The 115,343-nt window shown below is 66.3% G+C and carries 89 protein-coding genes and 2 riboswitches (2 of these 91 cut by a window edge); of the genes, 52 read left to right on the top strand and 37 right to left on the bottom strand.

Annotation, left to right across the window (positions count from 1 at the left end):
• From FB461_RS07800 to tsaD, 9 genes are all read left to right on the top strand, one after another.
• Window positions 1-405, top strand: the final stretch of a protein-coding gene (locus FB461_RS07800; protein WP_142120475.1) for a carbohydrate-binding domain-containing protein. It extends 1,491 nt beyond the left edge of the window; the window shows 405 of its 1,896 coding nt (coding positions 1,492-1,896); its start codon lies off the left edge, out of view; its stop codon occupies window positions 403-405.
• Between the two features lie 127 nt (window positions 406-532).
• Complete coding sequence (gene glmS / locus FB461_RS07795; protein ID WP_142120473.1) at window positions 533-2,398, top strand: glutamine--fructose-6-phosphate transaminase (isomerizing); 1,866 nt, start codon at window positions 533-535, stop codon at window positions 2,396-2,398.
• Window positions 2,399-2,423: 25 nt separating this feature from the next.
• Window positions 2,424-2,783: a holo-ACP synthase gene (locus tag FB461_RS07790; protein WP_142120471.1), complete on the top strand. Its 360-nt coding sequence runs from the start codon at window positions 2,424-2,426 to the stop codon at window positions 2,781-2,783.
• A gap of 114 nt (window positions 2,784-2,897) precedes the next feature.
• Window positions 2,898-4,616 carry a bifunctional ADP-dependent NAD(P)H-hydrate dehydratase/NAD(P)H-hydrate epimerase gene (locus tag FB461_RS07785; protein WP_142120469.1) on the top strand — a complete coding sequence of 573 codons (1,719 nt, stop codon included), beginning with the start codon at window positions 2,898-2,900 and terminating at the stop codon, window positions 4,614-4,616.
• A 114-nt stretch (window positions 4,617-4,730) separates the two neighbouring features.
• Complete coding sequence (gene alr / locus FB461_RS07780) at window positions 4,731-5,912, top strand: alanine racemase (protein ID WP_142120467.1); 1,182 nt, start codon at window positions 4,731-4,733, stop codon at window positions 5,910-5,912.
• The gene (gene tsaE, locus FB461_RS07775) at window positions 5,909-6,415 is read left to right on the top strand and encodes a tRNA (adenosine(37)-N6)-threonylcarbamoyltransferase complex ATPase subunit type 1 TsaE (RefSeq protein ID WP_142120465.1); all 507 of its coding nucleotides are present in this window, start codon (window positions 5,909-5,911) and stop codon (window positions 6,413-6,415) included. The genes alr and tsaE overlap by 4 nt, the downstream gene beginning before the upstream one ends.
• Before the next feature lie 28 nt (window positions 6,416-6,443).
• Window positions 6,444-7,163 carry a tRNA (adenosine(37)-N6)-threonylcarbamoyltransferase complex dimerization subunit type 1 TsaB gene (gene tsaB, locus FB461_RS07770; protein ID WP_142120463.1) on the top strand — a complete coding sequence of 240 codons (720 nt, stop codon included), beginning with the start codon at window positions 6,444-6,446 and terminating at the stop codon, window positions 7,161-7,163.
• Window positions 7,164-7,167: 4 nt separating this feature from the next.
• Window positions 7,168-7,662 (top strand): ribosomal protein S18-alanine N-acetyltransferase, encoded by a 495-nt coding sequence (rimI, locus tag FB461_RS07765; protein ID WP_142120461.1) that lies wholly within the window; start codon window positions 7,168-7,170, stop codon window positions 7,660-7,662.
• Window positions 7,663-7,750: 88 nt separating this feature from the next.
• Window positions 7,751-8,794, top strand: coding sequence for a tRNA (adenosine(37)-N6)-threonylcarbamoyltransferase complex transferase subunit TsaD (gene tsaD / locus FB461_RS07760; RefSeq protein ID WP_142120458.1), 1,044 nt, complete (start codon window positions 7,751-7,753; stop codon window positions 8,792-8,794).
• A gap of 149 nt (window positions 8,795-8,943) precedes the next feature.
• Here the strand turns inward: tsaD and FB461_RS07755 are convergent, their stop codons facing one another.
• The 7 genes from FB461_RS07755 to FB461_RS07725 all read right to left on the bottom strand — a co-directional run bounded on the left by FB461_RS07755 (window position 8,944) and on the right by FB461_RS07725 (window position 21,506).
• Window positions 8,944-11,040, bottom strand: coding sequence for a beta-1,3-glucanase family protein (locus FB461_RS07755; RefSeq protein WP_142120456.1), 2,097 nt, complete (start codon window positions 11,038-11,040; stop codon window positions 8,944-8,946).
• A gap of 217 nt (window positions 11,041-11,257) precedes the next feature.
• Entirely contained in the window at window positions 11,258-14,317 is a 3,060-nt protein-coding gene (locus FB461_RS07750; protein WP_142120454.1) for a glycosyl hydrolase, read from the bottom strand.
• Window positions 14,318-14,330: 13 nt separating this feature from the next.
• Window positions 14,331-16,166 (bottom strand): glycosyl hydrolase, encoded by a 1,836-nt coding sequence (locus FB461_RS12500; RefSeq protein ID WP_425466907.1) that lies wholly within the window; start codon window positions 16,164-16,166, stop codon window positions 14,331-14,333.
• A gap of 1,493 nt (window positions 16,167-17,659) precedes the next feature.
• Window positions 17,660-18,802: a glutamate--cysteine ligase gene (locus tag FB461_RS07740; protein WP_142120450.1), complete on the bottom strand. Its 1,143-nt coding sequence runs from the start codon at window positions 18,800-18,802 to the stop codon at window positions 17,660-17,662.
• Window positions 18,799-20,064 carry a THUMP-like domain-containing protein gene (locus tag FB461_RS07735; RefSeq protein WP_142120448.1) on the bottom strand — a complete coding sequence of 422 codons (1,266 nt, stop codon included), beginning with the start codon at window positions 20,062-20,064 and terminating at the stop codon, window positions 18,799-18,801. Before FB461_RS07735 ends, FB461_RS07740 begins: the two co-directional genes overlap by 4 nt.
• Window positions 20,065-20,079: 15 nt before the next feature.
• Window positions 20,080-20,892 (bottom strand): HAD hydrolase-like protein, encoded by an 813-nt coding sequence (locus tag FB461_RS07730; RefSeq protein WP_246046073.1) that lies wholly within the window; start codon window positions 20,890-20,892, stop codon window positions 20,080-20,082.
• Between the two features lie 80 nt (window positions 20,893-20,972).
• Window positions 20,973-21,506 carry a hypothetical protein gene (locus FB461_RS07725; RefSeq protein ID WP_142120446.1) on the bottom strand — a complete coding sequence of 178 codons (534 nt, stop codon included), beginning with the start codon at window positions 21,504-21,506 and terminating at the stop codon, window positions 20,973-20,975.
• A gap of 450 nt (window positions 21,507-21,956) precedes the next feature.
• Here FB461_RS07725 and groES point away from each other — a divergent pair, with 450 nt between their 5' ends.
• Window positions 21,957-22,250, top strand: a complete 294-nt coding sequence (groES, locus tag FB461_RS07720) for a co-chaperone GroES (RefSeq protein WP_142120444.1) — start codon at window positions 21,957-21,959, stop codon at window positions 22,248-22,250.
• 175 nt (window positions 22,251-22,425) lie between these two features.
• Here the strand turns inward: groES and FB461_RS07715 are convergent, their stop codons facing one another.
• The gene (locus FB461_RS07715; protein WP_142120442.1) at window positions 22,426-22,734 is read right to left on the bottom strand and encodes a WhiB family transcriptional regulator; all 309 of its coding nucleotides are present in this window, start codon (window positions 22,732-22,734) and stop codon (window positions 22,426-22,428) included.
• A 225-nt stretch (window positions 22,735-22,959) separates the two neighbouring features.
• Between FB461_RS07715 and FB461_RS07710 the strand changes: the two genes are divergently transcribed.
• From FB461_RS07710 to FB461_RS07700, 3 genes are all read left to right on the top strand, one after another.
• On the top strand, window positions 22,960-24,102 hold the full coding sequence (locus tag FB461_RS07710) for a MerR family transcriptional regulator (RefSeq protein ID WP_142120440.1): 1,143 nt from the start codon (window positions 22,960-22,962) through the stop codon (window positions 24,100-24,102).
• Between the two features lie 61 nt (window positions 24,103-24,163).
• Window positions 24,164-25,678, top strand: a complete 1,515-nt coding sequence (guaB, locus tag FB461_RS07705; RefSeq protein WP_142120438.1) for an IMP dehydrogenase — start codon at window positions 24,164-24,166, stop codon at window positions 25,676-25,678.
• Window positions 25,679-25,772: 94 nt separating this feature from the next.
• Window positions 25,773-26,651, top strand: coding sequence for a pseudouridine synthase (locus FB461_RS07700; protein WP_246046072.1), 879 nt, complete (start codon window positions 25,773-25,775; stop codon window positions 26,649-26,651).
• A gap of 130 nt (window positions 26,652-26,781) precedes the next feature.
• On the opposite strand, the gene FB461_RS07695 is transcribed toward FB461_RS07700, so the two are convergent.
• From FB461_RS07695 to FB461_RS07680, 4 genes are all read right to left on the bottom strand, one after another.
• A complete protein-coding gene (locus FB461_RS07695) occupies window positions 26,782-28,506 on the bottom strand; it encodes a bifunctional 3'-5' exonuclease/DNA polymerase (RefSeq protein ID WP_142120434.1) in 1,725 nt (574 codons plus the stop codon).
• Window positions 28,507-28,569: 63 nt separating this feature from the next.
• Window positions 28,570-29,184 (bottom strand): EF-Tu/IF-2/RF-3 family GTPase, encoded by a 615-nt coding sequence (locus tag FB461_RS07690; protein WP_142120432.1) that lies wholly within the window; start codon window positions 29,182-29,184, stop codon window positions 28,570-28,572.
• A gap of 81 nt (window positions 29,185-29,265) precedes the next feature.
• On the bottom strand, window positions 29,266-30,807 hold the full coding sequence (locus FB461_RS07685) for a UDP-N-acetylglucosamine 1-carboxyvinyltransferase (protein ID WP_142120430.1): 1,542 nt from the start codon (window positions 30,805-30,807) through the stop codon (window positions 29,266-29,268).
• Window positions 30,808-30,914: 107 nt separating this feature from the next.
• Window positions 30,915-31,631, bottom strand: a complete 717-nt coding sequence (locus tag FB461_RS07680; protein ID WP_142120428.1) for an exonuclease domain-containing protein — start codon at window positions 31,629-31,631, stop codon at window positions 30,915-30,917.
• Between the two features lie 124 nt (window positions 31,632-31,755).
• Here FB461_RS07680 and FB461_RS07675 point away from each other — a divergent pair, with 124 nt between their 5' ends.
• From FB461_RS07675 to FB461_RS07665, 3 genes are read left to right on the top strand one after another with little or no spacing between them, the layout of a single operon-like run.
• Window positions 31,756-32,880 carry a GuaB3 family IMP dehydrogenase-related protein gene (locus FB461_RS07675; protein WP_142120426.1) on the top strand — a complete coding sequence of 375 codons (1,125 nt, stop codon included), beginning with the start codon at window positions 31,756-31,758 and terminating at the stop codon, window positions 32,878-32,880.
• Between the two features lie 17 nt (window positions 32,881-32,897).
• Entirely contained in the window at window positions 32,898-34,619 is a 1,722-nt protein-coding gene (locus FB461_RS07670; RefSeq protein WP_142120424.1) for a phosphoenolpyruvate--protein phosphotransferase, read from the top strand.
• Window positions 34,620-34,645: 26 nt separating this feature from the next.
• Complete coding sequence (locus FB461_RS07665) at window positions 34,646-35,173, top strand: heme-binding protein (RefSeq protein WP_142120422.1); 528 nt, start codon at window positions 34,646-34,648, stop codon at window positions 35,171-35,173.
• On the opposite strand, the gene FB461_RS07660 is transcribed toward FB461_RS07665, so the two are convergent.
• Complete coding sequence (locus tag FB461_RS07660; RefSeq protein WP_170222653.1) at window positions 35,142-36,182, bottom strand: hypothetical protein; 1,041 nt, start codon at window positions 36,180-36,182, stop codon at window positions 35,142-35,144. The two genes, FB461_RS07665 and FB461_RS07660, sit on opposite strands and share 32 nt — an antisense overlap.
• Here FB461_RS07660 and FB461_RS07655 point away from each other — a divergent pair.
• A complete protein-coding gene (locus FB461_RS07655; RefSeq protein ID WP_170222652.1) occupies window positions 36,148-36,978 on the top strand; it encodes an Ig-like domain repeat protein in 831 nt (276 codons plus the stop codon). The genes FB461_RS07660 and FB461_RS07655 overlap by 35 nt on opposite strands.
• Before the next feature lie 535 nt (window positions 36,979-37,513).
• Here FB461_RS07655 and FB461_RS07650 read toward each other — a convergent pair.
• On the bottom strand, window positions 37,514-38,752 hold the full coding sequence (locus tag FB461_RS07650; RefSeq protein WP_246046071.1) for an acetate/propionate family kinase: 1,239 nt from the start codon (window positions 38,750-38,752) through the stop codon (window positions 37,514-37,516).
• Window positions 38,749-40,851: a phosphate acetyltransferase gene (pta, locus tag FB461_RS07645; protein WP_142120416.1), complete on the bottom strand. Its 2,103-nt coding sequence runs from the start codon at window positions 40,849-40,851 to the stop codon at window positions 38,749-38,751. The genes FB461_RS07650 and pta overlap by 4 nt, the downstream gene beginning before the upstream one ends.
• Before the next feature lie 176 nt (window positions 40,852-41,027).
• Between pta and FB461_RS07640 the strand changes: the two genes are divergently transcribed.
• From FB461_RS07640 to FB461_RS12440, 6 genes are all read left to right on the top strand, one after another.
• Window positions 41,028-41,873, top strand: a complete 846-nt coding sequence (locus FB461_RS07640; protein ID WP_246046142.1) for an SURF1 family protein — start codon at window positions 41,028-41,030, stop codon at window positions 41,871-41,873.
• A gap of 96 nt (window positions 41,874-41,969) precedes the next feature.
• The gene (locus tag FB461_RS07635; protein ID WP_142120412.1) at window positions 41,970-42,725 is read left to right on the top strand and encodes a CAP domain-containing protein; all 756 of its coding nucleotides are present in this window, start codon (window positions 41,970-41,972) and stop codon (window positions 42,723-42,725) included.
• Window positions 42,726-42,764: 39 nt separating this feature from the next.
• Window positions 42,765-43,163, top strand: a complete 399-nt coding sequence (locus FB461_RS07630; RefSeq protein ID WP_142120410.1) for a DUF3817 domain-containing protein — start codon at window positions 42,765-42,767, stop codon at window positions 43,161-43,163.
• A 30-nt stretch (window positions 43,164-43,193) separates the two neighbouring features.
• Entirely contained in the window at window positions 43,194-44,768 is a 1,575-nt protein-coding gene (guaA, locus tag FB461_RS07625; RefSeq protein WP_142120408.1) for a glutamine-hydrolyzing GMP synthase, read from the top strand.
• 39 nt (window positions 44,769-44,807) lie between these two features.
• Window positions 44,808-45,092, top strand: coding sequence for a hypothetical protein (locus FB461_RS07620; protein WP_142120406.1), 285 nt, complete (start codon window positions 44,808-44,810; stop codon window positions 45,090-45,092).
• A gap of 128 nt (window positions 45,093-45,220) precedes the next feature.
• The gene (locus FB461_RS12440) at window positions 45,221-46,147 is read left to right on the top strand and encodes a hypothetical protein (protein ID WP_342776120.1); all 927 of its coding nucleotides are present in this window, start codon (window positions 45,221-45,223) and stop codon (window positions 46,145-46,147) included.
• A 41-nt stretch (window positions 46,148-46,188) separates the two neighbouring features.
• Here FB461_RS12440 and FB461_RS07610 read toward each other — a convergent pair whose 3' ends face one another.
• Entirely contained in the window at window positions 46,189-46,491 is a 303-nt protein-coding gene (locus tag FB461_RS07610; protein WP_142120404.1) for a hypothetical protein, read from the bottom strand.
• On the bottom strand, window positions 46,488-47,987 hold the full coding sequence (locus FB461_RS07605) for a PspC domain-containing protein (protein WP_170222651.1): 1,500 nt from the start codon (window positions 47,985-47,987) through the stop codon (window positions 46,488-46,490). The genes FB461_RS07610 and FB461_RS07605 overlap by 4 nt, the downstream gene beginning before the upstream one ends.
• Before the next feature lie 146 nt (window positions 47,988-48,133).
• On the opposite strand from FB461_RS07605, the gene FB461_RS07600 reads away from it, so the two are divergent.
• From FB461_RS07600 to FB461_RS07590, 3 genes are all read left to right on the top strand, one after another.
• Entirely contained in the window at window positions 48,134-49,456 is a 1,323-nt protein-coding gene (locus FB461_RS07600) for an ATP-binding protein (RefSeq protein ID WP_142120399.1), read from the top strand.
• The gene (locus FB461_RS07595) at window positions 49,453-50,169 is read left to right on the top strand and encodes a LuxR C-terminal-related transcriptional regulator (RefSeq protein ID WP_142120397.1); all 717 of its coding nucleotides are present in this window, start codon (window positions 49,453-49,455) and stop codon (window positions 50,167-50,169) included. Before FB461_RS07600 ends, FB461_RS07595 begins: the two co-directional genes overlap by 4 nt.
• A gap of 197 nt (window positions 50,170-50,366) precedes the next feature.
• Window positions 50,367-50,711 carry a hypothetical protein gene (locus FB461_RS07590; protein WP_142120395.1) on the top strand — a complete coding sequence of 115 codons (345 nt, stop codon included), beginning with the start codon at window positions 50,367-50,369 and terminating at the stop codon, window positions 50,709-50,711.
• Between the two features lie 239 nt (window positions 50,712-50,950).
• Here FB461_RS07590 and FB461_RS07585 read toward each other — a convergent pair whose 3' ends face one another.
• Window positions 50,951-51,808: a phosphoadenylyl-sulfate reductase gene (locus FB461_RS07585; protein WP_142120394.1), complete on the bottom strand. Its 858-nt coding sequence runs from the start codon at window positions 51,806-51,808 to the stop codon at window positions 50,951-50,953.
• Complete coding sequence (locus FB461_RS07580) at window positions 51,805-53,643, bottom strand: nitrite/sulfite reductase (RefSeq protein ID WP_142120392.1); 1,839 nt, start codon at window positions 53,641-53,643, stop codon at window positions 51,805-51,807. Before FB461_RS07580 ends, FB461_RS07585 begins: the two co-directional genes overlap by 4 nt.
• A gap of 188 nt (window positions 53,644-53,831) precedes the next feature.
• On the opposite strand from FB461_RS07580, the gene pcrA reads away from it, so the two are divergent.
• The 9 genes from pcrA to FB461_RS07530 all read left to right on the top strand — a co-directional run bounded on the left by pcrA (window position 53,832) and on the right by FB461_RS07530 (window position 64,906).
• A complete protein-coding gene (pcrA, locus tag FB461_RS07575) occupies window positions 53,832-56,315 on the top strand; it encodes a DNA helicase PcrA (RefSeq protein WP_142120390.1) in 2,484 nt (827 codons plus the stop codon).
• 57 nt (window positions 56,316-56,372) lie between these two features.
• On the top strand, window positions 56,373-56,777 hold the full coding sequence (locus FB461_RS07570; protein ID WP_142120388.1) for a VOC family protein: 405 nt from the start codon (window positions 56,373-56,375) through the stop codon (window positions 56,775-56,777).
• 28 nt (window positions 56,778-56,805) lie between these two features.
• The gene (locus FB461_RS07565; protein ID WP_142120386.1) at window positions 56,806-57,633 is read left to right on the top strand and encodes an endo alpha-1,4 polygalactosaminidase; all 828 of its coding nucleotides are present in this window, start codon (window positions 56,806-56,808) and stop codon (window positions 57,631-57,633) included.
• A gap of 121 nt (window positions 57,634-57,754) precedes the next feature.
• Window positions 57,755-58,933 (top strand): ADP-forming succinate--CoA ligase subunit beta, encoded by a 1,179-nt coding sequence (sucC, locus tag FB461_RS07560; protein ID WP_142120384.1) that lies wholly within the window; start codon window positions 57,755-57,757, stop codon window positions 58,931-58,933.
• A 32-nt stretch (window positions 58,934-58,965) separates the two neighbouring features.
• On the top strand, window positions 58,966-59,856 hold the full coding sequence (gene sucD / locus FB461_RS07555; protein WP_142120382.1) for a succinate--CoA ligase subunit alpha: 891 nt from the start codon (window positions 58,966-58,968) through the stop codon (window positions 59,854-59,856).
• A gap of 479 nt (window positions 59,857-60,335) precedes the next feature.
• Window positions 60,336-61,553 carry a cell division protein PerM gene (locus tag FB461_RS07550; protein WP_142120379.1) on the top strand — a complete coding sequence of 406 codons (1,218 nt, stop codon included), beginning with the start codon at window positions 60,336-60,338 and terminating at the stop codon, window positions 61,551-61,553.
• 10 nt (window positions 61,554-61,563) lie between these two features.
• Window positions 61,564-62,211 (top strand): phosphoribosylglycinamide formyltransferase, encoded by a 648-nt coding sequence (gene purN, locus FB461_RS07545; protein ID WP_281282068.1) that lies wholly within the window; start codon window positions 61,564-61,566, stop codon window positions 62,209-62,211.
• 221 nt (window positions 62,212-62,432) lie between these two features.
• Window positions 62,433-62,527, top strand: a riboswitch (ZMP/ZTP riboswitch).
• Window positions 62,528-62,601: 74 nt separating this feature from the next.
• On the top strand, window positions 62,602-64,239 hold the full coding sequence (gene purH / locus FB461_RS07535) for a bifunctional phosphoribosylaminoimidazolecarboxamide formyltransferase/IMP cyclohydrolase (protein WP_142120898.1): 1,638 nt from the start codon (window positions 62,602-62,604) through the stop codon (window positions 64,237-64,239).
• 22 nt (window positions 64,240-64,261) lie between these two features.
• On the top strand, window positions 64,262-64,906 hold the full coding sequence (locus FB461_RS07530) for a hypothetical protein (RefSeq protein ID WP_142120375.1): 645 nt from the start codon (window positions 64,262-64,264) through the stop codon (window positions 64,904-64,906).
• Between the two features lie 174 nt (window positions 64,907-65,080).
• Here the strand turns inward: FB461_RS07530 and FB461_RS07525 are convergent, their stop codons facing one another.
• Window positions 65,081-66,385: an MIP/aquaporin family protein gene (locus FB461_RS07525; RefSeq protein WP_142120373.1), complete on the bottom strand. Its 1,305-nt coding sequence runs from the start codon at window positions 66,383-66,385 to the stop codon at window positions 65,081-65,083.
• Window positions 66,386-66,572: 187 nt separating this feature from the next.
• Between FB461_RS07525 and FB461_RS07520 the strand changes: the two genes are divergently transcribed.
• The 3 genes from FB461_RS07520 (at window position 66,573) to FB461_RS07510 (ending at window position 74,633) form a co-directional block, all read left to right on the top strand.
• Window positions 66,573-67,787 (top strand): NADP-dependent isocitrate dehydrogenase, encoded by a 1,215-nt coding sequence (locus tag FB461_RS07520; protein ID WP_142120371.1) that lies wholly within the window; start codon window positions 66,573-66,575, stop codon window positions 67,785-67,787.
• Between the two features lie 48 nt (window positions 67,788-67,835).
• Complete coding sequence (locus FB461_RS07515; RefSeq protein WP_142120369.1) at window positions 67,836-68,849, top strand: malate dehydrogenase; 1,014 nt, start codon at window positions 67,836-67,838, stop codon at window positions 68,847-68,849.
• Window positions 68,850-69,143: 294 nt separating this feature from the next.
• Window positions 69,144-74,633 carry a glycoside hydrolase family 3 N-terminal domain-containing protein gene (locus FB461_RS07510; RefSeq protein WP_142120367.1) on the top strand — a complete coding sequence of 1,830 codons (5,490 nt, stop codon included), beginning with the start codon at window positions 69,144-69,146 and terminating at the stop codon, window positions 74,631-74,633.
• A gap of 619 nt (window positions 74,634-75,252) precedes the next feature.
• Here FB461_RS07510 and FB461_RS07505 read toward each other — a convergent pair.
• Both FB461_RS07505 and purU read right to left on the bottom strand, forming a co-directional pair.
• On the bottom strand, window positions 75,253-76,530 hold the full coding sequence (locus tag FB461_RS07505) for an ABC transporter substrate-binding protein (RefSeq protein WP_142120365.1): 1,278 nt from the start codon (window positions 76,528-76,530) through the stop codon (window positions 75,253-75,255).
• Between the two features lie 176 nt (window positions 76,531-76,706).
• Window positions 76,707-77,576, bottom strand: a complete 870-nt coding sequence (purU, locus tag FB461_RS07500; RefSeq protein ID WP_142120363.1) for a formyltetrahydrofolate deformylase — start codon at window positions 77,574-77,576, stop codon at window positions 76,707-76,709.
• Between the two features lie 107 nt (window positions 77,577-77,683).
• Between purU and FB461_RS07495 the strand changes: the two genes are divergently transcribed.
• From FB461_RS07495 to FB461_RS07485, 3 genes are all read left to right on the top strand, one after another.
• A complete protein-coding gene (locus FB461_RS07495) occupies window positions 77,684-78,193 on the top strand; it encodes a GNAT family N-acetyltransferase (protein ID WP_142120361.1) in 510 nt (169 codons plus the stop codon).
• Window positions 78,194-78,220: 27 nt separating this feature from the next.
• Window positions 78,221-78,311, top strand: a riboswitch (ZMP/ZTP riboswitch).
• Window positions 78,312-78,377: 66 nt separating this feature from the next.
• Window positions 78,378-79,676, top strand: coding sequence for a serine hydroxymethyltransferase (glyA, locus tag FB461_RS07490; RefSeq protein WP_425466891.1), 1,299 nt, complete (start codon window positions 78,378-78,380; stop codon window positions 79,674-79,676).
• A 15-nt stretch (window positions 79,677-79,691) separates the two neighbouring features.
• Entirely contained in the window at window positions 79,692-80,573 is an 882-nt protein-coding gene (locus FB461_RS07485) for a bifunctional methylenetetrahydrofolate dehydrogenase/methenyltetrahydrofolate cyclohydrolase (RefSeq protein WP_142120357.1), read from the top strand.
• A 229-nt stretch (window positions 80,574-80,802) separates the two neighbouring features.
• Here FB461_RS07485 and FB461_RS11990 read toward each other — a convergent pair whose 3' ends face one another.
• Window positions 80,803-83,232 carry a glycosyl hydrolase family 18 protein gene (locus FB461_RS11990; RefSeq protein ID WP_170222648.1) on the bottom strand — a complete coding sequence of 810 codons (2,430 nt, stop codon included), beginning with the start codon at window positions 83,230-83,232 and terminating at the stop codon, window positions 80,803-80,805.
• A gap of 127 nt (window positions 83,233-83,359) precedes the next feature.
• Between FB461_RS11990 and FB461_RS07460 the strand changes: the two genes are divergently transcribed.
• Window positions 83,360-84,202 (top strand): exodeoxyribonuclease III, encoded by an 843-nt coding sequence (locus FB461_RS07460; RefSeq protein WP_246046070.1) that lies wholly within the window; start codon window positions 83,360-83,362, stop codon window positions 84,200-84,202.
• Between the two features lie 135 nt (window positions 84,203-84,337).
• Here FB461_RS07460 and FB461_RS07455 read toward each other — a convergent pair whose 3' ends face one another.
• From FB461_RS07455 to FB461_RS07445, 3 genes are all read right to left on the bottom strand, one after another.
• Window positions 84,338-85,492, bottom strand: coding sequence for an Mrp/NBP35 family ATP-binding protein (locus FB461_RS07455; RefSeq protein WP_142120355.1), 1,155 nt, complete (start codon window positions 85,490-85,492; stop codon window positions 84,338-84,340).
• Between the two features lie 323 nt (window positions 85,493-85,815).
• Window positions 85,816-86,178 carry a hypothetical protein gene (locus tag FB461_RS07450; protein ID WP_142120353.1) on the bottom strand — a complete coding sequence of 121 codons (363 nt, stop codon included), beginning with the start codon at window positions 86,176-86,178 and terminating at the stop codon, window positions 85,816-85,818.
• A 54-nt stretch (window positions 86,179-86,232) separates the two neighbouring features.
• On the bottom strand, window positions 86,233-87,468 hold the full coding sequence (locus FB461_RS07445) for a S1 family peptidase (RefSeq protein ID WP_142120350.1): 1,236 nt from the start codon (window positions 87,466-87,468) through the stop codon (window positions 86,233-86,235).
• A gap of 194 nt (window positions 87,469-87,662) precedes the next feature.
• On the opposite strand from FB461_RS07445, the gene FB461_RS07440 reads away from it, so the two are divergent.
• Entirely contained in the window at window positions 87,663-88,757 is a 1,095-nt protein-coding gene (locus FB461_RS07440; protein WP_142120348.1) for an integrase catalytic domain-containing protein, read from the top strand.
• A gap of 291 nt (window positions 88,758-89,048) precedes the next feature.
• Here the strand turns inward: FB461_RS07440 and FB461_RS07435 are convergent, their stop codons facing one another.
• Window positions 89,049-89,582 (bottom strand): DUF1003 domain-containing protein, encoded by a 534-nt coding sequence (locus FB461_RS07435; RefSeq protein WP_142120346.1) that lies wholly within the window; start codon window positions 89,580-89,582, stop codon window positions 89,049-89,051.
• The gene (locus FB461_RS07430; RefSeq protein ID WP_246046069.1) at window positions 89,575-90,867 is read right to left on the bottom strand and encodes a magnesium transporter MgtE N-terminal domain-containing protein; all 1,293 of its coding nucleotides are present in this window, start codon (window positions 90,865-90,867) and stop codon (window positions 89,575-89,577) included. Before FB461_RS07430 ends, FB461_RS07435 begins: the two co-directional genes overlap by 8 nt.
• Window positions 90,868-90,970: 103 nt before the next feature.
• On the opposite strand from FB461_RS07430, the gene FB461_RS07425 reads away from it, so the two are divergent.
• A complete protein-coding gene (locus tag FB461_RS07425; protein WP_142120344.1) occupies window positions 90,971-91,702 on the top strand; it encodes a YflT domain-containing protein in 732 nt (243 codons plus the stop codon).
• 13 nt (window positions 91,703-91,715) lie between these two features.
• Here the strand turns inward: FB461_RS07425 and FB461_RS07420 are convergent, their stop codons facing one another.
• Window positions 91,716-93,254, bottom strand: a complete 1,539-nt coding sequence (locus FB461_RS07420) for an aminopeptidase P family protein (protein WP_142120342.1) — start codon at window positions 93,252-93,254, stop codon at window positions 91,716-91,718.
• Window positions 93,255-93,316: 62 nt separating this feature from the next.
• Between FB461_RS07420 and FB461_RS07415 the strand changes: the two genes are divergently transcribed.
• Window positions 93,317-94,168 (top strand): PHP domain-containing protein, encoded by an 852-nt coding sequence (locus tag FB461_RS07415; protein ID WP_142120340.1) that lies wholly within the window; start codon window positions 93,317-93,319, stop codon window positions 94,166-94,168.
• Between the two features lie 201 nt (window positions 94,169-94,369).
• Window positions 94,370-98,857, top strand: a complete 4,488-nt coding sequence (locus FB461_RS07410; RefSeq protein WP_170222647.1) for a glycoside hydrolase domain-containing protein — start codon at window positions 94,370-94,372, stop codon at window positions 98,855-98,857.
• Between the two features lie 168 nt (window positions 98,858-99,025).
• Here the strand turns inward: FB461_RS07410 and FB461_RS07405 are convergent, their stop codons facing one another.
• Together FB461_RS07405 and FB461_RS07400 are read right to left on the bottom strand one after the other, a co-directional pair.
• Window positions 99,026-100,585, bottom strand: a complete 1,560-nt coding sequence (locus FB461_RS07405; protein WP_246046068.1) for a DEAD/DEAH box helicase — start codon at window positions 100,583-100,585, stop codon at window positions 99,026-99,028.
• A 415-nt stretch (window positions 100,586-101,000) separates the two neighbouring features.
• A complete protein-coding gene (locus tag FB461_RS07400; protein WP_142120334.1) occupies window positions 101,001-101,225 on the bottom strand; it encodes a DUF3107 domain-containing protein in 225 nt (74 codons plus the stop codon).
• 119 nt (window positions 101,226-101,344) lie between these two features.
• On the opposite strand from FB461_RS07400, the gene FB461_RS07395 reads away from it, so the two are divergent.
• Both FB461_RS07395 and rsrA read left to right on the top strand, forming a co-directional pair.
• On the top strand, window positions 101,345-102,079 hold the full coding sequence (locus FB461_RS07395; protein WP_142120332.1) for a sigma-70 family RNA polymerase sigma factor: 735 nt from the start codon (window positions 101,345-101,347) through the stop codon (window positions 102,077-102,079).
• Window positions 102,076-102,390 carry a mycothiol system anti-sigma-R factor gene (gene rsrA, locus FB461_RS07390; RefSeq protein WP_142120330.1) on the top strand — a complete coding sequence of 105 codons (315 nt, stop codon included), beginning with the start codon at window positions 102,076-102,078 and terminating at the stop codon, window positions 102,388-102,390. The genes FB461_RS07395 and rsrA overlap by 4 nt, the downstream gene beginning before the upstream one ends.
• Window positions 102,391-102,553: 163 nt before the next feature.
• Here rsrA and FB461_RS12495 read toward each other — a convergent pair whose 3' ends face one another.
• Complete coding sequence (locus tag FB461_RS12495) at window positions 102,554-102,628, bottom strand: 50S ribosomal protein bL37 (RefSeq protein ID WP_372434446.1); 75 nt, start codon at window positions 102,626-102,628, stop codon at window positions 102,554-102,556.
• A 109-nt stretch (window positions 102,629-102,737) separates the two neighbouring features.
• Here FB461_RS12495 and FB461_RS07385 point away from each other — a divergent pair, with 109 nt between their 5' ends.
• Window positions 102,738-103,826 (top strand): type IV pilus twitching motility protein PilT, encoded by a 1,089-nt coding sequence (locus FB461_RS07385; RefSeq protein WP_142120328.1) that lies wholly within the window; start codon window positions 102,738-102,740, stop codon window positions 103,824-103,826.
• Window positions 103,827-103,872: 46 nt separating this feature from the next.
• Here the strand turns inward: FB461_RS07385 and FB461_RS07380 are convergent, their stop codons facing one another.
• The 4 genes from FB461_RS07380 to FB461_RS07365 form a co-directional block, all read right to left on the bottom strand.
• Window positions 103,873-104,478, bottom strand: coding sequence for a GDSL-type esterase/lipase family protein (locus tag FB461_RS07380; protein WP_142120326.1), 606 nt, complete (start codon window positions 104,476-104,478; stop codon window positions 103,873-103,875).
• Window positions 104,475-108,227, bottom strand: coding sequence for a multifunctional oxoglutarate decarboxylase/oxoglutarate dehydrogenase thiamine pyrophosphate-binding subunit/dihydrolipoyllysine-residue succinyltransferase subunit (locus tag FB461_RS07375; RefSeq protein ID WP_142120324.1), 3,753 nt, complete (start codon window positions 108,225-108,227; stop codon window positions 104,475-104,477). The genes FB461_RS07380 and FB461_RS07375 overlap by 4 nt, the downstream gene beginning before the upstream one ends.
• A 196-nt stretch (window positions 108,228-108,423) precedes the next feature.
• Complete coding sequence (locus tag FB461_RS07370) at window positions 108,424-109,473, bottom strand: HAMP domain-containing sensor histidine kinase (protein WP_246046067.1); 1,050 nt, start codon at window positions 109,471-109,473, stop codon at window positions 108,424-108,426.
• 54 nt (window positions 109,474-109,527) lie between these two features.
• Window positions 109,528-110,268, bottom strand: coding sequence for a response regulator transcription factor (locus FB461_RS07365; RefSeq protein WP_142120320.1), 741 nt, complete (start codon window positions 110,266-110,268; stop codon window positions 109,528-109,530).
• Between the two features lie 155 nt (window positions 110,269-110,423).
• Between FB461_RS07365 and FB461_RS07360 the strand changes: the two genes are divergently transcribed.
• From FB461_RS07360 to FB461_RS07350, 3 genes are all read left to right on the top strand, one after another.
• Window positions 110,424-111,764, top strand: coding sequence for a hemolysin family protein (locus FB461_RS07360; protein WP_142120318.1), 1,341 nt, complete (start codon window positions 110,424-110,426; stop codon window positions 111,762-111,764).
• Window positions 111,761-112,819, top strand: coding sequence for a hemolysin family protein (locus tag FB461_RS07355; RefSeq protein WP_142120316.1), 1,059 nt, complete (start codon window positions 111,761-111,763; stop codon window positions 112,817-112,819). The genes FB461_RS07360 and FB461_RS07355 overlap by 4 nt, the downstream gene beginning before the upstream one ends.
• Window positions 112,820-112,929: 110 nt before the next feature.
• Complete coding sequence (locus FB461_RS07350; RefSeq protein ID WP_142120314.1) at window positions 112,930-114,270, top strand: D-alanyl-D-alanine carboxypeptidase family protein; 1,341 nt, start codon at window positions 112,930-112,932, stop codon at window positions 114,268-114,270.
• Between the two features lie 353 nt (window positions 114,271-114,623).
• Here the strand turns inward: FB461_RS07350 and adhE are convergent, their stop codons facing one another.
• On the bottom strand, window positions 114,624-115,343 hold the 3' portion of the coding sequence (adhE, locus tag FB461_RS07345; protein WP_142120312.1) for a bifunctional acetaldehyde-CoA/alcohol dehydrogenase. Its footprint extends 2,004 nt past the window's final position; 720 of the gene's 2,724 nt are visible here — the last part of the coding sequence; its start codon lies off the right edge, out of view; its stop codon occupies window positions 114,624-114,626.

The raw sequence follows: 115,343 nt of genomic DNA, 5'->3' as shown, positions 1-115,343 counted from the left end.
GAGCTCGTCGTGTCCGGTGGCACCGTGATCGGAGCGGGCAACCAGGGAATGGGCACGGGCATCAGCACCTCCGGCGACCTCGTGGGCATTGAGGTCAGTCTGGCCAGCGGCGCCGCGGCGGGCGTCGAGGTCGTGGTGTCCGACGAATCCGGCGGGCAAGTCGCGAGATTCACTCCTACGGTGGCGTTCTCCGTCATCGTCTTGGCGAGCGCCACACTCAGCGATGGCGCTACCTACACGGTCAGGGTCGGCGGCGCCGTGGTCGGGACCGCCGTGGCCGGAGCGATCGATAGCGCCGAAGCGGGCGCTGGCGCTGGGCCGATGGGCGGAGGCGGACCGACGGCAGGCGGCGGTCCCGGCGGCGAGGCGCCGGGCGCCGGTGGCCCGCTATCAGGGCAGGGCTAGCGGACGCCGCGGCCCATCGCCGGGTGACCTCGGGGGATCGGCGCACGGTCAGCGGCGGGAGCGGCTGGGCGGCAGTCGGCCGGCCGCCCAGCCGTTTCGGGCCCGCCACCTTGGTAGCCTTGAGTCCATGTGTGGAATCGTTGGCTATGCCGGTCCCGTTGACACCCCCTCGACCCGTCCGCTGGACGTCGCGCTCGAAGGACTCCGCCGCCTCGAATACCGCGGTTATGACTCTGCCGGAATCGCCGTCGTTGCCCCCGACCTGACACAGATCGCCGCCCGCAAGAAGGCTGGCAAGCTCGGAAATCTGGTCGCCGTCCTCGACGCCGAGCCGTTGCCCGAGGCAACGGCCTCGATCGGTCACACCCGCTGGGCGACGCACGGCGGCCCCACGGATCTGAACGCCCACCCGCACATCGCCGATGGCGGACGCCTCGCCGTCATCCACAACGGCATCATCGAGAACTTCGCCGTGCTGCGCGAGGCACTGCGCGCGCAGGGCGTCACGTTCCTCTCGGAGACCGACACCGAGGTCGCCGCGCACCTCCTCGCCAGCGAGTACCGCGCGGCGGGCGACCTGGCCGAGGCCATGCGCGCAACCGCGCGCAAGCTCGAGGGCACCTTCACGTTGCTGGCGGTGCACGCGGACCTGCCGGGGACGGTTGTGGGCGCGCGGCACGACTCGCCGCTCGTCGTGGGCCTCGGTGAAGGGGAGAACTTCCTCGGTTCGGACGTGGCCGCGTTCGTCTCCTCGACCCGCGAGGCGCTCGAACTCGGACAGGACCAGGTCGTGACCATCACCGCGGCAAGCGTCGAGGTCACGGACTTCGACGGCAACGCCGTGGAGACCACGCCGTACACGGTCGACTGGGACGCCTCGGCCGCCGAGAAGGGCGGCTTCCGCACCTTCATGGACAAGGAGATCGCCGACGAGCCGCAGGCGGTTGCCGAGACGCTGCTGGGCCGCACCGACGCGTCGGGCCGGCTGGTCCTGGACGAGTTGCACATCGACGAGTCCCTGCTGCGGACCATCGACAAGATCGTGGTCATCGCGTGCGGCACGGCCGCCTACGCCGGGCACGTCGCCAAGTACGCGATCGAGCACTGGTGCCGGATCCCGGTCGAGGTGGAACTGGCGCACGAGTTCCGCTACCGCGACCCGGTCGTATCCGAGAAGACGCTCGTCGTCGCCATCTCGCAGTCGGGCGAGACGATGGACACGCTGATGGCCGTCCGCCACGCGCGCGAGCAGGGCGCCAAGGTGCTGTCGATCGTCAACACGCACGGCTCGACCATCCCGCGCGAATCCGACGCGGTGCTCTACACCCACGCCGGACCGGAGATCGCGGTCGCCTCGACCAAGGCCTTCCTCGCGCAGCTCACCGCCGCCTACCTGCTCGGCCTGTACCTGGCGCAGGTCCGCGGTACCAAGTTCCCGGACGAGATCGCCGCGGTCCTCCAGGACCTGCGCGAGACGCCCGACAAGATCCAGACGGTGATCGACCGCGGGGATCGCGTGCGGATGATCGCTCGCTGGATGGACTCGCGTTCGGTGCTGTTCCTGGGCCGGCACGTCGGCTACCCGGTCGCGCTCGAGGGCGCGCTCAAGCTCAAGGAGCTGGCCTACATCCATGCCGAGGGGTTCGCCGCGGGCGAGCTCAAGCACGGCCCGATCGCGCTGATCGAGCCGGGTCAGCCGGTGTTCGTCATCGTGCCGTCGCCGCGGGGACGCGACTCGCTGCACTCGAAGGTCATCTCGAACACACAGGAGATCCGCGCCCGCGGCGCCCGCACCCTCGTCATCGCGGAGGATGGCGACGACGCAGTGCTGCCGTATGCCGACGAGGTTTTCTGGGTTCCCCAGACACCGACCCTGCTGTCGCCGCTCGTCACGGTCGTCCCGCTGCAGATCTTCGCGTGCGAACTCGCCACCGCCCGCGGCCTGGACGTGGACCAGCCCCGCAACCTGGCGAAGTCCGTCACCGTCGAGTAGCCGGCGATCAAGCAGGCGCCTACCCATGATCATCGGCATCGGCACCGACATTGTGGACGAGGTGCGCCTCGGGCGGGCGCTCGCTCGCGCGCCGCGGCTGCGCTCGCGGATCTTCACCGAGGACGAGTCCTCCCTGCCGCTGCGTTCCCTGGCTGGCCGCTTCGCGGCCAAGGAGGCCGTCGCCAAGGCGCTCGGTTCCCCCGGCGACCTGTCGTGGCTCGACGTCGAGGTCGTCGCGAACGATGCCGGGGCGCCCTCGCTCGTCATCACGGGCAGGTGTGCCGAGCGGGCGAAGGCGCTCGGGATCGCGGGCTGGCATGTATCGATTAGTCACGACGCCGGTGTCGCGGTGGCGTTCGTGATCGCCGAGGCCCGCGACGCGTAGCGGAAGAACCTTCTCCCGCCGTTCCCACCCCGGCGTCGCTGAAACCCCGGCGTTTCTCCCGCGGGTGTTGCTTCGCAATCGCGAGAGTAGGGTGACCAGGGAGGTGATGCAGCGATGATCGAGGGATACCTGGCGGCGGACGTGCGCGAGGCCGAGAGGCCGTATCTCGATGCTGGCGTGCCACTGATGGAGCGGGCGGCCTTCGGGCTGGCGATGGTGGCGCTCCGCGAATTGCGCCAGCGGCGCGGCACCACCGCAGGCGCCCACGCGGTGATCCTGGCGGGCAAGGGCAACAACGGTGCCGATGCAATGCTCGCGGGCATTCACCTCCGTCGACGTGGCGTGGCGGTGACCGCGCTCCTCGTCCATGAAAGTGGCGTGGAAAGTACCGTGACCGCACTTCGCAACGCGGGTGCGCGCGTCCTCAGCCTCTCGCAGGCGCTGGCGGATTGCACGACCGGCATGCCGTGGCCCGGCATCGCCGACGAGGTGGGTGACTCGCACACACCGCTGGATTGGCTGGTGGGCCGGATCCACATGAGTGACCTCATCGTCGACGGGATCTTGGGCACCGGAACGCGACCCGGGGGTTCGTCGGGTGCGGGAATGCCGGACGAGTTAGCGGAACTGCTGATGCGGATCGGCGGCGGGTGGCTGCCACGCCGATCCGTCGAGGAGCGACGTCCCCTTGTCATCGCCGTTGACCTGCCTTCGGGGATCGACCCCGATACGGGAACGGTCGTCGATCGCAACACCGTCCTCTTCGCGGATGTGACCGTGACCTTCCAGTGCTCGAAGGCGGGGCTCCTGCTTGCCCCGGCTGCCGAGTTCGTGGGGCGCATCGAGGTCATCGATATCGGCATCGGCGAGGCACTGCATGGCGTCGCACCTGCAGTCGCGAGATTCGAACCCGCTGACGAGCGTCTGCGTGTCTACGTGAAAGCTCCCGGCTGGGGGGACCACAAGTACACGCGCGGCGTCGTGGGAGTCGTCGCCGGGTCGTCGCAGTATCCGGGGGCGGGCCTGATGGCGACGGCCTCGGCGGTGCGCGCCGGGGCCGGAATGGCGCGCTACCTCGGGCCAGCCAACGTCGCAGAACTGATCGTCTCCCAGTCGCCCGAGGTGGTTCACGCCCCGGGGCGAGTGCAGGCGTACGTGGTGGGAAGCGGGCTTCCCAGCCGGGACGAGGGCCAGCCCGCCGACATCGGGGAGCAGCTCGATCGGGCGGCGGCGGCGATTGAAGTCGCTCTCGGAATCCCCACTGAGGACGGGCTGTCGCTCCTGGGACTGCCCGAGGGCCCGGCTCGTAAAGTGCCGGTCGTGGTGGACGCCGGCGGGTTCTCGGTGCTCCCGGACGCCCGCGTGCGCCTAACCTCCGACGTGGTGCTGACTCCACATGCGGGCGAGCTCGCCGGCCTCGTGTCGTCGTTCGGCCCGGACGAGGTCTCCCGCGAGCAGATCGAGGCGGAGCCCGCGAAGTATGCGCGCCTAGCGCACGACCTCACTGGCGCGACCGTGGTACTCAAGGGACCAGTGACCGTGATCGCCGACGAGCACCGGTTGTGGTCCCAGACCGGGCCGTCATGGCTTGCCCGGGCCGGATCCGGCGACATCCTCGCGGGGATCATCGGCAGCCTGCTTGCGCAGAGCGACGATCGCCAATCGAGAGCCGAAATTGCGGCGGCAGGAGTGCTCGTCCATGCCACGGCCGCGCGAATCGCCAGCGGCCAGCGCGACGATCCGGCAGCGGTGGGCCGCCCGCCGACGGCCCAAGCGATCATCGACGCGGTTCCCTACGCGATCGGGCGCATCATCGCGGCGTCGTCTTCCTGAAAGATCGGCCACCTGCGGGAAATCTAGCGCGGAATCGCGCACTGCGTGACGATCCGGGCAACGGACGCGAGTCGGTAGCGCGATAGCGGGACAGCGCAGTGGGAGAATAGCCGGGTGAGTGATCACTACTACCCGGCTCGCGCGGTGGTGTACCCGGGCGCAATCCGCCACAACACCTCCGTCCTCGCGGCCGCAGCGCCCACGAGTCAGGTGATGACGATCGTCAAGGCCGATGCCTACGGGCACGGGCTCGTCCCCGTGGCAGAGGCCGCGCTGCTAGGCGGGGCCACCTGGCTCGGCGTGGCCCAGACCTCGGAGGCGCTCGCGCTGCGGGCGGCCGGTATCGATGCGCCGATCCTGACCTGGCTCTACGGACCCGACGCGCCGTTCGAGGAGCTGTTGCTCGCCGGGATAGACATTTCGGTGGCCTCGGTGGATTCCCTGGCGCGCGTCCAGTTCGCCGCGATGAACTCAGGAACCACGGCTCGCATTCACGTCAAGGTGGACACCGGCCTGGGCCGCGGCGGCGTCAGTTCGCTGCAGTGGTCAGACTTCGTTCAATCGCTGGGCTACGCAGTGTCGGGCCAGGGCGTCGAGGTGATCGGCATCTGGTCGCACCTCGCGTTCGGCGACGAACCGGGACATCCGTTCACTCAGCAGCAGGTCGATGCGCTGATCGAGGCGTCGAGCGATCTGAAGCGTGCCGGGATCGACGTGCCGCTGCGCCACATCGCCGCATCCGGCGCGACGCTGCGTGAGCCGAACGCGAGGCTCGACCTCGTGCGCCCGGGCATCGCCACGTATGGGCTCACGCCGTTCCCGGAGGTGGCGAGCGCGGAGGAGCTGGGGCTGGAACCCGCCATGCGGCTGATCGCGAGGCTCACGACGGTCAAGCCCGTCCCCGCCGGCCAGGGCGTCTCCTACGGACATCACTACGTCACGCCGCGCGAGACCGTGCTCGGCGTGGTCCCGGTCGGTTACGCCGATGGAATCCCGCGCCACGTGTCGGGGCTTGCGGGCAACCCAGGCGCTCCGATCCGCGTGCTCGGCCCGGACGCACGCGATACGTCGATAGCCGGCCGCGTCTGCATGGATCAGGTTGTGATCGACCTCGGGCCTCAGGCGCAGGAAATCGCCGGCGACGAGGTCGTCCTGTTCGGGGACCCAGCGCTCGGGGAGCCATCCGCGCAGGATTGGGCGCAGGCCGCCGGAACCATCAACTACGAAATCACCACCCGGCTCGGCCCGCGCATCCCGCGGGTATACGTCGCAGAGACGCCAGAGGGGACCGAATGACTCACTCCCAACAGCCACTTGTCGGCGCCACCGTCACGATCCCCACGGGGGACGCGATGCGGGACTTCGGTGCCGCGCTGGCTTCGATCCTGCGAGCGGGCGACCTCGTCCTCCTCACGGGCCCGCTCGGGGCCGGCAAGACCACGCTGACGCAGGGCATCGGGCGTGGGCTGGCGGTACGCGGGCAGATCGTCTCACCCACCTTCACGATCGCGCGCGAGTATCCGGGGCCGGGCCCTGACCTCGTCCACGTCGACGCTTACCGGCTCGGTGCCATCGAGGAACTGGACGCGCTCGACCTGGACACCTCGCTCGACGACTCCGTCACGGTGATCGAGTGGGGCGAGGGCGTCGCCGAGGTCCTCTCCGAGGACAGGCTCGAGATCAGGATCGCCCGCCCCATCGGTACAGCAGAAGACGAGCAGGGAGACGCGCGGACCCTGACGCTGCACCCCGTGGGGGAACGCTGGCAGGACGCGGTTCTGCCCGCGTTCGGTGCCTAGCGGGCCAGGTTGCGGATACGCTAGCAAGATGCCCACGCTCGCACTCGACACCTCATCGGGGATCGCCGTCGCTATCGTCGGCCAGGACGGGCCGCTCGCGGCCGCGCGACTGGATTCCGACCGCCAGCACGCTGAGCGGCTCTCCCCGCTGATCGCCTCCGCGCTCGCGGACGCGCGCCTCAGGCCAGCCGACATCGACCGGGTCGTCGTCGGCACCGGACCGGCCCCGTTCACCGGCCTGCGCGCTGGCCTGGTCGCCGCCCGCACCTTCGCCTACGCGCGAGGAATTCCCGTGTTCGGCGTGTGCTCGCTCGATGCCGTGGCACTCAGCGCCGCCGAGCAGCTCACGCTGCCGGTTGGAACTCGATTGCTCGTCTTGAGCGATGCCCGCCGCAAAGAGGTGTACGCGCGCCGCTACCGTATTGAGCAATCCGACGATGCCCCGCTCGGCGCAATACCTATCGACGCCGGCCGTTCTTTCGCCCGCGCTGGGGAGCCCTGGGTTTCGCGGCCCGCGGAGATCTCATTCGAGGACGAGTCCTCCTACGTGGTTGCGAGCCCCACGCCCATAGGGGTGCTCTCCGGATCGGGGATCGGCACGGATCGCTCCGATCTCGGCGTCGATCCCGCGCTGCTGGTTCGAGTGGCAGATGCCGATCTGGCCGCGGGAGCCGATCTTCCCGCCGACCCCCTGTATCTGCGCCGGCCCGACGCCCAGGTGCCAGGCCCTGCGAAGAAGGCGGGCTGAGCCGATGGTGAACCAACCCAATCCGAGCGGCAAGTACAGCCTGCGCGCCATGCGGGCGAGCGATCTCGATAGGGCGATTGCCCTGGAAGTCACGCTGTTCGGCAACCAAGCCTGGAGTTACGGGATGCTTGCCGAGGAACTGGGCGGGCCGGGGCGCTGGTACATCGTCGCCACCTATCGCGACCTCGCCTCCATCGGCCCCGAGCCCGTTGTGGGATATGCCGGGCTGTGGTTCGACGGCGAGGTGACCCAGATCATGACCGTGGGCGTTGACCCGCATCACCAGGGTCGCGGAGCCGGGCGACGACTTATTGAGGCGCTTATCGCACGCTCGCGCGAGGTCGGCGCGAGCGCCGTCCTCCTTGAGGTCGCGGTTCACAACGAGGCAGCGCTGCATCTCTACGCGAGTTACGGCTTCGAGCAGTTAGGACTCCGCAAGCGGTACTACCAGCCCGGTGATGTCGATGCGTACACGATGAGGCTCGACCTGGCACCGTAGGTCACGGCGGAACGCGGTCGGACGTTCTTCGCGCGCGCCCACGCTTGAACTTGTCCAGATCGGTACTGCGGCTAGTAGGCTTGTCCGAGTGAGCGAACCCCTTGTCCTTGGTATCGAATCGTCGTGCGACGAAACGGGTGTCGCGATAACTCGCGGTCATGAACTCCTGGTCGATGCCGTGGCAAGTTCCGTTGACGAGCATGCGCGCTTCGGCGGAATCATCCCCGAGATCGCGTCGCGTGCGCACCTGGAGGCGATGATTCCAACGCTGTCGCGGGCGCTGGAGACAGCCGACGTCGATCTCAGCGCGCTCGATGCCATCGCGGTGACTGCGGGACCGGGACTGGTGGGTCCCCTCACTGTTGGCGTGTCCGCAGCCAAGGCACTCGCTATCGCCACGGGTAAGCCGCTGTACGGGGTCAACCACGTCATTGGCCACGCGGCAGTGGATCAGTTGGTGCACGGCGACTTCCCCGACCGATTTCTCGCACTGGTCGTCTCGGGTGGTCACTCGTCGATGCTGCTGGTCGACGACATAGCCACCGGTGTACACGAGTTGGGTTCGACCCTCGATGACGCGGCGGGGGAGGCCTTCGACAAGGTCGGCCGACTGCTCGGCCTGCCTTATCCGGGGGGGCCGCACATTGACCGGCTCGCACGCGCGGGCGATCCGCAGGCGATCCGCTTTCCTCGCGGGCTGACGGCCGCCAAGGATCAGGACAAGCACGCCTATGACTTCTCCTTCTCGGGCCTAAAGACGGCAGTGGCTCGCTGGGTTGAGGCGTGCGAGGCCGAGGGCCGCGAAGTGCCGGTCGCGGACGTGGCCGCCTCGTTCGCCGAATCCGTCGCCGACGTGCTCACCGCCAAGGTTATCGCGGCCGCCCACCGAAACGGCGTGAACACGGTTGTGATCGGGGGAGGCTTCTCCGCGAACTCCCAGTTGCGCGACAAGGCCGCGCAACGGTGTGCCGAAGCGGGTATCGAACTGCGCATCCCGCCCATCAGGTACTGCACCGACAACGGCTCGATGATCGCCGCCCTGGGAATGTCGATGGTCAAGGCCGGAGTGGCGCCTTCGACGCTCGACTTCGGCGTCGACTCGTCGATGCCGCTCGAGATAACGCACGTCTAGGACGTTGCCGGAACCCCGTCCGAACCATGGCGCGAAACGGGAACGTTCCTTCGGGCCCTGATTCGGCCACGCGCGTTTTGCGGGTACATGACAGGGCGGGTGGGCGGCATGAATGCCGCCCACCCGCCTTGTCTGTCGCTACATAGATCTCAGCGAGCTGGAGACCACTGGCGTTTGCCGGAGGTTCGTCCGGTCGTCCGATCGTGCGACTTATTTCCCGCCTTGTCGATGGCGCGGAAGGTGACCTTCTTGATCTTCGCCTTCACCTTGATGCCGGCGGACTTGTAAGTCTTCCACTTGCCCTTGCCGTTGATGCGGTACTGGATCTTGGCGATCTTCGATTCGGCATCCTTCGCGCTGAGTTTGATCACTGTCTTCCCGCGAACCTTCTTGACCTTCGCCTTCAGCTTGGTTGGCGCCTTGCGGTCCACCTTCAAAGTTCGCGTGTCCGAGGGCGATGTGGCTTTACCGGCGACGACCCGGGCGCGGACCGTAGTCTTGCCGTTGGCCACAACTAGAATCCGCCCGGTGTACGTCTGCCACTTGCCCGAGTTCACGCGAATCTGAACGACGGGACGCGTCGAGGCGGGGGCTTCTGCGCTGACCGAGAGCAGAACCGAGTCGCGGAACCAGCCGCCCTGCTGCTTCGGGGCGTTTGCGACGTTGATCGCTGCCGCGAGAGTAGTACCGATGGTTACCGTTCCCTGCGGGTTGGTCTTTCCGTCGGTTCCGACACCAGTATCCGTGTGTGTGCCACCGTTGCCGCTTCCACCTGGGTTGTCGCCCCCGCCAGGGTTCGTCCCGCCGCCGGTGTCGCCCCCGCCAGGTTTGGTGCCGCCGCCGGTGTCGCCTCCGCCAGTGTCACCGCCGCCGGTGCCGCCGCCGGTGCCGCCGCCGGTGCCGCCGCCGGTGCCGCCGCCGGTGTCGCTTCCGCCGGTGTCGCCTCCGCCGGTGTCGCCTCCGCCAGTGTCACCGCCGCCGGTGTCGCCCCCGCCGGGGTTGGTGCCGTGCTCCTGACCAATGGGGTTCGCGGAGCCACTGAACGGATCGAGTTGCAGATACGCGTGAGACGGGTTGCCGATTGCGGTCAGCGATTCGTATCCACCGACGTCATCGAAGGCAAACGCGTAAGCGTGCCCCGTGGCCATCGCCTCATGCACAATCTTGACGTACCAGTTCGTCCACTGGGAGTCGGCGTAAAACTTGTCATTGGTGGTCGGCTGATCCGTGTAGGTCAGCATATTGGATCGATTGAGGCCAGCGCAGAGCGTGCGGGCAACCCAGCCCTCGTGCCCGCCCCCGGTAAACGGCCCTGCGCAGGCGAGCGCCTCCCACGGAGTTGGCTTGTTGATTGCAACCTGCGAGTAGCCAGTAGCGGTGAACCGGAAGACATTGTCGCTCCCCACTCTGCCGGTGAAGACGATGTTGGGGTTGTCGCTAATCGGACGTATGTGCATGTCCGTGCCCTTGTACTTCGTCCAAACCTGGTCGATGTACTGCTGAATGCTCCCCGCGTTGAATCCATCCTTGCCGAGTTTGTGGCTCGGATTGAGCACGCGCGTCACATTGTTGTACGGGCCCTTCTCGATGAGTTTCGCCCATTCACCATGCTTCGCAAGTTCCGTCTGCACATAGCCGAACCCGTCGGTGGTCAGGCGCCCGGTCGACTTGATGTTTCCGCTTCCGTCCGCGATGCCCACTTGGGCGGGCGGGCCGAAGAAGTCGACCTGCGTCGAGTTGTACCACAGCACATTGTTCGCGTCGTAGGTGTATTCGGCGCTACCGTGCAGAATCGACTTGTTCGGCTCGGTGTTGTGGTCTGGGTACACCAGTTTGTCCTGGCGAAGGTCATTGTTGACGTACATGAACTGCAGCGGCTGACCCCAAGAGTAGTAGAGGCGACCCGAATCGATGTGCGGTGTCTGCACCGTTATCGACTGTCCCACGGCTGGCCCCGCGAACATCACGCCATTGAGGTTCTGCGGCGGGTTGGGATATGCCGGAGCGCTTGGGATGTCTTGGAGTCGCCAAGTCGAACCATCCTTGACCAAGTACGCGTCTCGTCCGTTCGCCGGATTGCGCCCCATGATGCCCACATACAGTGCCGCATCTCCGATTCCGGAATTGTTCGTTATCGTGAACGGCACTTTGTCGAGGGCTGCAGTGGCGGCCGGCGCCGTCAAAGCCATCCCAGTGGCGGCGATGGCAAGCGCGCCGGCCGATGCGAGCAGTCTCTTGATCTTCACTATGTCGTTCTCCTCATCGAGATCGTGCCGACCCGATCTCAGTACACGAGAGGTGCGAGGGAGATCGGCCGACTTTAGCGGGGCAACTGGCCCCACCAGCAGACAGCGTTGTCAACGGACTCAGCGTACACAAGGTGACGACCCTTGGCGATAGGGACATGGTTCAGCCCTTGTTCAGTGTTCAAGAAGTAAATTGGCTGTCCGATTTGCACCGGAGTCAGCGGATTCGCAAGAGCTTCCGGTTCGCGATGGATGGCTTCTTGCCCGCCTTGCCATAGCGGATGGTGACTTTGCCGCGCTTGGTGTTGACCTTGGCCTTCACTTTGACGTGTGCGACCCAGGTCCGAGCAGACTTCCGAACGAGTTTCGCCCGTCCGATCGTCTTGCCGATTACGAGGGAGACCTTCGCGTTCGGCTTGAAATCCGCGCTGGTAGCGAATTTGATGGTGACGCGTGCCGCCTTGCGAACTCGGATCGCCTTCTTGGACTTGCGATAGCGACCTTTGGTCACCGTCACCCTCGTGATCTTCAGGGTGCTCGTCTTCGCACCCGGGCCAGGTGTCCTCGTCAGGGGCGGTGCGGGCCGCGTGACCGGCGCGATTGGTGTTTCCGGGTCCATGGGGTGAGCCGGATCGACCGGATTCCCGGGATCCACAGGTTCCTCGGGATCGGGGTCGGCAACGCAGGCGGGCCAGCCCGGAATGGGCACGCTGAGGCCGCGGCCTCCCGGGGCGCTGCCCAGGGTCGCAGCGCTCGGCCCGGTTACCGTCACCTTGCCGCGCGGCGCAATCACCCGTGTGCAGTCGGAGAAGGTCACAGTCAGGTCGGCACCGGACACGTTGGTGACTACGTAGGATTTGGCGCCGTTCCTCGTGAACGCTACCGCGCCCGGATAATTCGCCGTCAGGGACCGGTCCACCCGGCCGAGCGCGGCCAGGTTCGCGATCCAGTGATACGTATGCGCCTTGGTCTCGCCGTGCTCGTTCGTATAGGGCAGCCCGCCGCTCGCGGGCACCGAGTAGTTGCCGAGCTGATTCAGTCCGGCCAGGGCCGCGGGACCGTCCGCGAGCGCGAGCGCGCTGAGGTGGATGTCCCGCCACTCGTTCGCATTCTCACCGCCGAGTCGCGGCGCAGCCTGCAGGGCATCGTAGTTGCGCTGGGCCGCGCCCGCGGTGAGGTACAGGAAGCCGCCTGTGACGGGTAGCGTGTTTATCCCGAACTTGTATGCCCGCTCGCCGTTGCCGAAGAAGAGCCCGCCCGTTCCGCCATTGGTCCAGATGACCGGCACGATCGGCGAGGTGTACCCGGCGGGCAGCGCCTCGCCGTTGTCGTTGAACCAGTAGTCGTTGATGGCCGCGGCCTGGGTCGTGTAGATGTATACGCCTGCGTCGCGGATCGCCTTATTGCCGGTGGCTTCGCCCCACATGATCATGCCGTAGGCGGCGTTCATGGCCTCCGAGCTCGATTCCTGATTGTTGCCACCGTCGTAGGGTGCGGGACCGGCCGCGTAGTCGTGCCCCGAGTACGCATTGAAGTAGCGCAGGTAGGGGAACATCGCGTCACCCCTATCGGGTGAGTTGACGTCGCGGATCAGCATCTCGACCATCGGCCCATAAGAATCGGCCCAGGCCGGATCGAACCGGGCGAGGGTCGCCGCCGCCACCACGTAGTACCCGTAGTGGAAGTGGTGGTCGTTGAGTTCGGTGTCGGAGAAGAAGTCTGCCGGGTAGCCGATCAGGGACGACCACGCCGAGGAATACCGGAAGACCTGCCTGGACTTGCCGGAGGTCGCGGTGAACCAGTCGGTCAGGGTGTCGCGAATGTCCCCGAGCGCCTTATCCCGCACATCGGGTCGACCCAACTGATCGGCGATCTCCGCGATTCGCGCCGTCCGTCCCAGTGCCTTGCCCACACCGTAGGTGGGCGTGTTCTGGGTGCGCAGCGCGTCGGCGAGGGATGTTCCCGTCAGATAGGTGGCGAGTTCGGTCTCGAGTCTGCTGCGCTCGGCCGATCCCGGTACCGCAGTCGCGACGCCCGGCACCTCGGTCAGCACGCCGTGGAACTCGTCCTCGGTCGTGAAGCTCGTGGCCCCCACGAGCGTCTTCATGACACCGCGCGGGGAGGCGTACGTCCGGGCGACAAAGGTGTTTGAGGACGAGGGCTCCGCCGCCACAAACTTACGCCACTGGTGGGGGAGCAGGGACACCACGGTTCCGGCAGTGCCGCCCGATCCGGAAATGGGGTTTGCGGTGATCTGGTAGGTCACTCGGACCTTCCCCGTGGCCTGGTCGTAGACGTAATTCGCCTTGGTGTCGGTGACCGGTGAGTGTGCGTACGGCGCATAACTCTGCGCGAGCGACCAGATATCCGCCGCGGGAGTGGAACTATCGACGGGCAGCGCGGCGATGGCGAAATTGCCGCCCGCGCTGGCTACGAGGTCGTTCCAGTGACCGCTCTCGCTCGACTTGGTCCAGGTAGCTCCGGGCGGTGAATAGGCGGCGTAGTAGCGGCGATCGGTGATCTGCCCGTTGCTATTCGTGGGACCGGAACCGATCACGACGATCGACGATGCGGACGGAGCGGGCTGCACAGAGCCATTGACGATGAAGTCCACGTCCGTCCACGCGTTGAGCGTGATCTTTGCGTTGCCGCCGGTCGCTTTGAGCCACGTGAACGGCAATCCCTGGCCGAAGGTCGCGTCCAGCGTGCGGGTACCGTCCGTTTGCCGGGTCGAGACGGTCCAGTCGCTCCAATTCGACACCTTCACGTCGGTCTGGCCGAGCCCGGCCACTTGGGCGATCACGATGTCCTTGCGCATGTACTGGTGGAAGCTCTGGTCTTGCGAGCCTTTGCCGGCGACGGGCGCGAGCGTTGCACCCGGATGGTACGAAATGTGCACGCCGGGCGTAGCTGAATCGCCGTCGTACTGCGAGGCCTTCTTGCCGTCCTCGACGCTGACCTGGGTCGGCAACGCGGTGAGAGCCAGGTTCTGCGCGCACTGCTGAGTGCCGCTCGCATCCGAGAACTTGAAAACGAGCGACGTCCACCAGTCATTGGTGGGCACTGGCTTGTTCGGCGCATCCGAAGTCAGGTACGCACGCAGGTTCTGCTGACCGCAGGCCCCGCCGGGAACCGCTCCGACGTTGTCAGTCGTGTACGAGCCGGATCCGCCCGGACTCTCGACGGCGGCCGCAACCATGGGAGGTGCTGCCACCGCCGAGGAGAGGAGCAACGCGAGCGCCGCTGCGACGGCTGCGAGTTTGGGTTTCCGAATCACCGGAGCCGCCTTCCTAGCGCACTACTCGCAACTTTGTGTTGTAGGTCGCCTTGACCAGCGCAGTCGAACCGAGGTAACTGACCCTGATCTTTCCCACATTGCGGTTCTTCGCCGTCTTGACGCTCACGGTCGCCACGTACCTGCCTCCCTTGTGGCGTACTTTCGCCTTGCCGAGGACTCGCTTACCGACAGTGAGCCGGACGGTGCCCGTCACCTTTGCCTTGCCGGGTGCGCTCAGCACGACCTTGACCTTGAAGGCCTTGTGGACTTTCAACTTCTTGACCTTGGGCTTCTTGGCGTTCTTGGCGCTGACGAGTTTCGCCTTGCGTTTGATCACCTTTGCGGGGGCGCTTCCCGGCGTGCCGGGGGTTCCGCCAGTGCCGTTATTGCCACCGGGATTAGTCGGTCCGCCCGGATCGGTCGGATCAGTGGGGTCGGTCGGATCAGTGGGGTCGGTCGGATCGGTCGGATCGGTCGGCCCCCCGGGGTCGGTCGGGTCGGTCGGGTCGGTCGGGTCGGTCGGGTCGGTTGGCGTCCCAGGGATCTCGATGCCCGCTCCGCCGGAGCCTCCGTCGCCGAGCGAGACGGTCGATCCGTCCGGTCGGCGGGTGGTGACTTGGCCCTTCGGCGCGGTAACGGTCGCGAGCACGGAACCGGAATCGTCCCGGAACGTGACGGTGATCGCTTTGTTTGAGGCGTTCGTGACTACGTAGGACCGCTGGCCGTTCTTGCTGAACGTCGTAGCGAGCGGGTAGTTGGCGTGGGCGGTAGTGTCGACCTGCCCGAGCGCCGCGAGGGACGTCACCCAGTGATAGCTGTGGGCGTGGGAATCGCCCTGCTCCTCCCCGAAGGTGCCATTTCCGTCCGCGGTGGCGAACTTGGCGAGCGCCAAGTCCGGGTTGGCGAGCGCCAGGTACGAGTACAGAATGTCGTGCCACCACGGCGGCTCGGCATTGCCGGTACGTCCCATGTACTCGTTGTAGGTGCGCTGGACGATCGCCGGCTCGTAGCCCAGATAGAGCGACCCACCCGTTACGGGGAGCATGTTGATCCCGTAGAAGTACTGATGGTCGCCCGGGCCGCCGAACCACAGCGAGTAGTGGGCGCCCGATGCCCAGACCATCGAGGCGTAGTTTCGGTTGAACTTAGCCGACGGGAAGTCGTCCCGCGAATTGAACCAGTACCGCGCGATAGCGGCGGCTTCGGTGGTGTACAAGTAGATGCCGGTGTCGCGGATTTGCGTGTTGCCCCGCACTTCGCCCCACTGCACCATCGCTTGCGCGAGGTTCATCGCCTCGGCGGATGATTCCTGATTGTTCCCCTTGGAGAATCCGCCGTCCCCCGATGCCCAGGAGTGACCGGCGTAGACATCGAACGTCCGCAGGTACGGGAACATGGCATCGCCCCGGTCCGGCGACGCTACATCGCGGATGAGCATGTCTACCATGCCGCCATAGCTCGCGGCCCACTGAGCGTCGTATCGCGCCAGCGTCGCCGCGGCCGCAACGTAGTACGCGTAGTGGAAATGATGGTCGTTCATCCGCGTAAGCGTGCCGTACTGGTCCGTTCCGCCTGGCCCGGCGGGGTAGCCGAGCAGCGTGCCATATTTCTCGGAGTAGGCGAAGACCTTGCTCGTCTTGCCCGATGTTGCGGTGAACCAATCCGTCAATTGCTCGCGGATTTTCGTGAGGGCCTTGTCCCGAGCCGTGGTGTCGCCCACCTGGTCGGCGACCTCGGCGATGCGGGCGGCCCGTCCTATTGCCTTGCCGGTCCAATACGTAGCGTTGCCGTTGTTCGTCATCTGCTGGACGTTGAGCGGGTCATTCTCGGCGGCGTCGAGATACTGCATCAGTTTGGCGTGGTTCGCGCCGCCGGGTGCCACAGAGATGCCGGGGATCTCGGTCAGCACGCCGTAGAACGGCGTAGTCGTGGTGAACCCCGGCACGTTCTGCAGCACCGGCATGCTGCCGCGCGGTGAGGTATACGTTGAGCCCAGGGGAGCCTGCCCATCGGTGCGGTACTGCTCTTGATGCGGGTACAGCGCCATGACAGTGCTCGTCGTGGAGCCGCTGCCCGCCTTGCGCGTGACGCCGATCTCATAGCGCGCCTGAAGTTTTCCGCTGGCCTGCTGGTAGGTGTAGCTGACTGTCGCCGTGGTGACCGGCGAATACGCGAACTGACGCCAGTTCGCGGCGATCGTTGACGCGTTTGCGCCGTTTGGCACGAGCGCCACGGCGTACCATCCAGCGCTCGACGTGAAGACATTCGCGCTGTTCTGCGTCCACTGCGCCCCGTCCGGTGCCCAGGCGATGTATGACCGGCCGTTCACGGAGAGTATCAGCGTGCCGTTGTTGTTGGATTGAATCGACGTCGTGCCCTGCGTTTGAATGCGGCTGGCCGCTCCGAAACTCTGCATCCAAGCGATTGGCAGGCCGTGACCAATGACGGCCCTGACCCCGATGGTGCCCGCGGCATTCTTCAACACCGACTGCACCGTCCAGTCGGTCCAGTCCTCGACCTGCAGGACCTCCCCTACGAACTCCTGGGACGGATTGCTCGCGTTCCCGGAGACCCCCGCGTACACGTCGTGTCCGCTCCAGGTCGGGCCCGCGTATTCGTACCCCTCGCCGGTGAAGTTGGAGATTCCGGTGTCGTTGTTGGTCGCTGCCCCCAGCGTGTTCGGATACGTGATCCCCAGGCCTCGGTTGTGCCATCCGTAGGCCGCCGGATGGGCGTACATGGTCGATCCCAGATCGCATCCCTGCCAGCCGCCGTCGCTCACCCAGTGACGGAAGGCGAGCGTGCTCCACCAGTCGTTAGTGGGCACCGGTGCGTTCTTCGACACCAGCGCGGGGATGGTCTTGCCGCCCCGCGTGAAGCTCTGCCGCGGCGTCGATGTGCAGTACTCGCTGAGTTCTCCGGGCTCGACGCCGATCTTGCCGTTGATGTACCCGCCGGAGCCGACCGAGACGGGGCCTGCGGCCAGCGCTGCCGGGGCTATAGCGATTGAACACGAGGCCAGGAGCGCCAGCACGGCGCCCAGCGCGATGGTCAGCAGGCGAGTGGCCGAGCCGTGAGCGTGATACGGACGTGAATGGGGAGCCATCGTGGGCACGGTAAAACCTCGAATGCGATAAGACATCGTCGTCAGAATCGATATGGGCGGGTGTTCCTCCGCCAGGGTACAAGCGGTCTCAAGATCGAGCCACTTGAGTTGCCACTTCTCGCGCACCGACGCGCAGTCGGTGAATGCGCAGGTCTCCGACCACTTTGCGGGATCTCGCGCGCCCAACCGCGTATCGCCTGCGGGGTCGAGCGGTCTGGCAACGTGAGCGGGGTCGTTCAGGCGGGCAGTGGCTTGCCCGCGTGCATTTCGGCGACGAGCGAGGCCACGACGGCGTCGAGTCGCCCGTTCTGCGCTTGCCACACCGCGCGCTGGCGTTGGTACCCCGCGCCTGTGGAGACGATCTCATGGACCAGGGAGAGCTCGTCCAAACAACCCAGCCGCGCGGCTACGGGCTCGAGCTGCGTGAGCAAAGCCCGCAAGTGGTCGGTGATGAGTTCCTCGTTCCCCGCGCGGTCCAGGATCAGGATCGCGTCCATGCCGTACCGGGCTGAGCGCCATTTGTTCTCCTGGGCGAACCAGGGCGGCAGGGTGGGCAGTTCGCGTCCAGCGTCGAGTTCGCTCGACAGGTATTCCACGAGGCAGTGGTTCAGCGCGGCGAGAGCCAGGAGTTCCTGCAGGTTCGACGCGCCATCGCAGATCCTCGTCTCCAGCGTGCCGAACCGGGGAGAGGGACGGATGTCCCAGCGGATCTCGTCGAAGTGGTCGATGACGCCGGTGTGCATCATGTCATCGACGTACCGCTCCAGATCTGTCCACTCGTCGAACTGGAATCCGAGCCCGGCGGTGGGCAACTGCTGGAACATGAGGGCGCGGTTGGATGCGTACCCCGTGTCGTCGCCGCCCCAGAACGGCGATGAGGCGGCGAGCGACTGCAGGTGACCGAAGTAGGGCAGCAGCCCGCGGGCGATCGGCAGGACCTTGGCGCGGTCCTCGACCCCGACGTGGACGTGGACGCCGTAGATGAGCATCTGGCGGCCCCACCACTGCGTGCGGTCGATCAGCGTGGCGTAGCGGTCCTTGTCGGACACTTTCTGCTGGTCCCAGCGCGCGAACGGGTGTGTACCCGCCGACATGAGATCGACGCGCATCGGCTCCAGGACCTCGCGCATCAAGTCGATGCTGCGCACCAGATCCTGGCCCGCCTGCGCCACGGTTTCGCGCGGGTTCGAGACGATCTCGATCGTGTTGAGCAGCAACTCCTGGCGCACGTTGGGATGCTGGGAGCCGTCGGGGGACAGCGATTTCAGGATGACGGGGGCCACCTGACGCAGGTCCCCGGAGTCCTGATCAACCAGGGCCAGTTCCCACTCGATGCCGACGGTGGATCGCAGCGATGACGCGAAAGGAATTGCGCTCACTGGTCGTTCCCACCCTCCGCCGGTTCCACTACGATCGCGCGATGCTGGCCAGCTATCCGCGTGAGGACCAAAGTGGCCTCGTGATCGCCGCTGAGCCTGAGCTGCCTGCGCACCTGTTCGGGCGTTGCTTCGACTCCGCGCTTCTTTATTGTGACCGAACCTACGCCCCGCGTGCGCAGATAACCACTCAGTTTCTTGATGTGGAAGGGCAGCACGTCCACGATGCGGTAGTTGCGCGAATGGGGTAGCGGCTCATTCGCGGTGAGGTACGCGATGCGCGGGGAGATCAGCCGGGCTCGGCCATTCATGGACGAGTCCCCCGCCGCTTTCTCGGCGAGCGTCCCGAGTAGGTGAGCGCGGATGATGGCGCCGTCCGGTTCGGCCAGGAACTCGCCCAGATCCGCCGCTGTCGCGACATCGAGGCGGGGTGCACGGGAGTCCTCGTCCGGGAAACCCGCGAGGCTGCCCACGGTCAGTTCTGCGAGCGGGTCGCCCTGGGACGAGCGCGCGATCAGTGCCCTGTGCGGCAGGTCCGGCATTCCGCCGGGCGTCCACCAGAGGGTCGCCTCGACCACGTCGCCGTCCACGGATAGCCATTCGGCGCGCGCGTCCGCCGGCACGTCGCGGTGCGCGATGCCAGGCCCGACCTTGACGCCGAGGACGCGGAGTTCTGCGCGCTCCCGCAATGCCCAGACGTCGCTCAGGGGTGGGCCGTACTGCTCGGGATCGTTGATGCGCGCCCCGGATTCGGTGCGCCTGGCCGGGTCGGCGAAGATCGCATCGATCCCGCTCAGATCGGCAGCCAGGCCGTCGCCGTGGAGCACGTGGACGCAGCCGTAGTCGCGCGCGTTGTGGCGAGCGAGGGTGGCGGTGGCCTCGTCTATCTCGAATGCCGTCACCGAGAGACCCGCCGCGGCCAGGGCGAGGGTGTCGACGCCGAGTCCGCACGTGAGATCTGCGACCGTTGTTGCGCCCGAAGCCGCGAAAGCGCGGGCCCGGAGCGCGGCGACCGGCCATCTGGTCGCCTGTTCTGCGCCCGCACGCGTGGCGAGGAAGCCCTCCGACTTGTCACCGAGCTTGGCCCGCAGCGGCGCCCGCAATGCGAGCTGAGTCTGGATGGCCGCGATCAGGTCGCGATCGAGTTCGAGCTTTCGCAGGCGACTCCCGATCTCGAGGGCGCGGTCGCTGTCGTAGTCGGGTAGGTCGCGAATGATGGATGAGACGCTGGGGCTCGTCAGCGCAGCGGCGGTTGCGGGGTCCATGATTCGCGTCCGTGGCTACGCGGTTGGGCTCGTCAGCGCGGCTGCCACGACCAGGGTGGGCAGCTCGGCGGGAGAGTGCGCGATCAACACGGCACCGGCACCGACGAGTTCTTCCGCGTCGCCGTAGCCCCAGAGCACGCCGATGGTGGCGATGCCGTGGGCGGCCGCGCCCAGGACGTCGAACTTGCGGTCGCCGATCATGATCCGCCGGTCGGGAACGGTGTCCGCGGTGTCCGCCTGGTATGCGGCCTCGCTGTGGTAGACGGCCTCGCCGTGGTATGCGGCCTCGCCGTGCAGAGCGTGCGCGATCACGTCCGCCTTGGAGGTGCGCGTGCCGTCGAGCGACGCGCCGTACACGGCGTCGAGGTGCGGGGCGAGGCCGGAGAGTTGCACGATCCGCTTCGCATACGTCTCGGGTTTGGACGTCGCGACGACGAGTCTTACGCTGCCGGTCGCCGACGATTCGAGTTCGGTACGCATTCGGTCGAGCGCTGCGGGGATACCGGCGAATGCGGCCGACTGATGCATGCCTACGTCGTGGTAATGCTGACGATAGGCAGCAACGACACGGTCCGCGGGCTCGCCCGTGATGCCGAGCGCGTCGAGCGAGTAGTAGATGGGCGGACCGAGGAAGCGGCGCAGTTCGGCCTCCCCGGGGCGCGGGACACCCGCCTCGTCGAATGCTACGCGCAGGCTCGCCAGAATGCCGTCCCCGGAATCGACAAGCGTGCCGTCGAGGTCGATCAGGACGAGTGCTCCCTCGCTGGCGGTGACGCGTTGCGCTGAGATGCCCGCTGCGAGGGTGGAATCTATGGGGTTGCCAGGCACGCAAGAAGTCTTCCATAGTCCGGCCGTGGTCGCGGGATCGGGCAGGTCACCACCCGGTAAAACGAAACTGCGCGCATCGTTCAACCCGAGGATGCGCGCGGCCCGACAAGCTGGTGTTTGGCGTGTGGCTGCTTGACCTTGACCTTGAGGTTCTTAACGCCGTCTAGCTTGTAGTAGTCCGTGCCGGTGAGGCGCAGACGGAAGGTGTAGGTGCCCTTGGTGCGCAGTTTTGCGAACCTCACCGTTGCGCGACCGGTCGTGGCGTTGACGGTGGCTGTCGAGACCCTGACCCACTTCTTGCCCGATTTTCGTTCAAGCACGACCTTGCCGGTGCTGGCGGCAACGACGATCTTCCGGGCTGCTGGAATCTTGCCCTTCTTGACCTTGATCGCCTTGACGTTCCAGCCCGTCACCTTGGATGGGATCGGCTTGACCTTCTTCGCGATGTTGGAGAACTCGAGGTTGTCCAGGTCGACTCGCCACGTACCGCCCACCTTGACGAACGACAGGAATGGAGCGGTCGAGCCTTTACTGCGCCACTGGGGGGGCGAGGTCCTGGTGTAGATCTGCGCGGTGTCGGGCCCCACGGCCCACCCGCGAGACGAGCCGATCATGCTACGCCTGGGGGGATCGGATCGGCAACGCAGGCGCAGATCATCGGAATTCCGCACCTGCCTCCGCGGCGCTCGCAACGCTAGAGCCTGCGGCTCGGCCAGGCCGGACGAGGCATGCTCGCCCGGCCCAGGTCCGTGTGCGGGCGCGCTGTGGTCAGCTATGGGTGATCGATGCGGCCTTCGCGTGCCCCCGGTGTTCCGCCTGCCGAACTGCTGAGCACGCTCGTGAGATGCGCCGTTGTTCGCTCGAGGCATACGGAGTGAACTAGCACTCGCCTTGACCGAGTGCTAATACGGATCTACGCTGTTCAGTAGGTCATCACAGCGGGCGCATGCCCCTGCGGTGACGGATGTACTCCAATAATCCGCACGGCACCCGCGACGACGGGCGGACGATGGCGGAGTGCACCTTTGTCAGTGAATTCCAACTCACGAAAGGGGAGGTCCGCAGTGTCGGTCTCCATCAAGCCACTTGAGGACAGGATCCTCGTGAAGACCCTCGAGGCAGAGGTCACCACCCCCTCGGGCTTCGTTCTCCCGGACTCCGCGAAGGAGAAGCCGCAGGAGGGCGAGGTTCTCGCAGTCGGTCCCGGTCGCATCGATGACAAGGGCAACCGCGTTCCGCTGGACGTTGCCGTCGGTGACAAGGTCATCTACTCCAAGTACGGGGGCACCGAGGTCAAGTACGCGGGTGAGGAGTACCTCATCCTCTCCGCTCGCGACGTGCTCGCGATCGTAGGCTGATCCACCTCAGCTCAACGCTAAGGCCGCTGGCCGCCACCTATCGGGTGGCGGCCAGCGGCCTTTTCTCGTGACTTCTAGAGCACCGGTTAGGGTCGCCGGGCAGTCGATATAACGCGCGCGCGGCAGCCCTAACCGGTGCTCTCGAATGCGTGAAGGTTCGAGAGGTGACGTGTCGTTAGACGGCGCGCACCGAGCGGCGCCCCTTGCGGTCCTGCTCGGCGAGGATTTCAGCCCGCTCGTCCTCGCTCATGCCACCCCACACACCGTAGGGTTCGCGGACGTGGAGCGCGTGCTCGCGGCACTGCTGCAGAACAGGGCACTCGGCGCAGATCGCCTTGGCCGCTTCCGCGCGGCGGCGCCGCGCGGCGCCGCGTTCACCCTCCGGGTGAAAGAACACGGTGTCGTCCACATCCCTGCAGGAACCCTTGTACTGCCATTCCCAAAGATCCATCACTGGGCCGGGGAGCCGCGAAACTTCCGTCATTGTTCTTCCTCCTACTGGGACCGGCCGATCGGCGTTGACGCGACCGCTGGACAATGTATGAACAACTTAGCAAGCGTTGCAAGGGTTGTTCAACCCCTCAGGCGATTTTTCTCATTTCCGGTCGTGACGCACTGTTCGCCCTGTTCAGGGCCATGTTCGCCACAAAGACCGGGCAACATGCCGGTTGCATTGGCGTATCGCGCCCAGGATCGGCAAGATTGTCGTATGACCGACACGCCGCGAAGTGACCGCCGCGAGCCCGCTGCGGAATCTGACAGCGGCGATTCGCCCACCGATGAGGCCGCGGAATCGGAAGCGGTGGGGGACCAGAGTCTGCCGGGACTGACGGTGGCGGCGGTCGCTCAGCGGCTAGGGGTGGCCCCGGCAACGCTTCGCACGTGGGACCGCCGGTACGGTCTTGGTCCTTCAAGCCACAGCGCGGGCGCCCATCGCCGCTACTCACACGAGGACGTCGCCCGGCTCGTCATCATGCGACGCCTCGCGCTCGACGGCGTTGCCCCGCAGGACGCGGCTAAGGCGGCACGTCACGCGGATATCTCCACCGTCACTCCCGAGGCACTCGAAACCGACCTCAAGGGTCTTGCATCGCCGCAGGAATCCTCCTCGGACCAGCGTTCGGAGGCCGGGACCCAGCCGGGTGGCGAGCGCTCCGCCTCGATCCTGCACCTTCCCTCCTCGTCGCATCGCGATGCGGTGACGTCGGCGGCCGTGATCGACGCGGTGCTCGCGGGGCGGCTTGCAGAGTGCCTGTCACTGCTCAGCCTCGGCCTGGGCGACGACCCGGTGGTCTGGTGGCGGACCATCGTGCAGCCCGCGATGGCGCAGTTGGCCATGCGCACGGTGCTCGCGCGGCCTGGTGAGACACCTGAATTGTTGCTGGTCAGCGCGGTCCTGCGGTCCATCGCCGCCTACGTCGTTGTACTCGATGAGGAAGCCGCAAGGCAGGGCGTGCCGCACAGCCACCCGAGCCGGAACAAGAAGATGGTGCTCGTCTTCGTCGCCCCCGGGGATCCCCTCTCGATCAGTGCACACGTGTTCGCGGCGGCGCTCATGCAGCACGACGTCGCGGTGCGCATCGTGACCGGCCCCTCCAACGAGCACCGCGTGCTGGAGGTCGTCACGATGGTTCGGCCCACGGCGACCGTTATGATCTCCGACCTGAGCCACCCCGATCTCGGGCTCGTCCGCGCGTTGCACACGGAAAACCCCGACCTGCCGATCTTCGTGGGACTGCCCGACGACACGGCCGTCGGCGATATCCCGCTGGCCACGACGGTGCAACGGATTCGATCGTTTGAAGGACTCGTCCACGAGGTCCTCGCCGTCGTGGCTGCCAGCGCCAAGTGATCTTGCGCACCCCAGCGGGGACGCGGCCGAATCGTCGGTCAAATCAAAGTAGGATTTCTCCATGACGAACCCGGACAACTCGCGCGATCCCTTCGGCTTCCTCGGCCTCACCTACGACGACGTTCTCCTTCTCCCGGGCGAGACCGACGTCATTCCCTCCGAAGTCGACACCGCGAGCCGGTTCACGCGCGAAATCTCGCTCAAGATCCCGCTCTCGTCCGCGGCCATGGACACCGTGACCGAATCCCGAATGGCCATCGCGATGGCGCGCCAGGGCGGCATCGGAATCATTCATCGCAACCTCTCGATCGAGGAACAGGCACGCCAGGTCGACCTCGTGAAGCGGTCCGAGTCCGGCATGGTTTCCGATCCGGTCACCGTCGCTCCGGACGCCACGCTCGCCGAACTCGATGCCCTGTGCGGCCAGTACCGCGTCTCCGGCCTGCCCGTTGTCGACGGTGACGGCACCCTCCTGGGAATCATCACCAACCGGGACCTGCGATTCGTGGATTCCCGCGAGTTCGCCACTCGCCGCGTCCGCGACGTCATGACCGCTCAGCCCTTGATCACGGCTCCCGTCGGGATTTCCCGTGATGACGCGGCGGCTCTGCTCGCGCGCCACAAGGTCGAGAAACTCCCTCTCGTTGACGAGGCGGGTCGGCTCGGAGGGCTCATCACAGTGAAGGACTTCGTGAAGTCCGAGCAGTATCCCGATGCCACGAAGGATGCCGAGGGTCGCCTGGTCGTCGGGGCCGCGATCGGCTTCTTCGGCGAGGCCTACGAGCGAGCGACCGCGCTGGTCGAGGCTGGCGTCGACGTGCTCGTCGCCGACACCGCCAACGGCCACGCGCGCCTCCTGCTCGAGATGATCGCCAGACTCAAGGCCGATCCGGCCATGCGCCACGTGCAGATCATCGGCGGGAACGTCGCGACGCGGGCCGGCGCGCAGGCGCTCGTCGACGCCGGTGCTGACGCCGTCAAGGTCGGCGTCGGTCCCGGATCGATCTGCACTACGCGCGTCGTCGCCGGCGTCGGAGTCCCGCAGGTCACCGCCATCTACGAGGCCTCCCTCGCGTGCCGCCCGGCCGGCGTGCCCGTTATCGGCGATGGTGGCCTACAGTATTCAGGCGACATCGCCAAGGCGCTCGTCGCGGGAGCCGACTCGGTCATGCTCGGCTTGCTCCTCGCTGGTTGCGACGAATCGCCGGGAGAACTCGTCTTCGTCAATGGCAAGCAGTACAAGCACTACCGGGGCATGGGATCGCTTGGCGCCATGGCGTCGCGCGGCAAGGTGTCGTACTCGAAGGACCGCTACTTCCAGGCCGACGTCAACTCGGACGACAAGATCGTCCCCGAGGGCATCGAAGGGCAGGTTCCCTATCGCGGTCCGCTGGGAGCCGTCGCCTATCAGCTCATCGGTGGCCTGCACCAGTCGATGTTCTACGTCGGTGCCCACACAATCCCGCAGTTGCAGGAGCGCGGCAAGTTCGTGCGCATCACCGCCGCAGGACTCAAGGAGTCGCACCCTCACGACATCAAGATGACGGTCGAAGCGCCGAACTACACGGGGCGATGAGGCAAGCGGCTTGAGACGACACCGGGCGGCCAGGCGAAGACTACCGCCCCTGCCGTTGCGCGGCGGCGTCGGCCCGGTGCGCTTGCAGATCCCCTTGGGATCTTGGTCGACCCTGGACGAGTATCTCGCGTGGCGTCTGCCGGATGACCTCGATTCCCTGCCCGCCAAGTTCGCGGCTCGCGAAGTCGTGGACGAACTCGGGCGGCCGCTCAATCCGTCGTCGCCCGCCGTCACCGGCTCCCTCGTGTACCTCTACCGCGACCCGCCTCCCGAGGTGCCCGTTCCCTTCGAGGTCGAGGTGCTGTACCAGGATCCGCGCATCGTCGTCATCGACAAGCCGCACTTCCTCGCTACCACCCCACGTGGCTCCCACATTCGCGAGACGGCCCTCGTTCGGGTGCGCACATTGCTCGACCTGCCCGAGCTCAGCCCCGTGCACCGGCTCGACCGGTTGACCGCGGGGGTGCTCGTCCTCACCACGCGGCGCGAATACCGCGGGCCGTACCAGACGCTGTTCCAGCAGCGCGAGGTCGACAAGACCTATGAGGCTGTGGCGGCCCTGCGGCCCGATCTGGAACTGCCGCGCGTCGTCCGCTCGCGAATGCAGAAGATCGAGGGCGTCGCCCAGGCGTACGAGGAGCCGGGGCAGCCGAACAGCGAGACCCTCGTAGAGATAGACCGCGAACTGGGCGACGGTCTGGCGCGTTACCGGCTCACCCCGCATACGGGCAAGACCCACCAGCTTCGGGTGCATATGGCCTCGCTCGGGATCGGCATCCTGGGCGATCCGCTGTACCCGGAGCCGCGCGAGGTCGCCATCGACGACTTCAGCGACCCGCTCCAGCTGCTCGCCAAGACACTGCGCTTCACCGACCCGCTCACGGCTAGGCAGCACGAGTTCGTGAGCACGCGCCAACTCGCCGTTGCGCAACCTGCCTCTGTCCGATGCGAACCCGATGATCCACGCGGTTGACCGACACATAATTCAGTTCGGCCTATGAAATACACCTGGGCGAACTGAACTATCGTCCCCCGAACCGTCCGATTCTAGCGATCTGAGGGTAGCTTTCCGGCCCACGGAACGACCGTTGCGGTGAGCCTCGCTACTTCGCCTCGGCGTAGTTCTCGACCACGGAGACGCTCAGGGGGAATTCGACGTCGATCTCGCCGAACAGCAACCGGGCCGCCTCCGTCGCCGCCTCGCGCACAAGGGTCGCGACCTCCGCCGCAAAGGCCGCGGGGGTGTGAAGTATTACCTCGTCGTGGAGGAAGAACACGAGCGCCGGGGATCCGCCGGTCTCCGGATCGACGCCCAGCCCGCGCAATCGGTTTCGCACGAGGGCGAGCCAGCACAGTGCCCATTCGGCGGCGGTGCCCTGCACAACGAAGTTCCGCGTGAACCGGCCCCATGACCGGGCTGACGAACGTGCGTGAGCCGCGCCGGAGGGATCGTCCTCGTATCCCTCGCTCTGCGCCGCGTTCCACGCGCTTCCTGGCCGCGGGGATGTCCGGCCGAGCCAGGTCGTGACCTGCCCGCCGCGCTCGCCGACCTCGGCGGCGCGCTCCACGAGGCCGATCGCGTCGGGAAAGGCCCTGCGCAGGTTGGGCAAGACCTGGCCCGAAACCCCCTGCGTACCGCCATACATCGCCCCGAGCATGCCGTATTTGGCCTGCTTCCGGGTCTCGACGGCACCGGATTCGACGATGCCCTCGTACATATCGGCGGACCTGCCAGCGCGCGCCATCGCCGTGTCGCCAGAGATGGCGGCGAGTATGCGTGGCTCGAGTTGCGCCGCGTCGGCGACCACGAACGTCCAGCCCTCGTCGGCCCTCACGGCGCCGCGCACCTGGTGGGGAAGCTGCAACGCGCCACCGCCGTCGGAGGCCCACCGCCCCGTCACCACGCCGCCAACCACGTAGATCGGGCGGAAGCGCCCGTTGCGCACCCACGTGTCGAGCCACCGCCACCCGTTCGCCGTCCACAGCCTGCTGAGTTTCTTATACCGCAGCACCAAGGCGGCGGCGGGATGATCCAGGTCGCGTAGTTCCCAGGATCGAGTCGAGTCGACGTTGAGGCCCGCCCGGCGAAGGCCGCGCAACAAATCTGCCGGGGAGTCCGGATTGACGTCGCCCACGCCCAGGACTTCCTGGATCTGGCGGGCCAGCTCCGCCAGTTTCGCCGGCCGGTATCCATCCGCGGGGCGCGATCCGAGCGCCTCGCTCAGGATCGCGTCATGCAGGTCGGTGCGCCAGGGGATGCCCGCTGCGGTCATTTCCGCGGCGACCAGTGCGCCCGCGGATTCCGCTGCGACCAGCAACCTAAGCCGCTCGCGCGCGCCGGGCGCGGCGGATTCCAGCGCCTCGCACTGGGAATGCAACTCGGACACCAGATCGGCAACGCCGATGTTGGCGGCGGGTGTGCCGGCGACCTCATTCGCCTCGAAGAGAGCGCCATCGGCCTCATGCGGAGGCGGAGCAGGACCGTCCCACGCGCCGGCTGCGCCGGCGGCGAGTGCACTGGTCGCGGTCCACTTAGCGCTGCGCAAGATACGGTGCGCGAGTCGCAGATCGTGGCACCGGCTCACCGTGACCTCCCGCCGCAACAGCTCGGGATAGAGCGGTGCAGTGTCCGCCCAGACCCAGCGCGGAGGTCGGTCGCCGGCCTCGGCTTCCAGCACGAATTGCGCGAGCGAGCCTTCCCCGATGGTTCGCGCCTCGGTTACGTCGAAGCTCGGTGGGCCGTCCGCGCGCTTCGAGCGCCAGGTGACATCAGTGACGGCGAAGGTGTCCGTGCCCGCCGGATGCAGGACGAGATAGCGCGTTTGCATGGGAATATCTCCCCGGCTCGCAGCGACGCCGCCGGTATGGCGATGTCACGTTGGTGGCCCAGGTCAGCCGCGCAGGTCGTCTCCGCGGCGAAAATCGGATTGCTGTGCGCCCGCGAGCAGCAGGCCGACGGTGTCCCCGGCCGATGCCGTATCCAGGCGCTTGCGGAAGGCCTCGATACCAGTGATGCGGTATGTGCCGAGCGCGGCCGGTCCCCGGTGGAGGGTTACGCTCTGGCCGCCGCGTACCTGGCCCGATGCGACCGTACCGGTTACGACGGTGCCGCGACCCGCGATGGTGAAGGCGTCATCCACGGGCAGGGAGAATCCGTGCGCTGACCCACCGTCGGTCGATCCAGTTGCTGCGGGCACCGTCCGAGGCGTGACCGCCGTTGCGTCCTGCAACCGCCTGGCATTCTGCCGCGCAATCCGGAGTAGCAACGGCACCGAGGTCACCGCGACGACCACGAGAAGTGCGGTGCCGATCGTTGGGGGTATGAGCTCAAGCGCGAAAGTCGCCACGACTATCGCCGTAATAATGAGCGCCTCGGCGAAGGCGAAGCGGAGCATCGAGGTGGCATTCGCCTTCTCGGCTTCCTCTCGCGTCAGCGGCAGAGCCGAAGGAGTCGAACCCGGGATAGGGTTTGGGATCTTGGGGGACCCATCGGGGTAGTGCGCCATTGCTTTCCCTTTCTCCGTTCGGATGAGCTGCGGCGCGCGCGCGGGGTTCGGATGAGCTGCGGCACGCGCGTACCGGCGGGTTCAGTCGCGGAAGGTCTCGATGCGAGCGCCGAGCTCTTCGAGGCGCTGCGCCAGTTGCTCGTAGCCGCGGGCGATGATGTCGACGTTGCGCAGCACCGATTCGCCGCGGGCGGCGAGCATGGCGAGCAGGATGACGACAGCGGGTCGAAGCGCCGGGGGACAGATAACCTCGGATCCGACCCAGTGCGTGGGGCCGTTGACGTTTAGGCGGTGGGCGTCGAGCAGGCGGACGTCCGCCCCGAGGCGCGTGAGGTCGGTCAGGTGGATCGCGCGGTTCTCGTAGACCCAGTCGTGCACCAGGGTGTTCCCCTCGGCGCAGGCCGCGATGACCACGAAGAACGGCAGGTTGTCGATGTTGAGGCCGGGGAACGGCATCGGGTGGATCTTGTCGTGCGGGGCGACGAGGTCGCTCGGGTACACGGTGACGTCGACGAGGCGGGTGCGTCCGTTGTGCGACAGGTATTCGGGAGTGAGGCTGAAACCGAGGTTCATCTCGGCGAGCGTCGCGAGCTCGATCTCCATGAACTCGATGGGCACGCGGGTGACGGTGATCTCGGAGTTCGTGACGATACCGGCGGTCAGCAGGCTCATCGCCTCGACAGGATCCTCCGAGACGACGTATTCGACATCCGCATCGAAGGTGGGCTTTCCGGTGATGCGCAACGTCGTCGTGCCGATGCCATCGATCTGCACGCCGAGCAGTTCGAGGTAGAAGCAGAGGTCCTGCACCATGTAGTTGGGGCTCGCGTTGCGGATGACCGTCACGCCGTCGTGGCGCGCGGCGGCCATGATGGCGTTCTCCGTCACCGTGTCACCGCGCTCGGTGAGGATGATCTGCAGATCGGTGGACGCCGCCTGATTGGCGACTGCGTGGTAGGCGCCAGCCTTGGCCGTCACTTCGAGCCCGAAGGGACGCAGGGCGATCAGGTGCGGCTCGATCGTGCGCTTGCCGAGGTCGCAGCCGCCCGCGTAGGGAAGCTCGAACTCCTCCAGGCGCGCCAGCAGCGGGCCGAAGAACATGATGACCGAACGTGTGCGGCGAGCCGCGTCGGCGTCGATCGCCGACATATCCAGGTCGTCCGGCACGTTGATCGTGACGTCGCGGCCATCGGCGGACCATTCGACCTGAGCGCCGATCGAGCGCAGGACCGCGATGATCCGCTCCACCTCGACGATGCGGGCGACGTTGCGCAGCGTCGAGGTCCCGCGGTTGAGCAGGGAGGCGCACAGGAGTGCCACCGCGGCATTCTTGGACGAGTTGACCGCGATGCTTCCGCTGAGCGGTTTGCCACCGAGCACACGCAGGTGCTGGTGCTTGGACGGGCCGAACGAGATGAGCTCGGAATCGAGGGCACCGGAGATGCGGGTGAGCATCTCGAGCGTCACGTTCTGCGAACCCTGCTCGATGCGGGCGACGGCGCTCTGGCTGGTCGCGAGCTTCTCGGCGAGTTGCGCCTGCGTCAGCCCCCGATGGAGGCGGGCAGCCCGCACGAGCGAGCCGATTTGCGCGAGGTTGTCAGCGGGAGCGTCAACAGCAGTCATATCGCTAGCGTATACCTCGAGTGATGTAGATGTTGTGAAAGATCGCGAATTTGTGGTGAAGTGCGCCGATCGATCCGCCGCAGCAACTCATCTGTGAGATAGAGCCGCTAAGCGGGCAGCCATTCCTCGGAAGCGCCCGGGCCTGAAAAGCCCTGCCCTTCTCGCCACTGATTGAAGTTCTGCGCCCACTCCCGGTGGGCCGTGTGCTGGAAGCTCTGCAGGTCCGTGAGTGACTGCTCGCCGAGTTCCGGGAACTTCGCCGCGATCCTCGCCAGGACGTGAAGCGTGACGGTAGCATCGGCGGCCGCGTCGTGCAGAGCGTCTTCGATGTCGATGCCATAGACCTCGGCAAGCACGCCAAGAGTGCGCTTCCCCCGCCGGTACCTGTCGAATGCGCGATCCAACACCAAGGGATCTATCACATGGAGCGGCGCACCCTGCAGGCGCTCAGACAGCGTCGCCAGGCCGTGGTGCCGCAGGTTGTTGTCGAGCAGCGTCAGGTCGTATGCCGCGTTGAATACCACCACAGGGGCGCCGCCCAGTGCGTGGCCGGCGAGCGCCTGGGCGATCTCGTCCAAACCCGCCCTGGCGACCTGCCCATGCTCGCGGGCGTGGGCGGTGGAGATGCCGTGGACGGAGGTCGCGCCAGCTGGAATCTCGATGCCAGGGTCGAGCAGCCAGTGCTTGGTGGCCTCGACCTCGCCGCCGGGAACCGCGACGACCTGTGCGGCCGTGACGATCCGATCGCGGCTCACATCCACCCCGGTCGTCTCGGTGTCGAACGAAACGTGCGGTAGTCCCAGCCAACTTGTCGCCGTCGTCATCGCATCTCCCTCGCATTGCGCCGGCCTGCCTGCCGGGCGCGTCCTGAAGTAGTAGTACCACGATCGTCGGACACCGACGCGACGGCGGCCGTGAGATAGGTGTGCCAGCAGGTAGGCTGGCAGGGTGAGCAATGAAGTGGAAATCGGACGCGGCAAGCGCGCGCGGCGCGCATACTCATTCGACGACGTGGCGGTAGTGCCCTCGCGTCGCACCCGTGACCCCCAGGACGTGTCGACCTCCTGGCAGATCGACGCCTACCACTTCGACCTCCCGATCATCGCCGCCCCGATGGACTCAGTCATGTCGCCCCAGACGGCGGTGCAGTTCGGCCAGCTCGGCGGGCTCGGCGTGCTCGATCTCGAGGGCCTGTGGACCAGGTACGACGACCCCACCGAGCAACTCGCGGAAATAGCGCAGTTGCCGAGCGATGAAGCCACCCGCCGCATGCAGGCGCTGTACTCGGCACCCATTGACCCCGACCTCATCACCCAGCGCTTGCGGGAGATCCGGGCGACTGGCGTCACCGTTGCCGGCGCCCTGACGCCGGCCCGAACCCAGCAGTTCTACAAGACGGTCGTGGACGCCGGCGTGGACATATTCGTCATCCGCGGCACCACCGTGTCGGCCGAGCATGTGTCCGCTAACGCGGAGCCGCTCAACCTCAAGCGCTTCATCTACGAACTCGACGTGCCGGTCATCGTGGGCGGGGCGGCCACCTACACCGCGGCCCTGCACCTGATGCGGACCGGAGCCGCGGGAGTGCTCGTCGGATTCGGCGGCGGAGCGGCGCATACGACGCGCGTCTCGCTGGGCATCCACGCACCGATGGCCACGGCCGTGGCCGATGTGGCTGCCGCGCGCCGCGACTACCTCGACGAATCCGGGGGCCGCTACGTCCACGTGATCGCGGACGGCGCCGTCGGACGCTCGGGCGACATGGTCAAGGCGATCGCCTGCGGCGCCGACGCAGTCATGATCGGCGCCGGCCTCGCGCGCGCGGCCGAGGCGCCAGGCCAGGGCTGGCACTGGGGCCCGGAAGCCCACCACAGCCAGCTACCGCGAGGCGAGCGCGTACGCGTCGGTACGACCGGCACGCTGGACGAGATCCTGTTCGGCCCATCCGGCCGCGCCGACGGCACGCTCAACATCGTCGGTGCCCTGCGACGGGCCATGGCCACGACCGGATACTCCGATGTCAAGGAGTTCCAGCGCGTCGAGGTCGTCGTATCGCCGTATCTACCAGGCTGAGGCGCGGCGGACCATCGATGGCAGTTGAAGGAGACGCCCGCGCCTGGCACGGCGTCGGTGTGGGACGAGCCGGTGCCGTTGGCCCGGTGGTGCAGGTTCGCTCCGCCCCGCGCGTGGCGTCCGACACCCCGGTGCTCATCGATGGCATTCCAGCAGGACGCTGGGCGGTCCGCTCCGTCGTGGCGGACGCGTTCGCCACGGTTGCCGCGGGACTGCGCCAGCGTGCTGCCCGCAGCGACAGCCAGGCACGGCCCATATTCGAATCGGCCGCCGAACTAGCCGACGACAGGGCGCTCCAGTCCGAAGTGCTGGCGCGAGTGGCCGACGGCGAGCCACCGGTCGCAGCGATCGACGCGGTCATCGCCGGATTCGCCAGTTACCTCACCGCTGCCGGCGACTACCCGGCCGCCCGGGAGGCCGACCTCCAGGCCGTGCGCGACCGCGTAGTCGCGCAGATCCTCGGCTATCCGCAGCCGGGCGTCCCCGAACTGATCGAGCCGTCCGTGGTGGTGGCCAGGGAATTGTCGCTTGCGGAGATCTCGTCCCTGAACCAGGACTGCGTGCTCGCCATCGTCACCGAACTGGGCGGGCCCACCAGCCACGCGGCGATCTTTGCCGGGCAACTGGAGGTACCCTGCATCGTCCAGGCCGGGGGAGTGACGTCGCTGCCCGACGGGGTCATGGTTGCGGTCGACGCCACCACCGGCGCCATCACACTCGACCCGACCCAGTCCGAGCGCGATGACCTCGAACGCCGCCGCGCCGCCATGCTCACCCTGCTGTCCGACACGGCCGCTGGCGCAACCCGAGACGGCCACGCTGTGGCGCTCGAAGCGAATATCTCGGCTGTCGCGGATGCGGAACGCCTGGTGGGAAACTCGGTTGAGGGAGTGGGCCTCTACCGCACTGAATCCATGTTCCTCGACCGCATGGTCGCCCCCACGCTGACCGAGCAGTGCGACGCCTACATGCGCGTGCTGGCGGCCATGGACGGCAAGCCCGTGACCATCCGGACCGTCGACGGGGGTGCCGACAAGCCGCTGAAGTTCCTCGGTATCAGCCCTGAGACGCTCGACGGCATGCACCACGGGCTCGGGATTCGCGGCTACCGGCTCACGAGCCTGTACCCCGAGATCCTTGAGGTGCAACTGCGGGCGCTCGCCGAGGCGCAGGAACTCACCGGTCGACCCGTGCGCGTCATGGCACCGATGGTCACGACGGCGCGTGAGGCCCGGGAGTTCGCAAAACTCGCGCGGAATGCGGGTATCGCCCAGGTGGGCGTGATGGTCGAGGTGCCGTCTGCTGCCTTGCGCGCCGGGCAGATTCTCGACGAGGTCGATTTCATCTCGATCGGCACCAACGATCTGGCGCAGTACACGATGGCGGCCGACCGCACGCTGGGCGAACTCGACGACCTGCTCAGCCCGTGGCAACCCGCCGTCCTCGACCTGATCGCGATGGCGACGCGCGCCGGGCGCGAACGCGCGAAACCCGTGGCTGTATGCGGGGAACTCGCATCCGACCCCGTGCTCGCGCTCGTCCTCGTCGGGCTCGGCGCGGGCAGCCTTTCGATGGCGCCGGGCGCTATCGCTCCGGTCCGCCACGCGATTCGTCGGCACACCGCCAAACAAACCCGCGCCATCGCGCACGCGGCTATGGAGCAGGCCGGACCCGCGCAGGCATTTCAGGCCGCTCTGGCGCTCGTAGACCCGCGCGTCCGCGGCGATCTAGGGTTGTAACGGACTCTCTCACGAAGGGGTGACGCATGGGAACGATCGATCTGCACAAGTCTGATTGGAGTGAACTCACCGCCGAGGTCATCGAGACGCAGGAACGAGAAGCGGTGCTACCTCGCTTCTCCGTGCCCGATGCTCACTGGCTCGGCAGGCGCATCGTCGAGCTGTCGAGCGATCTCGCGCCGAAGATCACGGTGAGCGTGCGTCACGGTCGCCGTCAGGCCTTCCTGCTCGCCGGTGAGGAGACAGTTCTCGACAACGAGTTCTGGATCCGTCGCAAGATCAACACCGTGGAGCGCCTCGGCATGGCATCGCTGCGCGCCGGACGCCGCAACACCACGCGCACCGAGGCGGAGTTCTATGCCTATCGCGGGCTCGATCCGCTCGACTACGTCATCCACGGTGGCGCGTTCCCGATCCATGTCGACGGGGTCGGGCTGGTTGGGGTTGTGGCGGTTTCCGGTCTGTCACAGGAAGTCGATCACACCCTGGCGTTCGAGGGCCTGATCGACCTGCGCGATTGGCTTACCAGTCCTCGCCGGGAACCGTCAGTGTGACGGTGTTCGATGTGGCGTACGTCGTCGGCCAATTGCTGTAGAGGCTGTCCACCCAGGCGACTTTCACGTTCGTCGAGAAATCTTCGCTCTCCCAGTTGCGCGCGCAGAACGGAATCCTGAACTGGCGAGAGGTGTTGTTCCGGAGATCGATGGTCTCGCTGTCATCGTCGTAGTCGGAATCCCAGAAGGTCAGCTTCAGGTATCCGTACGGCGCGGATGATCGCCGGGTCACCGTCGCCGTGGCGCAGCCGTAGTAGTCGCTCGCCCGCGCCCGGTCAAGGGTGAGGCTCAGCGCCTCGTTGAGGTACACCGTCGCCGACTTGCTCTGGGGAGCTTGGCTCTTTGTCCCGCTCCAGGATGCGTAGATGGAGACTGTGTCGCTGGGCATGGCGAAGGCGCCGGTGGCCTGGCCCGACTTGTTAGTCTTCAGGACGAATTTGCGCGAGTACGAGGAGTTCCATCCGCTGATGGATACGGTGACCGGCTTGTTCTTGAGCCCTGCGTACTTCTTGCTCTTCTTGACTCTGAGCGAGACGGATACCTTGCAGTTGACTCCCGCATCCGATCGGGAGTTACAGACACTCAGGGAAAGCGCTGTCGGTATGTATTTCCGCGATATGACGGCGCCTTGGTACGCGGATCGGTAGTGCCACTTTCGTCCCTGATACCAGGCGCTGATGGAGACGGCGTTGGAGGGCATCTTTATGACGAGTGCTCCGATGCCCTTCTTGTTTGTGCGAACCTTCTTGGTCTTCCACTTCGTCTTGCCCTTGGCGTCCTGCCACGTGGCGGGCAGCCACTCGATCACAGTGCGGTACCTCGGGGACGCATGGTACTCGTCCAGCGCGACCGCGGCGGCAACCGTGACGGTCACCGCACCGCCCGTGATCGATCCGGCACTGGTCGTGCCAGCTTCGGTTGACCCGGGCCGTCCGACCACGATCACCGGTACGGGTTTCGCGCCGAAGGAGACGGTGACGTTCTCCTGGACGCACGTGCCGGCGCTCACTGACGAGTGGACCGCTACGGCGAATGCCGGCGGGCAAGTCTCGACGGTGGTCACGTTGCCGCGCGCTACTGCTGACGGTAGTTACACCCTGCGCGCGGTGGGCAGCGTGTCCGCCACGCCGATCACGGCCGCGGTCGTGGTGTCAGCTGTGATGCTGGCATCGGAGACTGCCTTCCTGGCGGTTCCCACCGAGCTCAGCACGGAGGATGCGCTGACCGTCCAGGTCGGTGTCACCGAAGGCGCAACGGGCACGGTGGAACTGTTCGACGGAGCGCAGTCGCTGGCGTCGGCAACGCTCGACGAGGATTCGATCGCCACTCTGGGTGGCGGCAAGCTCTCGGCAGGCAGCCACACGCTGACCGTGAAGTACTCGGGTGACGAATGGTACGCGAACAGCGTCACCGGTGCGGTCACCGTGACGGTCACCGCACCGTCTGTGCCCGAACCGGAGGAGACGGTGAAGGTGGCCGTGCCCGTGCTTTCGAAGGCATCGCAGGCCTACCAGTCTGTGACCGCCAAGCGGGCGACCATCAGCACCACGGTCTCGGGCGCGACAAGCGGGACTGTCACGTTCCGCGCGGGCAACACTGTCCTCGGCACGGCACTGGTGGTCAAGTCCGGTTCGGCCTACCCGGCGACCCTGCGCCTGCCCGCTACGCTCAAGATCGGTTCGTACACCAACCTGACCGCGACGCTGGTGACAGGCAAGACGTCAGTCACCTCCACGGCTTCGGGGGCAACGTTCAAGGTCGTCAAGGCGACGACCGCGAAGGTCACGGTCAAGGCCAAGAAGTAACGCTCGCGGTCCCCACGCTACCGGCGCATCGGCGCCGGTAGCGTGGGGCCACAAGCTCTGCGGCTCACCCGCGCGCGCCGGACAACGGCAAGGGGCGGGTGAGCCGCAGTTTTTGCGACGCGGGTAAGGCAGCGCGATTCGCGCGCATCCGCGATATGGACACCCGTTGTACCTTGCGGGATGGAACCAGGCCGACTGGCATACTCTTTCGAGCGCGTAAACAATCATGGAAAGGGCAGCGAATATGCTACGTGAACTGTTTTCGAGGGAAGAGTTCGATCGACGTTCGGCGTTCTGGCGGATTTCTGCCGCAGTGGTGGCAGGCCTGATCGCAGGCGCTATTCTTTCGCAGATCGCCTACGGCTCACCCTTGGGCTGGTACTCCCTGTTCTTACCGGTTGTCTTCGGAATCGCAGAGACGGTGCGCCTCGTGCGCGCGAAACGTAGGGCGAGGCAGGCATAGCCGGAGATCCACCGATTGGCTAGGGGTGACATCCGACTTGAAGTCAGATGGTCGGACGTCACCACCCGGAATTCACTCGCTGCCGATAAGTGCGACGACCTGGCGGGCGATCGCGAGCTCCTCGTTCGTGGGCACGACCATGACGTGCGTGGAGGTCCAATCGCGCGAGATGATGCGCGGCTCCTTGGAGCGCTCCAGGTTGCGCTCCGGATCGATGGCTACGCCCATCGGTTCCAGATCGGCGATCACGCGCGCGCGGACGATGTCATCGTTCTCGCCGACGCCGGCGGTGAACGCGATGACGTCCACCCGGCCCAGGACCGCGTGGTAGGCGCCGATGTACTTGCGCAGGCGGTGGATATAGACGTCGAGCGCGAGCTTGGCGTCCTCGTTCCCCTCCGCGATCAGGCGGTGAAGCTCGCGGAAGTCGTTCTCCCCGCTGAGGCCCTTGATGCCGGACTCCTTGTTGAACAGGTGGTCGATTTCGTCGATCGACATCCCAGCGTTGCGCACGAGGTGGAACACAACGGCCGGATCGATGTCACCGGTCCGGGTGCCCATGACCAGGCCCTCCAGCGGGGTCAGGCCCATCGATGTCTCGACGGCGACGCCGCCCTTGACGGCGGTGATCGATGCGCCGTTGCCCAGGTGCAGCACGATCGTGTTCAACTGCGAGAGGTCCCGCCCCAGTACGCGTGCGACCTTGCCGGACACGTACTGGTGACTCGTGCCGTGGGCCCCGTAGCGGCGGATGGCGTACTTCTCGGCGACGTCCTTCTTCAGGGCGTACGTATAGGCGGCCTCGGGCAGCGTCGTGAAGAACGCCGAATCGAACACCGCCACGTGTGGCACGTTCGGCAACAGCCGGCGGGCGACCGCGATGCCCTGTACGTGCGCTGGGTTGTGCAGCGGGGCCAGGGGTGCGAGCCGCAGGATCGTGGCCTGGACGTCGTCGTCGATGAGCGTGGGCTCGGAGAATACGTCCGCCCCCTGCACAACTCGGTGTCCGACGCCGACCACGTTTGCGCGATCGAGATCCGGACCGACCTCGGCGAACAGCCCGAGAACGATCTCGAGCGCCTCGGTGTGGCTCTTGATCGGCTGGCGTCGCTCGGTCTTGATCCCGGCGAATTTGTGGCTGACGAAGCCCTCGTCCTCCCCGATGCGCTCAACGATGCCCACGGCGACCGGCTCGCCCCCGGCGGGGTTGACGAGCTGGTACTTCACGGAGGAGGATCCCGAGTTCAGCACGAGGACCGTGTCCGAGGCGCCATGCGCGATGAGGCCGTCGGATGCTGCGGGGGATGTCACGATTCGATGCTCCTGGTGGACTGGGCCTGGATGGCGGTGATGGCTACGGTATTGACGATGTCTTGGACGAGCGCTCCTCGGGAGAGGTCGTTCACCGGCTTGCGCAGACCCTGGAGAACCGGGCCGATCGCCACGGCACCGGACGAGCGCTGCACCGCCTTGTAGGTGTTGTTGCCGGTGTTGAGGTCCGGGAAGATGAAGACCGTCGCGCGTCCGGCGACATCCGAGCCCGGCATCTTGGACGCGGCGACGGAGGCATCCACAGCCGCGTCGTACTGGATCGGGCCTTCGACCGACAGGTCGGGGCGCCTTTCCTTGACGAGCCGCGTCGCCTCGCGCACCTTGTCGACGTCGACTCCGCTGCCGGACGCGCCGGTCGAGTAGGAGAGCATCGCGATGCGCGGCTCGACGCCGAACTGCGCCGCCGTCTGCGCCGAAGAGATGGCGATGTCGGCCAGTTGCTCCGCGGTCGGGTCGGGATTGACGGCGCAGTCGCCGTACGCGAGCACGCGATCGGCCAGGCACATCAGGAATACGGACGAGACCACCGACGTTCCGGGGATCGTCTTGATGATCTCGAAACTGGGCTTGATGGTGTGCGCCGTGGTGTGCGCGGCGCCCGAGACCATACCGTCGGCGTAGCCGAGGTGCACCATGAGGGTCCCGAAGTAGGAGACATCGGGCACGATCTCCCGCGCCCGGTCGACGGTCATCCCCTTGTGCTTGCGCAGATCGCTGTATACCTGGGCGAACTCCTCGATGAGGGGCGACGAGGTCGGATCGATGAAGGTCGCGTCGGACAGGTCAAGTCCGAGCGCTGCGGCCCGAGTGCGGATCTGCGCTTCGTTGCCGAGGATGGTTAGATCGGCGACCTGCCGCTGTAGCAGCGTGGACGCCGCGCGCAGGATGCGGTCGTCGTCGCCCTCGGGCAGGACGATGCGCTTGCGCTCTGCGCGCGCGCGGGTAAGAAGGTCGTATTCGAACATCAGCGGCGTGATGACCTGCGGACGCTCGACGGCCAGCGCGTCGAGGAGCGCGGCGCCGTCGACGTTCTGCTCGAACAGCGTCAGAGCCAGGTCCTTCTTGCGCTGCGAGGCGTTCGAGACGCGACCGCGCACGGCGGCGGTGAGGTTGGCCGATTTGAACGTCCCGTAGTTCGTCTTGATGATCGGGAGGCTGAGGCCGAGATCGGCGACCAACCGGCTCACCTGGGGGGCGGGCTCGAATCCGCCGTTGAGGATGATACCGGCGAGCGAGGGGAAGTTGGTCGCGCTGTGCGCCATCAGCAGGCCGAGCAGGATGTCGGAACGATCGCCCGGGGTGATGACCACGCCGCCGTCGGTAAGCCGGTCGATCAGATGGTCGATGTTCATCGCGCCGATGATGACGTCGAGCGCCTCACGGTCCAGTAGTTCGGCATCGCCGGACACGACCTCGCCGTCGACCGCGCCCACGAGCTGGCGCACCGTGGGAGCTGCGAGCAGCGAGCTGTCGGGCAGCACCCACACGGGTGCCTGTGCGGCTGTCAACACGCGGCGCAGCTCGTCCGCGTCCTCGGGGATCGCCTTGTTGACGATCGCCCCTATGAGCGATGCGTGATTGACGTGCAGAACTCCGGCCGCAACGTCGATGAGTTGCTGGATGTCGTCGTGCGAGCGGTGCGCTCCGGATACGACCAGCAGTACGGGTGCGCCGAGGTTGGTGGCGATCTGCGCGTTGAACGACAGTTCGGTGGGACCGGCCACGTCGGTGTAGTCGGAGCCGACGATGACTACGACATCGCATTCGCGTTCGATCTCGTGGTACTTCGTCACGATGCGCGACATCGCGGCCTCGGGGTCGGAGTGCAGGTCCTCGTAGTGGACGCCGGTCGCCTGCTCGGTCGTGAGGTTCACGCCGTCGTGGGCCAGCAGGAGGTCGAGCACGTAGTCGCGGTCCTGGGTCGCGCCGGGGGTCGCGTGCTTGGTCCGGGCGATCGGCCGGAACACCCCCACCCGTTTGACTTCCCGGGCCAGTAGATCGACGACGCCGAGGGCAATGGCGCCCTTTCCGGTCTCACCTTCGGGTGAGGTGATGTAAATGCTCCGAGCGGTAGTCACTCGCGGTCGCCTCCTGGATTGCGCATTTCAGCGTGTAGTACCAATCCAACCGTATCCGGTGGTCGGCCTAGGTGGGACTTACGGGATGCGAGCGGGTGTCATTGGTCACATCTGCGTTCCTCGGCCGTCCCCGGGTTTTCCCAGGCGTCAGGTGCAGCGACTACGGTGGAGTCGTGATGGCGACCGGTGGCGAGGCAGGCGGGCGTAAGCGGACGTTCGTCGAGGTGGCGCTGACCGGCAAGATGCTCGGGCTGCTCGCGGTTATGCTCGTGGTCGCGGTCGGTTGCGGACTGCTGGGCCAGTGGCAGTTGGGGCGCTCGTTCGAACGGGCCAGGCTCGCGAGCGAGCAGGCGCGTCTTGAGCGGGAGCAGGGAGATGCGACCCCGATCGCCCAGGTCATCGCGCCGCAGTCGAAATTCGGCGGTGACCTCGTGGGTCGCGCCGTCACCGTCAAGGGCACCTTTGAGCCTCAGCAGTACTACGTCTCTGGTCGCGCCCTCGAGGGCCGCGCGGGCGTGCTCGCGCTCAACATCCTCCGCGTCAGCGACGACGGTGCCGGGGGAGCGAGTTGGCAGGGTCTTTCCGGGGCGCCCGCGCTCGCGGTCGTTCGTGGCTGGTCCGGGTCGGTGGACGAGGCCTCCGCTTCTCCCGCGCCGACGGGAACCGTCGACCTCACCGTCTACCTGCAGGGCGGGGAGCCGGGGGGTAGTGCTCCGGACGCGAACGGGATTATGTCCACGATCAGCGCCGCGCAGTTGCTGCACTACACGCCAGGCCCCATCTACTCCGCCTATGGGGTGCTGGCCGGTTCGTCGCCGGACGCCGCGGGCGGGCTGGCGCAACTTCCGCGCCCGCAACTCGACGGCGGCAGTTCGGTCAACCTGCGCAACTTCTTCTACGCCATCGAATGGTGGGCGTTCGCCGGATTCGCCGTCGCCCTGTGGATCCGGATGGTGCGCGATGACATGCGGCTCGGATCCTCTGCGGTCTCGCTCGACGACCTCATGGCAGCCTCGTCGTAATTGTCCGTCTCCTCCTATTTGTTCCGCGGGCGATAGGGCCGATAATGGAAAGTGCGGAGCGCCCTCTCTCCGGTTTGCGCACGCGATGGGAGATCGATGATGCGCACGTGGGAACTGAGTGGCGGCAGGGTCGCCCGATCTCTCGGCGCGCTTGCGCTCGCTCTCGCCCTGATCCTCGGCGTCACCTGTGTCACGTCGACCTCCGCGGTGGCCCTCAGCAATTCCGATGGCCGGGCGCGCCTGCTCAAGGAACTCAACGATCTGCTAGTGAAGCAAGGATTGCGGCCGCTCACCCCGAGCCCCGCTCTCACCTCGGTGGCGCAGAAATGGACCGCCCAGCAGTATCGACAGAACACGCTCGCGCACAATCCCAAGGTTGGCTCGTTGATTCCGAAGAACTGGCGTTCTTGGGGGGAGAACGTTGGCTGGGCCCTCGGTTACGCGAACAATGCGGTGACCATTCACCAGGGCTGGGTCGATTCGCCCGGCCACTATGCCAATATGACGGCCAGTAAGTTCACGCATGTTGGGATCGGCTACGTCGAAGGTAAGAATGGTGCCTACGCGACCCAGGTCTTCGCGACGTACCCAGGCTCCTCCAGCCCGGCGGTCAAGAGCGTGAAGCCGAAGAAGGTCAAAGCGGGCAAGACCGTCAGGATTACCATCAAAGGCAGGTCGTTGGGCGGCGTCACCCGCGTCAAGATCGGCGGCAGGCAAGCCAAGATTGTGAAGAAGTCGTCGAAGAAACTGGTTGTTCGCGTCAAACTGCCCGCCGGCAAACTCCAGGTGAGAGTCCGGACCGGACTCGGCTGGTCCGCCGCGACCTCGAAGTCGCGTGTGACGGTGCGCTAACGGGCCGCGCACCCAGTCGCGGCAACTACGATGACTCTCATGACAGGAACTGACGAATCTGCGCCGGCGATCAGCCAGCAAGCCGGGGCCGCCGCCATCAAGAGCGCGACCGGATCCACCCTGCGGTATCGCATCCTCGCCTGGATAACCGGAACCATGCTGCTCGCCCTGTGCGTCGAGATGATCCTCGACTACTTCGTGAAGATCGACGTATCGGCGATCGCGTGGATCCCGTTCGTGCACGGCTGGGTCTACGTCGTCTACCTGGTGACCGTGATCGACCTGTGGACCAAGATGCGCTGGGGGGCAGGCCGGCTGACGACGATGGTGCTGGCCGGCGTCGTGCCGGTGATGAGCTTCATCATGGAGAAGAAGATCCATGCCGAGGCACTGATCAAGATCGAGGCCGCGCGCGCCGCGCTCGGGAGTCGACCGTAAAGGTCCGATTCGCCCACTATCCTTGAGCACGTGACTTCTTCGCCCAGCCACCGCCCTGTCCTCGTCGTTGACTTCGGTGCGCAGTACGCGCAACTGATCGCCCGGCGCGTGCGCGAAGCGCGCGTTTTCTCGCAGATCGTTCCCCACACCGCGACGGTGGACGAGATCATGGCCAAGGATCCCGCCGCCATCATCCTGTCCGGCGGGCCCTCGTCCGTGTACGCCGAGGGCGCGCCAGCCGTCGATCCGCGGCTGTTCGAGCAGGGCGTGCCCGTCCTCGGCATCTGCTACGGCTTCCAGGCCATGACGGTGGCGCTGGGTGGACAGGTGGCCGAGACGGGTCTGCGCGAGTTCGGCCGAACGCCCGTGAACGTGTGCGAGGCCGGTGTCCTGCTGGCGGGCAGCCCGGATGAGCAGGCCACCTGGATGAGCCACGGTGACGCCGTTCACGCGGCGCCGGAGGGCTTCGCGGTGCTGGCGACATCCGCTGGAGCCCCCGTGGCCGCGTTCGAGGATGACGAGCGGCGCCTCTACGGGGTCCAGTGGCATCCCGAGGTCAAGCATTCTCCCCTGGGGCAGTCGACGCTCGAGAACTTCTTGTACAACGGCGCGGGCCTGCAACCCGACTGGACACCGGGCAACGTGATCGCCGAGCAGGTTGAGCGCATTCGCGCCCGTGTGGGCGACGCACGAGTCATCTGCGGGCTCTCCGGCGGGGTTGACTCGTCCGTCGCGGCAGCGCTCGTCCAGCGGGCGATCGGCGACCAACTGACCTGCGTGTTCGTCGACCACGGCCTGCTGCGCGCGGGCGAGGCGGAGCAGGTGGAACGGGACTTCGTCGCCGCCGTGGGCGTCAAGCTCAAGGTGGTCGACGCCGAGGAACGCTTCCTGACGGCGCTCGCGGGCGTGACCGACCCGGAAACCAAGCGCAAGATCATCGGCCGTGAGTTCATTCGCGTGTTCGAGGACGCCGCCCGTGAGGTGGTCGCCGAGGCTGGCGAATCCGGGGGCGAGGTCAAGTTCCTCGTGCAGGGCACTCTCTATCCGGACGTCGTGGAATCCGGCGGCGGCGAGGGCGCGGCCAACATCAAGAGCCACCACAACGTGGGCGGGCTACCGGACGATCTGCAGTTCGAGTTAATCGAGCCGTTGCGCACGCTGTTCAAGGACGAGGTTCGCTCCGTCGGACTCGAACTTGGCGTGCCCGAGGCGATCGTCTGGCGTCAGCCGTTCCCGGGCCCGGGGCTCGGCATCCGGATCATCGGCGAGGTCACGCGCGCGCGCCTCGATATTCTGCGCGAAGCCGACCTGATCGTCCGCGAGGAACTGAGTGCCGCGGGACTGGACCGGGAGATCTGGCAGTGCCCGGTGGTGCTGCTCGCCGACGTCCGCTCGGTCGGAGTGCAGGGCGACGGGCGCACCTACGGCCATCCGATCGTCCTGCGTCCGGTATCGAGCGAGGATGCCATGACGGCCGACTGGTCGCGGCTTCCGTTCGAACTACTCGCCCAGATTTCGAATCGCATCACCAACGAGGTCGCGGACGTCAATCGGGTCGTCCTGGACGTCACGAGCAAGCCGCCAGGCACCATCGAGTGGGAGTGACCTCCCCTCGTGCCCAGAAGAACCGATGAAGGAGCGAGCATGACCGACGGACCGAACTACTACGACCCGAAGGAACTCTTCGGGAACGACTACGGCAATGAGGAGGGCGACGACTACGAGGAGGGACAGATCGAGATCTCGCCGTCCGAGGACGGTGAGGGCTTCGACATCAGCGGCTCGGTCGAGGACGTCCTCGAGTTCTTCACCGCCGGCCTCACGAGCTTCGTGGAGCAGATTGCCGTCGACGGGGAACTGACCGAGAGTCAGGTGTCCACCGTGATCAAGTCGGTTGCGCAGATTCGCGAGGCGCTCGAACTGGACTGACTGCCATCGCTCGAGCGTCGGGCAATCGTCTCACTCCTCGGCGCGCCCAGTCGCGCCTCGCGGTAAGGCTTCGTACGGTTGTAGGAAATGTCCGCCGCAGTTGATGCTGCGGGCCCCGAGGAGGAACAATGTCGAGCAAAGTCACCATCAGCCAATCCAAGGGCGCACGCGTCGTTGGGCTCATCACGATCATTCTTGGTGCCGTCATGATTGTCGCCGGAATCGCCGCTTACTGGCAGGTTTCGGAGCAGCTTCGCGCGGAGAAGATCACGGTTTCTCAGGACGCGTCGTTCCTGGCAGGCAAGCGGGTGGCCGGCCCGTTCACCGCATACGCACAGGCCGAGGTCATCAACAAGCATGCCCTCGAGGCATCGGACGGCAAGACCTATGCCGAGCTGGATAAGGAAGATCCGACGCGTGCCACCGTTATGAACGCGTCATTCCTGCGAGCCTCGCTCTTCACTTCGGTCGTCGCCTTCGGCGTATCGACTTTGGTAGCCGGCTTGGGCATCCTGTTCATCCTGGTTGGGTGGGCACTGCGGCGCATCACTGTGGGCCCGGCGGTGACGGTCGAGACTTTCGACGGTGCCGCGCGCCACGCGGCTGAGGTTCCTGCCGAGGTAGAAGACACCCCCGCGGCTGATGCCGAAACGCCGCCGCCTACGAGAGCCGCCCGCCGCGCCGCCGCCACCGAGGCGGCCGTTGAACCGGGCGCCGTCCAAGCCCCTGTCCGTCGTAGCGGCGCCGACGTCGCAGAGACTCTCAGTCGCCGTGCGCGTAACGGCGACACATCCGTTACCCCGGTTGTCGCCGAGCCTGAACCGGCTCGTGAGGCGACCCCCGTTATCAGCGACTCGGAGATCCCGCCGGCCGCGTCGACGCCTCCGCCGTCGTTCGACTCGGTCGTCGCCGAGCCCGTCGAACCTGCCGAGGATCCGATTCCGATTCCGCCTAGCCAGTCCTGGCAGTCCCCGGTGAACCGGGCGGCCACGGCAGACGACATCGCCGGTGAATCACTCGAGGACGGATCCACCGGCGAGGAGCCGAAGCCCTGATGGCGGACGGGTAGCCGTCGCATCAGTCACGATCGGCTGATCTAGAGCAGTAGCGTTGGGGTCGTCTCCTCGGGATCGTTCGAGGAGACGACCCCCTCGTTCTGATCGCGTTCGGACCTCGTCGCGTGGTCGTCGTCCCTCGACCTGCGGACGGCGGGAACGACGGCCGCGATCAGCAGCAGAACCCCGGCGACGCCGAGAGCGATCGCGAGCACCGCTTTGGTGTTGAACCCGACGCCGATCCCCCAGGCGAGCAGCAAACCCCCCGCCAGGATGATGAGTATGCCCCAGACGATCGAATTTGCGTTCGGCCCGGTCTTGAAGGGCCCGTTTTTGGTATTCATGACTGCTCCTTGATGGTGACGGAACCGAGGCCGCTTCGAACTTCGATGTAGAGCTCTATCGGTTCCCCGAGTTCGGCCGACCTCGTCTTCAGGGTCTTGGTGTTGACCGCGGAACCGGTCAGGGAATCTGCCTCACTGCGCTGCCAGCGCAGGTCGCCGAAGCCCCACTTGGCGTCGACCTCCGCCGATACCCCGGCAGGTAGCGTGATGGTCAGGTTCGACAGCGTCGCGCGCACGGGGATGGTTACGGGATCGATGGCACTGGTCGCGAGGTTCGTCAGGTCGAGATCGGCTTCTGAGGCGACGAACACGAAGCCTTGTTGCGGCATGTCGGACGCGCGCGGGGCGATATCCGAATCGCTGGCGACAACGACTGTGGGATCGTCCATTCCGGTCGTGAGTTGGCCCCATGCCACGAACGGTACGCAGAACACGAGGACGACTGCGGTGAACGAGCCGATCGCGCCCGATCGTCGCCCGAAGGCACCCGACACGATCATGGCCGCGCCGAAGAGGATCAGTACCGATCCCGTGGCGATGGCTGCGAGATTGCCGTCGATCAGTCCGCCCTGACTCGCCGCCAGCAGGCCCGCTACGACCAGCAACGCAAGTCCGAGGATCGCCGCGACGGCCGGCCCCGGGAGCGATCGCCAGCGCGGCGCGGGTGGCCTCGGTGGCGTCGGCGGTGCGGGCGGCTGTTGCCCCGCGTTGCCCCAGTTCTGGCCGCCGTGCCAATCCTGTCCGTGCCAGGGGTGCTGATTTTCTCCGCCGTTCGCATCCGCCCACTGCGGTGAGCGATCGTTCGTCGTCGGGCCCGCCGGCTGATCGGCCGGCGGCACGTCATCCGCGAGCTTGGCGGAGGTGGCATCGCCACGCGAACCCGCGGCTGCCGACGCAGCGGGGGAGGCTTCCGATGCCTCAGCGTTGCTGGCATCGCCGTCCCCGGTCGGCGCCCCTGCTGCGCTGGCTCTGCGAGGCTGAGCTTGCGAATCGCCCTGCTTCGTCTGATGCGATTGCCACGCCTGGACGCTGTACACGACGACCACGACTATCAGCCCAACCGAAAGGAGCGATCCCGTCGTCGTTGCGATCCAGCCGAGGCCGCCGAAGCCGAAGACGCCCGGGCCGATCAGCCAAGAACCGCCCCACCCGGTGCCCACGAGTATGAACAGGCCGACGCCGATATAGGCGCTCGCCCACACCCCGCGAAGGAGTTCCTGGGCGTGGATACGCCCGTCCGACTCCTCGGGGAGCAGCGCCCATGCGGCCGCGTAGGCGATCCAGCCGACACCCGTGAAGAGCAGTAGCAGGCCGGTGATGCAGCGCGCGAGGATCGGGTCGATGTTCCACTTCCGGGCGAGTCCTCCCGCGACTCCGCCGAGCCAGCGGTCGGATGTGCGAACCAACCCGTGGGAGCGGATCGCGTTGAAGAATCCTGCACCGGGGGATGCCGGCTGCGGCCGAGGCGGTGCGCTGGTGTGAGTGTGCTGTTCCATACCCAACATCGTTGCGGCATTGCCGCCCGCCCGCTATTAGGGATCGCCCTGATTCTTATCCGTACCGCCAGGCATCGACCCTGAGCGAACCCTGATTCGCGCCTCTGCAGCGCCATTGAGCACGGCAGTCATGGCACGATCGATGCATGACCTTCCAATGGGGCCCGGCGACCCCCGCCGATGCCTCGCCGCGCGGCGAGGAGGCCTCGTCCCCCAGGCGTCTGCCGCTGCGACGTCCGGAAACGGGCCGCGTCCTCGGTGGCGTCTGCCAGGGGCTCGCCGCGCACCTGGATCTGCCCGTTCAGTGGCTACGGCTGGGGTTCATCGCCGGCGCACTGCTGGGCGGGGCGACGCTCGTCGCATACGTTTTCCTGTGGGTCATGGTGCCCGCGGGCGATCCCGCTGAGCTGGCGCGTGCGCTCGCCGATCCGCGCCGGGCGCGCACCGCGCCGCAACCGGCCGCGCCGCCGGGCGTCAAGTCGCGCTGGCGCCACGTCTCGATAGCCAACCTGGCCGTGGGCGCGATTCTGGTGCTCGTTGCGATCTTCTTGGTCGTGCGCCCGTTGCCATCGTCCATCGGGCAGTGGCTCGTCCCCTCCTTCGTGGTGGTTGCCGGCGCCTTGCTGAGCTGGTCGCAGCTCGATTCGAGGCAGCGCGACCGGTTGATGGGCGCGGAGGCGGCCTCGGACCGCAAGGGCTGGGTGCGCGTGCGGTTCGTGGGCGGGATCGCGCTCGTGGTGATCGGGGTGCTGGCCTTCGTGGGACGAGGCACCGACCCGGCGACCGCCGTCAGTTCGGCCGTCGCGGCGCTCGCGGTGCTTGTGGGCGTGGCGCTCGTCCTTGCCCCCTGGTGGTTGCGCCTCATCAGGGACCTTGCCCAGGAACGCGCGCTACGCGAGCGCGCCGACGAGCGCGCCGACATCGCCGCGCACCTGCACGATTCGGTGCTGCAGACGCTCGCGATGCTGCAGCGGAACTCGTCCGACCCCGCCATGGTCGCCAAACTCGCCCGAACCCAGGAACGCGAACTGCGCCAGTGGCTGTATGCGGACAACGCAGAGGTGGGAACGTCGCTGGCCGCGGTCGTACGCGATCTGGCCGACGAGATCGAGGACGAGTTCTCCGTAGCCGTCGAGGTCGTGGTCGTCGGCGATACCCGTCCCGATGAGGCGGCCGCGGCGTTGCTGCAGGCGACGCGCGAGGCGTTGAAGAACGCAGTGCGACACGGTCGCCCGCCCTTCTCGGTCTACTGCGAGGTCGGCCCGGAATCGCTCGAGATTTCCGTCCAGGACCGGGGCGATGGGTTCGACATCGATGAGATCCCGGAGGATAGATTCGGCGTGCGGGAGTCGATCATCGGTCGGGTCAAGCGCCGCGGCGGTAGCGTCGACATCCGCCAGCGAGGCGACGGCGGTACGGAGATCAGGATGCGCATGACGCGTAACGGAAGCGAGGAGGTGGCAGGATGAGCGGGAACGAACTGCGAGGACAGGGAGATTCCGAGGCGGGCAGCGACGGTCAGGCGTCCGGCGGGAAGCTCCGGATAGTGGTGGTAGATGACCACGCGATGTTCCGCGCGGGCGTCATTTCCACGCTGCCCGATGACTTCCTGGTGGTGGGACAGGCGGGCGATGTGGACACGGCAGTCAGCGTTATTGGCGAGGCCCGCCCCGATGTCGTGCTCCTCGACGTGCATCTTCCCGGGGGCGATGGCGGCGGCGGGGCGGAGGTCGCGGCTCGATGCACCGCGCTCGGCCTGCCCGCCAGGATGCTCGCGCTGTCCGTGTCCGATGCTGCGCAGGATGTCGTGGGGGTCATTCGCGGCGGCGCGCGTGGCTACGTCACCAAGACGATAGAGCCCGATGCGCTCGCCGATGCTGTTCGGCGCGTGCGTGCTGGGGATGCGGTCTTTTCGCCGATGCTCGCCGGCTTCGTGCTGGACTCGTTCGGCGCCACGCAGCAGCAGGTGGCACAGGAGGACGACGAACTCGACCTGCTCAGCGCGCGCGAGCAGGAGGTCATGCGGCTCATAGCGCGGGGATACTCGTATCGCGAGGTGGCTAGCGAGCTCTTCATCTCGATCAAGACGGTGGAGACCCACGTGTCGGCTGTGCTGCGCAAGTTGCAACTTTCCTCGCGGCACGAGATCACCCGCTGGGCGGCGGCGCGACGGTTGCTCTGACGTGCCGTCGTGTAGTCGGGCGTCCGATCGTCCGGCCATGAAATCGCATCGCTGATGGCGCTTCCGAGGGAATTTCCTCGCGCCGGGAGGGTGGTTGCCGAGTGCGCCAGCGGTCGACCCGCGTCGCATTTTCTGACAAAACCCGCTCCGCTGTAATGGTTTTCGACAAAATTCTGTTGAATTCTTAAGGTAGAGGTATGACTGCTCTTTATGACGCTTTCCTCGTACTGCACCTAGTCGGCTGGGCGATCGTGCTAGGCGGGTATATGGCCACGGTCAAGCAGCCCGGTATCTACAAGGGCACGCTGCACGGGGCACTGACCGCGCTGGTGTCCGGTATCGCGATGGTCGGCATCGCCGAGATGAGCGACGCAGTGCGCGACCCGAACATGGTCAAGATCGGCATCAAACTCACGATCGCACTCGTCGTCGTCGCGCTCGCCTTCATCGGCAAGAACCGGGGCGACGCCGTTCCCGCCGCGGTCAAGCACGCCATCGGCGGGCTCACCGTGGTCAACATCATCATCGCGGTGTTCGTGTAGTTTCGCCCCGGCTCTCCCCGGGGCAATCGCCGAGTTGGCGCACTACCCCTTAGGACACCCGTTAGGGTTGCCGACCTGTTGCACGTCGCCCTTGGAACACCCGTTAGGGTTGCCGAGCACACGATATATCGTGTGCTCGGCAACCCTAACGGGTGTCGGCACGGTTGGGAGTCGGGTGTCGGCACGGTTGGGAGTCGGGTGTCGGCACGGTTGGGAGTCGGGTGTCTGCACGGTTGGGATCAGATGACGTGCAGCCCGCACTCCGTCTTTGTCTGACCGGCCCAGCGGCCCGATCGAGGATCCTCGCCGGGGGCGACCTTCGAGGTGCACGGTTCGCAGCCGATGGAGGGGTACCCCTGGGACAACAGCGGATTCACGACGATGTCGTTGGCGGCCAGGTAGGCGTCCACCTGCTCATCGCTCCAACCGGCGATCGGGTTGACCTTCACGAGCCGATTGGCCTGGTCCCATGCCACGAGCGGCGCCTGCGCGCGCGAAGGCGCGTCGGCGCGCCGCACGCCCGAGATCCACACCTCGTAGTCGCGAAGTCGCTCGCGTAGCGGGACCACCTTGCGCAGTCGGCAGCATTCCGTCGGATCGCGGCGGAAGAGTTCCGGTCCGAGGGCCTCGTCCTGCTCTGCCACCGTCCTGGCACCGGTCACCGTCACCACGGAGATCCGCAGCTCGCGCGCCGCACGATCACGGGTCTCCAGAGTCTGCGCGAAGTGGTAGCCGGTGTCGAGAAACAGCACGTCTATCCACGGCTTGTAACTCGACACGACGTGCGGCAGCACGGTGTCGGCCATCGAGCTGGCCACCGCGATTCGATCGCCGAACGTCGCGGTCACCCACGCCATGACCGCCGCCGTGTCGGCCTCGTCGTCCGCCCCGACGCCCGAGCCGTGCAGCAGGGCGCGCCCCTCCTCTGCCAGTGCGCGCAGCTCGTCCTCGCTACGGCGTACCCGCCGCTCGCGCGCGCGGCGCGCGACGTCGGTGGCCCGCTCCTCCTCGCGGGCGCGCTGCCGAGCAGAGCGCAGTGGTGCAGAACCGCCGCGGAAGAGGGATGTGAGAGCCGGATCGGCCTGGACACCTGTCATCGCAAGTCGTCGTCCTCGGCGCGTAGCGCCCACGCGGCGAAGGTCTCGTCCGCCGAGCGGCCATCGACGTAGCGGCGCGTGACGCGCTCGACGTAGTCGGCGATCCCATCGGCGGTGACCTTGAGTCCTCGCACGGTCCGCCCGACGCCCGCCTCGGCGCGCTGCTCGGACACGAGCCCGCCGCCCAGGTGGACCTGGAAGCCTGGTACCTGCTCGCCGTCGTCGTCCAGTACCAGCTGGCCCTTCAGGCCGATGTCGGCCGTCTGGATACGGGCGCAGGAATTCGGGCAGCCATTCACGTTGAGCGTGATGGGTAGCAACTTGTGCTCGTCGGCGTACGAGCCCAACCGCTCCTCGAGCTGATTGATCGCGGTGGTGGCGGTCGCCTTCGTCTCGACGATCGCGAGCTTGCAGTACTCGATCCCGGTGCAGGCCATGGTCGAACGGCGGAAACTGCCCGGCCGCGCCTCGAACCCCAGTTCGCGCAGCCCTTCGACCACGCGCTCCACGTCATCGCCGGGCACGTCCAGTACCAGCAGCTTCTGGTAGGGCGTGAGCCGGATGCGGTTCGACCCGACCGACTCCGCCAACTCGGCGACGCCCAACAGGGCACTGCCGCTCGTCCGCCCGACGTGCGGGGCCGCGCCGATGTAGAAGTTGCCGTCCTTCTGTTCGTGGACGCCGACATGGTCCCCCGAGCGGGTCGGCTGCGGCGGCGGAGGGCCGTCGGGCAATTCGTACCCGAGGTACTCGTCCTGGAGCACCTGCCGGAACTTCTCCGCTCCCCAGTCCGCCATCAGGTACTTGAGCCGGGCGCGGTTGCGCAGCCGGCGATAGCCATAGTCGCGGAAGATCGAGGTCACGGCGACCCACACCTCGGGCACGCGCTCGGGCGCGAGGAACGTGCCGAGCCGCTGGGCCAGGTGCGCCGACGTGCTCAATCCGCCGCCGACCCACAGGTCGAAGCCGATCCCGAGTTCGGGATGAACGACGGGCACGAGCGAGAAGTCGTTGATCTCGGGCACCACGTCCAGGCTGGGGTGGCCGGTGATCGCCGTTTTGTACTTGCGCGGCAGGTTCGAGAACGAGGGATCGCCCACGTACCGGCGCACGATCTCGTCGATGATCTCGGTCGGGTCGATGACCTCGTCCTTGGCGATGCCCGCCACGGGCGAGCCCAGGATGACGCGCGGAACGTCGCCGCACGCCTCCGTCGTCTGCAATCCGACCGATTCGAGTCGCCGCCAGATCTCCGGCATGTCCACCACGTCGATCCAGTGGAACTGGATGTTATGCCGGTCGGTGATATCCGCCGTGTCGCGGCCGAAGTCGCGCGAGATGCCCGCGATGACGCGCAACTGCTCGGCCGTCAGGGCGCCGCCGTCCACGCGGACGCGCAGCATGAAGTAGCTGTCCTCGATCTCCTCGGTTTCGAGTTGAGCGGTGCGACCGCCGTCGATGCCGGGCTTGCGCTGCGTGTAGAGGCCCCACCAGCGGAATCTGCCGTGCAGATCCTCCTTGGGGATCGAGTCGAACCCGCCCAACGCGTAGATCGACTCAATGCGCTGGCGGACGTTGAGGCCGTCGTCCTTCTGCTTGAGCGTCTCGTTGACGTTGAGCGGTTCTTTGCCGTCGACCTTCCACTGACCATTGGGGCGCGCGGCGCGCGCGGGCCGGGCGGGTCGATCGCCGGCGGCGGCGGTCGCGGGGCGGCGAGTGGCGGCGCCCGGGGCGTCCGCCAGCTGTGTAGCACGGGTGCTAGTGGCGGCGCGCTGCCGTTGCCCGCTCTCGGCGGCAGCGCCGTCAGCGGTCGTGTCAGAGTCGATCGAATCCATCGTGGTCCTTGGGGGGCGGGGATCACCGGGCGGTGCCCGCGGGGAAATCTCCCTGCGGACGTTCTGATTACGCTACGGCGGGGCGACCGGGGTCTCTAGCGGGGTTCACAATCTGGACAATTGGCGACAAGGCGGCGCCTGCCGCCCGTCCCCGCAATGTCCTCGCCACCTACTAGGCTTGGTGCATCATGGCTTCCCTTTTCGACACCCTCACCGCGCGCCTGGCCCGCACTCGGCTCGACAGTCAGGGGACCGCGCGCCTTGCGCAGTTCGCCCCCCTGAGTAGTTTTGCGGACGAGTCCTCCGTTGCTGCCTCGGACGGTGACTTCGCGGATGACCGTGAGAGGGAGGCGACGGCGCTGCTGCGCGGACTCAACCCGCAGCAGCGAGCCGCGGTGGAACACGCCGGGGAGCCGCTGCTAATCGTGGCTGGCGCCGGATCGGGAAAGACGCGAGTGCTCACGCATCGCATCGCCTATCTGCTGGCCACGGGCCGTTCGACGCCGGGTCAGATTCTGGCCATTACCTTCACGAACAAGGCCGCCGCGGAGATGCGCGAGCGGGTCATCGAGCTGGTCGGCCCATCCGCCAGACAGATGTGGGTGGCCACGTTTCACTCCGCGTGTGTACGGATACTGCGCTCCGAGCACGACCTGGTGGGGCTCAAGTCGAGTTTCTCCATCTACGACTCGGCGGACTCGTCCAGGCTGATAACGCTGGTGGCGCGCGAATTGGACCTGGACGCCAAGCAATTCTCCGCGAAGGCCCTCGCGCACCGGATCTCGGACCTGAAGAATGAACTGATCACTCCGGAACAGTTCCGTGCCGCCGCGGATGCGGGCAATGGCGATGGTGCCGCGTTCGATCTGGTTCTGGCCAGCGTGTACGAGCGGTATCAGCAGCGACTGAAGTCCGCGAACGCCGTGGACTTCGACGACATCATCATGCTGACGGTACGCCTGCTGCAGGAGAACCCGGCTGTCGCCGAGCACTACCACCGGCGCTTCCGTCACATCCTCGTGGACGAGTACCAGGACACGAACCACGCGCAGTACGTGCTGGTGCGCGAGCTGGTCGGCACTGATGCGAACTCGAAGGTGCCGCCGGGCGAACTGACCGTGGTCGGCGATTCGGATCAGTCCATTTACGCGTTCCGCGGCGCCACGATCCGCAACATCGAGGAGTTCGAGAAGGACTATCCGAGCGCCCGCACCATTCTGCTGGAGCAGAACTACCGTTCGACGCAGACGATCCTGTCGGCGGCCAACGCTGTGATCGCACAGAACAACGAACGCCGGCCCAAGAAACTCTGGACCGACAGCGGCGACGGTGCGAAGATCGTGGCCGATGTCGCGGACGATGAGCACGCGGAGGCACGCTTCATCGCGGAGGAAGTCGACCGGCTCACCGACGCCGAGGGCGTGAAGTACAGTGACATCGCGATCTTCTACCGGACCAATGCGCAGTCGCGAGCGATCGAGGACAGGCTGATCAAGGTCGGCCTGCCCTACCGGCTCATCGGCGGCACCCGGTTCTATGAGCGCCGCGAGGTCAAGGACGCGGTCGCGTACCTGCGGGTCGTTGCGAATCCCGACGACGACGTCTCGCTGCGCCGCATTCTGAACGTGCCGAAGCGCGGTATCGGGGACAGGTCCGAGGCGGTGATCGCGCAGTTCGCGGCGCGCGAGGGCATCAGCTTCTTCGCGGCCCTGCGCCGGCTCGATGAGCTGCCGGGCATGACGGCGCGCACGACCAAGCCGGTCGCCGGGTTCCTCGCACTGCTCGACGACCTGATCGAGTACGCCGCCGGACATGCCGCCGACGAGGTCATCGAGCGGGCGCTCGACATCACCGGTTACCTCGAAGCGCTCCGGGCGAGTGAGGACCCCCAGGACTACCCGCGGGTCGAGAACCTGGCAGAGTTCCATGCGGTCGCGGTGGAGTTCGTCACGGACTTCCCGGACGCGGACCTGACCGATTTCCTCGAACGCGTCTCGCTCGTCGCGGATGCGGACCAGCTCGCCGACACGGACGGCATGGGCATGCTCACGCTGATGACGCTGCACACCGCCAAGGGCCTGGAGTTTCCGGTCGTGTTCCTGACCGGGATGGAGGACGGCACGTTCCCACACTCGCGCTCGCTCGCCGATGACTCCGAGTTGTCGGAGGAACGGCGGCTGGCCTACGTGGGGATCACGCGGGCGCGCCAGCGGCTGTACCTGACGCGCTCTGCCCAGCGCTCCGCCTGGGGTCAGGCGCAGTCCTTCCCGGCCAGCCGGTTCCTGGACGAGATCCCCGAGTCGCTCATCGAGTGGCGTCGCCGGGAGTCGTCGACCGCCTCCCTTCGTAGCTCCGGTTGGGGCGCCTATGGCGGAGGTCGGCGCAAGTGGGACGAGGACGACTTCGCGCCGGCCATCGGCTCCGGATCGAGCGGCTACGCCCGTAGCAGCAGCGGCGAATTGCCACCGGGTGGCTCGTCCACCCCCGTGACCAAGGTGGAGGCGCCGACCATCTCGCTGACCGTCGGGGACAAGGTGACGCACGACAAGTTCGGGCTTGGAACAGTCGTCGGTCTCGAAGGCAGTGGCCGCAATGCCGTGGCTCGCGTCGACTTCGGGAGCGGCGATGCCAAGCGGTTACTGCTCAGGATGGCACCGATCACGAAGCTGTGACCCGCGGGTCAGTGCTCACCGGTCGCGGTCGAGCCGAGGGCGCGTAGGGTTGGGATCATGGCCACATCACTGAATCCGTATCTGGGGTTTGCCGGCGAGGCACGCAGCGCGTTCGAGTTCTACCAGCGCGTCTTCGGCGGTGACCTCGAAGTCAGCACCTATCGCGAAGGTGGTATGGAAGCGACGCATCCCGACTACCTGATGCACGCTGACCTGCGCACTCCCGATGGCTTCAGGATCATGGGTGCCGACATGCACGATGAGGTGACGCCTGGACACGGCATCACCGTGAACGGCGATAGCGCCGCCGCCGATCGCATCAGGCAGATCTGGGCGGGCCTTTCGGAGGGTGCGGAGATCACCTTCCCCCTCGGCACTGCCCCGTGGGGCGGTGAATTCGGCCAGTTGGTTGATCGGTTCGGCATCGCCTGGCTGCTCGCGATCGAAGACTCGTTCGCCTGACCAACCTGAGAATGCCGAGCGTGACTGGATGAGGGCCGCTGCTGAAGCCCGGACCAGGCGGAAGCCGGCAGCATTGGCGCTGAGCGTGGTCCTGATATTCACGGGAGCGCTGATCGCGAGGGCCGCGCCGGAGGCGATAGCCTCGTCCACAATGAAACCGACCATCCGGCCACTGCCCACCGGAGTCAAAGCGGACTACCAGCTCGGCGGCCCGAGCAAGCCGGCCAAGGGAGTCGGTATCGTCGCCCGAGACCGCCTCGCGCACCCAGCAAGGGGCGTCTACAACATTTGCTACATCAACGCGTATCAAACCCAGCCCGGTGCTAAGAAGCTGTGGGAGCGGCACGGGAAACTCGTCCTGAGAAAGGGCGGCAAGCGCGTCAAGGACGCCGACTGGAACGAGTATCTGCTCGATATCCGTACCGCAAAAAAACGCAAGGCACTGCTGCGCATCGTCGGGCCGTGGATCGACAGGTGCGCACGCGACGGGTTCGACGCGGTGGAGTTCGACAACCTGGACTCGTTTACGCGCAGCCGGGGTCTGCTGACGACCCAGCAGGCGAAGAAGTACGCGAGGCTGCTGGTGAGGCGGGCGCACCGCGCGGGCCTCGCGGCCGGGCAGAAGAACTGGTCCACGTTAGATGGCACCCGCCTGGGCTTCGACTTCGCCGTCGCCGAATCCTGCGCCCGTTACCGGGAGTGTGGCACGTACGCGAAGCACTACGGCGGGCGCGTGATCGACATCGAGTACCGCCGGGTCGACTTCCGGCGAGCCTGCGCGGATCAGCGGGTCCGGATATCCATCGTGCTACGTGACCTCGCCCTGAAGCCCCACGGGCGCCGATCCTGGTGCTGACCCGGGGCGCGGCGGCCACGCAGACCGAGGCGACTATGGTCACGGATGCGCTAAAAACGGACTACCCTGGGATAGAAGTCTTGATGTCAAGACAATTTTATCGAGGGAAGGACCAGCGAGGGTGGACCTGTTCGAATACCAAGCCCGTGACGTCTTCGAGAAGCACGGCGTGCCAGTCCTGGCGGGCATCGTGGCGACAACGCCAGACGAAGCCCAGGCCGCAGCGCAGAAACTGATCGACTCCGGATCGGCCGTCGTGGTAGTCAAGGCCCAGGTCAAGACCGGCGGTCGGGGCAAGGCGGGCGGCGTCAAGATCGCCCGCAGCGCCGACGAGGCGCGGGAACGCGCCGCCGAGATCCTCGGCATGGACATCAAGGGCCACACGGTCCACCGCGTGATGATCGCCGCCGGTGCGGACATCGCGCAGGAGTTCTACTTCTCTGTTCTGCTCGACCGTGCCAACCGCTCCTACCTCGCCATGGCGAGCGTCGAGGGCGGCATGGAGATCGAGCAGCTCGCGGTCGAGCGCCCGGAGGCCCTGGCCAAGGTCGAGGTCGATCCGATCACCGGAATCGACGACGCCAAGGCCGCGCAGATCGTCGCCGAGGCCGGTTTCGCCGCCGACATCGCGGACGAGGTCGCCGACGTCATCAAGAAGTTGTGGGACGTGTACGCGGGCGAGGACGCCACGCTCGTCGAGGTCAACCCGCTGGTCAAGACCGGCGACGGGAAGATCGTCGCGCTCGACGGCAAGGTCACGCTCGACGAGAATGCGGCGTTCCGCCACCCGGACCATGCCGATCTGGAGGACAAGGACGCCGCCGACCCGCTCGAGGCGAAGGCCAAGGAGAACGACCTCAACTACGTGAAGCTGGACGGCGAGGTCGGGGTCATCGGAAACGGCGCTGGCCTCGTGATGTCCACGCTCGACGTCGTCGCCTACGCGGGGGAGAAGCACGGCGGCGTCAAGCCCGCGAACTTCCTCGACATCGGCGGCGGCGCGTCCGCCTCAGTGATGGCGGCCGGACTCGACGTCATCCTCGGTGACGCCCAGGTCAAGTCGGTGTTCGTGAACGTCTTCGGTGGCATCACCGCGTGCGACGAGGTCGCTAACGGCATCGTGAAGGCACTCGAGATCCTCGGCGAGCAGGCGACCAAGCCACTTGTCGTCCGGCTCGACGGAAACAACGTGGTCGAGGGTCGCCGCATCCTGGAGGCAGCCGCGCACCCGCTCGTCAAGCTCGCCGACACGATGGACGGCGGCGCGGACCTGGCAGCCCAGCTCGCACACGGCGCCTGACAAGCCCTGAGCAGAAGAAAGAGAACTGATTAATGGCAATCTTCATTGACGAGAATTCTCGTGTCATCGTGCAGGGCATGACCGGCGCCGAGGGGCAGAAGCACACCTCGCGCATGCTGGCCGCGGGCACGCAGATCGTGGGCGGGGTGAACCCGCGCAAGGCGGGCACCACCGTCGGTTTCACGGTCAAGGACGAGGACATCGAGATCCCCGTGCTCGGTAGCGTCGCTGACGCTGTCGCCGCCACGGGAGCGGACGTCTCCGTCATCTTCGTTCCGCCGGCCTTCGCCAAGGGCGCCGTCGTCGAGGCGATCGAAGCGGCCGTGCCGCTGATCGTCATCATCACCGAGGGCATTCCCGTGAAGGACTCGGCCGAGTTCTATACCCTCGCCACCCAGAAGGGCGTTCGTCTGATCGGCCCGAACTGCCCCGGCATCATCAGCCCCGGAAAGTCGAACGTCGGCATCACGCCTGCCGACATCACCGGGCCGGGCCGCGTCGGCCTCGTCTCGAAGTCGGGCACGCTGACGTACCAGATGATGTACGAGCTGCGCGATCTCGGCTTCTCGACCGCTATCGGCATCGGTGGCGACCCAATCATCGGCACCACTCACATCGATGCCCTCGAGGCATTCGAGAATGACCCGCAGACCGAGGCGATCGTCATGATCGGCGAGATCGGCGGCGACGCGGAGGAGCGCGCGGCGGCGTACATCCGTGAGCACGTCACCAAGCCGGTCGTTGGCTACGTCGCGGGCTTCACCGCGCCCGAGGGCAAGACGATGGGCCACGCCGGAGCCATCGTCTCGGGTTCCTCGGGTACCGCTCAGGCGAAGAAAGAAGCACTGGAGGCAGCCGGTGTGAAGGTTGGCAAGACGCCGACCGAGACGGCCGACCTGCTTCGCGCGGCACTCGGCGCCTAGGGGGCGGCGGCCCGCTCCGCGCGGACGCCCCGCTCCGCGCGGCGGCCCGCTTCGCACGGCGGCCCGCTCCGCGCGGACTCCCCGCTCCACGCGAGAACACCGGTTAGGGCTGCTTGACACCCGCAATAGGAGGTGCCGAGCAGCCCTAACCGGTGTCTGCCTGCACCAAGCAGGCATCGTCGGGGCAATCGGAACGACCTCGGCCACGCCTCCGCGGGAACGGTGGCGAAGGGCGGCACGATGTACCTATGCCGCATCGCCCGCAATCTCCCCGCCCGTCTCGGGCGACGACCGCGCGCGGGACGGGCGCTTCTCGGCACCCGAACGGGCAACCGAGGCACGATAAGCAGGCGGCGCGGCGCCCCGAACCTACCCGCCGGCGGCGCGATACCGGTTCGCAAGCCGTGGTGCTCGAACCGGATGAACGCCCTCCCGCATCGACCGCGTCCCGGCGGCGAACGATCGACCAGCAACCTGCCGTGCGTCCGCCCATCCCGGCCTGGATCTCTGGGGCCATCGCGGCGCTGCAGGCCTTCGCCTGGTCGTGGGGCCTGCTCGTAGTTCCCGCGGTGGCTGCCTTCGTCTCTGCTGCGGCTCAGGTCACGACCCAGGACTCATGGCGTTCCGCAGTGGGGGTGGCATCGCGCCTCTGGCTGCTCGGGCACGGCGGAACCGTGACCGTGGACGGGGCAACGATCTCCCTCATTCCGCTGGGGATAGCGCTACTCGCATTTGCGGCCGCATACCTCTCGGCCCGCCGCGCCAGTCGGCACACGCTCACTGCCCTGATCTCGTTTACGATCACGTATTCCCTGATCGCTCAGTTGATCGCCCTCATCATGGGCTCGTTCGGCCCGCGGCTGCTGATTCTGACCGTTATCATCGCGCTGACTGGCGGATACCTGGGCTTTCGGCGTCAATCGGCCGGTGACGCGCTGGTCGTCGCGGCCCCGCACTGGCTCGCGCGCTGGAACCTGCCCGCTCTCCGCGCCGGAGTCGCCGGGGGCGGAGCGTCACTCGCGCTACTACTCGGCATCGCAGCAGTTCTGGTGACTTTGTGGGCCTTTGCCGGACGCGCAGCTGCGAGCGATATCATCGCGTCCCTCGACCCGGACAGCATCGGCGGAATCGTCCTTGGCGGAGCGCAACTGACCTACCTGTTCACGCTGCTCATCTGGGCCGTGGCCTGGCTGACCGGGGTGGGCTTCCACGTGGGGCTGGGCAGCGAGTTCGCGCCCGCTCATGTCGCGCTCGACCCGCTCCCGGCTGTACCGCTCCTTGCAGCGCTGCCTACGGGCGACATGGCCGGTGGCTACACATCGTGGCTGATCTCGCTTGTTTTCGCGGCAGGGATCGTCGGTGGGCTCGTGGTGTGGCGCCGCCTCCGCAGGCTGCATGAGACTGCCGCCGTCCCGTGGCGCGACTGCGCCATTGCCCTCGGCGCCTCGCTTGCCTTCGTCTTCGTAGTCCTGGTCGTCGCGTTCTGGCTGGCGACGGGCAGTATCGGACCGGGGCGGCTGGCCTCGGCCGGCCCCGACGTTCTCGGGGCCGCGCTCAGTGGCTCCCTGCTCATCGCGGCCGGGGCCACGGTCACGGTGACGTTCCTGCATCCGTGGCTGCGTGCTCAGGTGCGGGCGGCTTGGTGGAGCGTGTTCGGACGCTCGGGCAACTCGGAGAATGCGGGCGAACGGCGGTAAGGTGCTTCCCGTGACTAACGAGTTCTCCGGTCCGGCCGGTCAGGAAACCCCGATCCGCGCGGGTGGCCGTGTCGTCGCCCTCATCTCCGGCGCCGGCTCGACGATGGCCGCGGTTCTTAGGGCGCAACAGGACGAGGCCTACGGAGCGCGGATCGTCGCAGTCGTTGCCGACAACACCGGGGCCGGCGGACTGGAACTCGCCCGCGAGCAGGGGATCGCGACCGCGGTCGTGAGCCCTCGCGACTTCGCGTCGCGGGACGAGTGGAACGTCGCGCTCGCGCGGACCGTGGCCTCCTTCGGCCCCGACCTCGTGCTGAGCGCGGGCTTCATGCGAATCCTGGGCGATGGCTTCCTGTCCCGGTTCGGCGGCCGAACCGTCAACACCCATCCCGCGCTGCTGCCCGCGTTTCCCGGCGCGCACGGCGTCCGGGACGCGCTCGACTACGGCGTGAAGGTCACTGGCTGCACCCTCCACGTGGTGGATGAGGGCATGGACACCGGCCCGATCATCGACCAGCGGGTCGTGCGTGTCGAGGACGACGACGACGAATCGAGCTTGCACGACCGGATCAAAGCCACCGAACGGGAACTGCTGGTCGAATGGGTGCCGCGGCTCGCGGTCTCCGGCTTCGCCGTCGATGGTCGCCGCGTTCGCTGAGATAGCTCTTTCCGCGCCTTTGCCGGACGAGGATTTCCGGCACGGTCGCGGACCCCGCCGTGGGCACGGGCGCGGACTCCGCCGTGGGCGTGGGCGCGGACTCCGCCGTGGGCGCGGGCGCGGACTCCGCCGCCGGCGCGGGCACAGCCACGGGCGCCGCCGCGAACGCCGCCACGAACGATGCGGGCGCGTCGTCCGACAGCCGAGAGGCGATAGACTTAGCGGACGCGTGCAACTGGCGTTGGGTGGGGGAACCACCGGGGAGCACGCAATCGATTCCTCTTCGACTGGGGCATGGTCCGCCTGGGTGCCCGGTCACGACTCGTGGTCGCATCGCGCGACCTCCCAGTGCGAATAGCGGGTCATCGAGCTCGCGATCCAAGGAGAATGATGGTGCAGGCGTCCGCCCCCGATATCCAGCTCACCGACGATTCCCGCCGTCCGATACGGCGCGCGCTCATCTCGGTCTACGACAAGACGGGCCTCGCCGACCTGGCTAAGGCGCTTCACGGCGCCGGGGTCGAGATCGTATCCACGGGATCGACCGCGAAGACGATCGCCGATGCGGGAGTCCCGGTGACGTCCGTCGAGCAGGTGACCGGATTTCCCGAATGCCTTGAGGGCAGGGTCAAGACGCTGCACCCCCTCATCCACGCCGGCATCCTGGCGGACACGCGCAAGTCGGATCACATGGCCCAGTTGGCGGACCTCGGAGTCGAGACGTTCGAACTCGTCGCGGTGAACCTGTACCCGTTCACTCAGACCGTTGCAAGCGGTGCAACCCCGGACGAGTGCGTGGAGCAGATCGATATCGGCGGCCCGTCAATGGTTCGCGCTGCCGCGAAGAATCACCCCAGCGTCGCGGTCATCACCGATCCGTCGCAGTACGGGCAGGTCGCAGCGGCGCTCGCGGAGGGCGGCTTCACCTACGCGCAGCGTAAGGCGCTCGCGACCTCGGCCTTCGTCCACACCGCGAACTACGATCTGGCGGTCGCGACCTGGATGGGCACCGTTGTGAGCCCTACCGATGTCGTGGAGCGGGACGGCGAAGCGGTAAGTTCGGGTTTCCCGAGTTGGCGTGGGCAGAGTTTCGAGCGCGCCGATGTGCTGCGTTACGGCGAAAACCCGCATCAGCCGGCCGCGTTGTACGCCACGGTGGGGCAGAGCGGCGGCCTTGCTCACGCCGAGCAACTTCACGGCAAGGCGATGAGCTACAACAACTACGTCGACGCGGATGCCGCCTGGCGCGCGGCGCACGACCACGGTGCCAAACCGACCGTGGCGATCATCAAGCACGCCAACCCCTGCGGAATCGCGGTGGGCGAGAACATCGCGCAGGCGCACGCCCGCGCCCATGCCTGCGATCCCGTTTCGGCATTCGGCGGAGTGATTGCGGCTAACCAGAGCATCACAGCCGACGCGGCACGCCAGATCGCTGAAGTGTTCACCGAGGTTGTCATCGCTCCGGACTTCGAGCCGGAGGCGCTGCGCATCCTCAGTGTGAAGAAGAACATCCGCCTGCTCCGCCTGCGGGACCCCGGATTCGCCGAGCTCGAGACGCGTCCCATCTCCGGTGGGCTACTCGTGCAGAAGGCGGACCGCATCGATGCCACCGGTGACGATCCGGCCAATTGGCGACTCGTCGCCGGCGACGCCGCGGATGATGCCACGCGCGCCGATCTCGTCTTCGCCTGGCGCGCGGTGCGTGCGGTGAAGTCCAACGCGATCCTGCTGGCCAAGGACGGGGCATCGGTCGGCGTGGGCATGGGGCAGGTCAACCGCGTGGACTCGTGCAAGCTCGCGGTCCAGCGCGCGAACGAGCTGGGCCAATCGGCGCGTGCGCAGGGTGCCGTTGCCGCGTCGGACGCGTTCTTCCCATTCGCAGACGGACTGCAGGTTCTGATCGATGCTGGCGTCCGTGCCGTGGTCCAGCCCGGCGGTTCGATCCGCGACGACGAGGTGATCGCGGCCGCCCAGGACGCGGGTGTGACCTTGTACCTCACCGGCACGCGCCATTTCGCGCACTGAGCGGATGGGGAATAGTTGACTCATGAGTGACGGCGAGCGCAGCGATGCGGGGACGGCGGATAGGGCGTCCGCAGGCGCGCGCCCGTGGCCTCGCAGGGCCGGGGAGGACGAGTCCTCCGTCGCGTTCGCGGCGGCCACTGCTGGGGCGCCGTCATCGCCACCGAGGCACGCGACTCATATGGTCGCCTCGGTGGAGTCGGTGGAGTCGGTGGAGTCGGTGGAGTCGGTGGAGTCGGTGGACGCCGGTCACGTCGAGCAGGCGAATGGCCATCAGGCGGACCCGGGCTACGCGCCCGCGCATGCCGTCTCCGTCGACGACGCCGCTCAGGTGAAGGTCGCTAGCGACGCTTTCGAGGACTCTCTGGGAGCCATCGAGGCAGTCCGCCCGCGACCGGGATCGATAGCCTTTCCGCTCGGATCGGGACTCGGGCAGGCGCTGGTCGCGGTGTGCGTCGGACTCGTATGCCTCGCCGCCTGGGCTGCGGGCATCTATACGGCGCTACAGGTGCTTGTGGCCATCTGCCTGGCGTGCGGAGTCCTGCGACTGACGATGCCGGCGAGCAACTTCCCATCTCTCGTCAATCGCGGGCGCGGCTTCGACGTTTCGATGTACCTGGCCTCGGCAGGAGCCATCGAACTGCTGATCCTCTTCGGCCCCGAACTCTAGCCGCCGGCTTCCGAGCTGCACTGGGAGCGCCAGTGGCAGGCCGATACCTCCACCGCTGCCCCGCGGCGAGTGACGGTGGTGCGTGCCTCCTGAGACGATTTGAGGGTGTTCGCCGCGTCCTGCGCAACGAACACCCTCAACGATGGCGTGTCCCGGTGATGAACCGGACTCGACTTACCGTAGGACGGTGTCGCCCTCCGGCTCGTCGTCATCGTTCTCGTCGCCGTTCGCTGCGGTCGTTTCGTCCTCGGCGAGTGCGCTCGCTTCGGCCTCGTCCGCGGAAGCGGTCTCGTTTGTCTTCGAAAGCGTCAGCGGAACATCGACGCTGACGACCTCGTCCACGATGACGTCCTCGAGCACCCACTCTCCGGCCGGGGTCGCTTGATCGCCCGACGCCACGGCGGCCTCGTCCGTGAATTCCGACGTCGGTGCCGTGATCCCCGCCTCGAAGGGCACGAAGTCACCGGAACCCTGGGCCGCAGGGACGATTCCGGCACCGATGAAGGCGTTCGGGGCCGCGAATCCGCGGTAGAACAGCGCCGCGATAGCCCCGCCGAGCAGCGGTGCGACGATGAATACCCAGAGCTGGCCCCACGTCCAGCCACCTGCGAACACGGCGGTGGCGAATGAGCGAGCCGGGTTCAGAGAGCCGTTCGTGAGCGGCATTGCGAGGGCCAGCAGTGCGGCGAGCGAGAGTCCGATGACCACTGGCTGGAACTTGATCTTGGTCCGGGCGTCAGTCACAGCGAGGATGATGCCCACGAACAGCGCGACCGCGACGGTCTCGAGGATGAGCGCGTTAGTCCAGGAGATGTCGAAGGAATCCTTGAAGGTGACCTGGCCGGCCGCGACGGCCTCCTTGATCTGGTCGGCGGTGAAGCCCTGCGCAAGGTATTGCTTGACCTGGTCGGCCGCCGAGCTGTCGAACGCCGGGGAGTGCGCGGCGAAGCCGTTTGCGGCGTTCTGGAAGAGCTCGGCCCGCGAGGTGGAGGAGATGTCCGTCAGCACGTTCACCTGGCGCGGCGTGATAGCCCACAGCACGAGGGTCGCGAAAGATCCGCCGGCGAGCTGCGACACCCAGTAGGGGAGCAGGTCCTTCCAGGAGGCCCGGCCGGCGAGGGTGAGACCGAATGTCACAGCGGGGTTGAAGTGCCCACCCGAGATACTGCCGACGGCGGCGATGCCCGCGATCAGCGCGATGCCGAACGCGAGCGCGACTCCCAGCTGGCCGAAGCCGAGTATCGAGCCGTAGAGCGCGGCGCCGACGCCGACGAAAACGAGAAGGAAGGTGCCGAAGAACTCGGCGCCGATGCGTCCGACAAGTCCGTTACCGATGGCCGCTGGGGCGGGAGGTGCCGGTTCGAAGATCTCGTCCTGCAGGTTAATCGGGCTGTCGTTGTCAAACTCGTCAGCCAGGGCTGCGTCGCCCTGTGCCTGAGTGGTGGCCGGTTCGGTCATGGTGATCCTGTCACTAGTCATTCTCGTGGGATTGGACGCACTTCAGTGCTGTTCCTGTGGGCATCTTCCCACTGATCTCTGGAAATTTCAGGCTCGCCCACCTGGTGAGTGCCTGTGAGCCGAGCTGGCCTGTTCAGAAGTATCTTGACGTCGAGATATCCGGTAGTCTTGAGCCCGCACAACCTCCCCATCGACAGGAGCCTTCCGCATGTCCAAGATCAAGGTCCTCAACCCCGTCGTCGAACTCGACGGCGATGAGATGACTCGTATCATCTGGCAGTTCATCAAGGACCGCCTCATCCATCCGTACCTGGACATCGACCTCAAGTACTACGACCTGTCGGTGGAGAACCGGGACGCAACGGACGACCAGGTTACGATCGATGCCGCCGAGGCCATCAAGAGGTACAACGTCGGCGTCAAGTGCGCGACGATCACCCCGGACGAGGCCCGCGTCGAGGAGTTCGGCCTGAAGAAGATGTGGAAGTCGCCCAACGGAACAATTCGCAACATCCTCGGGGGTGTGGTGTTCCGCGAGCCGATCATCATCTCGAACATCCCGCGCCTGGTACCCGGCTGGACCAAGCCGATTATCATCGGACGACACGCATTCGGCGATCAGTACCGCGCCACCGACTTCGTCGTTCCGACGGAGGGCACCCTCACGGTGACCTTCACGCCGTCGGACGGCTCCGAGCCCATCGAGCACACCGTCTTCAACTACCCGAGCGGTGGTATCGCGCAGGTTCAGTACAACCTGGATCAGTCCATCCGCGACTTCGCTCGCGCGTCGTTCGCCTACGGGCTGCAGCGGTCCTACCCGGTGTACCTCTCGACCAAGAACACGATCCTCAAGGCATACGACGGCCGGTTCAAGGACCTTTTCCAGGAGGTCTTCGACGCCGAGTACAAGGAGCAGTTCGACGCCGCGGGCCTCACCTATGAGCACCGGCTCATCGACGACATGGTTGCGTCGGCGATGAAGTGGGAGGGGGGCTACGTCTGGGCGTGCAAGAACTACGACGGCGACGTGCAGTCGGACACCGTCGCCCAGGGCTTCGGCTCGCTCGGCCTGATGACGTCCGTCCTGATGACGCCGGACGGCAAGACCGTCGAGGCCGAGGCGGCGCACGGGACCGTGACTCGCCACTACCGCCAGCACCAGCAGGGCAAGCCGACCTCCACCAACCCGATCGCCTCGATCTTCGCGTGGACCGGTGGACTGAAGCACCGCGGCAAACTCGACGGGACTCCCGAGGTGACGGAATTCGCTGCCACGCTGGAGGACGTCGTGATTAAGGCGGTGGAATCTGGCAAGATGACGAAGGACTTGGCGCTGCTCGTCGGGCCGGACCAGCCGTGGCAGACCACCGAGGAATTCCTCGCCACGCTGGACGAGGCTCTGGCGGCGCGCCTGGCCTGACAACGTGCCGCAGCGCGGCACCGGAAGCGACGCATCCAGGAGCCAACCGTGACCGTCCGACCAGCAACGACGCTTCGACGCGAGCCAGTTACCATCACGGTCACGGGGGCTGCGGGTCAGATCGGCTACGCCCTGTTGTTCCGCGTGGCCGCGGGTGCCATGTTCGGCCCCGAGGTCCCGGTCAGGCTTCGGCTGCTTGAGGTGCCCGACGCATTGCGGGCGGCGGAAGGCGTGATCCTTGAACTTGAGGATTGCGCCTTTCCGCTGCTTGCCGGCGTCGAGGTCTTCGATGACGCGAATCGCGCCCTCGACGGCGCTTCCGTGGCAGTTCTTGTGGGAGCGCGGCCGAGAACGGCGGGGATGGAGCGATCCGACCTCCTGGCGGCCAATGCTGGAATCTTCGCTCCGCAGGGTCGCGCCATCAACGACCACGCCGCCGAGGACATCCGAGTGGTGGTGGTCGGGAATCCAGCCAACACGAATGCGCTCATCGCGCAGTCGCATGCCCCCGATGTCCCGGCGGCGAGGTTCTCCGCGCTCACCCGCCTCGACCATAACCGTGCCCTCGCTCAGGTGGCGAAGCGAGTTGGCATCGATCCCGGTCACGTGCGCCGCCTTTCGATCTGGGGCAATCACTCCAGCACGCAGTATCCCGACTTGAGCAACGTGACGATTGACGGCGTTGCCGGTCATCCGCGTCTCGCGGATGAAACCTGGATCCGGGACGAGTTCATTCCCCGCGTGGCGGGCCGCGGCGCGGAGATCATCGAGGTGCGCGGCAGATCGTCTGCGGCATCCGCGGCCAATGCCATCATCGATCACGTGCGCGACTGGGCCGGCGGCACCGCACCCGATGACTGGACGAGCGCGGCATTGCTCTCGCGTGGCGAATACGGCGTGCCCGAGGGGATCTTCTGCTCCTTCCCCGTAGTCTCCGCCGGGCAAGACTGGCAGGTCGTGCCTGACCTCGAACTCGACGCCGGTGCACGCAAATCCATCGCTGCATCCGTGGATGAAATCCTCTGGGAGAGGCAAGTGGTGCAGGCGCGCGGCCTGCTGTGACAGTGCCGCTCGGCGGCTGTGTTTATTGCTTGAAGATTCGATTTCATTTGGTTGGAATTGCGCCATGAGAGCGATTACAATACGTTGAGCACGAGTGCTTATTTGAGTTTCACCGACCGGCAAGGATGACGGTGGAGGGCTTGAATATCGTCGGTTTCGGATCAATTGCATGTCAGCGATGACACCAATGACCCTTCCGGCGGCTGCTCGGCGTCCCCTAGTGGTGTGGATGAACGGTGTCGAGTCGGAGATCAACCGGCGGCGCCCTTCGAAATTCAAAGATGGAGAACACGGATGAGTACTAATGCCCACCCTCTGTCGCGAGGACCAGCTTGGTCTCGCCGCGGCCTATCGAGAGGACTCGCGTTCCTCGCAGCGGGAGCCGTCGCCGTCACCGGGCTGGCCGCCCCTGCGCAGGCCGCCCCCGGCGATTCGGGTCTTTCGGATCTCGCACTGTCGGGCACGGCAACCGCGAGCCGCTTCCAGAACAACGGGGACGGTTCCTTCCCTGCGGAGTTGGCCATCGATGGCATCGGCAGCGAACAGCCCTCCACGACCAGTCGTTGGGCAAGCGGTACCGATGACGACACCGATCCCAACGGTACTGGTGGCCCCGTTTGGTTCCAGGTGGATCTCGGTGCAGAAGCCGATCTCGATTCGGTCAGGCTCGACTGGGAGGCATCCGCAGCGAAGGCGTATACCCTCTCCTCCGCAGTATCCGATCCGGAGGAGCCTGAGTCCTGGACCACCCAGGCCACGGTGACCGATGGCATGGGCGGCATCGTCGTCCACGACATCGAGGGAACGCACGCACGTTACCTCCGTCTCGAGATGACCGAACAGATTCCGAACGACTGGGAAATAGAGTGGGGTGACGGTCACACGATCCACTACTACGGGTATTCCCTCTTCTCGTTCGAGGTCTGGGGCGTATCGGACCAGACTCTTGTCGGATTCTCGTCGGCTAGCAGCAATGTCGACGCAGGAACCACGGCCTCCATCCCGGTGCGACTGAGTCAAACCTCCGCGACCGATACGACAGTGCACGTGACCTCAGCCGATGGCACCGCCGTCGCAGGGCAGGACTACACCGCTGTCGATGAGGACGTGACCATTCCCGCGGGTGAAACAACGGTCAACATCGAGAGCGCAATCCCAGCCGATGCGGCAAGCGGGACATTCACTCTCACCTTGTCAAACCCATCCACTCCCACGATTCTTGGCGGTACGGTCACCCACACAGTGAATATCGCAGACGCGCCGCAGCCGCTGCCATCGACAGGTAAGTGGGTCACGTTTGATGACCTGGAAGACGGCTGGCCCGGATTCACCTACGCCGATGGCGATGCGGGTGACTCTGTGACGCTCTCCTCCGTTCCCTCCGACCGGCCTGACGCCGCTGAGGGAAGCAACGCTGTCAGCGCCGACGTGAGCTCGACGAGCTGGTCGGGATTGTTCTGGAACTTTGCCTCGCAGCAAAACTGGAAGGATTACGACGCGCTCGGCCTGTGGTTCAAGGGTTCCGACAGCGGCAAGAACGATCTGTACCTCCAGATCAAGACCGGCCCCTCGGCCGCGGAATCTACCTGGACCACCTACGAATGGCACTTTGCGGACACCGATGAGTGGACGCGACTCGTCTTCGACTTCGATGGCTGGGACAACATTCAGGGAGCGGGTGCGAGTGAGCAACTGCCCTTCAACCCCAAGCAGGTTCGCGGCGTGACGCTGTCCCTGGGCTGGTGGGGCGACCACGTCGCCACCATCGATGATCTCGAACTCCACGAACTCGCGGGTAACATCGAGGACTTCGACACCGACACGGCGGACAACGACATTGTCGACGAGGGCACGATGCCGGGTATCTACCCCTGGGGTGGAGACGAGCCGAGTTACCCCACCATCGCCAAGGTGACGGACGACCGTAGCGGCGACGCTGACGCGACGAACAACGTCCTCGCCGGGACCTACGAGATCACCAGCGGTTCGTGGGGAGGGCTGACGCAGAACTTCTCAGCTCCCCAGGACTGGCGTTTGTACAAGGGCATTCGCTTCTGGTGGTACTCGTCCATGGAAAACAACCCAGCATCGCCAACGGCCGGAAACGATATCAAGTTCGAAATCCGCGCTGGTTCCACAGCTGCGGGCACCTCAACGCTGTTCGACACGTCGTTCAAGGACAACTGGGGCAAGGACGCTCAGGGCAACCCGACGCGCTGGAAGCTCGTAGAGATTCCCTTTAGCGCTATGCGGGTCCGCACTGACTACCAGCAGAACTGGTACAACGGTTCGGGCGTGGAGACGGACGCGACTCCGAACCTTGCCAAAGGTTGGGGTTACTCGGTCACCTTCCCGGCAGGGACTGCTGCCACGGGGTACAAGATCGACAGCATTGAGGCCTACGGCGGCGCGACTAGCGCTGACGACATCGAACTGACGCTGTCACCCGCAGTCACTCTCGTGGACGCTGGTGACGACGCAGTGGTGACGATCGCCGCCACCACGACGGACGGGCAGCCGTTGGCGCAAGACGTTGAGGTGAACTACAACACAGTGGACGGCAGCGCCGTTGAGGGGACTGACTACACCGCAGCGAGCGGCACGGTCACCTTCGAGGCCGGGAGCGAATCGGGTACGACTCAGACATTCACCGTCGAGACGACCGAATCCTCCGCACCCTCCGTTGCCAAGTCCATCAGTGTCCAACTGAACTCGGCCAATGCCTCGGCCTCCGGGGACGGCCGCATCGTCATCAACGCGCACGGCTTCCCGTACCTCAACTCGTCACTCTCGGACGAGGCGCGTGCGAGCGACCTCGTGGGTCGTATGACGAATGAGGAGAAGATCGGACAGATGGCTCAGGCTGAACGCCTGGGTCTGTCGACGAACTCCATCGCCGATCTGTACCTCGGCTCTGTGCTCTCCGGGGGCGGTTCGGTGCCGGAGGACAACACCCCTTCGGGATGGGCCGACATGGTTGACGGCTACCAACGCGAGGCCCTGTCCACGCGTCTGCAAATCCCGCTGATCTACGGCGTCGATGCGGTTCACGGCCACTCGAACGTCGTTGGTGCGACCATCCTGCCGCACAACATCGGACTCGGGGCCACCCGTGATCCGCAGGTCATCGAGGACGGCATGAAGGTCACCGCACAGGAAGTTCGGGCAACCGGAATCCCCTGGACCTTCGCGCCCACGCTGGCCGTCAGCCGCGACGAGCGCTGGGGTCGTAGTTACGAGTCCTTCGGTGAAGACCCTGCACTGGTCAAGACCTACGCAAAGCAGGCGGTCGAGGGCCTCCAGGGAACCGATCCGTCCGATATGAGCGGTGCCAACAAGGTGCTCGCTACGGCGAAGCACTGGGCCGGTGACGGCGGTACGGAGTACGGCACGGGTACCGGATCCTACAAGCTCGACCAGGGCGTCACGAAGGCCTCGTCCCTACAGGAATTCCTCGATCTGCACGCATCCGTCTACGAGCCCGCGCTCAAGGCTGGCGTCGCCTCGATCATGCCGTCCTACTCGGCGGTCCAGATCGGAAGCGGCACACCGGTTCGGATGCACGTCAACAAGGAACTGAACACCGACGTGCTCAAGGGTGACATGGGCTTCAAGGGCTTCCTGATCTCCGACTGGGAGGGCATCGACAAAGTCGCCGGCCTGCCGGTGAACCTGGGGGGCAACGGGAATGCTCCCGGAGCCTACAAGAAGGCCGCGATCGACTCGGTCAACGCTGGTATGGACATGATGATGTCGCCGTACAACTATGCGACCTTCATCGAATCCATCAAGCAGGGTCTCGCGGAGAACCTGGTTGCCCAGACGCGCATCGATGATGCTGTTACGCGCATCCTGACGCAGAAGTTCGCGCTCGGCCTGTTCGAGCAGCCCTTCGCAGAGCGCGACAACGTCGACAACGTGGGCTCGGCGGCAAACCGCAGCGTGGCTCGCGATGCTGCCGCGAAGTCGCAGGTGCTGCTGAAGAACTCCGGTGGTGCGCTGCCGCTGTCCGCCAGCGAGTCGATCTACGTCGCCGGTTCATCGGCCGATAACCTCGGTCGCCAGATGGGTGGTTGGACCATCACCTGGCAGGGCGGATCTGGCGCCACGACGACGGGCACCACGATCGGTCAGGCCATCAAGGCCGTGGGCGGGGACAACGTGACCATCGCATCCAGCAATGCGGTTCCGAGCTCAACGTATGACGTCGGCGTGGTCGTCGTCGGTGAGGACCCGTACGCGGAGGGCGAGGGCGATGTCGGCAACAAGCCGAACATCTCCATGGAACTGAGCGCATCCGACAAGACTGCGATCACCAACGTCGCGCAGAAGGTCGACAAACTCGTGGTCTTGGTCGTCTCCGGACGCACTCAGATCCTGGACTCGGCCCAGTTCAATGGCGTTGACGCGATCGTCGCATCGTGGCTACCTGGTTCAGAGGGCGAGGGCGTCGCCGACGTCCTGTTCGGCACCAAGCCGTTCACCGGTTCACTCCCGGTCACCTGGCCGGCCAGCACCTCCCAACTGCCGATCAATGTTGGCGACGCCACCTACGCGCCCGCCTATCCGTTCGGATGGGGCCTGCGTACCGACACCGCGAAGCAGCGTCTCCAGTCGCTCTCGGGCAAGGTGCCCACCGGCGCGCAGCAACTACTGGATTCGCTGCTTGCCGACAGCAGTCTGTGGGCGCCCTCTGGGGCATTCCAGAACCAGGCGGCGGGCTTGAAGGCGGCGCAGCAACTTGCCGCTCTGCTTGCCGGCGACGAGAACGTCGCTGCCGCCGCCACGGTCGCTTCGATCGCGACGGATGCCGCGGCCAGCGACTATGTGGCGGGTGACGCCAAGGCCTTTGCGCTCGCCCAGCGTCAGATCGTATCGGGAGAACCAGCCCAGGCGATCGTGGCACTGGCAAGCATTGCTGGAACGGTGCTCAACCCGGCGGACTCGGTTCCGTCGGCGAACGCCAACCTGGCGGACCTGAAGGTGAACGGCTCGATCATCGAGGGCTTCAACTCGTCGGTGACGAGTTACTCGATCGAGTTGCCTAAGGGCGCATCGGTGCCGGTCGTCACGGCCACTCCGAGCGAGGTGTCAGCAGTGGTGAGCGTCACCGCGGCCGCAGCCGTTCCGGGTCACACCACCGTCACCGTCACTGCGCCGAACGGTACGGCCACCAAGACCTACACGGTCAACTTCACCGTGAAGGATGGCGGCCCGGATGGTCCGGTGGCGCCGAAGTTCACCAGCCCAGGCAAGGTGACGGTCAACGGGGTCTTCCGATACGGTCGTACGCTGACGGCCAACCTCTCGGGAACCACCCCGTCGGCGGATCTTGTCACCTACGAATGGCTACGCGGCGGTAAGCCGATCTCGGGGGCCACTGGCGCTAAGTACACGCTGACCAAGGTCGATGTCGGCAAGAAGATCAGCGTTCGGGCGACGGCTCACAAGACCGGCTACGTCAAGGCGCAGGCCGTATCGGCTGCCAAGAGTGTTGCCAAGGCCAAGACGACCACGACCCAGAAGGTCAAGGTCAAGGGCAAGAGCGTCACCGTGACAGTGCGCGTCCGGACGGCCGCCACCAGCGCCCCGACGGGCAAAGTCGTCGTGACGGTCGGCAAGAAGAAGAAGACCGTCAAGCTGAAGGCCAAGAAGAAGGGTGTCGTCAAGGTAACCTTCAAGCGGTCCAAGGCCGGCAAGTACAAGGTGACCAGTTCGTATCGGGCCACCAAGGTTCTCGGGAAGTCAAAGGCCAAGAAGGCAGTGACCGCTCGAGTTCGGTGATCCGCTGAACTAGCCGGATTGCCACAGTGGGGGCTATGACCTTTGGGCGGGGTCATAGCCCCCACTGCTATGCGCTACGGCCGTGGCGCGGGACCGCGCACGGATGGCCTCCGTCCGGCGCGCCGAGCGGCCTGGCGAGGGTCGGGCAAGGTCCGTCGGCAATTCCGCAGGCGTGAGTTTCTCGGCCTTGGCAGACGATCCACCCCGGGCGAAGAAATGTCCGCACGCAAGGCCGCGGTGCTGACTTTTACGGCCTTGACGCGGCGCGCTTGGAAACTACCGTCATCCTCGCCAGTTCCGCGGCGCACCCTTGCCTCGTCCTCGGTTCTCGGCCGACGGCCGGTTGCGCCGATCCGGCCGGCTGCTGCGATTCGTCCGTGAGGACGATTGAGCGCTCGGCTGCGCTCGGCTGCGCTCGGCTGCGCTCGGCTGCGCTCGGCCGCGCTCGGCTGCGCTCGGGCCGAGCGGTCCAATGCGGCCTGGCCGGGATTCGACGGCGCGCAGGGGCGGCGAGACCGAGGCTCGCATGCGCGGATAGGTTCGGACTGCACCCGTAACGGGGAACTACGAAGGGGTGGGGTGCGGCCGAATGGCCGCGCCCCACCCCTTCGTCGGCGTGCTACTTGAAAGCGGCCGCGACTGTCGACTGGAATTCCGCCTGGTCGATGCGGCTGGCGAGGAAGTCGCCGAGGGCTGTTGTGATGATTCCCGAGGCGGTGGGCGATGCGGCGGCACCGTGCGCCAGCGAGGCGACGATGGTGTTCTCGGAGAAGTCCTTCAGGGCGCCCTGCTGGTACTCGCTGAACGTCGAGGTGTCCACATCGGTTCGGGCCGGGATGGAGCCCTTTGCCTTGTTGAAGGCGATCTGCCCGGCTGGCGAGGCCACTGCCGTGAGCCACGCCTTGGCGCCGTCCGGGTTGGGGGCTCCCACGGGGAGGGTGAATGCGTCAGCGAGGAAGTCGAAGTCTCCCTCCGTGCCGGGAACCGGGTAGTAGAGGATGTCCGTCCCGAGGGTCACACCCTGGCCCTCGAGTTCCGCGGCAGCCCAGTCGCCCATGATGTTGAAGCCGGCGCTGCCGTCCTGGACCATTCCGAGCGCCTGCTGCCACTCGAGGTCGTTACGGTTCTCGTTCGTGAGCGACATGAGGGTCCGGAAGTTGTCGATGGCGCTACCGACTTCGGCGCTCGTCCAACTCGTCTTACCGTTCCACAGCCCCGAGTACTTGTCGGCGCCTAGATCGGCCAGCAGCGTTGTCTCAAACACCTGCAACTGCGTCCAGGATTGACCGATCGCAAGCGGGGTCTTGCCGATCTTGCGGATCTTGCGCAGCGCCTCGATCCAATCGCGGGTGGTCTTGAACTTCTCCTTCGGGTCGATGCCCGCCGCTTTGAGCACCTCGGGATTCACCCAGACGACGTTGGCGCGGTGAATGTTCGCGGGGATCGAGTAGATCTTGTCATTGACCTTCATGCTGTCCAGCAGGCTTTGGGGGAATGCCTCCTGCAGACCGAGTTCCTCGTAGAGAGAGGTGAGGTCGCGCAACTGGCCGTCCTTCACGTAGTCGGCTGCCTCGGCGCCCGCGTGAAGCTGGAAGCTGTCCGGCGGGTCGAAGATGGCGAGCCGCTCGGCGAGTACTTCGCGGGCATTGGTACCCGCGCCTCCGGCGACGGCGGCGTTGACGAACGTCACGTTCGGTGCCTGCTGAGCCATGACGCCGACGAGCGCGTCGAGACCGGCTTTCTCCGATCCATCGGCCCACCAGGTGAAGACCTCGGCCTCGGTCTTGCTCAGCTCCGCTTGGACCGCTCCGTCGCCACCCGATGAGCATCCGGTCAGCCCTGCGGTGATGGCGAGCGCACTCGCTAGAGCGATAGTCCGTATCACCTTGAGTCGCATGCCTGACCTCCGATGTGTGTGGCTCCGTGGTTCCGCTCGTGGACGCATCGTTGCCTCCACGGGTCATGAACCCAATCCGCTGGCGATTTCCCAGGCTTCCAGCGCAATGATGCTATCACTGTCACTATCGGCCGGGTAAGGGCGCTACCTGAGCGATCCACGCGACTTCTCGACGGTCAGCGGAACACTACGGTGCTACGGCCGTTCAGGAGCACGCGGTGCTCCGCATGCCAGCGCACCGCGCGGGCTAGCACCCGGCGCTCGACATCCTGGCCGAGCGCCACGAGTTGATCCGCGGTACGCGAATGGTCGACGCGTTCGACGTCCTGTTCGATGATGGGGCCCTCGTCCAGATCGCCGGTCACGTAGTGGGATGTCGCGCCGATCAGTTTGACGCCGCGTTGATGCGCCTGGTGGTACGGGCGGGCGCCCTTGAAACTGGGCAGGAATGAGTGATGGATGTTGATCACGCGGCCCCTGAGCTCGGCGCATAGTTCGTCCGACAGGATCTGCATGTAGCGGGCCAGCACCACGAGTTCGACGTCGAGAGCGTTCACGAGTTCCACGAGTTTGCGTTCGGCCTCGTCCTTTGTATCCGCTGACACTGGAATGTGAATGAACGGGATGTCGTAGAACTCGGCGAGCGCACGTAGATCCGTGTGGTTCGAGACGATGGCCGCGACATCGATTGGCAGATCGCCCGCGCGCTGGCGGAACAACAGATCGTTGAGGCAGTGGGCGGCCTTCGAGACCATGATGATCGTGCGCACGCGCCGATCCGCTGCGTCGAGTCGCCAGGACAGCTCGAATTCATCGGCCACGGGCGTCAGGGAAGTGGCGATCAGGTTCGCATCCGAGTCGCTCTCCACCTCAACGCGCATGAAGAAGGTGTTGGTGAGGGGATCGCCAAACTGCTGCGACTCCGTAATGTTGCCGCCACTGGCCGCGAGGACCCCCGTGACGGCGTGCACGATTCCGGGTCGGTCGGGGCAGGAAAGCGTGAGGACCCACTTGTCTTTGGTCGGCTCTTTGGTTGGCGTAGGCACAAGACAAGGTTAGCCGCCCGGCGTTGCCGGTCCTAGGCGGCCGCGCGCTGGTTGCCTCGCGGACGTCATAGATGCATCCATGCCCGTGATGATGCGACGATATATCCATGAGCGAACCCAGAGTCGAGTCGGTCGAGATCAACATTGAACCCGTTGAGGTTGCCCAGGCGGGTGAACTACTCACCCTGCGCCGCGCCGCCTTCGTGACGGAGGCGCAGGCATACGGGGATCCGAACATCCCGCCGCTCACGCAGACTTTGGACGAGTTGCGCGCCGACCTCGCGCGGACCGACGTCGTGACGCTCGGGGCTTGGCTGGGGCACCGCCTCGTGGGCTCTGTGCGCGTCGAGTTCGAGGGCGACAAGGCCACGCTCGGCCGCCTGGCAGTGGCTCCGGACCAGCAAGGACGAGGTGTTGGTACGCAACTGATGTTCGCGATCCTGCCCCACCTGCCCGAGCAGACCACGGAGATCTGGGTGTTCACCGGCAAGGACTCGAAGGAGAACATCGCGGACCTCGACCCCGATCACGCCTACGAGGATCAGCACGACGCCACCACGGGCAAGCTGACCTACGCGTACCTGCGTAAGATTCTCGCCGCCCAGGGCAAGGACTGACCGCGGCCCGCCATCTGTCGTAGCATTGTTAACGGTCGCAACTGGCGCATGAGGTGGATCACCACCGGGGAGCGACTTCGCAAGTGTCAATCGTAGGTCGTTCGCCTGGGCCAACGGTTACGTGTCAGACCAACCCGTCTCATGACCGTGGTTTCCCACGAGAAGACTAATGCGAGGAGATATCGTGAGCGCTAACAATGACTCTGCCCGCGTCCTGAACGAGAACATCGCGGACCTCGACCCCGAGATCGCGGCCGTCCTGGACGGCGAACTCGGCCGCCAGCGCGGCACCCTGGAAATGATCGCGTCGGAGAACTTCGTCCCCCGCGCCGTGCTGCAGGCCCAGGGCTCCGTCCTGACGAACAAGTACGCCGAGGGCTACCCGGGCCGACGCTACTACGGCGGCTGCGAGCAGGTGGACATCGCCGAGGACCTCGCGATCGAACGCGCGAAGTCGCTGTTCGGCGCTCAGTTCGCGAACGTCCAGCCCCACTCCGGCGCCACGGCCAACGCCTCGGTGCTGCACGCCATCGCTCGCCCGGGCGACACCCTGCTGGGCCTCGCTCTCGATCAGGGCGGCCACCTGACGCACGGGATGAAGATCAACTTCTCGGGCCGCCTATACGACATCGTCGCCTACGGCGTCGACCCGGAGACCTCGCTCATCGACATGGACGAGGTCCGCCGCCTCGCGCTCGAGCACAAACCCAAGGTGATCATCGCCGGTTGGTCCGCCTACCCGCGCCAGATCGACTTCGCCAAGTTCCGTGAGATCGCGGACGAGGTCGGCGCCTACCTCTGGGTCGACATGGCCCACTTCGCGGGACTCGTTGCGGCCGGCCTGCACCCGAGCCCGGTGCCGCACGCCCACGTCGTATCCTCGACCGCGCACAAGACGCTGGGCGGCCCGCGCTCCGGCTTCATCCTGACCAATGACGCGGACCTGGCCAAGAAGATCAACTCGGCGGTGTTCCCGGGCCAGCAGGGCGGTCCGCTCATGCACGTGGTCGCGGCCAAGGCCGTGGCGTTCAAGCTCGCGGCCACCGACGAATTCCGCGACCGCCAGCAGCGCACGCTCGATGGTGCCAAGATCGTCGCCGAGCGACTCGTCCAGGCGGATGTCGCCGATGCTGGGGTCGCCGTGCGATCGGGGGGTACGGACGTGCACCTCGTCCTGGTCGACCTGCGGGACGCCGCTATCGATGGCAAGCAGGCCGAGGACCTGCTGCACGAGGTCGGCATCACCGTGAACCGCAACGCGGTCCCGAACGACCCGCGCTCCCCGATGGTCACCTCCGGCCTTCGGATCGGCACGTCGGCCCTTGCCACGCGCGGTTTCGGTGCCGAGGAGTTCACCGAGGTCGCCGACATCATCGCGATCGCCCTGAGCGCTGGCGAGAACGCCGACATCGCCGCGCTGCGTGCGCGCACGGAGGCGCTGTCGGACAAGTTCCCGCTGTACCCCGACCTGCAGCAGTACTGAGCCCGAGGGGGACCGATGTCCGCACAGATTCTGGACGGCAAGGCGACCGCGACGGCGATCAAGGCCGAGCTCGCGCAGCGCGTCAGCGGCCTCAAGGCGCGGGGCATCACCCCTGGCCTTGGCACGCTGCTGGTCGGCGAGGACCCGGGTAGCCAGTGGTACGTCGCGGGCAAGCACCGCGACTGCGCAGAGATCGGCATCGAGTCGATTCGCGAGGATCTGCCCGCGAGTGCCACGCAGGAGGAGATTGAGGCCGCCGTTGCGCGCCTCAACGACGATCCCAGTTGCACGGGTTACATCGTTCAGCTGCCCCTGCCCAAGGGGATCGACACCAACCGGGTGCTCGAACTGATCGATCCGGCCAAGGACGCCGACGGGCTGCACCCGACGAACCTGGGGCGGCTCGTACTGCGGGCGTCGGGCGAGATCGAGTCGTCGCTGCCGTGCACTCCGGCTGGGATCGTCGAACTCGTGGAGCGTCACGGCATCTCCTGGGCGGGTAAGCACGTCGTGGTGATGGGCCGCGGCGTGACGGTGGGGCGTTCGATCGGCTTGCTGCTGACCCGCAAGGAGATCAACGCGACGGTCACGCTCACGCACACAGGCACCACCGATCTGCCGGCTCTCCTGCGCGAGGCGGATGTCATCGTCGCCGCGGCGGGTGTCCCCGGCATCGTCAAGGCGGCCGACGTCAAGCCCGGCGCCGTTGTCCTGGACGTGGGCGTGAGCCGCGTGGAGGATCCGGAAACCGGCAAGGCCAAGGTGGTGGGCGACGTCGAGCCCGCTGCCGCGCAGATCGCTGGCTGGCTTTCGCCGAACCCGGGCGGCGTCGGCCCTATGACGCGGGCGATGCTGCTGGTCAATGTCGTGGAGGCTGCCGAGCGTTTCGGTGCGTAGGTCGCCCTCCCCGGCGGGTTTCGCGGACGATTTCTCCGCAACTCTCGGAGAACTGTCGTAGTTGGCTTAGCGTCGCATCGTCAGCGGCGATCGCCGTCGCTTGCTGCGGTCCAAGAAGCGGCAAGCGCACGAAAAGTCCGCGAACGATTCCGCGAGCCTAACGTTACGGGGGCCGGTGGTGCGAATGCGCACCACCGGCCCCCGCTCGCTTATGCCCCGGGAGGTACCGCTATCGGACCCGGACCTTACCCTTCACCTTGGCGGCCACGTTCTTGTTGCCGCTCAGTTTGAAGGTGACCTTCCCGGGCCTGGCCTTGGTCGCGATCCGGATGGTGGCGATCCACTTCCCGCCGCGCTTGCGGACCTTCGCCGACCCGACCTTGGCCTTGCCCGAATAGGCCCGCAGTTTGCCTTTGAGGTTGACCCCCTTGGTCGACCGCAGGCGAACCGAGAGTCGCTTCCCGGCCGAGACTGCATTCCCCTTGTGGGGAACCGTGACCGTTGCCTTGGCCGTAGCCTTCTTGACCCGCACAATGACCGTGCGGGAGAACTGTGCGTCACCCGTTGGGGCGACGGCGATGCGCACCGGGGTGGGTCCTGCCGCGAGCAGTTTGGGAAGCTTCAGACTCGCGCGACCCGAGTGAAGATTCAGCGACGTGGTGGTACTGCCGAAAGTGAACTTCACGGTCCCGGCGCCGGGTTTGCCGTCCTTGAGGAGGCGCACGCTGACGTTGCCTGCGCGCCCATGGGTCGTTTGTAGTCCGCTCACCGTGACCTGGTAGTCATCGACTTTCCAGGTGACGCTCGGAGATTTCTGCCCATTGCCGCCGTCAGTGCTATCGCCGCCGGTTGCGCCGTTGTCGTCTCCGCCGCCACCGCCGGTGTTGCCGCCGCCGGTGTTGCCGCCGCCGGTGTTGCCGCCGCCGGTGTTGCCGCCGCCGGTGTTGCCGCCGCCGGTGTTGCCGCCGCCGGTGTTGCCGCCGCCGGTGTTGCCGCCGCCGGTGTTGCCGCCGCCGCCTGTGTCACTGCCACCAGTGATTGGCCCGGCGGGAAGCGTTGCGAGTTTGACGTCGAGGGCATTGGGTAGGACATTCGTCGAATCTCCATCCAACTCCCAGAACATTCCGCCACCCAAGTTGTTATCGGCGATGTACTGGGCCTTTTGCTGAATCGTCTGAACGTTGTCATACGACCACCACTCACCCGTTGCGGCGTCAAAGCGCCAAGCGGCGCCAATCGATGCGTCGTAAAAGCCTTGGCCGACGTCCTTGATGACGTCGTAATCGTTGACGCCGGCCTCGTACTCGCCAGGAGCCGCGCTCAGGGCGCCCGCCTGCCATGCGTTCGATGATGTCGCGCCTTTCCAGCCGCGAGCGTACTGGGCCAGCCCTACGCCAAGTTGTGCGGGGTTGACGCCGTTGTTCGTGTACGTCTTGATCGCGGTGTCAATGCTGTAGCGTTCGCCAGCCGGCCGGTTGTCCGCGGGGTCGTCAAACAGATTGCTCTGGTGGCCCGTCTTCGATAGATCCCAAGCGCCCCAGAAGTCATATCCCTGGACGTTGCCGTAGTCGAGATAGTTGTAGATTTCGGGATCGTTCCAGCCGCCGACGGTAATTGTCGAAGGGGCGGCGGGGAGGAACGCGGACAGGAGATAGTGTTTGCCGCCGTTCGCTGTTCCCTTGGCATCGAGTTGCCGACGGAATTCCTTGAGGAACGCCTTAAAGTTCGCTTTGTCGTTGGCCATGTCGATGACGTTTCCGGTATTGCCAGGCGCGGCCGGCCATTCCCAGTCGATGTCAAAGCCATCGATTATGCCTGCACCCCAGCCAGCCTTACCGCTGATATCGCCGTCAATAAACTGCGAGATGCACGACGAAACCAGCTTTTCGCGGTTTGCCGCCGTGGATACGGCGGTCGAAAAGTACTTCGACAATGTCCAACCGCCCAGTGACAGCACAACACGCAGGTGCGGATGTGATGCCTTCAGCTTCTTCAGTTGACCAAAGTTGCCGGCAATGTCGTCGGTTTCCCAAGAATCGGCTACGCCGTCGACCGATTCCGCGGCGGTGAAGTGCTTCTCGAAGTCCGCGTACGTGTCGACCGACTTGCAGGTTGCGTCCTGCGTTACGTCGATGAACGCGTAGTTGAGGTGAGTGAGGTCGTTGACCGACCCGTTCGCGACCATGTCGTTGAGCATGAAGTCACGTCCGTAGATTCCCCATTGCGCGAAGTACCCCACGCGACGGTACCCATTGATGGCCGAATCGGCTGAACCTCCGCCGGTACCGGGGCCAGTCGTCCCGCCACCGTCTCCGGGGCCAGTCGTCCCGCCACCGTCGCCGGGGCCGGTTGTGCCGCCACCGTCGCACGAACCCTGATCTGCCCACGGGTCCCCATTTCCGGGGACGTCCGTCGGCTCGGCCCACCATTTGGCGTTCCAGTTGTGTCCGTTGTGAGTAACCGTGGATCCGCCTGTGTAGCTCTTGGCGGTCCAGGCCTCAGCCGCGCATGCGGCCGAGGTCGAGTAGTCGCTGGATGCGGGCGCGGCGACCGTCATGGCTGCGCCGGTGAGCCCCAATGCGGCAACCGCGAAGAACGCGGCTGCCGTCCTGACAACGTTGCCAGCGTTCCGGCGACGCACTTGTACTGAAGCGTTCATTGATGAGTCTTTCGAGCAGGCGCGCCGGATCTACTCTGATCGTGTGCGCGAAGGTGCTAGGGACATGTGAATGTTCACACGAAAAACTAATGTCTGCCACTTGAACGTGTGACTCCAACTCTCGTGCATGCAAAGTTTGATCGCAACAGCAAATGCGGCAAAGATGGACGGCGTGCTCACCATCGCCACAGTCAACCTGAACGGTATCCGTGCCGCAGCCAAGCGCGGCCTGAATCGTTGGATAGATGCCCGACGCCCGGACGTGCTGCTGCTACAGGAGGTGAGGGCTCCGGAAGAACTCGTCCTGGAGCACCTTCCCGGACTGGAGATCGTCCAGCAAGCCTGCCGCGTCAAAGGGCGGGCGGGAGTGGCCATCGCCACTGCGCTGCCTATCAACGAGGCGCGAGTCGGCCTGGGGCTGGAACTTGAGCCTGACGTCGACACCGGCCGGTGGGTCGAGGCGGACATCACCACCGCAGACGGCAATGAACTCACGGTCATCTCCACCTATATCCACTCCGGGACGGCAGGAACCCCGAAGATGGATATGAAGTATTCGCACCTTGAGCGCGTCACGGAACGGCTGCGCGAACTCGCGGCCTCGGGCAGGCATGTCGTCGTCGCCGGGGACATCAACATCGCGCATCAAAACGTCGACATCAAGAACTGGCGCGGCAACCTGAAGGCGGCTGGCTTCCTGCCCGAGGAGCGTGCCTACCTGGACATATGGTTCGATGAGATCGGCTTCGTAGACCTGGGTCGTCGTCTCGGAGGTCCCGGCCCCGGTCCATACACCTGGTGGTCCTGGCGCGGACAGGCCTTCGACAACGATGCCGGCTGGCGCATTGACTATCAGTTGGCGACGCCCGGACTCGCTGAACTCGCGAGCAATGCGGTCGTCGACCGGGCGGCCACCTACGACACGCGCTTCTCGGATCACGCGCCGCTGCTCGTCGACTACGACCTGTAAGGGCGCGTTCGCGAGACTCCGCGGGTGGACGACCGCCCGTTCGCTCGACGGTTAGTGCGCTTCTCGGAAGCGACACAGCGGTAATTTACCGGCGCGCTCTAACCGCGTGATCGCGGGGCGCGACGGACAAGTCAGCTAGGCGCGCACCGGGGCGATGCCGAGCGACATCCCTGAGAGACCGCGCGGCCGCTTCACGAGTTGAGCGGCGATCGACGTGATCGCGGTCGCCGCAGGCGAATCGGGGTGGGAGATCACGACGGGCCGGCCTTCGTCCGAGCCCTCCCGCAAAGCCACGTCCAGTGGGATCCGGCCCAGGAGGGGCACCTCGGTTTCCAGAGTCTCGCGCAGTTTCTTGGCGACGAGTTCTCCGCCGCCCGCCCCGAACAGCTCTATACGCTGACCGTCGGGACCGTCCAGCCACGACATGTTCTCGATCACGCCCGCCACGCGCTGGGACGTCTGCGTCGCGAGCGCGCCCGCCCGGACGGCCACGTCTGCGGCGGCTGGCTGGGGCGTGGTCACGATGACGAGTTCCGAGTTCGGCAGCAACTGCGCCACCGAGATCGCCATGTCCCCCGTCCCGGGCGGCAGATCGAGGAGCAAGACGTCGAGATCCCCCCAGAACACATCCGCCAGGAACTGCTCCAGCGTCCGATGCAGCATCGGCCCGCGCCACACGACTGCGCGGCCCCCCGGGGTGAACATCCCGATGGACACGACCTTGATGCCGTCCACCATCGGCGGCAGCAGCATCTCCTCGACGCGCGTGGGCTGCCCCTCGACGCCGAGCATACGAGGAATCGAGAAGCCGTGGATATCCGCGTCGATGACCCCGACGCGAAGGCCCGAGCTCGCCATGGACGCGGCCAGGTTGGCCGTCAGGCTCGACTTGCCCACCCCGCCCTTTCCCGACGCTATGGCGAGCACGCGCGTGAGGTTGCCCGGCGCGTTGAAAGCGATCACCGGCGATCCGTCGCCGCCGCGAAGAGTCGCCTTGAGTTGCGCCCGCTGCGCCGCATTCATCACCGAGAACTCGACCGCGACGCTAGCCACTGCGGGCACGGCGAGGACGGCCTCGCGTACGGATTTGGACAACTCGGTGCGTAACGGGCAGGCAGCGGTCGTCAGGTTCACCCCGACTGTGACGGTGGCGCCAGCGTCGGAGGCCTCGTCCTTGATTTCCACCCGCTGGACCATGCCCAACTCGGTGATGGGCCGCCCGAGTTCGGGGTCATTCACGCCGCCGAGGGCGTTGCGAATGGAAGCCTCGTCGGGGCCGACAACTGTCATGGGTCCAGTCTAGTCGCCGGTCGTACCAGAGGATTCTTGACCTGGTTGACGAACCGGGACTTACCCCACTCGGTCGGATACACCCACCCCTTCAACACACCAAAACTCTACGAACTCATCCCCTAGTCGCTGGGGGAACCCGCCCTGGACGCTGATGGTCAGGCCCGTGAGAATGCGTAGGTCGCGGAGTACGATCCTGTACCCGCCCAACCGGTTCCGCCGGACGGACATCACCCAGGTGGCGATCACTCCGCCACGGGCACTACCAGCACGGACGAAATATCGAGGCTAGGTCGTCTTATGTAAACGACGGCAACAATGCCCTACGGCCCAGCCAGCCACTTCCCTGAGTTTGAAGAACAACCCGCATCGTCGAAGTCAATGTTCAGATCACCCCCACTAAACACGACGTCACCTGTGGCGTAGACCTTACCGAAAACCGCGATTGATTCGGCTTTCACCTCTGCCGTAGGAGGGAGCACGAGAAGGTAGTTGTCCCCTTGTGCGGTCTCAACTCGGGGACAATAGGCATCACCGCTCTTTTCGATGCTCAGGTTTCCCTCCAACAGCGCCGCTGGATAGGCCTCAAGTGATGAGATTGTGTGCGGAAAGTTCGCACCGCTGTTTGCTGGTCCCGATTCCTTTGCACAGCCGACTGGCAAGATTAGTATAGAGACCATTGCCATCGTAGCGATTGATAATTGCCTGGTTTTCACGTCATTCGCCTGCTCTCATATGTCTTAAGATGAAGTAGTCAGTACAGCGTAACCAGAGGGTATATAGGTCACCGACTGGAAAATCAGATCTCCCTTTGAAGCGCCAACGGGAATGACTGCTCCACTGGTGAAACCGTAGGCGGTCGATTGAAGGAATACTGGCCCTCCGCTATCCCCGCCCGAGGTTTGCGCTTTAGAACGAATAAATGTGGCATTTCCATTAGCAACATAGCCAGGATTGACCTCCTTGCTCGTAACCTCTCCGCAAGCAGTTGCGATTGTTCTGCCAGCTTTGCAAACAATCGATCCGATTACCGTAGCGTTACGAGTCTTTATGCCGGTGATGCTTTGGGACAACCAAGTTCCAGCAGAGTTCTTATAGCGAAGTCCTGTCCCGACCGTGTTGTTACCATCAATAGTGAGAATCCGCATATCTCTCGAGCCTGAGTAGAATGATTGTTTCAGCGTCGTGCTTATTGCATTTGGCGCTGTTATGTTCTGCGTGCCTGTGCAGTGGCCTGCTGTTGTGAGGAACCGATTTCCTGATGTGTTCACGAGCGGGAGGCCGATAGTGCATTTAGCCGTGTGATTCCCACCTCTTCCTGCAGCGGCTGGCTGCGCGAGTGCTTCCACGACTTGAACTTCTACCAGGCTACGAGGTTCATCACTGTGTGAGACAATTCGAGTCTTTTCAGCCTCCCGCGTCAGAGACTCGATCGTTTTTCTCCCGTCAATGTCGTCTTGCGCAACTTCCGCGAGGATCTTGCCGGATTTCATGTCGCCGGAAAGGTCGGCAATCACGTTTGCCGCTTCGAGTTCTTCGCTCAGTGAAGCCAATACCTTCGCTCTTTCATACATGCTTGATGCCGACTCGTGCACTTCCACCTGATAGGGCTGTTTGTCAGCAAGTAGGGCCTTAACGAGTTCCTGTCCCTCTTTCTCGTTCAACTTCGCATAAACTGAAACGATGGAGGTGTTAAGGTTAATCGACACACCCGATAGCACCTTTGGGAAATCTTCACTCAATTTCATTTCTAGACTTGCAGCGTAGTCACTCATTTCCTGGCTTTTGCGTATCTGCGAGGGAGTAACGTCGAAGTATTCTGCATAAATGTCAGCGGAATCGAGTTCACCTACGCGTGTCAACGCTCGCTGTGGAACTTCTTCATCTGCAATTGCCGCAGTGCTTGCAAAAGCAAGGCTTAGCATCAATGAGCATGCGATAGAGCGTTGGATCGCAATAATACGTGATGAGGCCATTGCGTGTCTCCGTAGTTTCGAGTTTACGTTTCACGATGTCATGGACTTGACATCTTTGTCTCGTCGTTGCTGATTATGGCACCGACCCCAGGCCGGGTCAAGTCGTCGACTTGACTCATCTAAAACCTCCGCTTGGGTGAGGTCTGCCTCAGATCGTGTTCTCCGCCTGGGCACGATCTGGTGTGGAGTTGACGATGAGCCAGCGCAAGGCTGTGACGAAGAAGAAGGCCCTGGCGTACCGGGGTGCGGATCGGGCGGGTAAGTCCCGGATCCTGGACGAGTTGGTGGAGTTGAATGGCTGGCATCGTGACTACGCACGGGTGGCGTTGTGGGACGCGTTGACGATCCGTCCGGTCCGTCCCCGCAACTCCATGCCGCGGACCTACGGCGATGATCTGTTGCCGGGGTTGATCCGCTGCTGGGTGCTGTTGCGCGCCCCGGCCGGGAAGATCCTGGCGCCGTTCATGCCAGTGCTGGTGCCGCTGCTGCGGGCCGAGGGCGCGATCGATCTGACCGATGACCAAGCCGCGTTGCTGGCCGGGATCTCCGCGGCCACGATCGACCGGATGCTCGCCGGTGAACGCCGCCGGATGACGCTGCGGGGCCGGTCGCACACGAATCCGGGATCACTGTTGAAGCATCAGATCCCGATCCGTACCTTCGCTGACTGGGACGAGGCTACCCCCGGGTTCGTGGAGATCGATCTGGTCGCCCACGACGGTGGTGTCGCCGCTGGGGAGTACCGCTACACCCTGACGATGACCGATATCGCGACCGGGTGGACCGTGAACCGGTCGGTATCGAACAAGGCCCGCCGGTGGGTGATCGAGGCCATCGATCACGCCGCTGGGATGTTCCCGTTCCCGATCCGCGGGATCGACTCCGACAACGGTTCGGAGTTCATCAACCACCACCTGCTGGCCTACTGCGAACAGCACCAGATCGCGTTCACCCGCGGCCGGGCCGGGAGGAAGAACGACGGCTGCTACGTCGAGCAGAAGAACTGGGCCCGCGTCAAGGAGTTGGTCGGCTACTACCGCTACGACACCCCAGGCGAACTCGAGTTGCTGAACCGGATCTGGGACCTCGATGACGCGTTCGCGAACTATTTCCTGCCGTCGTTGAAGCTCAAGAACAAGCACCGTGACGGCGCGAAAGTGATCAAGACCTACCACCAGGCCGCGACCCCGCACCAACGCGCCCTGGCCCACCCCGCGACCCGGAAACGGCCCGTGATCACCATGAACGCCCGCTCCAAGAAGCTCCGCCTCGGCGCCCTGCAACGCTAGATCCTCGACCTCACAAGCCAGCTCGAAACCCTCGCCCAAGCCAAGGGCCGCAGCCACCACGACAACACCGTCTAGCGGAGGAAACAACTGAGGCAACGACACCAGCCATCCGAAGATCCTCGCATGAGGCAACGACTACCCCATCCGGAGGTATCGACATGAGGCATCACGGTCGTCGTGGGAGTAACGCAGAGTCGGTTGAAGGCTTCCCGTGGGGTGAGATATCCGAGTGTGGGGCGTGGCCGGTCGCTTATCTCCACTAAGGTCGGCAGCGGCGTCGTAACCGCGGGACTAGTCGCTGCGACTCGCCTGCTCGGCGGCCTCGGCCACTCTTGCCTCGGCGCGTTCGTCCGCGTCCGCCTGGATCTCCTCAAGCAGATTGCGCAACTCGGACCGGACGAAGTCGCGCGTGGCCACCTCGCCGAGTGCGATGCGCAGCGCGGCGACCTCGCGCGCGAGGAACTCCGTGTCGGCCAGGTTCCGTTCCGCCCGCTGCCGGTCCTGCTCGGCAGACACGCGATCACGGTCGGTCTGGCGGTTCTGCGCCAGCAGGATGAGGGGAGCGGAGTAGGACGCCTGCAGAGAGAGCATCAGTGTCAGCGCCGTGAAGCCGTTCGCCGCCTTGTCGAAGCGCAGATCCGGCGGTCCGAACGAGTTCCACGCCAGCCACGCGAGGCAGAAGATCGTCATGTAGACCAGGAACCGGGGGGTTCCCATGAACCGGGCGATCGATTCCGAGACCTTGCCGAAGCCGTCCTCGGTCACGGTGACCCGCGGCAGTAGCGAGCGACGGGTGGTGCGGGGGAGATCAAGGCGGTCAGCCACGGGTCACCTCGCTTTCAGTGTCGGCGGTGTCGGATGCGTCATCGGCACCGCGCCAGTCTTCGGGCAGCATGTGGTCGAGCACGTCATCGATCGAGACGGCACCCAGCAGGTGCCGCTCGGTATCGACCACGGGGATGGCGAGCAGGTTGTAGGTCGCGAGGATCCGGGCGATCTCGCTCAGCGAGGCGTGCGGGCCGACCGGCTCGATATCGGTGTCTATGATGCCGCCCACCGAGCCGTGCGGCGGCTCGCGCAGCATGCGCTGGAAGTGCACGACGCCGATGAACCGGCCTGTCGGCGTCTCGACCGGCGGGCGCACCACGAAGATCATCGAAGCCAGCGCCGGTGGCAGATCGGCGCGGCGGATGCGCGCCAGGCCGGTGGCGATCGATGTCTCCGGAGTGACGATGACCGGTTCGGTGGTCATGAGGCCGCCGGCGGTCTTCTCGTCATAGCTCAGCAGTCGGCGGACATCCTCTGCCTCTTCCGGCTCCATGAGTTCGAGCAGCTCGGCGACCCGCGCCTCGGGCAGTTCGTGGAGCAGGTCCGCGGCGTCGTCGGGCTGCATGGCCTCCAGCACGTCGGCAGCGCGGTCCGAGTCGAGTCGGGACAGGATGCCGACCTGGTCGTCCTCGGGCAGTTCCTCAAGGACATCGGCCAGGCGTTCGTCATCGAGGGCATTGGCGACCTCGAGGCGGCGGGTGTCGTCGAGGTCATGCATCACGTCGGCTAGGTCGGCGGGCTTGAGTTCCTCATATGACGCCAGCAGCGTCTTGGCGCTCTGCTCGGCGCCGCTTCGACTCAGCGAGCGGGCCTCGTTCACGTCGCCCACCCAGGTCTCGCCGCGCCGCCGGAGGCCGAGCGCGCCGGGGGGCGCGTCCTGGCGGCGGAAGGAGATCTTGGTGATCTCCCAGTCGCGGTTGCGCGTCTGCTCCAGCCCGATGTCCTCGATGATCGCCTTGCCCGAACCGTCGCGGAGATCGACCACGCGGTCCAGCAGCTCCCCGACGACCAGTGTCTCCATGGGGCGCTGTTCGAAGCGGCGCATGTTGAGCAGTCCGGTGCTGATCACCTGGCCGGGCGCGATGGAGGTGACGCGGGTGAGCGGCAGGAAGACGCGTTTTCGGCCCGGGACCTCGACGACCAGTCCCACTGCCCGCGGCGCGCCGTGCGCGCGGAGCATGACGACGACGTCCCGCACCCGCCCCACTTGGTCTCCGAGAGGATCGAACACCTTTGTGCCGGCGAGGCGGGCTACGAATACACGTCCAGTAGCGCCACTCACGGGTCAAGACTACCGGCCACAGCGGTCGGAAGTGCGCGATTTTGGGTCGCAGTGGGACGCGACGGGGGCGGCATTCTCAGGGCGATTGGGAGACAATGTACCTATGTCTTTCAACTCGAGTCGAACCCCGCAAGTGCCCATGGCCCCGCAGGGGGAAGAAATCGCGTCGTTCCGGTCCTATCTGGACGCGCAGAAGGCCGTCGATTACCTCTCCGACAAGGCGTTTCCGGTGCAGAATGTGACCATCGTCGGGTCGGACCTGATGATGGTTGAGCGCGTCACCGGGAGACTCACGTATTCGAAGGTCGCGGTCGCAGGCCTGGCATCGGGCGCGTGGCTCGGGTTGTTCATCGGTCTGCTGTTCCTGCTGTTCATCGAGGACGGCGGTCCGGCGATGATCTCCGCCATTGCGGTCGGTGCCGGATTCGGACTGCTGTTCTCCGTCATCAGTTACGCGATGACGCGCGGCAAGCGCGATTTCACCTCCGCCACGCAGATCGTGGCGTCGCGCTATGCGGTGCTCTCACTATCCGAAACCGCGGGGCAGGCCGCGCAGTTGTTGCGTGAGGGCGGATTCCTGCGCAATGAGGTTCCGCTGCGGCGTTCCGCGGACGAGGCCTCCGCCGTTCCCGGCGCGGCGTCGTACCCGGCGGCACCCGCTCAGCCGCTTCCGGCAACCCATGCACCGGCCCAGCAGCCACCCGCTCAGCAGGCGCCCTCGCGCCCGCACCCCAACTTCGTCGATGAGCACGGCCGTCCGCGATATGGCGTCCGCACAGAGGACCTGCAACAGGCTTCAGACCCGGACGCCCAGAGCATGCCGCCGACCGAATAGCTGGCGGCCGGGCCTATTCGTCGGCAGCTCGGCGCCTAAGCCGGGCCTGCACCCACGCCTCGACATCGTCGGGCCGGCGCGGCAGGGCGGCGGATAGGTTCTCGTTGCCATCCTCGGTGATCAGCACGTCATCCTCGATGCGGACGCCGATGCCGCGATACTCCTGCGGCACCAGCAGGTCGTCAGCCTTGAAGTACAGGCCCGGTTCGATCGTGAAGACCATCCCCGGCTCCAGCACGGCATCCAGGTAGAGCGACTGACGCGCCTGCGCGCAGTCGTGGACGTCGAGCCCCAGGTGATGGCTCGTCCCGTGCACCATCCACCTGCGGTGCTGCCCGCCTGACTCGCTCAGTGCCACCTCGGGCGGGACCGGGAGCAGCCCCCACTCGTGCAGTCGCTCAGCAATGACGGCCATCGCGGCCGCGTGGACGTCGCGGAACCGGTTTCCGGGCTTGGCCGCGGCGAAGGCCGCATCCGCCGCATCGAGCACCGCCTCGTAAACGCGACGCTGGACCTCGGAGTAGGCGCCTGACACGGGAATGGTGCGGGTGATGTCCGCGGTGTAAAGCGAATCGACTTCGACCCCTGCGTCCAGGAGGAGCAGATCCCCGGGGGAGACCACGCCGTCGTTGCGAATCCAGTGCAGGATCGTCGCATGCTCGCCCGCGGCCGCGATGGTCTCGTAGCCAACGGCGTTGCCGGTGACGCGGGCGAGCGAATCGAAGGCGCTTTCGACGACCCGTTCTCCGCGCGCGTGATCGAGCGCTCCCGGCAGCGCGGCGAGCACGTTCTCGAAGCCCTCAGCCGTGGCCGCGATGGCCAACCGCAACTGCTCCACTTCGTACTCGTCCTTGACGAGCCGCAACTCGGAGACGGCCTCGGTGAGCTTGGCGTCGCGGGAGGCATCGTCCTCCGCCAGGCCTGCGGCCAGCCGGATCGCCTCGCACGCCGCTTCGAGTTCGGCGTCCGCCGACTGGACGATCGCGAGGGCCACGCCCTGCGCGCCCACGTCCTTGGCGAGCGCGTCGGCGAGGCCGGCGATGTCGCGGGCCTCGATTCCGGTGATCGCCCCAAGTTCGTCGAGGCCAGGTCGCGGCCCGACCCAGAACTCGCCGTAGCGGGCGGACGCGAAGAACTCGTCCGAATCACGCCCGCTCGGCGGGCGCAGGAACAACACCGCGCGGTGCCCGCCGCCCGGCTCAGGATCGAGGACGAGCACCGCGTCCGGCTCCTGATCCGTGCCGAGTCCGGTGAGGTGCGCGAAGGCCGAATGAGGGCGGAAGCGGTAGTCGGTGTCGTTCGAGCGCCGGACCAGGCCACCCGCCGGGATGACGAGTCGAACACCGGGGAAGTGTGAAGAAAGCCGTTCCCGGCGCGCGGCAGCGAACGACGCGGCGCGTCCCACGTGCGGCAATTGCGAAGCGCGCTCGGCCCAGCCAGTGCGCATCAGGGCGAGGAAGTCCTTCGAGTGGGGACGGCGGCTGCGCTGCTCACCGCGATCTGCCAGCGAGGTGCCGGCATCTTCCTGAGATTTCTGCTCGTCAGCGGTCATTTCTCCATTCTCGCACCGAAGGTGCGATGAAAGATGGGCGATGCGTGGGTTACGGTTCCGGTATGACCAACCCGCCGCGCATCGATCTGCACGCGCACACGAGTGCCTCAGACGGCACCGAAACCCCCACGCAGCTGATCCTCGCCGCCGTGGGCGCGGGCCTGGACGTCGTGGCCATCACGGATCACGACACCACCAGTGGCTGGGATGAGGCCGCCGCCTCGGCTGGGAATGCTGGCATAGGTCTCGTGCGCGGAGTGGAGGCATCGACCGTGTACGACGGGATCAAGGTGCACCTGCTCGGGTATCTGTTCGACCCCGCCAATCCGGAACTGGTTGCCGAGTTCGAGCGGGTGCGCGAGTCACGATTGGCGCGCGGCGAGGCCATGACGGCAAAACTGGGCCGCGACTTCCCGATCACCTGGGCCGACGTCCAGGGCCAGGCACCAGCGGGGGCGACCGCGGGGCGTCCCCACATCGCCGATGCCCTCGTCGCCGCCGGCGTGGTTCGCAGCAGGGACGAGGCCTTCGCTGGCATCCTGTCGCAGCACGGCCCCTACTACGTGCACCACCATTCCATCGACACGGTGCACGCCATCCGACTGCTGCTCGCCGCTGGCGGCGTGCCCGTCATCGCGCACCCGGGTGCGGCCAAGCGCGGACCGACGCTGGCGCCCCGGCACCTGGCCGAACTGGCCGATGCGGGTTTGCGGGGCCTGGAGGTCGATCACCGCGATCACACCGACGAGATGCGCTCTCGGTTGCGTGCGATAGCTGCCGAATTGGGTCTGATCGCCACGGGGTCGTCGGACTATCACGGGACGGGCAAGCGTAATCGCCTTGGCGAGAATCTGACGGATCCCGCAGCGCTGGCGCGAATCGTGGACGAGGCCTCCGGCGTGCCGCTGATCTGAGGCACGCCCGCCCGCTACCGGGGCGCGTTCCGTCCCCGCGCTTCCCGCGTGAGCCGGGGAGTGTGCACGCGTTGGGCCGATAGACAAGGTGCGAGCCCGCTTGCTAGCCTGAAGCAGCGTGTGACAACGATGTCATTCTCGCCTGGGTATGCGGCGCCCCCGGCTGCTCGACAGGCGATGACGCCAACAGAGGGACTCTTGATGAAACGTCGAACGCTGACAGCGGCCCTGATGGCCAGCGTGCTCACCCTGACGAGCGGGGCCGCGGTGCCACAGGCTGCAGTAGCGGCGGACACTCCCGACGCTGTGGTCGTCACGACGGATCCAACCACCTTCGTCGATCCCTTCATGGGAACGCAGCATGACTTCGGCCAGATGATTCCCGGCGCCTTCGCGCCCTCGGGCATCGTCAAGTCCACCCCCGTGACCTACCCGAAGCGCGCGCACGGCGGCTACGACTACGCGCAGTCGCAGATCAGCGGCTTCGTTCACACCAACACCGACGGCGCGGGTGGCAACGGAGCGGGCGGCGACTTCCTCGTCGTCCCCACCGCAGTCACCTACACGCAACGCCCCTCCGTCGCGTCCTATGTGAAGTCGTTCAGTCACGCCAACGAATCGGCGTCGCCCGGCTACTACCAGGTCGGTCTTGCCTCGACGCAGGGGACGGACTCACAGGTCCTGGCGGGTACCGGGATCATCAACGCGGAACTGGCCGCGCTCCAGCGAACCGGCGTCGACAGGTACACCTTTCCGCAAGCAGGTCGAGCCTCGCTCGTGCTCGACCTGAACAACAACTTCGACCGCCGCGTCCTCTCGAGACTCGACATCGCCACCCTGGCGGACGGCCGCGCCGAACTAACCGGGGAACTCGTCGGCGTGCACGGCGGCACCTACCGGCTGTACTTCTATGCCCAGACCAGCCGGCCGGTCGCCCGGGTGCAGACGTGGGGCGACACCGGAGCGCTCACCGAATCCCGAAGCCAACAGGGGTGGGACAACGGGGCCGTCCTCGGTTTCGACCTGCCGAGCGCCAATTCGTCGGTATCGCTGGCCGTGACCTTCTCGGGAATCTCCATCGAGCAGGCCCAACGCGACCAGCGGTCCGAACTCGGCGCGATCGGCGCCGCAGGTGCGAGTGCAGCGAACCCGCTCAACGGCACCGCGCTGGACACTGTCCGTCAGGCGACCCATGACACCTGGGCGGCGCTACTGGGGCGTGTGCGGGTCACCGCGAGTGACACGAGCGATCCCACGGGCGAACTGCGCGGAATCTTCTACACCAGCCTCTATCGGATGCATGGCGCCCCCGTCGATGTGACGAGTACGGACGGCACCTACCTCGGCGGCGACGGCGTCGTCTACCCGGACGATGGCCGCGCGCACTACGACTCGTGGAGCACCTGGGACGACTTCCGCAAATACGCGGTCTTCTCGCTGCTGTATCCAGAGCTATACGCGGACATGGTGCGGTCTATGGTCGACATGTTCGCCCAGGCGAACTACGCCGGGGTAGCCAGCCCGCGTAGCCTGATCCATTCGGTGCCGGGAGTCCGGTGGGAGCGCACGGCTGTCGTGGTGGCCGATGCGCTCGCGAAGGGATTCCCGCTGGAACGGCTTGACGAGGCCTATCCGAGCCTCGCCGCGTTCTCTTCGGCCTACCCGAGTATCGATTCTTCCGCGCAATACCTCGCCGATCGTGCGGGCGTGACCGTGGAGGCCGCATACGATGACTGGGCGATGTCCAGTATCGCGGAGGAGATCGGCAAGACCGACGATGCGGTCAGATACCGCCAGCGGGCACTGAACTACCAGAACCTCATCAAACCCAGCGCCTGGACATCCGCGACCGGCACCCAGGTCGGCGTTCTCACACCCCGCAATGGCGCTGGTGCCTGGGCCAGCCCCGATCTGGAGAAATTCGAGGGTGACAACCCCTACCAGGGATCGCTGTGGCAATACCACTGGTATCCGACCCACGACCTGCAGGGACTGTTCACCTCGATGGGCGGAACAACCGCCGCACGTTCCGCGCTCTCGCACTTCTTCGGGGAGGAGGCGCCCGCGAACTGCGCTCGGATGCTCCACTCCAACGCCAACGAGGTCGACCTCCACACGCCCTATCTCTTCAACTACCTGGGCGAACCGAGCAAGACGCAGAAGTGGGTTCGCGAGATCTACACGGCCGAGACCTGCAACCGCTATGTCGCCACGACGGAGAACATCGCCGGCAGCCATAACAAGGGTGAGTTCCTGACCCCTCGCAAGATGCGGGTATATAAGCTGAGCCCCGATGGCTTGCTGCCGACCATGGACGATGACCACGGAACCATGTCCGCCATGTTCGTAGCCGCAGCGGTGGGACTGTTCCCCGTGACGCAGGGGAGCGATCAGTTCCAGATCGGCACCCCATTCTTTGAGAAAGTCAGCATTGCCCACGCGGATGGCACCGAGTTCAGTGTCAACGCCGACGGCGTCTCGCCCACGAGTTACTACGTGCAATCGGCCCGCTTGAACGGTGCCGCGCTCGCCAACACCTGGGTCACCTATGGCGCGATCGCCGGGCAGGGCTCGCTGGCCTTCACCATGGGAGCGACGGCCACCCCGTGGGGTGCCGGCAGCGCCCCCGCGTATTCCATGTCCGATCCCTCGACATCCATCTCCACCACTTCCCGACAGCCCGCCGCAGCCACCGGATCCGATACAACGGCTCAGGTGAGGTCCAGGCTGACTCGTCGGTTGACCGAATCGCAGCCTGCGGTGCGAGGGTCGTACACCGTCGCGTCCTTCTCACTGTTCGACAGGGCGCGCGACGCGGCCGCGGCAGGCCTCGCCGCGTCGGCCACGTCTCGTGCGCGCCTGCTGCAACTCGACGCGCGGCTCGCTAGCGCGGCCGCGGGGCTCGTCCCCGACTCCGGAATCCTGCGTCGACTCGAAGCCGAGGCCAGCAGCGCATGGTCCGGCGGTAGCCTCGCCAGGGAGACCAACGCGTCCAGCGGAAATCTGGGCGGCGTGGCCCCCGGTGCCTGGATCACCTATCCGATCACCGGCACCGACGTCACTCCCGCGGGGATTCAGGTGCGCTATGCCAATCCGTCGGGTTCGGGATTCCACGATGCCTCAGTCGAGATCCGGGCCGGAACCCAAGACGGATCACTGGTGGGCACGGTGGCGCTTCCACCGACGGGCGTGGCGTGGAGCGATTACCGCGTGGCGAGCGCGCAGTTGACGAACCCGGCCGCGCTCGCAGGCGCTGCGAGCGTCACGTTCGTGTTCCGCGGCGCCACTCCCGCGGGTAGATCCTGGGTGTCGAACGTCGACTGGTTGCAGTTCACGAGTTCGCTAGTCGTGGCACGCACGCCCCTGACCGCTGGCAATACCAGTTCTGCGGGCGTGGCGAGCGACGGCGCAGCGCTAAATCTGACGTCAGACCCGTACAAGATTCAGAACATCAAGGACGGCTCCTGGATCCGGTACGGGGCCTCCTCGGCAGCGGGCCGCAGCGCCATCGGTGCCGACCGGCTCCTGGTGCAGTTCGAGAAGCCCACGGGCCGGGCGCCGGAGAATTCCTGGATCGAAGTGCATAGAGGCGCGAGGGATTCGGTCGACTACGACAGGGTGCAACTCCCGTTCACGGCTTCGGGCTGGGGCACGATGGGAACCGTGCAGATCGACCTAGACCCGGCGCGCTACTCGGACGCACAGGACATCTACGTGGTGTTCCGCAGCACGGGCCACAACTCTGATCGGCCGTACGTCGGGAACGTCGTGTCGCTGCGATTCGACGCCGCACCGTCGTCCGTGAACCTCGCGACCGCCTACCAGCAGGCCGTCGCGACCATCGCGTCGGCAACTCCGCGGCTGCCCGCCTATCTGTCCGTCCTGCAACGCGAAATGGCAGCGGCGAACCACCTCATCGCTGTCACTGAAATGACTGGTGAGACGTTAGGACAAGGTGAAGTCGATGAGGCGGCGCTGCGGCTGCGGCGCGCGATCGAGCAGGTAGTGTCGATGGAATGGGTCGATCCGGGTCCCGGGCCTGGCGAGAACCCACCCGGCGGTAACCCGGGCGGCGGGTCGCCGGTTCCCTCGCCGGGTGCGGCTCCAGGGGCTGTGACGACCCTTGCCGCGATCGCCGGGACGAGCCGATACGGCGAGGCTCATCGAGTGACGGTCTCGGTGAGCGCCCGGACGAAGCCCGCCGGTGTGGTGACGGTAAGCGAGGGAGCCAGGAAACTCGGAACGGCGAGAGTCGCGAACGGCAGTGCAGTCGTCCCGCTACCCAAGAACCTGACGGTCGGAACGCACGCCTTGACCGTTGCCTTCGCCCCGCAGGCGACCGCCTGGTCCGCGTCGTCGACCCGAACGACCCTCCGCGTGACCAAGGCGCGGCCACGCGTCGTCAGCGTGAGGGCGAAGCGGCTGCGCGTCGGGCAGCGGGCCGAGGTTGTCGTTCACGTTCGGGGCGTGGCACCGTACACCCCGAAGGGGACCAGGGTTCGGCTCGTCGTGGGCGGCCGAACCATCGGCCGTGCCAAGGTGGTCAAGTCGAAGACGACGTGGGTCGCGGTCATCAAGACGAAGAAATTGCGACGGACAGGCAGCGTGACCGTGAGGTTCTACGGCAAGAGTTCGCTGGCGACATCGACGGTCAAGACCTCCTTGCGAGTCGAGCGCGCGGCGCGGTGAGACGCGGCGAGGGCCGGACAGTACAGCTGTCCGGCCCTCGCCGCGAGATCTACAACGCAGCCGTGTCGCTTCACCGCCATCGCCGATTCACGGCACGCGCGGTGGCTCAACGCGCGGCGGAGCGCCCCACGGTATACCGCAATAGGGGCGCAGCGCGTCCGGGATCGGCTACTCCGCCGCGGGCGCCGCGGGCTTTCCGCCACGCGTGCGGCGACGGTTCCTGCTGCGTCGCTTGGCCGGGTCCACGCCGTCCTTGGGTGACGTCTCGCCCGCGTGTTCACGTGCCGCGCGCGGAGCCTGGGCATGGCCGGCTCCGCCCTGGCGGCCACGCTCGCCCGAGCCGCCTCGGCGATCCGAGTTGCGTCGCTCGCCGCCGCGTCCGTTCCGGGCGGGCGCGGTGCGCTTGCCGGTCTCGCCCAGATCCTCGAGTTGCTCGGCGTCCAGGCCCGCGCGGGTGCGCTGGGTGCGCGGGAGACGCCCCTTGGTGCCCTCGGGGATATCGAGGTCGCTGTAGAAACTCGGCGAGGTGGAGTACGTTTCGGCGGGGTCGGGGTGCCCGAGCCCGATGGCCTTGTCGATGAGCGACCAGCGGGGGACATCGTCCCAGTCGACGAAGGTGACTGCGGTTCCCCGCTGACCCGCGCGGCCGGTGCGACCAGTGCGGTGGAGGTAGATCTTCTCGTCCTCGGGGCACTGGTAGTTGACGACGTGCGTGACGTCCTCGACATCGATGCCGCGGGCCGCCACGTCCGTCGCGACCAGGACGTCGATCTTGCCGTTGCGGAACGCACGCAACGCCTGCTCGCGCGCGCCCTGACCCAGATCCCCGTGGATGGATCCCGCGGCGAAGCCGCGCTCGGTCAGTTCGTCCGACACCTTGGCGGCGGTGCGCTTTGTGCGCGTGAAGACGATGGTGAGGCCGCGGCCGCGGGCCTGCAGGAGCCGCGAGAGCATCTCGATCTTGTCGAGCGCGTGCGTGCGGTAGACGAACTGGGTGATGTTCTTGACGGTCACCGAGTCATCGTGGGGGTCGGACGCGCGGATGTGTGTCGGCTGCTTCATGTAGCGGCGCGCGAGCGCGACCACTGGGCCGGGCATCGTGGCGGAGAAGAGCATGGTCTGCCGTACGGCGGGGGTCTGGCTGAGGAGTTTTTCGACGTCCGGCAGGAAGCCGAGGTCAAGCATCTCGTCGGCCTCATCGAGCACGACGATTCCCGCCCGCAACAGCGTCAGGTGGCCCTGATTCATCAGGTCGATCATGCGACCGGGGGTGCCGACCACCACGTCGACGCCCTTGTTCAGCATGGCGATCTGCGGTTCGTAGGCGCGGCCCCCGTAGAGCTGGATCACGCGCACGGAGCGACGGGAGGAGGCGGCCTCCAGATCGTTGGCCACCTGGACCGCCAGTTCGCGGGTGGGCACGATGACGAGGGCCTGCGGCTTGCCAGGAGCCGGCAGATCGTCGTATCCAGCCTCGCCGGGTGCGACGACGCGGTTCAGTAGCGGAACGCCGAAGCCGAGCGTCTTGCCGGTGCCCGTCTTTGCCTGACCGATGATGTCGTGTCCGCCCAGGGCGACCGGCAGGGTCATCTCCTGGATCGCGAAGGGATGGATGATGCCGACATCCGCCAGCGACTGGACCGTCGCGGGCAGGACGCCGAAGTCGGCGAATGTGGGCTGGGGAGCTTGTACCTCGGGCGCGATGGTGTCAGCGATGGGTTCGTTCACGTAAGGAAATCCTGTCGAATTCGGCGGGCGCACGTCGCGGGGCCCACTTGGCTGGGCAGGGCGAAGTCGCCAACAAATGTCGGGGAAGCCGATCGCGGAATTCCGTGCGTGCCAGCCCAGCAGAGCACTGTTTGCTCTTGGCTGGTGTTCCCAGGTCGCAACGACGACCGGGGCACGCGGGTTAGAAGAAATGCTGCCAGGTACGATCGGGCAACCAAACTACGAACGCCATTTTACCGGTTATGACGGCGATAAGCGACTATTTGCCGCGAACCGGCATCCTGCACCCCATCTCCCCAACCCAGGGAAGCTCGCCGATACCCCCGGAACGGCCACCCGCGCTCCCGGCAGAAGCGCTCCGTCAGCGACGCGAGGTCGGCTGACTTAAAGGACGATCGATCCGATGCTCAGCGGCTCACAGAGCGCCGAAGCCTACGGGGCGCTGCTCTTCGCTGCCTAGCTCGACGAACGCGAGGGCGGCAGCCGGGACGATGACGGTGCGACCCTTGACGTCGGTAAGCGTCAGCGACCGGCCGGATTCGATTGCCGCGCTGACGGCCTTCGAGACCTCCGCTGCCGACTCGGCGACTTCGAGTGCGAGTTCGCGAGCAGTGTTCTGAATACCGACGGTGATCTCCATGGGAACTCCTTCAAGAAATGCGCTGCGCCGTGACCGGTTGTCCTGCTCCGGCGGCGTTCATCGCTGTTCAGCCTAGTCCAGAACCCGCGGCGTTTCAGATTCGTCCGAGAGGGCGGGGAATGAGCGGGCGCGAACGTGCGTTGACTATCAATGTGACCGTCATCAATGCCTTGCCGAATCCTGTCAGTGAGGTGCGTATGCGGCGCCGCGCGCCGGTAGGCTGTACCGCAATGGATACACACCGGGCACCGGCGGCGGAGGCCGACGAGGAGCGTCGAGCGAGATTCGAGCGAGACGCATTGCAGTACCTCGATCCGCTCTATGCCGCAGCGTTGCGCATGACGCGCAATCCCACTGACGCGGAAGACCTAGTGCAAGATGCCTTCACGAAGGCATTCGCGGCCTTCCACCAGTACCGCCCCGAGACCAACCTCAAGGCGTGGCTGTATCGCATCCTCACGAACACCTACATCAACTCGTACCGCAAGAAGCAGCGCGAACCGCGCCAGTCCGGTACGGATGAGGTCGAGGATTGGCAGATCGCCCGAGCCCAATCGCACACGTCCCAGGGCCTGCGCTCGGCCGAGGTCGAGGCGCTGGATCACCTGCCCGACGAGGACATCAAGAACGCGCTGGCAGAGCTTCCCGAGGACCGCCGTATCGCGGTGTATCTCGCGGACGTCGAGGGATTCCCGTACAAGGAGATCGCCGAGATGATGGGTACCCCCATGGGAACCGTCATGTCGCGCCTGCATCGCGGACGCGCTCAGTTACGCGATCTGCTCGCAGACTACGCCGCGGAGCGCGGTATCGCGGGTGCACCCAGCGAAGTAGTGGATCAGGAGGAACGATGACCGATCCAGTGGCAGGAAGACCCGATCGAGCGGGCGGCCCGTGCGGTTGCGACGAGGCCTACGAGCACCTGCTCGAGTACCTTGACTCCGCCCTCGCGCCCGATAGCGCCGAACGGATCCGCGCTCATCTGGCGGAGTGTGACGAGTGCTCGTCCGATGTCTCGACGTCGGACCTGGTTCGCCGCCTGCTACGCCGTTGCTGCGTCGAGCAGGCCCCTGAGCAGTTGCGCGTCAAGATCGTCGACAGGTTGCGTCAGGGCGGGTACGAGTCCATCGCGATAACCGAGATACAGGTCGATGCCGCGCCCTGAGACCTCCCGGCGGGAGACCGCGCGCAAAGCTCCAGGTTGGCCGCGTTAGGGTGACCGGCGGGCCAACGCCCGTATCTCCAGCACGCCACGCCATCTCCAGCACGCCGCGCAAAAAGAGAGCCGGGCCGGACCGCTAGGGTCCGACCCGGCTCTGCCAATCGCCTCAGGCGTTGGGGCGCTTGCCGTGGTTTGCCGCGTTCTTCTTACGGCTCCGGCGCTTGCGACCACGCTTGCTCATGGTGTCTCCTCACGAGGTTTGTGGCACGACTAAGCACACGCGAAGTCGTGGTGTCATCGAACATTGTCCCACAGTTCAAGCGTCCTCGGGAATGTGCCGATAGGGCCATGTGAGTTCAACGGTTCAATCGGTCGGTCCACTGCTTCACGCCCTCGTCTCGGTGGGCGCCTCAGACCTGCATTGCAAGGTCGGTTCGCAGCCGCGGTTGCGCGTCGATGGCCGCCTGCGCAAGGTCCAGGCGCCGGTCCTCCAGCCGACGGATACGATGCACATTCTGACCGAGGTTCTGCCGGAGGAATTCTTCGAGGAGTTCGAGCGCACGCATGAGGCGGACTTCGCCTACCAGCTCGACGGGATCGGCCGGTTCCGCGTCAACGCCTACCAGGCGCGCGGTTACGTGGGCATCGTTTTCCGCCGGGTCGCCGAGGGTGCGCTCTCGGTGGCCGAGCTCGGGTTGCCCGAGGTCGTGGGGGAGCTCGCCCTCGAGCCGCGCGGCCTCGTCCTGGTCACGGGACCGACCGGTTCCGGCAAGACCACGACGCTCGCGGCGATGGTCGATCTGATCAACACCTTCCGCGAGGTCAACATTGTCACGATCGAGGACCCGATCGAGGTGCTGCACACCGACAAGAAAGCGATCATCTCTCAACGCGAGGTGCGCCACGACACCGCCGACTTCAATGTCGCTCTACGCGCGGCCATGCGCCAGGATCCCGATGTCATCCTCGTCGGCGAGATGCGCGACTCGGAGACGGTGCGAGCGGCGCTGCAGGCCGCCGAAACCGGGCACATGGTGATGTCCACGCTGCACACCATCGACGCGCAGGAGACGATCAACCGCATCGTCGACTTCTTCCCGCCGTACGAGCAGCAGCAGGTACGTACCGCGCTGGCCCAGGCGCTGCGCGGGATAGTCTCTCAGCGCCTCGTCCGACGCGCCGACAACAGCGGCCGGCGCGTCGCGGCGGAGGTGCTGGTGAACACGGGACGAACCGCAGACGCGATCGTCGACCCGCTGGGCAACCCGCCGCTGGCCGATCTGATCGCCGACGGCGAGTACTACAAAATGCAGACATTCGACCAGCACCTCTTCGACCTGGTGCGCGACGGGGTCATCACGTACGAGGAAGCCTGCTCGGCGTCCTCGAACCCGCAGGACCTCACAGTCGAATTGCGCAGCGCCGGGATCATCGCCTGATTCGGCTTGGGGGTCTAACCTCACCGGTTCTCGTGAGCGCCGGAACCTACTGATCCTCGGCCAGGCCGAGCCAGCGACGCCAGCCGTAGTGCAGCACGAGCCACGCGATCAGGCCGTAGCCGGCCTGCTGTGGCAGGCCGCTTCCCGAGGATGCCAGATCGTCGAGCCACTGCTGGTGGCGTTCCAGCGGCTTGAACAACTCGATGTAGGGCGCGCGGCGCCGGCTGGCGACGTCGAGGTATGCGGCGGAGAGCTCGGCAAGCTTGCCGGCTTCCTCGGCCGCCCCGGGCGGCGGGCCTACGACTAACGGGTTGAGTCCCTGGGCGGTGGCCTCGTCCAGGATGTTGGCGAGATTGAGGCGGCTACGGGCGAGCGAGAGCCCTCGGCGCACGTCCTCGCGTCCCAGCGCAACGATCAGCCGCGTCTCCACATCCGGCGACACGCGCCGGGCGGCCTCGTCCTGCCAGCGCGCCGACAGTTCGGTCGACGTCTCACCCGGCACGGCGAGCGTGTACACCTCGAGGTCGATTTCCGGCGCGGTGCGAGCGGTCACGCGCCCGAGCCAGCCGATGGCCTTGGGATCGCCCACACCGGCGACAAGCTCGTCGCCGACGGCCAGGATGCGGATAGGTGCGCTACCGTCGGCGCTCATCGGGCGAACGCCGCCTCGACGAGTGACTGCTGCTCCGCGAGGTGCACGCGGGTCATGCCGGCCGCGGGTGAGGCTGATGCCGGGCGCGTGAGGCCGCGAAGCGGCCGGTCACCGATCAGGGGTGGCAGGTTCATGGCGATGAAGGTCCACGCGCCCTGATTCTCCGGCTCGTCCTGCACCCACACGAGTTCGGCGTTGCCGTAGGGGGCGAGCGCGGCGTGAATCGATTCCTCATCCAGCGGATACAACTGCTCGAAGCGGACGATCGCAGTGCGCTCGTCGCCGAGGGCGGTGCGCTTGGCGAGCAGGTCGTAGTACACCTTGCCCGAGCACAGCAGGACCCTATCGACCCCGGCTGCGTTTCCGGCGGCCACCTCGTCACCGATCACGGGTCGGAAGCTGCCGGTCGTGAAGTCCTGGACGGTTGAGCGGGCGGCCTTGAGCCGTAGCATCGACTTTGGCGTCATGACGATCAGCGGGCGGCGCGGGCGCTTGTATGCCTGGTGGCGCAGCAGATGGAAGTACGACGCTGGGGACGAGGGGAACGCCACCGTCAGGTTGTTCTCGGCGCATAGTTGCAGATAGCGCTCGAGCCGGGCGGACGAGTGATCCGGCCCCTGGCCCTCGTACCCGTGCGGTAGGAGCATGACGAGGGACGATCGCTGCGCCCACTTCTGCTCCGCCGAGGCGACGAACTCGTCGATGATGGTCTGCGCGCCGTTCGCGAAGTCGCCGAACTGGGCTTCCCAGAGGACCAGCGCGTCGGGTCGCTCGACCGAGTAGCCGTATTCGAAGCCGAGACCGGCAAACTCGGTGAGGGCCGAGTCGTAGACCCAGAACTTCGCCTGGTCCGAGGAGAGATAGAGCAGCGGGGTCCACTCGGCGCCGTTTTCGCGATCGTGCAGGACGGCGTGCCGCTGGACGAAGGTTCCGCGTCGTGAGTCCTGCCCGGCGAGGCGGACGGGCATGCCCTCGATCAGCAGCGAGCCGAATGCGAGCAGCTCGCCGAAGCCCCAGTCGATGTCCCCCTCGCGGGACATAGCCTCGCGCTTCTCGAGCAACTGTTGAAGCTTGGGGTGCACCGTGAAGCCGGTGGGCGCGTTCAGGTGCGCCGAGCCGATGCGCTCGACGACCCACGGATCGACGGAGGTGCGCCAGCCGATCATCGTGCCGGCGTCCTCTCGCTGCGACTCCGGCCGCTCCAGGCCCGCGATCGGCTCCGTCTCGGCCGGCGGCTGGAACGTGTCGTCGCGCGTCTCGGTGAACACGCGCTCAAGCTGGGAGTGGTAGTCCGCGACGAGTTGCTCGGCTTCCTCAGGCGTGATGTCCTTGCGGCCAACGAGCGCTTCCGTGTAGAGCGTGCGCACCGACCGCTTGGCCTCGATGAGGTTGTACATGAGCGGCTGCGTCATCGATGGGTCGTCGCCCTCGTTGTGCCCGCGGCGGCGGTAGCAGATGAGGTCGATGATCACGTCGCGATCGAACTGCTCGCGGAACGCGAACGCAATCTCAGCCGCCCGCACCACCGCCTCGGGGTCGTCGCCGTTGACGTGGAAGATCGGCACCTGCAGGCCCTTGGCCACGTCCGTGCAGTACATCGTCGAGCGCGACGAACTCGGGCCGGTGGTGAAGCCGACCTGGTTGTTCACGATGACGTGGATGGTCCCGCCGGTGCGGTAGCCGCGCAACTGCGCCAGGTTCAGGGTCTCGGTCACGACGCCCTGGCCCGCGAAGGCCGCGTCGCCGTGGATGAGCACGGGCAGCACGGAGAAGCCGTCGCCGCCTAGATCGATGCGGTCCTGCTTGGCCCGCACGATGCCCTCGAGTACCGGATTCACTGCCTCCAGGTGCGACGGGTTGGCGGCGAGGTAGACCTTGGTCGTCGCGCCAGATTCGGCGACGAACTCGCCCTCGGTGCCGAGGTGATACTTGACGTCGCCGGAGCCCTGGACGGATCGCGGGTCGAGGTTACCGTCGAATTCGCGGAAGATCTGGCTGTAGCTCTTGCCGGCGATGTTGGCGAGCACGTTGAGGCGACCACGGTGAGACATGCCGACGCAGACCTCGTCCAGGCCCGACTCGGCGGCGCGCGAGAGGACGGCGTCGAGGAGCGGGATCAGCGACTCGCCGCCCTCGAGCGAGAATCGCTTCTGCCCCACGAACTTGGTCTGCAGGAACGTCTCGAACGCCTCCGCCGCGTTGAGTTTGCGCAGCGTGCGCAACTGCTCGGCGACGGGCGTCTTCTCGTAGCCCGCCTCGAGCCGCTTCTGGAGCCATTTGCGCTGGGCGCGATCGGCCAGGTGCATGTACTCGAAGCCGATGGTGCGGCAGTAGGAATCCCGCAGCAGCCCCAGGATGTCGCGGAGCGTCGCGCTCTCGGTGCCACCGAACCCGGCGGTGGGGAAGCGGCGCTCGAGATCCCACAGGGTGAGTCCGTGGGTCTGGATGTCGAGGTCGGGGTGGCGGCGCTGCCGGTAGGTCAGCGGGTCGGTGTCGGCCATGAGGTGCCCGCGCGACCGGTAAGCGTGGATGAGTTCGGCGATGCGGGCGGGCTTGGCGGCCTCGGCCGCCGCATCGATCGTGTTGTCGCGGACCCAGCGGACCGGCTCGTAGGGGATGCGCAGCGAGTGGAAGACGCGGTCGTAGAAGCCGTCGTTGCCGAGCAGCTTGTTCGCCATGACCTTCAGGAAATCCCCGGACTGGGCGCCCTGGATGATCCGGTGGTCGTAGGTCGAGGTGATCGTCAGCACCTTCGACACGGCCATGCGCGCGAGTTGCTCCTCGGATGCGCCGGCGAATTCGGCCGGGTAGTCCATGGCACCGACCCCGATGATCGTCCCCTGTCCCTGCATCAGGCGGGGCACCGAGTGAACTGTGCCGATGGTGCCGGGGTTGGTCAGGGAGATGGTCGTTCCCTTGAAGTCGTCGACGCTGAGCGTGCCCTTGCGCGCCTTGCGCACCACGTCCTCGTACGCCTGCCAGAACTGCGCGAAGTCCATGGTCTCGGCCTTCTTGATCGAGGGCACGAGGAGCTGGCGGGTGCCATCGGGCTTGGCGAGGTCGATCGCGAGGCCGACGCCAACGTGGGCGGGGGTCACGACGCCGGGCTTGCCGTCGACGAGCGTGTAGGACGCGTTCATGGCAGGCACCTCTTCGAGGGCCTCGACCAGGGCGAATCCGATGAGGTGCGTGAACGAGATCTTGCCGCCGCGGCCGCGCAGCAGGTGGTTGTTGATGATGATGCGGTTGTCGACCATGAGCTTCGCGGGCACGGCGCGGACCGAGGTCGCGGTCGGAACCGCGAGCGAGGCCTCCATGTTCGTGACGACGCGGGCGGCGGGGCCGCGGAGCTTCGCGGTCGTGTCGCTGGCGGTGTCGTCCTCGGTGTCGCGGTTGCGGGTCGCCTCGGCCGCGTAGGGAGCGGTTGCGGGCTGGGCGGCGGCGATCGGCGCGGCCGGCGCGGTCTCGGCCTGCTCCGGGCGGGCGGGCTGGGCCTTCGGAGTGGACGAGGCCTGCGTCGCAGGCGCGGGAGTCGCGCTGGCGGCCGGCGCGGTGGGCGCTGCCTGTTCCGGAGTCACCGCGGCTGCGCCATCGGAGCTCGCGCGCTTCGCGAAGTAGTCGGCCCAGACTGGGTCTACAGCAGTGGGATCGGCTTGATACTGCTCGTACAGTTCATCGACGAGCCATTCGTTTGCGCCGAAGTCGGAACCAACGTCGCTGATGGGTGAGGACTCAGCATTCGCGGACACGCACTATCTCCCTTTGACTGTTGCGGTGGTCGGGCGGGTGCTTACCCACTAAGCCTAGGCCCTTTTCCTGGTGGGATGGGCCGCGACCAGGCCCCGCAAACCGGGCAATTCGCCCCTCGGTGAGGTATCGGCAAAGGCTGCCCCATGGGCGAGTCTTCCAGGGGTCTTTGCCAGTCGATGGACGGCGTCTAGATGGCTATTTTTCTGACGTCGACCGGGGGAGTGTTACGCGCATCACCGAACCGCGGGTGGAGTCGACGACGCGCACCGATCCGCCGTGCAATTCAACGGCCCAGCGGACGATGGACAGCCCGATCCCGGTGCCCGAACTGAGCCCGGAGCCGTTGGGCTGCGACTGGGCAGCCCGAAGCGGATTGCGCGCGGTTGCCGATCCCGCGGGCGCAGCCTCGCCGCGCACGAATCTGGCGAAGATGCGCTCGCGATCCTGGACGGCGATCCCCGGCCCCTCGTCGATCACGTCGATCACCACACCGCCGTCGACGTCGCGGGCGCTCAGCGTCACCGCGCTCCCGTCAGGCGTATGGCGAATCGCGTTGTCGAGGAGGTTGATGAACACCTGCTCGAGCCGGTCTCGGTCGGCGTCGATCGTCAGCCCCGAAGGGGTGACCTCGACGCGCAGGCGAACGTCTGCCTGGCTGGCCGTGGCGAACACGGAGTTCACGCAGTCCGCGAGGAACGACTCGACATCGATGGTCTCGATATCGAGCGACGAGGCGCCGGCATCCAATCGGGAGAGATCCAGGAGGTACGTCACCAGCCGCGTCAGCCGTTCGGTCTGCCGCAGCGATCCCTCGAGCGCCGCGGGGGTCGGCTCGCTTACCCCGTCGACGATGTTCTCGAGTTCGGCGCGCAGCGCCGCGATGGGCGTACGGATCTCGTGCGCGACGTTCGCGATCAGATCGCGCCGGCCGCGATCGGCCTGGGCCAGTTCGGTCGCCATCGCGTTGAACGCGATGGCGAGCTGACCCACCTCGTCTCGGCTGCTTGCTCGCACCCGTTGCGAGTAGTCGCCCGCGGCCATCGCGCGAGCCGAATCGCGCATCTGCCGCAACGGGGAGGTCATCCCGCGCGCCAGGATTAGGGTCAGCAGGATGGCGACGGCCATCGCGATGGGGAAGGTGCGCGTCGGGCCCAACTGGAAGCGCAGGCCGAGCCAGGTGACGAACGCCGCGCCCGTCACCGAACCGATGACCAGCGCGCCGAGCTTGAGCTTGATCGACGGCACCCAGTCGAGGGGTCGTAGGTTACCCAGGCGCGAGTGGCGCGGCGACACCGAGACTCAGCCGTCCTGGTCGGCCGGACCGGGATTGCCCGCGGGCGGCTCTAGCGCGTAACCCACCCCGTGCACGGTGCGGATCAGGTCGGATCCGAGCTTGCGGCGTAGCGCCTTGACGTGGGAGTCGACGGTGCGGGTGCCGGACGCGTCTGCCCAGTCCCACACCTGTTCCAGCAGGCGCTCGCGGGTGTGGACGGTACGTGCCTCCGCGGCGAGGGTGAGCAGCAACTCGAACTCCGTCGGCGTGAGATGGATCTCGTCGCCGCCGCGCGTCACCCGCCGCTGTGCTCGGTCGATCCGAAGGTCGCCGAGGACGATGGGCGGCTCCGCGGATCCTGGGGCGGACTGCTCCCGCAGGCGCTCCACCCGGCGCAGCAGCGCCTTGCACCGAGCGACCAGCTCGCGCTGCGAGAACGGCTTCGTCATGTAGTCGTCGGCCCCGACCCCCAGGCCGATCAGCATGTCGGTCTCGTCGTCGCGGGCGGTGAGCATGAGGACCGGGACGGGCCGGTCCACCTGGATACGCCGGCAGACCTCGAGGCCGTCGATGCCCGGCAGCATGACATCGAGCACGACGATGTCCGGTTCGAAGCGCCGCGCCACCTCGACGGCGCTGAGGCCCTCGTCCGCGACCTGGACCACCCAGCCCTCGGCCGCCAGGCGCTGGGCCACTGCGGAGGCGATGGCGGGCTCGTCCTCGACGATGAGGGCCTTGACGTGCGATTGTCCGGTAGTGGTCGCCATGACACTACAGTGGCACACCGCGGTCGGCGAGTGACATCTTTCTGCCCGAAACGCGAGGTTTCGGCTATGATCTGACGACCATGGAGTGCGAAAGTACCGAGCCCGGATCCCTCGCCCCGCGCCCGCCAGCCGCGGCGCCGGGAGAGTGATCTGGGATGTCCGATTGGATCGCACTCCTCGTCGGAGTCGCACTCACCGCGGGCACGGCCATCTTCGTCGCCTCGGAATTCTCGCTCGTCACCCTCGATGCCGCGCTGATCGAGAACAAGCGCGCGGACCGCCGCACGCGCACCGTCCTGGCGAGCCTCAAACGACTATCCACTGAACTTTCGGCCTCGCAGGTCGGCATCACGGTCACCACGATCCTGCTCGGCTACATCGCGCAGCCCGCCCTTGCCCGACTGCTGCGAGGCGTATTCGACTCCTGGGCCATAGCGACCACGGTGTCGATCACACTCGCCACGGCACTCGCGCTCGCATTGATCAACGTCTTCTCGATGCTGTTCGGGGAGTTGGTGCCGAAGAACTACGCGCTCGCCGCCCCGCTGACCACCGCGCGCATCGTGGTGCCTATCCAGCGCGTCTTCAGCATCTGCTTTCGCCCGCTGATAGCACTGCTCGACGGCTCGGCCAACGCGATCCTGCGGCGCTTCGGCGTCGAGCCCGCCGAGGAACTTTCGGGCGCCAGATCGGGGCCGGAACTGGCCGCGCTCGTGCGACGGTCCGCGGCGATGGGGACGCTGGATGGATCGACCGCACGGTTGCTGACCAACTCGATCGAGTTGGACGAGTTGTCCGCCGTCGACGTCATGACGGATCGAACCCGCATGGTCACGGTGGACATGTCGGCCACGGCCGCGGACATCGTCGTGCTGGCGCGCAATACCGGGCACTCGCGCTTCCCCGTCATCGCCGAGTCGCGCGACGACATCGTGGGACTCGTCCAGCTTCGCCGCGTCCTGGCCGTGCCGCGGGAGCGCCGGTCGCACGTGCTGGTGACCGGGTTGATGGACGAGGCGCGGCAGGTGCCCGAGACGGTGGCCCTGCGCTCCCTGCTCGTGGGCCTGCGCGAGCTGGGCAGCCAGATGGCGGTCGTCGTGGACGAGTACGGGGGGACGTCGGGGATCGTCACGCTGGAGGACGTCGTCGAGGAGATCGTCGGCGACGTGGCGGACGAGCACGACGCCCGGCGGCTGTCCATCGTCGGTCAGGACGAGGGCACATGGCTGGTCGCTGGGCTCGCACGGCCGGACGAGGTCTTCGAGGCGACTGGCGTGGAGTTACCGGAATCCCCGGCCTACGAGACGGTCGCCGGGCTCATCATGGCGCAGCTTGGACGAGTCGCCCAGGTGGGCGATACCGTGACCGTCGACAGTGGGCGGGCGGGGGAGCGGGCGCAACTGCACGTCGAGGCAATGGCCGCCCGGCGCATCGTCCAAGTGCGGATGCGGCGCCTGGCCGCGCCGGTCGCCGCCGAGGAGCGTGAGCGGGGATGAGTACCAATCTCGCGCTGTCGATAGCGGTTGCGTTGCTGTTCGCCAACGCATTCTTCGTCGGTGCCGAATTCGCCGTCCTGACGGCACGGCGCAGCACGATCGAGCCGCTGGCGCTTCGGGGCAATCGTCGCGCCCGCCAGGCGATATGGGCGATGGAGCGGATCTCGCTCATGCTGGCGTGCGCGCAACTCGGTGTGACGCTGTGCTCGATCGGGCTCGGCGCGATCGCCGAACCCGCAATCGCGCACGCCATCGAGGGACCGCTCGAATCGATCGGCGTGCCAGCGGGAGCGATCCATCCCATTGCCTTCGCCGTCGCCCTGGTCGTCGTGGTCTACCTGCACGTGGTCATCGGTGAGATGGTGCCCAAGAACCTCTCCGTGACCATGCCTGAACGGGCGGCGCTCCTGCTCGCCCCGCCCCTCGTACTGCTCGCGCGGATCTTCGGCCCCATCGTCATCGCAATCAACTGGCTCGCAAACCACTTCCTGCGACTCACCGGCGTCATGCCGCGCGACGAGGTGGCGTCGACCTTCACCGCCGATGAAGTCCAGTCCATCGTCGAGCGATCGCGCGCCGAGGGCGTGCTCGACGACGATCAGGGGCTGCTCTCGGGCGCACTCGAGTTCTCGCAGCGCACCGCGAGGGACGTCATGGTGCCGTGCGCGGACCTGTTCACCCTCGGCTTGGGTCCCACTCCTAACGACGTTGAGGAGGCACTCCGGGAGACCGGCTTCAGCCGCTTCGCCGTCGCGGCCCCCGACGGGGGTCTCGTCGGCTATGTGCATATCAAGGACGTGCTCGATGCCACCGCCCTCACGGCGGACCAGCCGCTCGGCCCCGATCGCATCCGCGCGTTGCCGCTCGTCGCCCCGAATGCCGAGATCGAGGACGTGCTGGTGACGATGCAGCGCACCGGGGCGCACCTGACCCGGGTGGGCGACGACGAAGGCGTGCAGGGGATCGTGTTCCTCGAGGACATCCTGGAGGAACTCGTCGGCGAAGTGCGCGACGACATGCAACGACGCGATGCGGGCGTAGATCACACCGGCTGATCTTCCACAAATGCCCGCAAGCCATTACTATTGGATCTTGTGCCATAGGCCACCGGCGATGCTCGCCGTTGACCGTGGCGCAGCCCCGTAGTCGATCCCCAGGAGTTCATGTGACCGCAGGCGACGTCCAGGCGCGCGAGGCGCTGCCGACGCGGCGGTCCCTGCGGGAGGCGGCACAGCGGGAGACCGCAAGGCGGGGAACTGCTCCCACAGACCCGATTGCCGGGGCGACAGCCGGGGCGATCCCGTCCGCAAAGCCCGCGCAGGTCGAGACGCTCGCAGGTGAGCAACTCGTTGCCCGGACGCAGACCCAGGCGCAGGGCCCCGCCTCTCGTTCGCGCGCAGAGTCCGCCACCAGCCCAGCGTCCGATTCGACGGGTGTTCGGCCGCGGCTAACGCGCGTTGTCCGCCCGGCCGCCGAGGACGAGCTCACGATCACGCCCGCGCACGCGGTGGCCGAGCGGAACGCGCCCACGACCGGTGAGCGCGCAGCGATCGACCTCGAACTGCTTTCCATTCAGCATCTCTCCCGGATGCGCGCCGAGGCCGAGTCCAGCCCCGTGAACAGGGTCGGCCGTCGCCAGCTTTCGCGCGAGGCCCGGGCCAGGGTCCGGGAGCATTCCATGCCTCGCGCCCAGCGTGGCAGCCGGACGTGGATTCCCCGCGCAGCCGTCGTGGCCGCTCTCGCGGCCGCAACGATCGCCGTCCCGGCGACGGGCTCACTCGGGGCGCTGCAGGGTGAGGGGCTCACCAAACTCGTCGCCGAGGCAGATGGCACCACTCAACTCGCGTCGGCGGGCGCGGCGGGCGCGAGCCTGATCGGGCCCAGCACGTACTCCATCGTTCAGCAGGCCGTAGCGCAGCCCTCCACGCCGCCGGAGCTCGCACAGATGCTCAGTAGCGAGGACCGCCGCGCGGCAATGGCGTCTCGTTCGGAACTGCGTTCGTCGCTTCCGGGCTGCGACCCGTCCGTGATCGCTCCCGGCGACAACGGACGACTCACCGAATCGCAGCTCTGCGAGCTACCGCAGGGCGGCGGCTACTACCTTCAGCCCGAGGCCGCTGTGGCATTCGCGGAGATGTCCAACGCATTCGAGATCCGCTTCGGCACCCCGTTGCGCGTGACGTCCGCCTACCGGTCTTACGCCCGCCAGAGCGGTTTGTTCGCGCGGAACCCAGGGATGACGGCGGCTGCCGGAAAGTCCAACCACGGCTGGGGCTACGCGGTCGACTTCGACAAGTCCTCGTACACGAGTTCCGAGAAGTGGCAGTGGCTCAACGACAACGCCGCGCTCTTCGGATTCGGCAACCCGGACTGGGCCAAGGGCGCGCGATACGAGCCCTGGCACTGGGAGTACATGACGGGCGTCGTGCGCGTGGGTAACGAGAGCGGCACGGGATACCCAGAGCGCCTCGCGGCGCAGGCCGCCGCCTCCGCGGCCGCGAACTGACCCTGGTCTTCTGGCCCGGGTCGCCGAGCGATTCAGGACGCGGTTGCCGCTTCGGTGCTGCGAACTCACGTAACGCCGAGCGATTCAGGACGCGGTTGCCGCTTCGGTGCTGCGAACTCACGTAACGCCGAGCGGCACGCCCACGTTCCCTTCGCTTCGCCTCGGGCTCGATTTCCCGTGCTCGGTACGCCGGGTGATTGGACGCACCGGTGATCGGTGGTGCGAATGCCTGAAGGCAGCGCAGAGCGGAGCGGAGAACCGGATGGCCGGACCCACGAGCGTGGGTCCGGCCATCCGGTTTCGTCCCGATGAGGGACCTGCCTGCGTCGCCCTCGTGGAGCGACGCGAGGCGGTTACTTCTTCGCCTTGCGAGCCGCTGCGCGCACGGCCTTGGCCGGTGCGGCATCCGGGGCGGCGGCGGCCGCCGCGCGGTTCGCCTTCACCTCGGGAACCGACACGCCGTAGTAAGCGGCCTCCATGATCGCCTTCATGTCGTCGATCATCGGCAGACGCGGGTTGGCCGGTGCGCACTGGTCCTCGTAGGCGCGCAGTGCCAGGTCGTGCAGTTGCGAGATGAAGGACTGCTCGTCCACGCCCTGCTCCTGGAACGAGGCGGGCATACCCAGCTTGGCGCGCAACTCCTCGATCGCCCGAGCGTACGACTCGACTCCCTCTTCCGGCGTCGAAGCGGGCAGGCCGAGGTGCTCGGCGATCTGCTGGTAGCGCTCCGGCGCGATGTAGCGCTCGTACTTGGGCCAGCTGGTCGGCTTGCCCGGAACGGTCCCGTTGTAGCGGATCGCGTAGGGCAGGAACACCGCGTTGGTGCGTCCGTGGACCAGGTGGAACCGGCCACCGATGGTGTGAGCCATCGCGTGGACGATGCCGAGGAACGCCGACCCGAACGCCATTCCGGCAATCGATGCCGCGTTGTGCATCGTCTCGCGCGCCTTGGCGTGCTCGGCCGTTCCGGGCGTTCCGGTGACCGACTCGACGATGTTGTTGAAGATCAACTTGATCGCGTGCAGGCACAGGCCGTCGGTGTAGTCGTTCGCGTACACGGATACGAACGCCTC

It is taken from the genome of Rarobacter faecitabidus, assembly GCF_006716265.1.
GTDB classification, from domain to species: domain Bacteria; phylum Actinomycetota; class Actinomycetes; order Actinomycetales; family Cellulomonadaceae; genus Rarobacter; species Rarobacter faecitabidus.
The sequence above is the reverse complement of the archived record's forward strand: the minus strand, read 5'-3'. Positions and strand labels throughout refer to the sequence as shown.

What these genes read in the sequence shown, in the direction of transcription:
- glmS (WP_142120473.1), top strand. Translation starts at nt 533, where the DNA reads ATGTGTGGAATCGTTGGCTATGCCGGTCCCGTTGACACCCCCTCGACC.
- FB461_RS07790 (WP_142120471.1), top strand. Translation starts at nt 2,424, where the DNA reads ATGATCATCGGCATCGGCACCGACATTGTGGACGAGGTGCGCCTCGGG.
- FB461_RS07785 (WP_142120469.1), top strand. Translation starts at nt 2,898, where the DNA reads ATGATCGAGGGATACCTGGCGGCGGACGTGCGCGAGGCCGAGAGGCCG.
- tsaE (WP_142120465.1), top strand. Translation starts at nt 5,909, where the DNA reads ATGACTCACTCCCAACAGCCACTTGTCGGCGCCACCGTCACGATCCCC.
- tsaB (WP_142120463.1), top strand. Translation starts at nt 6,444, where the DNA reads ATGCCCACGCTCGCACTCGACACCTCATCGGGGATCGCCGTCGCTATC.
- rimI (WP_142120461.1), top strand. Translation starts at nt 7,168, where the DNA reads ATGGTGAACCAACCCAATCCGAGCGGCAAGTACAGCCTGCGCGCCATG.
- FB461_RS12500 (WP_425466907.1), bottom strand. Translation starts at nt 16,166, where the DNA reads ATGCAGTATCTCGACGCCGCCGAGAATGACCCGCTCAACGTCCAGCAG.
- FB461_RS07735 (WP_142120448.1), bottom strand. Translation starts at nt 20,064, where the DNA reads ATGGACCCCGCAACCGCCGCTGCGCTGACGAGCCCCAGCGTCTCATCC.
- FB461_RS07725 (WP_142120446.1), bottom strand. Translation starts at nt 21,506, where the DNA reads ATGATCGGCTCGTCTCGCGGGTGGGCCGTGGGGCCCGACACCGCGCAG.
- FB461_RS07715 (WP_142120442.1), bottom strand. Translation starts at nt 22,734, where the DNA reads ATGACGGAAGTTTCGCGGCTCCCCGGCCCAGTGATGGATCTTTGGGAA.
- FB461_RS07710 (WP_142120440.1), top strand. Translation starts at nt 22,960, where the DNA reads ATGACCGACACGCCGCGAAGTGACCGCCGCGAGCCCGCTGCGGAATCT.
- guaB (WP_142120438.1), top strand. Translation starts at nt 24,164, where the DNA reads ATGACGAACCCGGACAACTCGCGCGATCCCTTCGGCTTCCTCGGCCTC.
- FB461_RS07695 (WP_142120434.1), bottom strand. Translation starts at nt 28,506, where the DNA reads ATGCAAACGCGCTATCTCGTCCTGCATCCGGCGGGCACGGACACCTTC.
- FB461_RS07690 (WP_142120432.1), bottom strand. Translation starts at nt 29,184, where the DNA reads ATGGCGCACTACCCCGATGGGTCCCCCAAGATCCCAAACCCTATCCCG.
- FB461_RS07685 (WP_142120430.1), bottom strand. Translation starts at nt 30,807, where the DNA reads ATGACTGCTGTTGACGCTCCCGCTGACAACCTCGCGCAAATCGGCTCG.
- FB461_RS07680 (WP_142120428.1), bottom strand. Translation starts at nt 31,631, where the DNA reads ATGACGACGGCGACAAGTTGGCTGGGACTACCGCACGTTTCGTTCGAC.
- FB461_RS07670 (WP_142120424.1), top strand. Translation starts at nt 32,898, where the DNA reads ATGGCAGTTGAAGGAGACGCCCGCGCCTGGCACGGCGTCGGTGTGGGA.
- FB461_RS07665 (WP_142120422.1), top strand. Translation starts at nt 34,646, where the DNA reads ATGGGAACGATCGATCTGCACAAGTCTGATTGGAGTGAACTCACCGCC.
- FB461_RS07640 (WP_246046142.1), top strand. Translation starts at nt 41,028, where the DNA reads ATGGCGACCGGTGGCGAGGCAGGCGGGCGTAAGCGGACGTTCGTCGAG.
- FB461_RS07635 (WP_142120412.1), top strand. Translation starts at nt 41,970, where the DNA reads ATGATGCGCACGTGGGAACTGAGTGGCGGCAGGGTCGCCCGATCTCTC.
- FB461_RS07630 (WP_142120410.1), top strand. Translation starts at nt 42,765, where the DNA reads ATGACAGGAACTGACGAATCTGCGCCGGCGATCAGCCAGCAAGCCGGG.
- FB461_RS07620 (WP_142120406.1), top strand. Translation starts at nt 44,808, where the DNA reads ATGACCGACGGACCGAACTACTACGACCCGAAGGAACTCTTCGGGAAC.
- FB461_RS12440 (WP_342776120.1), top strand. Translation starts at nt 45,221, where the DNA reads ATGTCGAGCAAAGTCACCATCAGCCAATCCAAGGGCGCACGCGTCGTT.
- FB461_RS07610 (WP_142120404.1), bottom strand. Translation starts at nt 46,491, where the DNA reads ATGAATACCAAAAACGGGCCCTTCAAGACCGGGCCGAACGCAAATTCG.
- FB461_RS07605 (WP_170222651.1), bottom strand. Translation starts at nt 47,987, where the DNA reads ATGGAACAGCACACTCACACCAGCGCACCGCCTCGGCCGCAGCCGGCA.
- FB461_RS07600 (WP_142120399.1), top strand. Translation starts at nt 48,134, where the DNA reads ATGACCTTCCAATGGGGCCCGGCGACCCCCGCCGATGCCTCGCCGCGC.
- FB461_RS07595 (WP_142120397.1), top strand. Translation starts at nt 49,453, where the DNA reads ATGAGCGGGAACGAACTGCGAGGACAGGGAGATTCCGAGGCGGGCAGC.
- FB461_RS07590 (WP_142120395.1), top strand. Translation starts at nt 50,367, where the DNA reads ATGACTGCTCTTTATGACGCTTTCCTCGTACTGCACCTAGTCGGCTGG.
- FB461_RS07585 (WP_142120394.1), bottom strand. Translation starts at nt 51,808, where the DNA reads ATGACAGGTGTCCAGGCCGATCCGGCTCTCACATCCCTCTTCCGCGGC.
- FB461_RS07580 (WP_142120392.1), bottom strand. Translation starts at nt 53,643, where the DNA reads ATGGATTCGATCGACTCTGACACGACCGCTGACGGCGCTGCCGCCGAG.
- pcrA (WP_142120390.1), top strand. Translation starts at nt 53,832, where the DNA reads ATGGCTTCCCTTTTCGACACCCTCACCGCGCGCCTGGCCCGCACTCGG.
- FB461_RS07570 (WP_142120388.1), top strand. Translation starts at nt 56,373, where the DNA reads ATGGCCACATCACTGAATCCGTATCTGGGGTTTGCCGGCGAGGCACGC.
- FB461_RS07565 (WP_142120386.1), top strand. Translation starts at nt 56,806, where the DNA reads ATGAGGGCCGCTGCTGAAGCCCGGACCAGGCGGAAGCCGGCAGCATTG.
- sucD (WP_142120382.1), top strand. Translation starts at nt 58,966, where the DNA reads ATGGCAATCTTCATTGACGAGAATTCTCGTGTCATCGTGCAGGGCATG.
- purH (WP_142120898.1), top strand. Translation starts at nt 62,602, where the DNA reads ATGGTGCAGGCGTCCGCCCCCGATATCCAGCTCACCGACGATTCCCGC.
- FB461_RS07530 (WP_142120375.1), top strand. Translation starts at nt 64,262, where the DNA reads ATGAGTGACGGCGAGCGCAGCGATGCGGGGACGGCGGATAGGGCGTCC.
- FB461_RS07525 (WP_142120373.1), bottom strand. Translation starts at nt 66,385, where the DNA reads ATGACTAGTGACAGGATCACCATGACCGAACCGGCCACCACTCAGGCA.
- FB461_RS07520 (WP_142120371.1), top strand. Translation starts at nt 66,573, where the DNA reads ATGTCCAAGATCAAGGTCCTCAACCCCGTCGTCGAACTCGACGGCGAT.
- FB461_RS07510 (WP_142120367.1), top strand. Translation starts at nt 69,144, where the DNA reads ATGAGTACTAATGCCCACCCTCTGTCGCGAGGACCAGCTTGGTCTCGC.
- FB461_RS07505 (WP_142120365.1), bottom strand. Translation starts at nt 76,530, where the DNA reads ATGCGACTCAAGGTGATACGGACTATCGCTCTAGCGAGTGCGCTCGCC.
- FB461_RS07495 (WP_142120361.1), top strand. Translation starts at nt 77,684, where the DNA reads ATGAGCGAACCCAGAGTCGAGTCGGTCGAGATCAACATTGAACCCGTT.
- FB461_RS07485 (WP_142120357.1), top strand. Translation starts at nt 79,692, where the DNA reads ATGTCCGCACAGATTCTGGACGGCAAGGCGACCGCGACGGCGATCAAG.
- FB461_RS11990 (WP_170222648.1), bottom strand. Translation starts at nt 83,232, where the DNA reads ATGAACGCTTCAGTACAAGTGCGTCGCCGGAACGCTGGCAACGTTGTC.
- FB461_RS07460 (WP_246046070.1), top strand. Translation starts at nt 83,360, where the DNA reads ATGCAAAGTTTGATCGCAACAGCAAATGCGGCAAAGATGGACGGCGTG.
- FB461_RS07455 (WP_142120355.1), bottom strand. Translation starts at nt 85,492, where the DNA reads ATGACAGTTGTCGGCCCCGACGAGGCTTCCATTCGCAACGCCCTCGGC.
- FB461_RS07450 (WP_142120353.1), bottom strand. Translation starts at nt 86,178, where the DNA reads ATGGCAATGGTCTCTATACTAATCTTGCCAGTCGGCTGTGCAAAGGAA.
- FB461_RS07445 (WP_142120350.1), bottom strand. Translation starts at nt 87,468, where the DNA reads ATGGCCTCATCACGTATTATTGCGATCCAACGCTCTATCGCATGCTCA.
- FB461_RS07440 (WP_142120348.1), top strand. Translation starts at nt 87,663, where the DNA reads ATGAGCCAGCGCAAGGCTGTGACGAAGAAGAAGGCCCTGGCGTACCGG.
- FB461_RS07425 (WP_142120344.1), top strand. Translation starts at nt 90,971, where the DNA reads ATGTCTTTCAACTCGAGTCGAACCCCGCAAGTGCCCATGGCCCCGCAG.
- FB461_RS07420 (WP_142120342.1), bottom strand. Translation starts at nt 93,254, where the DNA reads ATGACCGCTGACGAGCAGAAATCTCAGGAAGATGCCGGCACCTCGCTG.
- FB461_RS07415 (WP_142120340.1), top strand. Translation starts at nt 93,317, where the DNA reads ATGACCAACCCGCCGCGCATCGATCTGCACGCGCACACGAGTGCCTCA.
- FB461_RS07410 (WP_170222647.1), top strand. Translation starts at nt 94,370, where the DNA reads ATGAAACGTCGAACGCTGACAGCGGCCCTGATGGCCAGCGTGCTCACC.
- FB461_RS07400 (WP_142120334.1), bottom strand. Translation starts at nt 101,225, where the DNA reads ATGGAGATCACCGTCGGTATTCAGAACACTGCTCGCGAACTCGCACTC.
- FB461_RS07395 (WP_142120332.1), top strand. Translation starts at nt 101,345, where the DNA reads ATGAGCGGGCGCGAACGTGCGTTGACTATCAATGTGACCGTCATCAAT.
- rsrA (WP_142120330.1), top strand. Translation starts at nt 102,076, where the DNA reads ATGACCGATCCAGTGGCAGGAAGACCCGATCGAGCGGGCGGCCCGTGC.
- FB461_RS07380 (WP_142120326.1), bottom strand. Translation starts at nt 104,478, where the DNA reads ATGAGCGCCGACGGTAGCGCACCTATCCGCATCCTGGCCGTCGGCGAC.
- FB461_RS07365 (WP_142120320.1), bottom strand. Translation starts at nt 110,268, where the DNA reads ATGGCGACCACTACCGGACAATCGCACGTCAAGGCCCTCATCGTCGAG.
- FB461_RS07360 (WP_142120318.1), top strand. Translation starts at nt 110,424, where the DNA reads ATGTCCGATTGGATCGCACTCCTCGTCGGAGTCGCACTCACCGCGGGC.
- FB461_RS07355 (WP_142120316.1), top strand. Translation starts at nt 111,761, where the DNA reads ATGAGTACCAATCTCGCGCTGTCGATAGCGGTTGCGTTGCTGTTCGCC.